This is a genomic window from Nitrospira lenta (genome assembly GCF_900403705.1).
Classification (GTDB): domain Bacteria; phylum Nitrospirota; class Nitrospiria; order Nitrospirales; family Nitrospiraceae; genus Nitrospira_D; species Nitrospira_D lenta.
This window is the reverse complement of record NZ_OUNR01000021.1, coordinates 55001-141901: the sequence shown is the minus strand read 5'-3', so window position 1 is coordinate 141901 and position 86901 is coordinate 55001. Positions and strand designations below refer to the sequence as shown.

Below are 86901 nucleotides of genomic sequence, written 5' to 3'. Positions count from 1 at the left end.
AGTGCTGGCCGGTATCATCGACTGACGCCCGCTGCCGGGCCCATTCACCCCGCTGCCTATCCCTATGACCAACCCTATAAAGCGCAAGTTGATTCTGAGCGTCCTCGCCGTGCTCCTGCTGTTTGTGTTGCTCGCGATTCAGGCCGGTGTTGTCAGTCGGTGGCAGGCTGTGCATGATGATCGAGACCGCTACGTGCATATCAAACAGGAACTGTTTCGACTCGAACGACTCGTGGCCGATGTGGACAACGGGTTTCGTGGGTATGCCTTGACGAAAGAAGGCCGGTTTGTAAAACCCCTGGTTGTTGCCGAATACGACATCCTTGGTCTCGTCAATCGTTTGCTAGCCATCACGGCTCCTTGGCCTGACCTGCATACTCCAGTTCAGGTGCTCACCAGTGCCGTTAAAGAGCTCCTGGAGACAAAGCGCCAGCTCATGTTGGATCTGGTGCTCGGGCACGAAGAAGAGGTCCTGAACTATATTCGGACGGGAGAGGGATTGGAGCTGAATGACACGGTCGTCCTGGCGTTTCAAGGGGTGGAACACAAAATGGCTCAACGCGACAGAGAAACCATGCAAGATCGTGACGCCGTGCGCGCATGGGCTCCTGTCATTCTCTCGGTCACCACGTTCAGCGCATTGGTCCTCGGAATGAGCATGAATCGTTGGGCCATACGCTTGTCCAAAACGATCGCCCTTCCGCGCACGATGGCGTCTCTCTAATAACTGCGGCTGCTTCGGTGACATTTCGCGATTCATTGCGATCAGCACGCGCTCACGTGTGACGTTGTTCCTTCACTGATTCTTTCACATCGTCAATCGGCTTTTGTTCGCGGTCTTTTGCGCGTTCCGTGTGCAACCGTGTGCGGTACGTCAGTTGCTGACTTGTCTTGCAGCGCCGAAGCGCGAGACGCGTACGGGAAGGGTACACCAGACCGTCGAGAGGAGGCATGACATGCGAAAGCAATGTTACGGCATGGAGCAGGGGCGGGCGATGTACGATGAAGTCGGAATATTTCGTCTTGGATGGTTCTTGGCAATGGCCGTCGCCGCAGGGTTCTGTTGGGCAGAGGTTATTCCGGCAGCGCGGCGGCGCTGACTGAGCACGCCATATCCGCCGACCAAGTCGATTGCGGCATAGTCAGTTCAGGCTCCTGCGCGGTTGCCATCGAGAGATCGCTCGGGACATTGCCGGTCTCTTGGCGGCGGGTGTCTTTATCGAGGTGACACGAACTGGAAAGGATCGTTCGCCGGCTACGGTGACGGCGGCGGGGCGGATTCTTTTTGAGCTGCCAGTTTCGCGGCGCGATCGCTCTTGAGCGACGTCTGGCTGAGCTGGGCATCGATAAATTCATTGAGAGAGGTATAGCTATCGCGGCTGAGTTTGTCTTCTGCCATGAGTGTCAGGGCATGCATGCGGATGTTTTCGATGGCGGTATGATCGATTTCATCTTGGTGCCGCAGGGTTGCGATTTGAGTCATGAGATGCGTGACGCGCCGGCGTTGGACCCAGGCATAGAGCAAGGCATAGACCGTTGGGATGCCACCGAGGATAGACAAGACGATATCCCGCTGCTCAATGAGAACGGCGAGGATGCCCTCGAACCATGGCCAGAGCGGGACGTTTCCGCCTTTGTAATAGGCGACAGCTCCTGGGTGGAGCGGGAAATAGTCGTTTTGGCTGAGCTGCGCTTTGGAGAAATCCTCGGGTAGCAGCATGCCGGTTTGCAGCTCCGGCCAGTGAAGGGCTAGGGTGCGCACAATCTGATAGGCCAGGCGGCTGCTCACTTCACCGTTGGCTACGAGGATATCTTCTGCTCCAAGGGTGGTGATGGCCACGCTCGGGAAATCCTTGTTGTACACACCTGCGGGAATGGTTTGCGCCGATAAGGCCGGATGCAGCGTGTGGATCGCATTAATCACTCCTTCAGAAAGTGGCACTAAGAGGCCATGTTGCGACATGGTCACGGCGACGGGGCTCCCGGTCGCCACTAACAGGCAGAGGACGTCAATGCGGTCGTGGAGAAAATCATCCGCGGCGTCGACGTAGGAACCGCGCTCAGTGAGTTCCCATCCCAGATCGGTCCCCGTCGATGTTTTGTAGTAGGTCAGGATGTGACTCATCACCGTGTGGGTCGATCCGTTCGGAGAGCCGATGTAGACTCGGAGCGGACGCCCCAGTCGCCGGCGTACATTGTCAACGAGGTCGGACAGTTGAGTAATGGGTTTGCCCAGCTGGTGGCTCAGCTGTGGTCTGACGATGATGTGCAGATTTGAGCTGGATATTTTTATCAGTCCACGGATATCTGCGCTGCCCGATTCTTTGGGTTTGACGGACAGGCCTTCCAGCGCCATTCCCAATTGAGCTTCCCGGTGAGCCAATAGCTGAAGATTCTCTTGAGGGCCATGAGAATCTATGTGCTGGAAGATGAGCGGCGCTTCGAGGGGCTGCTGTTCAAAGTCGGACCGGAGGATCTGTTCGATCTTTTGGCCTAACTCATAGTAACCGCTGCCCTGAATGCCCGTGGCAATCGACACCATCTGAGTGGTCGTCAATGAGCGATAGACTCCCAGCGCTAAGAGCAGCGCGAGGATGGTCGCGCCCAGCGCGGGCAGGATTTTTCGGGGAATGCTCATGGGGAAAACCCTCGGTCCAAGGGGTGAGGCTCAGGTCCTTGTTCTTCCTGTGGGTTCGGGGCAGCGCGATGCGCGATCTTCCGTCCCACCTCGGCGTATCATGATGCAAAACCTTCAGTGGAAGATGCAAGACCTTGTTATCGCACCATGAAAGGAAATAAGGGCTCACTGCGCGCGCTCCGATTTGACGGACAATCGTTTCTGCTCCAGCTGGTTTCAGCCGTGGTGTCGCTGGAGCAGGCGCTGGCCGGTGGAACCGCTAGAACCACCCGTTGTTGCGGGCTTCTTCGAGCGTCGCCCGATTGAGATCGTCATACACATCGCGGATCACGGTTTTGGGAGCGTCTTTAAACGGCATAATTGGGGAGACGTGTGAATGGCGATGGAGTGCCAGATCCTTCGCGCTGCGGCGGCAGGCGAAAAGGACCTCACCTCGGTGCCGCCTCATCAGCATGATGAGAGTACCGTGCACTGAGAAACGGCTTCTGGTACCCTGCGCTCCGCGCTTAACGCTGGGAACTGGAGTGCAACCGGCGCGGAGCTGCGGCATCACCACAACTCGACAGTGAAGGAGGAGCGGATGGCCAAGGCAAAACAGACTCCGACGGGGCGGGCGCAGGGCGGTCCGAAGGCATTGACTGGCCTGGAAGGGCCGATTATCGAAGGCATGGCCACGCTGTTCGAGAAGTTCGGGCCGGCGGTGGGCAGTGCGATGTACAAAGCCTATCTGGGTAATACCGATCTGTTTATCCAAATCGCTTCAAGCCATCGGGAGGGTGATTACTACGTCGTCGAGCTGACGCTGCGCAATGTCAGCGAACACGGCGTGTACCTTGAGGCGTTGAGTCTTCCCGATTCTCCTAAGGTGCCGTTGGAAATCGGCCATAAGGTGCGGAAAGATACCGGCATGACCATCGATCAGGTCTTGGTCTGGGAGGCAGTGGATCAGTCGACATTCCTGCCGGCGCATCTCCGGCCAGGCGGGGATGACTCGAAGACGGTATGGCTGCGGATCGGGCCGATCTCAAAGCAACCGGACAAACTGGCTGATGTGAAGTCCATGAAGCTGGGCTACAGGTACTCGCCGCTCGATGAGGCAACGTCAACCGACAAAACCATTCGTGTGCGGCTGCGGTGACGTGAGGCGAAGCGAAGAAGCGTCCCCTGTCGGATGCTCTAGCCCGGCCGCTTGTTCAACCGCCAGATATGTTCGGTTGCCGGACATTTTCCTTTGAGCCCGCCGGGGACATCCTCGCGAGCCAGCAGCGTGAGGGTATAGCTATCGCTGTAATGGCGACGGAGTTCATCGGAGGTCACTGAAAACGGCGGCCCTGCCACGACGGTTTGGTCGTACTCATAGCCGATGACCAGTTGGGGCGCCAAGGCTGTGATGGATTTGAGATGCGCCGTGTAGCGAGTCCGCACAGCCTCCGGTAGTGCGACCAGGGCGGCCCGGTCATAGACTGCGTCAACAGGGCCGAGGATTTCGCGGGATAGGTCAAAGATATCGCCGACGAAGATGTCGATCTTTTCTCCGTGAAAATGCTTGAGTTTACCGACCTCCGAGATACGAGCGTCCATTTTCAGTTCTGCGAAGAGCTGCGTCACGGCCAACTCGCTGAGCTCCGCTCCGGCGACCGCATAGCCGCGAGGCAAGAGCCAGCCGAGATCGAGAGACTTCCCGCAGAGCGGCACAAAGACACGCCCGCCAGGTGGCACGTTCAAGGAAGGAAAGTGTGTGGTCAGCAGCGGGTTGACGGCGCGCTCATGCCAGCCTGTCTGGTTCGTCTGCCATCGGTTATGCCAAAAACTTGCGTCCATGTGAATTCCTCTATGGGTATGCGGTCTCAGAACTTCCGAGGCCATCCTAAAGGGCGGAGGCAGAGAGAGGCAAGGCAGACGGGGAGGGTGAATGTCCGGCGTACGGGCTGATGCCAAGAAGCAGACGGTTGAAACTCAAACGTTCAGGTTGGTGGTGCATCTGTCCCGCTGAGCAATTAGAAAAGATGCCCACCCCCTTCGTTTTGTCTCCTACTGCGTAGATCAGATACCGCTCGTTCCGCTGCGGCAATGGCTCCAGCCAAGTAGCCTGGCGCCGTGGTGCTGGTTTCGCTGCCGGCAAGAAACATGCGGTTCTTCCAGACACCAGTCACCCAGGGTATTCGTGCGGGTTCGGGATGTCCGGTTGGTGCACGGTCATCTGCTGTCGCAGTGAGGGGATCTGCGGCCCAGTCCTTGAGGAGCGTAGCGTGAGGGCGCCCGGCTTCCGGTCCAAACAATCGAGCCAGCTGAGTAATGCACGCGTGTGTGAGAGCGTCTTCACCGAGTGCGACTCGCTGATCCGCGTGTACGCCAAGAAATCCAAAGAGGGCCGGCATGCCTGAGGCCGTGGTGGCATCATGGATTTCGACAAGTGGGCCTACCTGGCTTTGGGCCGTTCCAGACAACCCGGCGTCGCGCCAAAAGGATTGCCGATAGAGCGCGAAAAACTTCGCGTGGGGCGCCATCCATGTCGGTGTGTGGCGCCAGAGAATAGCGGTGGCAGAGTCGATGTCCGGAGTAAAGGACACCGATGATGCAAGAAGACGTGGTGGAAGCGCGAAGATCACGTGCTCTGCTGCGACGTCGTGTTCAGCCCCGTCGGGAGCTACGATCGTTAACAGAACGTCTGAGTTATTGAGCGTCGCATGGCGCACACGCATGCCGAGCCGTACTGCCTCAGGGGGGAGCGTTTTAGAAAGGGCTGGAATGAATGCCCCGGTGCCCCCAGCAACACGCATGGATTGAGGTGCTTGCGGCATTCCCTGATAGCGTCTCGGCTCCTCATGAGGCAGCCGTTCAACGACCATATCGCCATCGCTATATTGGGGAAAGGTCTCAAGCCCCAACTCGTCAACGAGAGCCGCCAGGCCTCGCTGCATCTCCGGCCAGAACCAGGAAGGACCAAGGTCAAAACCATCGTTCGAAGAGTGGCCCTGGTCGTTGGCGGAGAGAATGCGCCCACCCAGCCGATCACGGGCCTCGAACAGGTGGAAGTCGATGCCAAGCGCATGAAGCCGCCGTGCCGCATAGAGGCCAGCAAGCCCGCCTCCGACAATGGCAACCGAGGTTTGGATATCGCCCGCCATCAATGTAGTGTCCTTCCAGAAATCTCCAGCCAGCGGTGTCCTCTGCGAGCTGAACTCACTGGTAGCCTGCAGCTATTTGGTAGAGTACTTCATTCAGAGTGACACGCATGAGGGCTAGGGGGGCTAGGGATTCGTGACGAAGTCTTTATTCTAGAGGGAGTGAATGCGCTCAGGCTACGTTCCTGGGGTGTGAGAGTCAATACGAAGGTCGTGAACGCACTGAGGGGTAGTGGGGGGGGGGCAAATGTCGGGGATCGTGCTGATGGTGTGTTCATGCAGCCGAGCAATCAGAAAAGACTCCTGAGCTAGCCCGGATTTGACGGACACCTCAAATGGGGGCACGATAGCTCCCGAGGAGGTGCGACATGGGCCAACGACGACGGTTCACCCCCGAGTTTAAGCGGCAAGCCGTGCAATTGCTCAATGCCGGACAACGCCCCGCGGCTGAGATTGCCCGTGAGCTGAACAGAATAAGGTGTCAGGAACCATTGTTCTCCAGTCCTTGCTTTGGTCTCCCTTGATCTCGCGCCGTCGAGCCTAAGTCCTACTGTGTAACCATCTGCTCCAACCGTATCGGGCTGCCAAATGGTTCCTGACACCTTTTTCTTCCCACGAGTCTGTCGGCAAGGGTGTTCGACGACCGTTGATTCTAATGCTTAGGCCTGGCTTTGGGGGCCTGGCTTTCAAAATTTACCATCACATCCTCTGTCTTTGTTCTGACCTTGAACCAACCCTCAATGCGTTTCCGATCCCTTGTTGAAAGGGGGGCGCTGGATGAAACGCGGAGATGTTGCATGGTTTTCGCGGGAGCGTTTTCCGTGAACACCAGACCTTCGCCAACCATGACCTGCGTGATGAGCGGGTACTGGGCGCGAAGCTCATGCGCAATATCTTCTGCAATTGCGAACAGCACATTTCTTGATGCAATCTCATTTTGTAGTCTGAGGATTTCAGCATCTTTTTTGTGTGACGCTTCTTGGCCGTCCCGGTACAGATCACTTAATAAAGAGGACTTCAAGGCGGTGACATCCACTTTGTCATCGCTTGACTGGTGGACAACAATGCGTGCCTGCTCTAAGTGAGCAGCGGCCAAACGGCCTTCAATGGTTTGGAGTGTTGATTTTGTCAGTGGCGCACCAATCAAAGAGAGTTCGATCGTTTGCGTTTTGGGATCGATTTTCAGTTCGGCCGCATGGGTGTTGGGGAAGGCAAACTCCTGATCGACAAACTGCCGTGCTCGTGATTTGAAGACCTCTTCGTTCACGAGAGTGGCTGCCAGATACGCGCTTGGTAACGCCGTGCACAGCGCTAAAACCACAAGCCAGACTTTTACGCGCCAGGCGATGGTGTCGTCCGCAAAGCGGTGTGGCGCTAGCCGTAAAATCCGTAAGCCGATCATCGTTGCCAGGGCAATGAACACGCAGTTGATGGTGTACAGGTACAAGGCACCCGCAGCAAAACGCCACTCACCGGTGGCAACACCAAAACCAGCCGTGCAAATAGGCGGCATCAACGCCGTGGCAATCGCAACCCCAGGAATGACATTGGATTTTTCTTTGCGCGTCACTCCCACGATGCCAGCCAAGCCGCCGAACAACGCAATCAGCACGTCCCAAATGGTAGGGGTGGTTCTCGCGAGCAGTTCAGATTGGACTTGGTGTAGAGGTGAAATTGAAAAATAGAGTGCGGATACGATAAGGCTGATCAACGTGGCGATACCCAGATTCAAAAGGGCGCGCTTGACCAAAGAAAAATCGTACACCGCCATGCCGAGTCCCACGCCCATGATGGGTCCCATGAGCGGAGAAATCAGCATGGCACCGATGATGACCGCAGTGGAATTCACATTTAAACCGACGGATGCAACAATGATGGCGAATATCAGAATCCAGGGGGTTGCCCCAATGAGTTCTATCCCGTCACCGATGCGCCGTTCGATTTCGCTATCATCCGCTTTATCTTCACGAAGACTGAACCGATGAACCAAGAACGTAAGTAGATGATTGAGTGCATTGTGCGTGGCATTGGCTTTGTCATCTGAATATTTCATGACTACCCTTTTAGATCATTGGTTACGCAGCCGACGTCAAACCAGCGCTCACCTCTCGAATCCATTTGCTGCCGAACGGACATGTCTCGCGACTCCACGCAACAGGACTCATCAGAAATTGAGTGTAGAACCTACGGGCTGGAGCAACGCAAAGGGGGCGAGGGGGGCTTGTCGTGTTCCCAGGTGCATTTGTCCTTACACCTTCCCAAACGTCCTCTCAAAAAACTCTTTCGTCAGCTTCATATGCTGTTCAATATCCGTCTGTAGGTGTCTGGCTCCGGCTTGCCAGTCGTCGGTGGTGTAGCCGACGCGGCGGGCGAGGAAGATGAATTCTTCTGAGTCTGATGGGGGGAGGACGAGGTCTTTCGCATTGCCGCGTACCATGCGGAGGCCGTCGATGAGCATGCGGATAAAAAGGTAGGCTTTGCGCAACTGCTCGCCGTCCTGCCTGGTCACCAACCCGCATTCCACTAATCCCGCTAAGGCCTGCATGGTGTTGGGCGTTCGCAAGATCGGCTGTTTGTGTCCGTGCATCACTTGCAGATACTGCACGGCGTATTCGATATCCACGAGGCCGCCGGCGCTGTGTTTCACATTCACCGTGCCCGGCTCAACGAGTTGCTTCAATTGCGCCCGGCGCAGATCCAAGGCCGTGGGGAGATCCCAGGGTTCGCCGCCATAGACGTAATGATCCCGATGGGCTTCAACCTGCTTGCCGAGTGTCGCATCCCCGGCGACGGTGCGGAGCTTGATCATGGACTGGCGTTCGAACGGCGCGGCTAATCCTGTGGGGCTGTAGTAGCTGATGATTTCTTCCAGCGGATTCGTCAGCGAACCTTTGCCGCCGTGAGGGCGCAGGCGGATGTCGAGGTGGAAGATGCCTTCTTGCTTGGCCTCGATCCACTGCAGGAGTTCCTGCGCGAGCCGTTCGAAGTATTCGCTGTTTTCGATGCCCTGCTTGCCGCTGGTGCGTCCTGCGCCGCCGTAGACGAAGAGGACTTCGATATCAGAAGCGTAGCCCAGTTCGCGGCCGCCGAATTTTCCCTGGCCGAGGATGGCAAAGGGGCAGGGTTTTTTATTTGCCAGCTTCGGCGCGCCGTATTGTTTCTCCAGCTTGGCCTGGCAGTCGCGCAGGCTGCGGCTCACGATGACTTCGGCCAGTTCGGTCAGGGCCTGGGAGAAATCGGCCAGGCCGGAGGATTCGACCATGTGTTTCATGTCGATCCGGAACAACTCCTGATCCTTAAACCGGTTCAATGCTTCTTTGCGCGCCTCGTCGGTCTTGGCCTTGTCCACGAGCTTGTCGAGTTCCTTGCGCAGCGCGGTCTGCGGCTTGATGAGCGGGGCGTCTCGGTAATGCTGCAAGAGCGGTAGGAGATTGCCGTGTTGGCGGCGCAGAAAATCCTCCCACAGAAAATCGCTGGTGCCGAGCAGGCGGGCGAGGAGGGGGAAGGTTTTCTTGTCGCCGAGAAACGCGAGGGCCTGCTGCTGGGCTTTGCCTTTGGTGTCCTGCACAGTGAGGTCGAGGAACTGATCGAAGGCTTCGAGCGCTTTGGCCGGGTCCGGCGCCCAGGTGAGGGCGTGGGTGAATTGCTTGATGAGGACGGCGGTCAGGCGTAGGTGCTGTTGATCGGCGAGGTCGGTCAGTTTCTGCCCGTGACGATTGCGGACGTAGAAACGATCATGCAGCTTGCCGTCTTCGATGGCGAATTGCGCTTTGTCGATATAGATGTTGCGCATCGCGAGCGCATTGGCAAAGGCGTACAAAAATGCGGGGGTGTCGTCCGATTGAATGTCCATCACCGTATCGGTGGGCGACTGACTGTTATCGAACGTGATGTGGACGGTGTGGAGCAGGCCGCTGAACGACCCGCGCCGCTTGCCCAGTTGCTCGACTAATTGGCGGTTCACGGCTTGGCGCGCTTCATCGAACTCTCCGGCATCGAGTTGTTGCAAGAGGGTGGTGAGTTCGGCGATGAGGCGTTGGTGGTCATCCGGTCCAAATGGTACGCCGCGCCCTGGTTGTACGCGAAAGACATCCACAATTTTTTTTCGGCTTAAGCCCGGCCGGCTCTTGGGACGTATCCGTTGTCCGCCGGCATACCCGCTGCGGGTTGTGACCGGCGCGGCGCTGTCGGCGAAGGTATAGATCTGGCCTTCTTCGATGTTGAGCCCGAAGGCGGAAAGGAGCCCGCAGATGTTGGCGAAGGCAGAGAAGTAGTCGTAGGCGACGAGCGTCAGATCGAAGTGCTGATCGCGGCGTTCTACAATCGTGACTTCACAGGGATGATCGGGGGTCAGTTGCGCGGCGAGTCGAACGTGCTGTGCGACGGTGGCCGGTTCGAAGCGGCGGAAGTACTCCTGATCCATGCGACTGAGAAAATCCTGAAGGACATCGGCGGCGACGTCGGAACAGAGGGCACTCACGGTTTGTTTGAGCGGCTCATCGAGAGGCATAGCGATCGAATCCTTTGGCTGACCGGCCCCAGTATACCGGAATGGATTGAGTCAGTATAATGCCGCCCCATGATAACCAGGATGTTGAAAATGTCGCTCTTTCCACCCGCCCAGCCCCGGCGCGCCGAGACGCGCCCTTCACCGAGCGGCGTGATCGTTTCGTTCTAATCAGTAGCCATGTCTGTAGGGGATTTGCTTGGGCACTAAGAAACCAATACGGCGGTCTTCTCCAGGGATGGCACCGTCCAAGTCTGTTCAAGGAGCAGTGCTATCAATTTCCGGGAAGCCCGATCCTCGTCCTGTGCTGTTGGCGGCTGAACGGGATCCGCAACAAATCGGGGCAATTCTCACTGCCTATGGCTTGCATGATATCGATCAGGCGGACCGCAATCTTCAGGCGATGGCGGGCGATCCGCATCATCGGCGTCAATTGGCCGAGATTCTGCCGATCCTGTTGGATGCTATTTCGCGAACCGCGGACCCGGATCAGGCTCTGAATCATTGGGAACGGTTGCTCGGCGAAGTCACACGCTCCTCCTTTCTCGACTACTTGCGCAGTTCGCCGCGCATGCTCGATCTGCTCTGCACGATCTTCGGGAACAGCGATGCGCTCGCTTTTACGGTGATTCGCGATCCCATGCTGGTCTATTGGCTGTCGGAAGACGCGGTGCTCTCGAAACCGCCCGCGAGGAAAGAGCTGGAATCGGCGCTGCACAAAAGCCTGGCTCATCTGACGGTAAAGGAAATGAAGCTGGAGGCGCTGCGCCGGTTTCGCCGGCGGGAGATGTTGCGCATCGGTGTGCGCGATCTGTTGCGGCTGTCGCCGGTGCCGGAGACGACGGGGTCGTTATCCGATCTGGCAAGTCTATTGATTCATGCGGCCTATGAGATCGTCGATGCCGACCTGCGGCAGCAGTACGGTGTGCCGATGCACAAGACGAAGCAGGGGCGGTGGGTGGAGACGGGATTTGCCGTGATGGGCATGGGGAAGCTCGGCGGGCACGAGTTGAACTATAGCTCGGATGTCGATTTGATTTACGTCTATGCGTCGCATGATGGGGAGACGAAGGCGCCGCGCGGTAGGCAGACGATGAAGCCCGGCGCTGTCGGTATTTCCAACGAGGAGTATTTTGAGATTCTCTCGCGCGAACTGACGAAGGCCCTGGTCGAGCAGACGCGGGAAGGCTATGTCTTCCGTGTGGATCTACGTTTGCGGGCTGAAGGCTCGGTCGGACAATTGGCGCGGTCGCTTGACGACTATCAAAAATACTACGCCACCAGAGGCGTGGTGTGGGAACGGCTCGCACTGCTGAAGGCTTGGCCGGTGGCCGGTTCCATGGAGGTGGGGCTGGCGTTTCTGAAGATGGTGAAACCGTTTATCTTCGGACCACCCAAAGACAAGATCGATCTCTCCGGCGCGCTGGCGATTGTGCAGGATGTGCGGGGGGTGAAGGACATGATCGATGCGAAGATGGCCGACCGTGGCCATGAGCGGCGTAATGTGAAGCTCGGCATCGGCGGGATTCGCGAGATCGAGTTTCTTGTCCAGACCGTTCAGGTGATCGCGGGCAAGAAAGTGGCGGGGTTGTTGGATCGCGGCACGCTGGGCGCGCTGAACCGCTTTGTCCGTTACAAGCTGATCTCGACGCAAGAACGCGATGATTTGACCGCCGCCTATGTCTTTCTCCGCGACGTCGAGCACAAGTTGCAGATGGTGCAGGATTTTCAGACCCATGCGTTGCCGGAAACGGCGGAAGAGCTCGAACGCTGCGCTATTCGAGGAGGCTATGGCACGGATGACCGCGCCCAAAGCGTCGCCCGATTCCGCGCCGATCACGAACGCTACACCGGCCTCGTGAACCGGTTTTTCCGCGCCTTCTACTACGACGCCAAAACCTCGCCTGTCCTGAAGGCGACGATGCGACTGGTGACATCCGCCAAATAGTTCATTGCGCTGAAACACGAAGGGCCCGGCGGTTTCCCGCCGGGCCCTTCTGTTGCTGCACGCAGGGCGTGCTCAGCTCGATCTTAGTACATCCCTTCCATGCCGTGGTTGTGTCCGGCATGGCCGCCGCCGGCGGCTTCCTTCTTCTCTTCGGGGATGTCGGTGATCATGACTTCGGTGGTGAGCATCAAGCCCGCCACGGAGGCCGCGTTCTGCAATGCGCAGCGCGACACCTTGGTCGGATCGATGATACCGGCCTTGATCATGTCCACATACTCTTCCGTCGCTGCGTTGTAGCCTGAGCTGAGGTTCTTGTCATTGCGCACTTTCTCGACAATGACGGATCCTTCCATTCCGGCGTTGGCCGCGATCTGGCGGATCGGCTCTTCGAGGGCGCGGCGGATGATGTTCACACCCACCTGCTGTTCGGGAGCCAACTTGAGCGAGCTCAGCGCGTCGATGCAACGGAGATAGGCTGTTCCACCGCCGGGCACGATGCCTTCTTCGACGGCTGCCTTGGTCGCGTGGAGGGCGTCCTCGACGCGGGCTTTCTTTTCCTTCATCTCGGTCTCGGTCGCGGCGCCGACGTTGATGACGGCCACACCGCCGACGATCTTGGCAAGGCGCTCCTGGAGCTTCTCGCGATCGTAGTCCGAGGTCGTTTCTTCGATCTGAGCCTTGATCTGCTTCACGCGGCCTTCGATCTTCTTCGGATCGCCGTAGCCTTCCACGATCGTGGTGTTATCCTTGTCGATCGTGACGCGCTTGGCGCGGCCGAGGTCGGTGAGCTTCACGTTTTCCAGCTTGAGGCCGATGTCTTCGGAGATCACCTGGCCGCCGGTCAGAATCGCAATGTCCTCCAACATGGCCTTGCGGCGATCGCCGAAGCCCGGAGCCTTGATGGCCGCCACGTTGAGGGTGCCGCGGAGCTTGTTGACCACGAGGGTCGCGAGCGCTTCGCCTTCGACTTCTTCCGCGATGATCACGAGCGGCTTGCCCATCTTGGCAACCTGCTCGAGGACCGGGAGGAGGTCCTTCATGCTGCTGACTTTCTTTTCATTGATGAGGATGAGGGGCTCTTCGACGGAGCATTCCATCCGCTCGGCGTTGGTCACGAAATAGGGGGAGATGTAACCGCGATCGAACTGCATGCCCTCGACGACGTCCAATGAGGTGGTCATCGACTTGGCTTCTTCGACCGTGATCACGCCATCCTTGCCGACCTTCTCCATCGCTTCCGCGATGAGGTCGCCGATGGTCTTGTCGTTGTTGGCTGAGATCGTGCCGACCTGGGAGATCTCCGTCTTATCCTTGCAGGGCTTGCTGAGCTTCTTCAGCTCGCCGATCACCACTTCAACGGCCTTGTTGATGCCGCGTTGAATTTCCATCGGGTTCGCGCCGGCGGTGATGTTCTTCACGCCTTCACGATAGATGGCCTGGGCCAACACGGTGGCCGTGGTGGTGCCGTCGCCGGCGGTGTCGCTGGTCTTGCTGGCGACTTCGCGCACGAGCTGGGCGCCCATGTTTTCGTAGGGGTTCTTGAGTTCGATTTCCTTGGCGACGGTGACGCCGTCCTTGGTGATCGTCGGGGCGCCGAACTTCTTGTCGAGAATCGCGTTCCGGCCCTTGGGGCCGAGGGTCGCCTTGACGGCGTCCGCGAGCTGATTGACGCCTCTCAGAATACATGCGCGAGCTTGCTCGCTATACAACAGTTGCTTAGCCATTAGAGTCCTCCATTCAATTCTAGTTCAATCGTCGTCGTGGTTGTCGATTAGCTGGTGAAGATGCCGAGGATGTCTTCTTCCTTGAGGATCAAGCACTCTTCGTCCTCGATGCGGAGCTTGCTGCCTGAGTACTTGTCGAAGAGAACCTGGTCGCCGACCTTCACGTTCTCGACCTTCTTGCCGATGGCCTGCACGATACCCCGCTGCGGCTTCTCTTTCGCTGAATCCGGTACATAAATCCCGCCGGCGGTCCGCTCTAATTCCTCGGTGTAGGTGACGAACACCCGGTCACCCAAAGGTTGAAATCCCTTGGCGAGGTTCTTCTTCTCTTTCGCTGCTGAGCTCATAACAAACCCTCCTCCTGCGATGAATAAACTGTGGTGAACGTTACAACGATTTGATGCAGAGCCACATTCGTCGGCTGGACTCTCACGCTCCTCGAAAAAACAGAGCGACGCCTATCGTGCAGTATGAGAGATAGCCCGAGGCTGGTCCAAGTCAAGGGGGCGGGAAAAGAAATTCTTTTACAATCCCAACGGCCGGACTGAAGAAATCATAACCTATTGAGATTCAAGAATTCCAGTGAAGAAATTCGGCGGTGAGGTTGGGGCGGGCGGTTAAATTCTCAGACGGTCGAAGTCTTTCACGTCTTTCTTGATGTATTCACGTAATCGCTTGATGATGCGGGCCTCCAGCTGTCTGGTGCGTTCTTTCGTGATGCCGTATTTGTCGCCCAGCTCGTCGAGCGTGAGTGGCGTTTCCGACATCAGCCGGTTTCGCAGAATGTCCTCTTCCCGTTCGTCCAGCGTCTTGGCAAACTCAGCCAGCTTCTTCCTGAACAGTGTGCGAAGCTCATTGTCGGCAATGACCTCGTCTATCCCGGATTGTTGGGAGGGGAGGACGTCGAGCAGAGTGCCGTCTTGTTCTTCCCCGATCGGCTGATCCAGAGATAGCTCCCAATTTCCCAGCCGCTGGTCCATCTCGATGACGTCGCGCTCGCGGACATTCAGCCGATCGGCCAGGAGTTTGGTGTCGGGGGCAAAGCCTTCCCTGGCGAGCTTGGCCTTTTCCTTCTTGAGATTGTAGAAGAGCTTTCGCTGATCCTGGGTGGTGCCGATCTTCACGAGCCGGAAATTGTTCAAGAGATAGCGGAGAATATAGGCGCGCGACCACCAGGCGGCATAGGCGTAAAAGCGGACGTTCTTCGTCGGGTCGAACTTCTTGATCGCCTGCATCAGGCCGACATTGCCTTCTTGAATCAGATCCATGTGGTCGGCGCCGGTATGGAGATACTCGGCGGCGATCGCAACGGAGACCCGCAAGTTGGCCATGATGAGTTTCACGGCGGCTTCGCGGCTGCCTTGCGCGTGGTATTCATGGAACAAGAGCAATTCTTCTTCTTTGGAGAGATAGGGATAGCGTCGGATTTCCGCCAGATATTGCTGGAGGCCGGTAACGGGAGCGACGGCCTGGGCATCGGCCGGCATGCGTCCGTCGGCTTGCGGGAGATCCAACACGACGGGAGGGGCTTCCGCCTCGATGACCTCGTCATCGGAGGGATCGAGAATTTCCGGTTCCAGCGCGCTGGCGGTATCGTCGTCTTCGAATGAATCGTGACCACTCATGGGATGCAGACTATAACAGAACTGCTGGAGCGGACAAAGACGGTGGGGATGTGATGCGTGAAGAGCGGTTGCGCCAGAGAAAGAGGGTCCCCTATAGTGTTGGGTTCTACTGGAGGACGGTGCGTGGCTGATATCTGGCAGATGTTACGTGGCGGTCATTGGCCCACCTTGCTCGGGGCTTGGTTGCATCTCACGGTCAGTTTTATGGTGTGGTTGCTGATCGGGGCATTGAGCCTGCCCATGGCGCGCGCACTGGAATTGACCGGGACCGATTTGTCTGTGCTGGTAGCGTTGCCGCTGTTGGGCGGAGCTCTGTTGCGGGTGTTCGGAGGCTGGAGTTGCGATTGGTTCGGAGCCAAGAATACAGCGGTCGCGATTTTGATTGGCGAGTTGGCGGTGCTGCTCTGGGGTTGGTTGGCGGACCCGGCTTCGATCGGGTTGTGGTGTTTGGCCGTATCGCTGGGGTTGGGTGGGGCGAGTTTCGCGGTGGCCTTGCCGTTGGCCGGACAAGCCTATCCGCCCTCGTCCCAGGGGCTTGTGTTGGGACTCGCGGCGTCGGGCAATATCGGTACGGTGCTGGTCTTGTTTCTTGCGCCTCGCTGGGCGGAATCGCTGGGATGGCAGCAGGTGTTCGGCATCATGGCCGGCATCGTCACTGTGACGTGCGTGTTGTTCATATTACTCGTGCGAGAGAGCCGGCAGGGTGATCGGCACCGGCGCGATGTCGAGTGGTGGCACCATGCCGCTACGCTCCTGCGGCAGCGGTCGGCCTACTGGCTGTGTTTCCTCTACGCGATTACGTTCGGGGGATTTGTTGGGCTCTGCAGCGTGCTCCCAATGTTGTTGTATGAGACCTATGGGTACGATGCCGTCGCCGCCGGGTCGGTGGCGGCGCTCTGTGGTTTAGTCGGCAGCGTGATTCGCCCCTTCGGGGGGTATGCGGCAGACCAGCGCGGCGGCATGCGGGTGTTGTATGTCGTGTTGCCGCTCATTGTCGGATCGGTAGTGGCGGTAACCAGTCCTTCCCAAGCGATGGGCATGGCCATGATTGTGTTAGCGAGCGGAGCGATGGGAGTGGGGAACGGGGTGGTTTTTCAAATGGTGGCGGAAGAGTTTCCTGAGCAGATCGGGATGGCCTCCGGTCTCATCGGCGCCGTTGGGAGTGTCGGCGGCTTTGCCTTCCCGATAGTGCTCTCCGGTTTGAAGCTGGTGACCGGTAGTTATGATGCGGGACTCTGGTTCTTTGCCGGGCTCGGGGTTTGTGCCTGGGGGATGGTGTTTCTCCGTCTGCGAGGGGCCGCAGTGGTGGATGGGGAGGGTGCTCCGTAGGGTTGTTTTTCCCGTTGACAGGCGGGGGCTAAACAGGGTTATCTGTGGGCCTCCTGTTAGGACGATTTTCAACCTAAAATTAATCAGTTAACTTTTCCGATCATGCCTAATCCATTCAATACGATTCAAGACGCAATCAAAGACATTCGCAAGGGCAAGTGCATCATTCTGGTCGATGACGAGGATCGCGAGAATGAAGGCGACTTGGTCATTGCGGCCGACAAAGTGACGCCACAAGCGATCAACTTTATGGCGAAGCACGCTCGCGGGCTCATTTGCCTGGCCTTGACGCCTGAACGCTGCGAAGAATTACAGCTTCCGCCCCAGGCGATTGAGAACACGGCGACTTTCGGTACAGCGTTCACTGTCTCTGTGGATGCCCGCAAGGGGATTACCACCGGGATCTCTGCGGCTGATCGATCAACTACGATTCAGGTGGCGCTTGATCCCAAAGCCAAGCCGGCGGATCTGGCCAGGCCCGGACATATCTTCCCGCTCAAGGCGCAAAAAGGCGGGGTCCTCAAGCGGGCAGGGCAGACGGAAGGCTCTGTCGATCTCGCGCGCCTCGCGGGGCTGCAGCCTGCGGGCGTCATCTGCGAAATCATGAATGAAGACGGCACCATGGCCCGCGTGCCGGAGCTGGCCAAATTTGCCAAGCGTCACAAGCTCAAGATGGTGACGATCAAGGCGCTGATCGAATACCGCATGCAGCGCGAAACCTTCGTGAAGCGGGCGGCGACAGCCCGCATGCCGACGATCTTCGGCGACTTCGAAGCCGTGGCCTTTGAAAACGAAGTCGACAACGTGACGCACATCGCCCTGGTGAAGGGCAAGGTGGACGGCGGTGCGCCGACCTTAGTCCGCGTGCATTCCGGTTGTCTGACGGCAGATGCGCTAGGGTCGTTGCGGTGCGATTGCCGGGATCAGCTCCATCGGGCCATGCAGATTATCGAAGCCGAAGGACGCGGGGTGTTGCTGTACCTCAATCAAGAGGGACGGGGCATCGGTCTTCTGAATAAGCTCAAGGCCTACGGATTCCAGGATGAGGGCAGCGATACGGTCGAAGCGAATTTCAGGCTGGGATTTAAGGCGGATCTGCGGGACTACGGGGTCGGGGCGCAGATTCTCGTCAACCTGGGTCTGCATCAGATTAAATTGATCACCAATAATCCGCGCAAGATTGTCGGCATCGAAGGCTATGGATTGAAAGTGGTGGAGCGGATCCCGATCGAAATCGCCCCCCACAAGGCGAATGTGCGCTACTTGCGCACGAAGAAGAATAAGATGGGGCATCTTTTAAAGAAGGTGTGATTTGTTGAGGCTGCTGACCCCCCTATGGTGGTTTCTTAACTGGATCATCTTGGGCGTTACGCTTGGAGGCGCGGCCGGTTTTGTTGGATTGCTTGTTCTGTCAATTCTAGGGGTGATGAAAAGTTGCGAAACTTGTGGAGGCCCCGAACTAGTCATTGCCTCAGGGGTGCTGATGGGGGGGCTGATAGGAGTGCTTGGCGGCATGCGCGCAGCAGTAGTTATTTATCGGAAACATAATTCGGACCAACTTTCAAAATGAAGCTTCGTAAGGGGTCGCATGATGCGACGGGTATGCGGTTCGGCTTGGTCGTCGCGAAGTTCAATAAATTCGTGACGAGTAAGTTGTTGTCGTCCTGTCTTGACGGGCTGACGAAGCACGGTGTGAAGGATCAGGATATCGAGGTGGCGCGCGTGCCGGGCGCGTTCGAGCTTCCGCTCGTGGCGAAGACGCTGGCGAAGTCCGGGCGGTTCGATGCCGTGATTTGTCTCGGCGCGGTGATTCGCGGCGACACGCCGCACTTCGATTACATCTGCAACGAAGCCAGCCGGGGAATCGGACAGGCATCGTTGGAGACCGGCGTGCCGATCATCTTCGGCGTGTTGACGACGGAGACGGTGGCGCAAGCGATCGAACGGGCGGATCCGGAGAAGTTCAACCGGGGCGGCGAAGCGGCAAAGTCGGCGATTGAAATGGCGAGCGTGATTAAACAACTCAAGGCGCTGAAACCGGTGGATGCCGACGCGGCACCCCGGCCCAAGCGGACCGTACGAAAGAAAAGCAGCTAGTTATGGGATCACGCCATGAAGCGCGCGAACGGGCGCTCCAGATTTTGTTTCAGTACGATATTCACGGCAAGCCGGGCCTGTGGCTCGATGAGTTCTGGAAGCCGCTCACGGCCGATGCTGACACGAAAGCCTTTGCCGAACGGCTGGTGGCGGGTGTGCTGGAGAAGAAACGAGATCTCGATGCCCTGCTGGCCACGTATGCGACGAATTGGAAAGTGAGCCGCATGCCGATCGTGGATCGGAATATTTTGCGCGCCGGGCTCTATGAGTTGATGTGGATGGACGACGTGCCGGCGAATGTGACCATGGATGAGGCGATCGAGCTGGCCAAGAGTTTCGGCGACGAGGAAGCCTCGAAGTTTGTGAACGGTGTGCTGGATAAGGTGCTGGCGACGGAGGGGCGGCTGGCTGAGAAGCGGGCGACTCCCGAGAAGCCGGTGTGGAGGAGGACAGGCGCGTGATCGAGCGGTATACCCGTCCCAGGATGAAAGCCATCTGGGACCTCAAACACAAGTATGAAATCTGGCTGGAAGTGGAGCTACAGGCCTGTGCCGCATTCGAGAAGGCCGGGCAGGCGCCGCGTGGGACATCCGCGAAGATCCGCAAGAAGGCGAAGATCAATGTGGCCCGGATCGCCCAGATTGAAAAAGTCACCAAGCACGATATCATCGCCTTCCTCGAATCGCTGACGGACACCGTCGGGCCTGAGCACCGGTTCCTGCACATGGGCCTCACGTCATCGGACATTGTCGATACGTCGCTTGCGGTGCAGATGACGGAGGCGCTCGATATTATTCTCGAAGGCCTTGACGGTTTGATCGAGGTATTGAAGCAGCAGGCGATGCGTCACAAGATGACGGTGATGGTCGGCCGCTCGCACGGCATTCACGGCGAGCCGATCTCCTTCGGGTTCAAGCTCGCCATCTGGTACGAGGAGATGTGCCGGCATCGGGATCGGCTGCGCGCGGTGCGGCCGGAAATCGCCGTCGGCAAATTATCCGGGGCAATGGGAACGTTCGCGCATCAAGGGCCGGAGATCGAAGAGTTTGTCTGCGCCAAGATGGGCCTGCAACCGGACCCGGTGTCGAATCAAGTGGTGCAACGCGACCGCCATGCCTCCTACGCGACAGCGCTCGCATTGCTGGCGGCCAGTATTGAAAAGATCGCTACGGAAATTCGCCATCTCCAGCGGACGGAAGTGCTCGAAGCCGAGGAGTTCTTTTCCGAAGGGCAGAAAGGGTCGTCGGCGATGCCGCACAAGCGGAACCCGATCGTCTCGGAGAATCTCTGCGGGCTTGCTCGGATCGTGCGGGCGAACAGCCTGGCGGCGATGGAGGATGTGGCGCTCTGGCATGAGCGGGATATCAGCCATTCATCGGTCGAGCGGATCATCATGCCCGACAGCACGATTCTCATGGATTACATGCTGGCGAAAGTCACCGACCTCATCAAGAATCTTTTAGTCTATCCCGCCAATATGCAGCGGAATCTCGATCTGACCGGCGGGTTGGTCTATTCCCAACGGCTCTTGCTCACACTGGTCGAAAAAGGGGCGCAGCGCAAAGAGTCGTACGAAGCGGTACAGCGAAATGCCATGGCCTCGTGGAAGGGCGCCGGCGGGCTTCAGAGCCTGGTCGAGAAGGACCCCTTCATCTCCCAGCACCTCAAGAAGAGCGAGATTGCCGCCTGCTTCAATCCCAAATATTATCTGCGCCATCTCGATCAGATCTATCGCCGCGTGTTCGGCCGCAAGAAGGAGAGATCGAGATGATTGCGAGCGTTTGCCGCAGCCTGTTTCTCGTCCTCGTTGTTCTTGGCCTATCGGCGGGGCCCTCCGTTGCGGCGGACCGAGATAAAATGATGGTCGAGCCTGGCGTCTACGGGACCTTTGCTGTTTTCCGGGTAGACAGTAGCTGGTGGCGATTGGAGCGGTCGGTGCGAATTTCTGGGCTGGCGCATGCCAAGGGCGTAGTCGAGCGGCATCAGGCGCGGGTCGCGATCGACGCGTATCTGATGCGGGGCTTGTCCGATCAAGGCGATTTTATGCTTCGGGTGCATGCCACGGATCTTCAGCATACGCAGGATTTTCTGGTTGAGTTTATGAGCACCATCTTTGGCCAATTTGCGACGAATACCGTGACGATGAAGGGTGTGACCAAGAAACCGAATTATACTGCAGCGTTTCCCGACGACGTGAAGTCCACATTGCAAACCTTGTCCGACCCGCTGCCGAAACCCTTTACTATTGTGATTCCGATCCGAAAGGATGCGGAATGGTGGGGGCTGGAGCCAGAGCAGCGTGGAGGGCTTATGAAAGAGCATGTTGATGCGGCGACGGCCTATATCAAAGCGGTGCGGCGGAAGGTGTATCACTCAAAGGGGCTTGAGGATTTCGACTTTCTCGCCTACTTTGAAACGGGGAAACTCGAAGAGTTCAATGATTTAATGGTCAGTCTCGAAAAGGTCAAAGAGTCCCGGTATAGCCGTCCCGTGAATCATCCCGTGCTCATAGGGGTGACGAAGTCGTTGGGCGAGGTGTTGCAGGTATTTGGCCGCTAATGAAAGGAACGGCAATGCGTCATCGCTGGGAGCTGCCGGTGGCAGCGATGGTTCTGAGTGTGTGTTGGTGGTTTGTTGGAACCAGCCATGCGGCTGATCGTGAGAAGTTGCTGAGTGAGCCCGGTGTCTATGGCACGTTTGCCGCGTTTCGCATCGAGACCGATTGGGGCAAGCTGGATCAGGCCACGAGGATCGCCAATCTCACCTCGTTCAGAGGGGTGGTGGAGCAGCATCGGGAGAAGCTGGCCATCGATAGCTATCTTCTGCGAGGCCTCTCGGATCATGCCGACTTTATGTTGCGGGTGCATGGCACGGAATTGAAGGATACCCAGCAGTTTTTGGTGGACCTGCAGAACAGCGCCTTTGGCCGGTATCTTACCAGCGTGGTGCTGCTCAGTGGCCTTACGAAGAAGCCCAACTACGTGCCGGGATTTCCTGAGCAGTTGAAGGCGGATCTCAAAGGTCCCAGTGAATCGGGGCCCTATGTCATGGTGCTTCCAATCCGCAAAGACACGGAGTGGTGGTCGCTTTCTCAAGAGAAGCGCGCCGCGATGATGCAGGAACACACCGAAGCGGCGTTACCGTATCAGAAGACGGTCAAGCGGAAGCTGTATCATTCCACAGGTCTCGACGACGTCGATTTCATCACCTACTTTGAGACCGCCAAGCCGGAAGAGTTCCATGCCCTGATCCTGGCATTGAATAAGGTGAAGGAAGCCAGGCACAACCGGCGCATGGGCAACTCGACGCTGGTGGGCACAGTGCGGTCGCTGGATCAGCTGATTGAAGTGTTGGCGCAATAGGGCGTGAAGAGCGAGGGAATTGTATGACGACAGGAACGTTGCTCTACGAAGGCAAGGCCAAGAAGATTTTTACCGCCGAGCGGGCCGACGAAGTGGTGCACTACTTCAAGGATGATGCGACCGCGTTCAACGCGCAGAAGCGTGGTACGATCGTCGACAAGGGCATCATCAATAATAAGGTGTCGGAGCGGTTGTTCACGCTGCTGGAGGCGGAAGGCATCCGGACCCACTTTGTGAAGCGGCTCAGCGATCGGGAAATGCTCACGAAGAAGGTGACCATTGTCCCGGTGGAAGTGGTGGTGCGGAACATTATTGCCGGGAGTTTGGCCAAGCGCCTGGGGCTGAAGGAAGGCGATCCCATTCAGCCGGCCATCGTGGAGTTTTATTATAAGGACGATGCCCTCGGCGATCCGCTCGTGAACGACGATCATTTGCGGTTGATGAATATCGCGACGCCTGCCTTGCTGAAGGATCTGCGGGATCTGGGGCATAAGATCAACGCGGTGCTGAAGCCGTTCTTTGCCGAACGGCAGATGCAGCTCGTGGATTTCAAGCTGGAGTTTGGCGTATTCCACAACAAGCTGGTCCTGGCCGATGAGATTTCTCCTGACACCTGCCGTCTCTGGGATATGACGACCGGCGATTCGATGGACAAGGACCGGTTCCGCAAAGACATGGGGAAGATCGAAGAGGCGTATCAGGAAGTGCAGAAACGGGTGTGTGGCTGAGACGGGGTTACTACGCTTCTTGCTCGCGCCCCGCGCATCTCGGACTCAATTGGAAACGAGATTGTGGGGGATGTTCGGTGCATGCGCGCAGGGAAGCGCAGCAACCCCGTCTCACCCGTGAAGGGTAAGAGGAGAGAAAAGGGGAGAAGAGTGTGAGACGCTTCGTGATGTTTGTGCGTGACAACGGCCCTATTATTTCCCTTGGGATTGGGACGACGTGTGTCGCGGCCTTTGCATTGCTGACTGAATCGACGTTGCATAAGTTGGGATTTCTGGCGCTGGTGTTGTTGGGCGTGGGGCTGATGGCGGGCATCATCTGGGCCAGGAAGCATATAACGGAGTTGTCGAAGCCGCCGGATACAGGGGCGTGAGGATGGATTTGGTCAGACGCGCTGTTTTTGCTCGCTGACCGCGCACGCGGGATCAATGAGAGGGAAGATAATGGCGGTGCTCGGTCAATGCGCGCAGTCAAACAGCGCGTCTGACCGAATCCGTGAGAGAGAAGAAGAGAGGGATGGTATGAAGGCTAAGATTCATGTGACGTTGAAGCAGGGGATTCTGGATCCGCAGGGGAAGGCGATTGAGCATGCGCTTGATTCGCTCGGGTTCAAGAATGCGGCGAATGTGCGGGTGGGCAAGTACATGGAAGTGGACGTGCAGGAAACGGATAAGGCCAAAGCCGACGCGCAGGTGAAGCAGATGTGCGAAAAGCTGCTGGCCAACACCATCATCGAAGAATATCGCTACGAATTGGTCTAGCCATGAATGTTGGAGTCATCGTTTTTCCAGGTAGTAACTGTGATCACGATTGCCGGCACGTGTTTCAGGATGTGCTGGGCCAATCGGTGCGGATGATCTGGCACAAGGAGACGTCGCTCGCGGGAATCGATGCGGTGATTCTTCCCGGCGGGTTTTCCTATGGCGACTATCTCCGCACGGGTGCGATTGCGCGCTTCTCGCCGGTGATGGGCGCCGTGAAGGCGTTCGCCAAGGACGGCGGGGCGGTCATCGGCATCTGCAACGGGTTTCAGATTCTGCTCGAAGCCGGTCTATTGCCCGGGGCGATGTTGCGGAACAGATCGCTCCACTTCATCTGCAAGGATGTGCACGTGAAGGTGGAGAACGCGGCCACGGCCTTTACGGAGGCCTGCGAGTCTGGTCAGGTGTTGAAAATTCCCGTCGCCCATGCGGACGGCAATTACTACACCGACCCGGTGACGTTGGCGGCGATGCAGGCGAATGCCCAGATCGTGTTGCGCTATTGCACGCCGGAGGGAAAGGTGACGCCGGAGGCGAACCCCAATGGGTCGCTGGACAACATCGCCGGGATCATCAATCCGGAAGGCAACGTGCTGGGGATGATGCCGCATCCGGAGCGTTGTGCGGAGGATGTGTTGGGGAACCGGGATGGGAAGCTGATTTTTCTGTCGCTGCTCAAAGCGATGAAGGTGAAGGTCTGAACCGGCACCGCGAATGGCGTGCAGTAAGTCTCTGACGAGTTGATGGCCAAATAGAGGAATGGGTCGATGTCGCTTGTTATTACGAAAGAACTGATCGCTCAACACAATCTTACTGACGACGAGTTCAAGAAGATCGTCGAGATTTTGGGGCGGGAGCCGAATCTGACGGAACTCGGCATGTTTTCCGTCATGTGGTCGGAACATTGCTCCTATAAGTCGTCGCGCGTGCATTTGAAGAAGCTGCCTACGACGGGGCCGCGCGTCATTCAGGGCCCCGGCGAGAATGCCGGCGTGGTGGATATTGGCGACGGACTCTGCGTGGTCTTTAAGATGGAGTCGCACAACCATCCGTCGTTCATCGAGCCCTATCAGGGCGCGGCGACCGGTGTGGGCGGGATTCTGCGCGATGTGTTTACGATGGGGGCGCGGCCGATTGCCCTGCTGGATTCACTGCGCTTCGGCGGACTGGATACGGCGAAGAATCGCCACATCGTGAAAGGCGTCGTCGCGGGCATCGCCGGTTACGGCAATTGCATGGGCGTGCCGACGGTGGGCGGCGAAGTCGTGTTCAACGATATCTATTCGCTCAATCCGCTGGTGAATGCGTTCTGTCTCGGTGTCGCGCAGAAGGACAAGATTTTCCTCGGGACCGCAGCCGGCGTCGGCAATCCGGTCATCTACTTCGGGTCGAAGACAGGGCGCGACGGGATCCATGGCGCGACGATGGCGTCCGATTCCTTCGATGACCAATCGGAAAAGAAGCGGCCGACCGTGCAAGTGGGCGATCCGTTCCAAGAAAAGCTGCTGCTGGAAGCCTGTCTCGAACTGATGGCGGGCGATCTCCTCGTCGGCATTCAGGACATGGGCGCGGCCGGGCTGACAAGTTCGTCCTGCGAAATGGCGTCGCGGGCCGGGAATGGCATTGATCTGGATCTGACCCATGTGCCGCGCCGCGAGCCCGGCATGACGCCCTATGAGCTCATGCTGTCTGAGTCGCAAGAGCGCATGCTGATGGTAGCCAAAGCCGGTAAGGAAGAGGAGTGCATCCGGATCTGTAAGAAGTGGGATCTGGATGTGGCGGTGGTTGGCAAGGTGACGGGCGACGGCATTCTGCGCGTGTTCGATCAGGGCAAAGTCGTCGCGGAGATTCCGGCGAAGTCGCTGGCCGATGACGGGCCGCGCTATGAGCGTCCCTATTCGCCGCCCGGCTATCAGGACATGCTCACGAATCTGAATTACGACGCCTTGCCCGACGTGAAAGATGCGAATGCGGCTTTGCTGGCGCTGTTGGAATCGCCGACGATCGCGAGCAAGCGCTGGGTCTACGAGCAGTACGACCACATGGTGCGGACGAATACGATGGTGCGACCGGGCTCGGATGCCGCCGTGGTGCGCATTAAGGGCACGAACAAAGCGGTGGCGATGACGGTGGATTGCAACAGCCGGTATTGCCTGCTCAACCCTTATGAAGGCGCGCGGCTGGCGGTGGCGGAAGCGGCGCGGAATCTGGCCTGTTCCGGTGCGGAACCGATCGGGCTGACGGACTGCCTAAATTTCGGCAACCCCGAACGGCCGGACATCATGTGGCAGTTTGTGATGGCGATCGAGGGGATGAAGGATGCCTGTGAGCATTTCAAGATCCCGATCGTCAGCGGCAATGTCAGTTTCTATAACGAGACCAATGGGCTCTCGATCTATCCCACGCCGATGCTGGGGATGGTGGGACTCATCGAGTCCGTCGATCAGACGATGACGCAATGGTTCCGGGAGGACGGCGACGATATCATTCTGCTCGGGGCGACGCGTGAAGATCTGGGCGGATCGGAATATCTGAAGGTGCAGCATTCTCGCGAACAGGGCTCGCCGCCGTATCTCAATCTGGAGACGGAACAGGCGGTGCAGCGTTGTGTGTTGCAGCTAATTCGTGCCGGGCTTGTTCAGTCTGCCCATGATTGTTCCGATGGAGGGTTAGCCGTTGCGCTCGCCGAGTGCTGCATGTCGGGACCGGGTCAGACGCACGGCGCTGTGGTACGATTAACGCCTGGCCGTCAGAGGATCGATTCAATGTTGTTCGGAGAAAGCCAGTCACGGATTGTCGTGTCAGCCAAGCCCGAGAAGCGGCAGGCCATTCTTGATCAGGCCCAGCAGATGGGAGTCCCGGCGGGAGTGGTCGGGGCGGTGGGGGGCGCGGCGCTGGTCATGTATGTGGGAGACGAGCGGTCGACGACGAAGACGATCGATCTGCCGGTCGCGACCATTGCCGATCGCTGGGGCCTTTCGCTGGAACGGAGATTGAGCCAGGAATAAGCTGGTTCGTATGATTATGCACAAAGAACTTCCCATCATTTCGCCGGACAAGTTTCATGACGAATGCGCTGTGTTCGGCATTTACGGCCACGAAGAGGCCGCGAATCTGACCTACCTGGGACTCTATGCGCTGCAGCATCGCGGGCAGGAAGCGTCGGGTATCGTGTCCGGCGACGGCGATCAGTTTTATATCCAGAAGGGGATGGGGCTGGTTGCGGATATCTATAATAAGACGACGCTGGAGAAATTGCCGGGACGGATGGCCATCGGCCACAATCGGTACTCCACGGCAGGCGGGAACGATCTGAAAAATGTCCAGCCTTTCAATGTCAACTTCGCCTTCGGCAATCTGGCGCTGGCGCACAACGGCAATCTGATCAACGCTCAGGTTTTGCGCAACGAGCTTGAAGCCTACGGCGCGATCTTTCAATCCACGTCCGATACCGAAGTCATCATCCATCTGATCGCCCATTCACGCGCCAGCACGTTTCTAGCGCGTGTGATGGATGCCTTGAATCAGGTGCGGGGCGCGTTCTCGCTGGTCTTGATGACGGATAACGGGTTGATCGCGGTGCGCGATCCGCATGGCCTGCGGCCGCTGTGCTTGGGGCGTGTGCGCGGAAGTTGGGTCGTGGCATCGGAAACCTGCGCGTTCGACCTGCTGGATGCCGAGTACATTCGCGAAATCGAGCCGGGTGAATTGGTGGTTTTGAGCGATCAGGGGATCGACAGCCACCGGCCGTTCCCCAAAGTCGATCCGGCCATGTGTGTATTTGAGTATGTCTACTTTGCCAGACCGGATAGCCGAATCTATGGTGCGAACGCGGTCTATTCGACGCGGAAGGCGTTGGGCCGTCGATTGGCCAAAGAATCCTGGGTGGATGCGGATATCGTGATTCCCGTGCCGGACTCCGGTGTGCCTGCGGCTCTGGGTTATAGCGAGGGCGGGGGGATTCCTTTCGAGACGGGGTTGATTCGCAATCACTATGTCGGTCGCACCTTCATCGAGCCGGAACAGTCCATCCGTCACTTCGGCGTGAAGGTCAAGCTGAACGCGGTGCCTGAAGTGCTGACGGGCAAACGGGTCGTAGTGGTCGACGATTCGCTCGTCCGCGGGACGACGAGCCGGAAGATCGTGAAGATGCTGCGGAACGCCGGCGCCAAAGAAGTCCATATGCGAATCAGTTCCCCGCCGATCGTCTCGCCGTGTTTCTATGGCATCGATACGCCGACGAAAAAAGAGCTGATTGCGTCGAATCATTCCACCGAGGAAATCCGCAAATACATTACCGCGGATTCGCTGGCCTATTTGAGTCTAGACGGCATGCTGCAATCGGCGCCGGGCGTCCCGGCTCAATATTGCAATGCCTGCTTCACTGAAAAATACCCGATTGCCTTTACGCGTGCCGAAGAAATGCAGCTTGGGTTATTTGGACCATCGGCCGATGTGAAGAAGGTGATGTAGTCGGTCACTGTGTCACCCGCGCCTCACAGGAGAGTGGTTCGTTATGCATGAACGCGGCCGACCAAGGATTGAAGTGGACTATCCCGTCACGCTGAGCGGCGAGGGGGGCGACGGAACCGGGACGATGACGAATCTCACCATTACCGGTGGAGAGATCGAATCGGATCTCTCCGCTGCAATCGGCGCTCATTTTCGTGTGCACATTCATTTGTCCGGCGCACGGAACCCTATCGACATTGCGATTGCAACGGTTCGCTGGCAACGAGACCATCGGTTTGGCGTGGAGTTTGTCCGGTTCGAAAGCAACGCCAAAGCGCAATTGGAAGAGATGCTGAATCAGAGCGACACCGCGTCGTCTTTATAAACAGATTACATTTCCTGCGCGTGCAGCTGCCTCTCCCGTAAGATTCTCCTCGTTGTTCTCTCCCGAAATCCACTTCCTGCTTCAATTTGAATCGTCGTGAGCGTGCCGATTCTCGGCAGCCCCTCACGAATTCGCCTGATCTATTCATGCAAAAGCGACCAGTGTGTGGGGCTGTCCAATCCCTCTTTAGAGGGGGTGATGTGATGGACTCAACTTAGGATACTCTCTGGTCTTCTCAGACTGATTATTTCCTAAGTGATGGTATCGTCATCTCCACGCTGGTGAGGAGGCATTCTGTCTATGGTCTTCAGGTGTCAGTCTCGTCCGCTAGCTGTCTTTGCCAGATGCGTATTCATGTGGAGCCTCGGTCAGTTTAAGCTGAGAAATCTTGTTCTTATCCATGCTGAGTATGTAGCGTTTCTGCCCAAGGACGGCGGGTACAGGATTCGTCTGCCAGACTCGTTTGGAATCGATACAGGAATGGCCTATGTCTGAGCCTGCAATCCCATCGTCATCTTCTGAATCAGTACCAGTGCTTGATCCGACAGCTTTGGACGGGACTGTCTTGCGAGCCTGTCCCGATGTGCAGGGCACAACGATGGACGGGGAGACGGTATTGCTGGATCTGAGGACCGGGCGGTACTACACATTGAACCGATTGGGTAGCGTCATCTGGGAGCACTGTACGGGAACTCAGACTATTCGTGAGGTCCACGCAGTGCTTTGTGACCGATTTGACGTTGCGCCGGAACGAGCACTCGACGATCTTCTGGCGTTAGCCAATGAGTTGATTAAGGAAGGGTTACTTGAACAAGAAAGGAGGTGAAGAACAAATGGAACAAAAGAAAGAGCAGTATGTTCAGCCGGTGGTTGTGAAGCACGAGTTGCTGCGCGACATTACGGCGGGGCAGTCTGGCAACGTGTGCAGGGACTGCGATAAGTAGTCGCGGTCTGAAAGGCTGGCCGATTCGTGAGGATCGACCAGCCTTTCTTTTTCAGCCTCGCTCTCGTTGCTATTCCGGGTATGTGCGCGTCTCGGCGCTCCCCTCTGGTTCATGTCTCGTGGCTTCTTTCTCTTCCGATTTATGTCTAATCCCAGAGTTTTCGGGTGCGCGAGACTGGGCCTTCTCGCTTATTCGCATGACCCTTAAAACTAGAAATCGCTGCTCTCGATGCACGCGGTCTTGTTCCTGGCCCCTACGAAGGAAGGGTGCCGTGACCGGCCTTTGGCGGTATAGGCAGGAACCCAGTGTCAGGCTACCTTTCTTGAAGACGCCGATGCGGTCTGGGCGGGCCAGGCGGAGACCGGCGCAGAAATGAGACGCCGGGTAAGCGGCTGGCAAGAGAGGGGCATACGGACATGACTGACCGAGGAGGAGAACCCATGGCCGACTGTGTATCTACGATGACAGTGCCCGGTACGACAGGGACTTCGATCGACCGGAGGGAGCTCGATCGCATCGGTTTGCGGTCGAGTCCTGATGTGCAAGGTACGACGATGGACGGAGAAACCGTTCTTTTGAACCTCAGCAGCGGACGGTACTACACGTTGAACCGATTAGGGAGCGTGATCTGGGAGCATTGCACCGGACAGAACACGATTGCCGATATTCATGCGGCGATCTGCGATCGGTTTGATGTCGTGCCGTCACGTGCTCTTGATGACCTTATCGATCTGATCAATGAATTGATCCAGGAAGGGCTACTGCAACAGGAAAGGAGGTAACGAACAGATGGGGCAAACGTAAGCGCTGTACGTTCAGCAGATGGTCTCAATAAGCAGCAAGTATCTGAGAATTTCGTCGGTATTCAACATTGAGGAGGTAACGGAACCATGGAACAAAAGAAAGAGTCATACGTTCAGCCGATGGTGGTGAAGCACGAAATGCTGCGTGACATTACGGCGGGTCAATCCGGCTACAATTGCGAAGACCGGAAGGATCGCCGGTGGTGGAATAACGACTAACCCGAGGGGCTGGCTCGCTGAATGAGCGGGCCAGCTCGGCTCACTCTTGCGGACGGACGGTAGAAGAAAATATGTCGGTTGAATCTCAAGGACATGGTAGAAACGAGTATGACTGAGTATTGCTATTCGCTGTACGGCACGGCGGTCAGGTACGAGGCGGATGTGCCGGTTCTGGCTGACCCGGTGAACGAGCTGCTGCGGCATTTCCGCCGTGATGATGGACTCGAATCCGGCCCGGCTCTGGCCCTGCGGTTTCATCAGGTGAAGGATCGGGAATCGGTCCCGCTCACAATATCCGCATCGGTTCGGCAACTGGCGTCCGGTACGGGTGAAGCTGTCGGGGATCGGCGGGCCACCGGATTACCCTATCGCGTGCTGCTGGATCAGGGGATCTTGATCGCGGAGTTTGATGGGATCGGGGTGTTGGTGATCGACGGCGCGCAGAGTCGGGCCGACGGGTATTTGATCAATCCCGACCGCCTGCCCTCCAATCTCATTGAATATTTGTTTCACCTGGCGCTGATTGAATTGCTGCGGCGAGGCGGGCTCTATACGATCCATGCGACGGCCTTGGAACACAACGGGCGTGCGATCTTGATTCCCGGCAACAGCGGACGCGGCAAGACGACGTCGTTTATCTCCTTGCTCCGGTCCGGCTATCGCTATCTGTCGGACGATCATCCGCTTCTGCAGGACTCCGGGGCGCATGTGGAGGTGTTGCCGTTCCCGATTAAGATCAATGTCACGGATGCCACGGTGCAGTTCTTTCCGGAGCTGCGGTCGGCGTCTGAGCAGGTGCTCCATCCGGGAGTGCCCAAGCGATTTTTTTATGCCGAAGATCTCTATCCGACGGCGGTCGGGGAGCGCTGCTCTCCGGCTATGGTGCTCTTCCCTCATGTCGTGGATGCGCCTCAGAGCCACCTTGAGTTGCTTCCCAAGAGCCGGGCCTTGGAAGCGCTCTTACCGCAAGCCTTGCTGGTCTACGATCAGGAGGTCGCCAGACGTGAATTTAAGGTGTTGGCGAAACTCGTACAGCAAGTCGACTGCTACCGCTTGCATTTCGGTCGCGATATTCTGGATTTGCCGAAACTGATCACTCCGTTGCTGGAAAAGGGACGATGACGATGACGGCTGCGCGGCAGTTTCCATGGTCGCCAGAAGCGGAACTGCTGATTTGGTGCGCCCGCACGTGCGTCACTGAGGAGCTGCGCGCGCAGATCTGCGCGCGCGTCCAGGAGCCTCTGGATTGGGGGCTGATACTGGACCTTGCCGCGTATCACGGGGTGCTTCCATTACTCTACCGGAGTCTATCGACGAGCTGCCCTGCTCTTGTGCCGGCCGAGATATTGACGAAGCTGCGCCAGAAAACGCAAGCCTGTGCCTTGCTGAATCGCTCGCTTGCGCAGGAACTTGGGCGCTTGTGTGACGCGTTTGCCGCGGATCATGTCCCGGTTGTGCCGATCAAAGGCGCGACCTTGGCGCTATCCGCCTATGGAGATCTGGCGCTTCGCGATTTCAGCGATCTCGATCTCCTGATTCCAGAATCTGCGATCGGGGCCGCGCAAGCGGTGTTGTACGCTCAGGGATATGAGCGGAAAGACCCTTCGACCGACCCTGCGGAAGCCGAGCACGAAGAAGGGCCCTATCATGTGTTTGTCAAGAAGCGCAGCCTGTTTCGAGTCGATCTTCAGTGGATCATGGCGCATCAACACTTTGCCTTTCACATGGATCGTCCGGAGTTCTGGGCACATCGGTCGCCTGTGATGCTGGGGAATTCGACGGTTCACGCGTTGGCGCCGGAGGAACTGCTGATCCTTCTTTGCGTGCATGGGTCGAAGCATGCCTGGGAGCTGCTCAAGTGGGTCTGCGATGTTGCTGAAGTGCTCCGCTCACATCCGGGTCTTGATTGGGAGCGGATCTTTTCCCATGCGGAGGCCTGGCGGTGTCAACGGCTGGTGTACATTGGCCTGGCGCTGGCCCAGCGGGTGTTGGATGCGCCGATTCCTGAAGCCGTCCGTGCTCGCTATTCGGCCGACGCCGACATCCGGATGTTCTCCGAGCGTATGCCGGCTAGTCTCTTGGCGAGTCCTCGAAACGGCATCAGTGAGGAGCAGGCGGCGGCTTTCTACTTCATGTTGAAAGACACCTGGTGGGAACGATGGCGATTTGGTCTGGTGTTGTGTCGGGACGGCGCCTCAGTTGTGGCGAATCCGCCAAGCTGGTTTTCCCAGGGTAGGGGGCTCGCAAGATTATCGCACCTCGTTCGGCCGTGCCAGCAAGCGGTGAGGAATCTGGTGCCATCTTCAATCCGGGGTGCACTCAATCGATGGGTGGAGCACGGAGGCTGAGGGGCTCATCCAGCCCATTCCTTCCAAGCCACCCCATCTCCGCGCGCGCCGAAACTTGGCGGCCAGGCCCAGAACATCCGGCGCACCCCCACTCGTGGTCTTGGCCACTGGCGTGTATGTGGGGAGAATGGGCGAGTGACCCAGGGGGCGGATGCAGGAATTGTCCAGACGACTTGTTACACTGAGCCCATGATGAAACGAGTCGTGAGAAAATATCGGATGGTACTGCAGGTGGCTGCGGTGGTGTCCTGGATTCGTCTTCGGCTGCGTGGGGAGAGTCTGCCGGCGGTGCTGAAGCGGCTGAACCCAGGCGCTCTGTCCGGGAGGCCTGATCCGGCGAGGTTCGAAGACCTGGTTTACTATGTGGATTGCTGGCTCCGACTCTTTCCCTACAATGCGAAAGGGAATTGCTTTCCCCGGTCGTTGGCCTTGTATTGGTTCGCTACGCGATCGGGTTACCCGGTGTCATTTCACTGCGGGGTGCGAAAGGACGGGGCCGGCCTTGACGGCCATGCTTGGTTGATGCTGGATCGTCAGCCGTTTCACGAGCCCGGCCAGCATTGGCAGCGTTTTACCGTCACCTATTCGTTCCCTCCCGATCAGCCGGTCAACGCTGATCTGGTCTCGCCGATGCGCCCCCGGAATGGGACGACGGCGGCCATCTGACATGGGAACCTGCGCCACTGATCTCCATGAATAGTCTGCTGCTCCGCATACGTCCTTTCCTTCAGACGCTTCGGTATGCCCTGGCGTTTGTCTGGCAGAGCAGCCCGAGCCTTGCGGTCGGCAGTATTGCCGTACGGGTGGTCCAGGGGCTGCTTCCCTTGGCCGTGCTGTATCTGACGAAACTGTTGATCGATGCGGTGACGGAGGGGCTCAAGGTTCCCTCGCAAGAGGCCTCGTTGACCCCCATCGCAACGATTCTCGCGGGCCTGGCGGGGGCCGCTGTGATCAGTGCCATGCTCACTGTGGGCGCCTCTCTGATTTCCCGGATTCACGCCCAAGTCGTCACCGATCATATGCATGCGCTACTGCAAGCCAAGTCGGTTGAGGTGGACCTCGAGTATTACGAGAATGCGCGCTACCAAGATACGCTGCATCGGGCGCAGCAGGAAGCGCCGTATCGTCCCACCGCGATTCTCAACGCGCTCTTGCAATGTTTTCAGGATGGCATCTCGCTGTTGGCGATGGCGGGTATTCTGTGGTGGTTGCATTGGGCGGTTATTCCGGTCCTGGCCCTGACGGCGATTCCGTATTTCTTTGTCCGCCTGCAGCAGGCCAACCGGCTGTTTGCATGGGAGCGTGAGCGGACGCCGTTGGAGCGGAAGGCCTGGTACGTGAATATGCTGCTGACGCAGGCCACCGCGGCCAAAGAGGTGCGTCTGTTCGATCTCGGCCCCCGGTTGCAGAAATGGTTCCGCGAGGCGCGAACGGTGCTGCGGCAAGAGCGGATCGCTCTAGAGCGGCGATGGGCGCTTGCTGGGTTGGCGGCGCAGATTGTGGGGGTGATAGGAGTTTTCGGGGTCTACAGTTTCGTCGCGGTGCGGACATTTCATGGGCTCCTGACCGTGGGCGACCTGGTCATGTTCTTTCAGGCTATTCAGCGAGCCTCGGGGTTCCTTGAAGGGTTGGGCTGGAGTGTGTCGAATTTGTATGAGAGCAATCTCTTTCTGACGACGCTGAATGAATTCCTGGCGATTCGTTCGAAATTGCCTCAAGCGGTCCGGCCCCGGCCGTTTCCTGCCTCACTCGGGCAGGGGATTACGTTCGAGCAGGTCTCGTTTCAATATCCCCATGAAGAACGGGTGGCGGTCCGCGACTTCACGTTTACGATCAAACCCGGTGAGCATGTGGCCTTCGTCGGAGCCAACGGCGCTGGGAAGACCACGTTGGTGAAATTGTTGTGCCGTCTTTACGATCCCACGAGCGGCCGGATTACGATCGACGGGACGGATCTTCGCGACTATGCCATCGGCGATGTCCGCGGGGCGGTCAGCGGGATTTTTCAGGATTTTGTGAAGTTTCAGTTTTCCGCCAAGGACAACATTGCGTTGGGAGTGAACGCGTCGGAGGTTGCGCTTCCGGTGGTGGCGCAGGCGGCCAAGCAAGCCGGGGTCCATGAGGCCATCGAGCGTTTGCCCAAGGGCTATGAGTCCTTGCTGGGTAAGTTGTTCGACGGGGGGCATGAGTTGAGCATCGGGGAGTGGCAGAAGGTGGCGCTGGCGAGAGCGATTCTCCGCAATTCTCAAGTCCTGATTCTCGACGAACCGACCAGTGCCATGGACGCGAAGGCGGAAGCGGAACTGTTCGAACGGTTCCACGAACTCGCGCAAGGACGGACGGCCATCTTAATCAGCCATCGGTTGTCCACCGTCAAAATGGCCGACCGGATTTTCGTGATAGATCGAGGTCAGATCGTGGAACAGGGCACTCATGACGATCTCATGGGCCGCCAAGGTCTCTATGCCTCGTTATTCCTCACGCAAGCGCAGCACTATCAGTAGCCTCTTCACTCCGATCGCTCCGTTCTCCTGCCACAACTGAACCGTCGAGCTTGCCCTGTCGCGCCTGGTGACCGGCTGACCGGCCAGTATGTTCATTTACAATACGCTGTGCAGGTTGAATCCCGCGAGCTGCTGTTTGCCTTTCCGGGCAAGCCTTCCTGGGCACGTAGCGCTACCTACATACTTACGTATGGAGGCCCCCCCCGCTTTTAGTGATCTAGGCAGAACCTGAGGCCGCGGGTACTCTTCTCACAGGCGTGGCGCACCGCACTGCTTCCCAAGCAGGCATTCTGCAGCTGTACGCGCCGGAGAGGAGTTATCTGGGATGATTCTCATTCTTGCCGATTCAACCGATCCTTGGGCCACGCTTGTCCATCGGGAAGCCCAACGGACGGGTGGTGAGGTCTGCTGGGTTGAGCCCTTGCGGCTGTTGGATCAGGTGCTCCTCAATTGGCCGGTCGCAGCCGGGGAGTCGGTTGTTCCCGGATCGCTGGACCTCGACGGCCGAACGATGCCTCTCGATGACCTGACTGGGATCTTTGCCCGGCTCCCGTTTCCTCTCCGTTTGGATCTTGAGGGGCTATCGGATTTAGATGCCGGATACGTGACGAAGGAGGCCACCGCTGCCTGGTTGGCCTTCTTGAATGGCATGCCCTGCTCCGTGATCAACCGACCGGTTCCGGGCGGCAGACCCACGCTTCTTTCGGGAAGCCCGCTGCTGGCGAAGATCGCTCAGGATCATGGGGTGCTCTTTCCGGCCTCCCGCTGTACGTCAAGTCAGGCCGATGCCCTGCAACAATTCAAGGCATGGGGCGAGTCGGCCTATCTCAAGCCCCTCGGGTCAACGGAGCCGGGTCAGTTCCTGCAATCGCACGATGGGGTTGAGCAGATCAGGCAGGTGATGGAACAGCAGGCCGTATCACTCCAAATGGTTCCGCTCGGACAGCAGGCAACAGTCTACGTGGTGGGAGAGCACGTGGCCGCTACGGTGCTTCGTCCCGGTGAGGCGGTGTCTAAGCCGATGGAGGTGCTGTCGGCTCACGCCACGCAGTGCCTTCGTCTCGTGCGCGCGTTGGGGTTGGTCTTCGCCGAGTGTCAGATCGTGATCACCCCCGATGGAGACAGCTATTGCCTCGATGTCAGCAGCGCGCCGAATTTCTGGCGCTGTCCGCAGGATGCCCAGCAGCAGATTGTGGCGCATCTGTTCGAACATCTTTCCGAACGGAGGAGTCTTTCGCAGCATGATTCTTCTCATGGGGCCGATGGCCGATCCAGTACTCGCGAACGTTTGCGCCCGACTCGCAGTCCGGAACGCTGATCTCATGCTGGTCCATCCGGAATCGGAAGGACAGGATTGGGACGTATCCTGGTCGACGGAAGACGGGAGCGCCGCGGGGCGCATTCGTTTCGGCCAGCGGGTCGTCGATACCGCAAGCATCGAGGCGGTGTATCTCCGTGGAGTCGGCGCCCGGTCAGCCTCAACGCCGCATGAGCGCATGGTGTCGACGGCGTTGTGGGAGTTCGCCGAAAGCCTTCCGGTCCTGGTTGTGAACCGGCGCCAGGCATCGCATACGAACATGTCCAAGCCCTATCAGCAGCAGTTGATTGAACCGTATGGCTTTCGGGTTCCGAAGACGCTGATCACGATGGTGCCGGAGGAAGCGCGCCGTTTCTACGACGCCTGTCAGGGGCGCGTCATCTACAAATCCATCAGCGCGGAGCGATCGATCGTGAGGCCGCTCACGCCGGCTGATTTTCCTCGCTTGGAACAGATCCGGAGCTGCCCGGTGCAATTACAAGAGACCATTACCGGTGCTGATGTGCGTGTCCACACGGTGGGGGATCGCCTGTTCGCGACGGAAGTGTTGTCGGACGGGGCGGATTATCGGTATGCCGAGCGCGAAGACAAGCAACGCACGATGCGGGCGGTCGAATTGGAGGAAAGCGTTCAGACCCGCTGCCGCAATCTTGCCAAGGGACTGGGATTGAGCTTGAGTGGGATCGATCTTCGGCGGACACCGGAGGGGGCCTACTACTGTTTTGAAGTCAATACCAGCCCGGCGTTTCCCTTTTTCGAGAACTATACGGGGCAGCGAATCGGCGATGCCTTGGCCGATTTGCTTTGTGCCGGACGAGCGTAATGCGTGTGGAAAGGTCGAGTCACAACGAAGGGAGCGTCATCATGGGAAGACAGCCGTTTATCACCGCCGATTTGAGGCCGGATATGACCGTGGAGTCCGATCCCGGACATACGTCACCGGCGGGTTCCTCGACGACCGCGCAACTGGCCGAAGCGGCTCGTGCCGTATTGTCTGAAGCAGAACAGCAGCAGATTGAACGGGGGAGGCAGGATACTCGGCAGGACCTCCTGTCGGCGGTGCCGCGCCCCAATCCGGATGTCCAGGGAACAACGCTGGATGGCGAGACGGTGTTACTCCACTTGGGGACCGGGCGCTACTACACCTTGAATCGAGTGGGAACGGCGATGTGGGACGCTTGCACGGGAACGCAGTCGCTCCAGGCCATCCACACCATCTTGTGTGGGCGGTTTGACGCTCCGTCGGAGCGGATTGCCGATGATCTGTTCGCCCTCGTGACTCATCTGAACCACGAGGGACTTTTAACAATAGAAAGGAGGTGAAGAAGCATGGAACAACAGAAGAAGGAGTCATACGAAGAGCCCGTATTGATTGCGCACGAATTGTTGCGCGATGTGACGGGTGGCGCGTCCGGCGTGTCCGGCGGGCAGTGCCAGAGCACGTCGGCTCTCAATTGCGTCCTATAGTCTTGACCTATGACGGCATAGGGAGGAAGCGCGCAGTGTGGATGGGTTGGCCGGTTGAAATAAGCCGGCCAACCCATCTTGACCGGACGAGGTGTGAGCGTTGAGGCCGATCGAGGAGTCCGGCCGGGGATGACAAAAGCGATGCGGATACGCTCTCGTGTTGCCGTAAGGACACGAGGGACTTTTAACAATAGAAAGGAGGTGAAGAAGCATGGAACAACAGAAGAAGGAGTCATACGCAGAGCCCGTATTGATCGCGCACGAATTGTTGCGCGATGTGACGGGTGGCGCGTCCGGCGTGAAGAACCCGACGCCGAAGGCCGGCAGCGAAGGCCCAGCCATCTAATGTGGCTGTAGCCGTGTCTGTGGGCTGGCTGGCTGATGCCGGCCAGCCCACAGGTAGCACTGGGTGGTGGACGAGTAATGGAATTGTTCAGTGGGGTCAGAACATCTAGAGGGTGATGGTGATTGACGCCGTACGATGGTTTCTAGAGCGCGTGGCGGAATATTCCTTATCTGCCGTCTCTTCCTGGGACCGCTTCACGGCGGCAATTGGACAAATTCTCGGAACGTTCACCAAGCTCACGAACGGCCTGGCCTGGCCCTATCTGCTTGCCAGTCTGACGATCGCCGGGGTGGCGTACTCTGTGTCCAAGCAGAGCGGGCTGTCGTCTGCGCCATCTTTCAAGGCCTTTCTGTTTCCTCGGGGTGTGTACGGTCATCCTTCTGCAATGTTGGACTACCGATTCTATCTCGTGAGCACATTGCTCAATGTGTTGCTGTTTTTTCCCATGTTGATCGGTGTTGGGGTCATCGTCGAGAAGATGGGGAGCGCGGTCTTGGTCGGCTATCTCGGGTGGGCGCCTCCTACGACCTTGTCCGTACCCCTGCTGTTCACCGCCGCGCTGGGTTTCTATCTGCTGTTTGATTTCATGAGTTATTGGGCGCATGTGTTACTCCACAAGGTCCCGCTCTTGTGGGCCTTTCACCAGGTCCATCATTCGGCTGATGTGTTGACGCCGATTTCAGCGTACCGCGCGCATCCATTGGAGTTTTTCGTAACGACGCTACTGCGTGCGCCGGTGATCGGGTTGGCCTTTGTCTTTTACGAGCATCTCTCGCCGCAGGATTTGGCCGTCACGACGATTTTCGGTATCAGCCTCGTGGGGTTTGTCTATGGACTCTCCGGATTTCACTTGCATCATTCGCATCTGCCAATTTCCTATGGCCCCTTGCTGAACCGCGTGGTGATCTCTCCGATCGTACATCAGGCGCATCACAGTCTCGATCCGCGACATCATGGAAAGAATTTCGGCGTGAAATTTGCGCTGTGGGACTGGTTGTTCGGGACGCTCTGCGTGCCGGATCGGCAGGAACCACTTCGCTTCGGGCTTGTCGACATAAAGAAGGACGATTTTGCAACGGTTGGGAAGCTGTATGTCGGGCCGCTTCAACGCGCCGGAGGGCTCATTCGGCGAAGCCTCGCTTCCGGCCCACGCACTCGCGCTCAGGATGTTGTGCGTTCCGAGGGCCTCTAGTGGTGGGAAGGAGTTGAAGAAGAATGGAACAACAGAAGAAGGAAGGGTGCTCTGAACCGGTGTCGGTCGCGCATGAATTACTGCGCGATGCGGCGGGGGCGAGTACCGGGAGTCGTGCCAGAAGGCGGCGGATGCCGCTTGCGTCAGCTCGTGTTGACCGATGACGGCAGCGGGGAGGATGCGCAGTTGAACGGTCCCATTGCCGCAAGGATGGAAGTCGGTGTCCCTCATGATTGAGACGTTCATCTGGTTTGTCGATCGGGTTGGAGAGTATCTTTTTGCGTCGTTCCTCTCCTGGCCGAGTTTTCTCGCCGCTGTCGGACAGATTCCTCAGGTCTTCATCAATTTCTCATACGGATTGGCCTGGCCGTATCTCCTTTCCAACGTGGCTCTCGCCTGGGGGATCTATGCCTTCGCGAAGAGAGCAGGCCGATTGACAGGCGTATCCTTTCAAGAATTTGCCTTTCCCGCTCGGCTGTATCGCCATCGGTCGACTCTGCTGGATTTTCGGTTTGCGGCCATCGACATCGTGCTGACGTTTCTTCTCTATGTCCCCATCATGACAGGGATCGGATTGCTGGGAGTCAAAGGGATATCGTGGGTATTGGTTGGGCATCTGGGATGGGAGCCCCCGCGTTCTCTTTCTCCGACGGCCATCGTCATTGCGGCCGCCGGGTTTCTCCTGCTGCAGGACCTGATTAACTATTGGACGCATGTGTTGTTCCACAAGGTGCCGGCGCTGTGGGTGTTTCATCGGGTGCATCATTCGGCCGAGGTGCTGACCCCTGCGACCGCGTATCGAGTCCATCCGGTGGAGCTCATCGGTTTCGCGATGCTACGGGCCCCGGTCGTCGGGTTCTCCGCGGTTTTCTATGAGAACATTCTTGGCCGTGACCAGCAGATCACGATGATCTTCGGCGTGAGTATCGTCGGGTTTGTGCTCGGGCTGTTGGGTACGCATTTGCGCCATTCGCATATCTGGTTTTCCTATGGCTCGGTAGTCAATCGGCTGTTCATGAGCCCGGCCCACCATCAGATCCATCACAGTGTCGATCCGCGCCATTGGAATAAGAATTTCGGGGGGAAGCTGTCGATCTGGGACAGCTTGTTCGGCACGCACTATCACCCTGGGGATCCTGAGGTTCTGCGGGTCGGGCTGCTTGATGCGCCGCCGCGCGAGTTTGAGACGGTTCGGAGCCTGTACGTCAGGCCGTTGGCCAGCTCTGTTCACGTGCTGACTCGGTTCCTTGAGAGGAGGGCCTAGCGATGAAACTGTCTCTCCGACATACGACCAATGAGGAGACACCTTTTTCTGCGGCTGATGGCTGGGTGAATCCGGTGCGTTTCCGTGAGGCTCAATTTCTCATCTGGTGCGCCCGGGCGGCGGTACCGGAGTCTCTTCGTCGACGAATTCTCGATGTCGCACAATCCGGTTTGAACTGGCCGTTACTGCTGGAATTGGCCAAGAGCCATGGGGTCGAATCTCTGCTGGCCAGGACGCTGACCGAACTGTGCGCCGACCTGGTTCCTTCGGCGGATTTGGATGCGCTTCGTGGACGGGTCGAGGCGGCGGCTGCCGCGAATCGAGCCGGAGCGGTTGATCTGCTTCAGTTGTCACGCGCCTTTCATGCGGCCGGGGTTTCGGCGCTTCCTTTTCGGGGGGTCGGCTTGGCCGCTATGATCTATGGGGATTTCACACTCTGTACTCCCGCCGATCTGGTTATGCTGGTGCGCCGGAATCAACGTGAGGCTGCACATCGCGTGGTGGTGTCACTGGGGTATTCTCTGCGAGGAGGTGCGAGTGAGCCCCCCGCCGATGCCGGTGCGCGTGAGCGGCCGCCGGTCTACCTTCATGGCACCACGTCGCGTCAGATCGAATTGCTGTGGGCGGTAAACCCTGCGTGGGTGATCTTTCCCATTGATCGGCCGGAGGTGTGGGGATGGGCCAGGTCGGTTTCGCTGGACGGCCGGACGATCAAGGGGCTGGCTCCTGAGGAAGCGGTACTCGTACTTTGTGTGCACGGCGCGCATCAGGCGTGGGAGCAACTCAGCCTGGTGACGGAGGCAGCCGGACTGATCTGTGCCCGGCGGTTGAATTGGAAACGAGTGGTCACGACTGCGCTGGAATGGAAATGTTATCGGGTGCTGCTGCTCGGCCTGGCGCTGGCGCATCGAGTCATGGACGTACCGATCCCTCCGCAGATCCTGAGCCTGATTGAGGTCGATGCCGATGTTGTATGCTTGGCCCGGCGTATGCCGAAAAGCCTACTTCTGCAGCAGCGAGAGGGACTCGATCAGCACGATGTCGGCGCGTTGCTGTTTACGCTTCAGGATGATTGGAAGGCGCGGTGGCGATACGGGATTGCGTTGTGTCGCAGTCATGATCCCATTGTTCAGACGCTGCCGGATTGGTGTCGCGGGCGCCGGTCGTTGCACTGGCTCGCGTGCGGAGTGAGTCCTGTGCATACGCTTTCGCGATGGTGCTCGCCTCCGGCGTCGATCCGTCACCTATTCCATCGGTGAGTTGAGCCGCCACCCCATGCGTGGGACTGTCGTGGGGACGTCGGAACTGCGGGCTGCCGTTGCTCCAGAAAAATTCTGCATGGTAGGATACCCATTATCGCGCATTCGGTGATTCGAATCGAAGACGAAGGAGGCTGTCATGAAGCGATCTCTGTGGGTGCTCGGCGCACTACTAGTTCCGGTCTTCGCGGCGCATCTGGCGCTGGCGGCCGGATTCTTCAAAGTGGGGGAGAAGGCGCCGTCGTTTACGTTGACGGCGATTACCGGCGAGACGGTGTCGCTGGACAGCTATAAGGGGAAAGTCATCGTTCTCGGGCTGTTTCATATCTGCGACCCCTGCATGATGCAGGGATCAAACCTGCAGAAAGTATCTGAACTCACCAAAGGGAAAGATGTGGCGGTCGTGGGGGTCAATTCATCGGGCAATTCAAAGAAAGACGTCGGCGAGTTCTTGTCGGTGTTTCCCGTGAAAGTGACCTATCCCTATTTGCTCGATCCTGGGAAAATCACCGATAAGCTTTATGGGGGCGGAAAATTTATCCCGAATGTCTACGTGATCGACCAGGCCGGAGTCATTCGGTGGCAGCGGGTGGGCAACATGGACATCGATCTTGCCGGAGCGAATGAAATTGTCGCAGAGGTTGAGAAGTTGCTGGCGGCTCCCGCGAAGATGTAAGGCTGTTCCGGGATTCGATGGCGGTACGGGGCCGATGAACAAAAGGGTGATGATTGATGGATGAGATGGAAGCGGGGAAGCAGAAGTTTTTGGATGTGATTAAGGGTGTGGACGGGGCCGTACAGGTTGTGATTCCGGTCACTCCGTCGAACAGCATGTTTTTAATCTCTCTCACCAAGGGGCCGAACAGGAAATTCATCACGGTATCCGAAGACGATATCCTGGATCTCCCAAATGACGCAGGCATTCTCACCAAGGTGACGAAAGTCGTAAAGGATGCCGTGGCCGCACTGTGACGTTTCGTATCATCTGTGATCGGCAAAGCGCCATCGGTCCACAACTATGAAAAACATTCTTCCCGGTATTTGGCAATGGTCCTGGTTCTCTGAGGACAAGCAGATCGATTTCAATGGGCTCTTCCTGACGGTGGGCGAGCACAAAATTCTCGTGGACCCTCCGCCGATGACCGGCGATGCGAGCGCGGTGGTATTGCGCAACGGACCCGTCGATTACATTATCGTGACGAATCGGGACCATGTCCGCGAAGCGAAACGTTATCAGGATGAGTTCCACTGTCAGCTGCATGTGCCGGAGGTGGACGCTCCGCAGATGGATCTCAAGCCGACGAAGACGTTTAAAGATGGAGAATTGTTGGTCGGGGGGATTTGGGCAATCCAACTCAAAGATCAGAAGTCTCCCGGAGAGTCCGCCCTCTTTATCCAGCAACGCCAGGGCGTCTTGATCCTCGGCGATGCCTTGATCGGGAAGCCGGCCGGCGCGCTCTCTATGTTGCCAGCTGAAAAATATGCGGATCGCGAGAAGGCCAAAGAGGGGTTGCGGCGGTTGCTGAAGTATCAATTCGATTCGGTGTTGGTCGGCGATGGCGCCTCCATCATGACCGGCGCGAAGCCCATTCTGGAGCAGGCGCTGCAGTAGCGGAATATTTTTATGCCATTACGAAATGGGCTATCCGAAGAATTGAATCGCCAGGGGAACGAGCATTTTGCGCGCGGCCTCTATACCGAAGCCTATACCTGTTACGCCAAGGCGCTGGAATGTGACCGGATGACTGGGGATCAGCGCGCGATGGCCGCGACGCTTGGGAATCTTGGGAATATCTGCGCGGTGAGCGGCCGGCGGGATTCGGCGCAGACGTACTATCAGGAAGTGCTGGAGCTGCAAAAAATTCTCGGCGACGAGAAGGGGATCGGGACGACGCTCGGGAACCTAGGCAACTTGCGCGCGGATGCCGGCGAATGGGATCGTGCCCGCGCCTACTATCTCGAATCGCTGGATCTTCTGACGAAGACGCATGACGAAGCGGCCAAGGCGGTGCTGCTGTCGGATCTCGGGCTGGTTGCGCGGGAGAACGGACAATTCGATCAGGCGATTCAATACTACGAACATTCGCTCGTGCTGATGCGGCGTCTGGGCAATCAAGGCGGCGTGGCCGATGCCTGGCGGATGATCGGCCGGACGTTCCTGCTTCAGAAGCGCTACGACGATGCGATTGCTTGTTGTCAGACCAGCCAGTCCATCGCCGAACGGTCGCGTGATGAGCTGCGGACCGGCGGCGCGCGGTTTGTGCTGGCGCAGTGCTATGAAGATCTCGGCCGGTTGCAGGAGGCGGCGGATCTGCTTGAACTGGTCGTGCATATGGACCGCAAGTATCAGCTGCCCAAGCTGGAAGAGAATACGAATCGTCTGATACGGCTCCGCGCCAGGTTGGCGGAGACCGATTCCATTCCTCCCTATCGTGAGTCGCATGCATGAGTGATCCGACGGTGTCCGCCTGGTTGTCGCTGCGTACGGCGTTGATGCAGGCCTTTCCACAGCTGTATGAATTGGAGCCGGGCGGATCCTTGGCGATGGATCTCGGGTCCGACGGCTGGCTGTTGGAGGTCAAGCCGGAGGGGACGGTCTTGTGTCAGTACGGGATTGCGATGGACGATGTCATGGCGCTGATGTCGGATGGCACGCCGGAAGATCTCGGCACGGACGAAGTGGCGAAGCAGGCGAAGTACTTTATTCAGCCGGCGGTCGGGAAATACCGCGCCCTGTTGCTCCAGTCCGGTTTTGAGGAAGAGACCGAGATGAACGACGAGTTTGTCGCGGCGACGTTTGCGCGCCCGGTCGATGTCTCGAATCCGTCCAAGGTGCAGGATCTCATGCGATGGTGTCTGCGGCAGATCGGCGGGGCCGCGTGAAGTTGCGCATCACCAACTTCGATGAGTTTCGTGACGCGGTGTCGGCCTATCGATTGCCGCGTATTCTCCTCACGGCGCTGGAGTTGGATCTTTTTACGAAGATCGGCACGCGCCGCTGGACGATCCCCCAATTGGCCAAGGCCCTGTCCGTTAGCGAGCGGGGGCTCTCGATTCTCTGTCGCAACCTGGCCATGTCCGGCCTGCTCATGAAAGCCGGTGAGGTCTATCGAAACAGCCGGTTGGCGGCGACGGCATTGAATGCCCGACATGCCGCCTATCGCAAAGACTATCTGAAACTTATGACGAGCCATTGGCAGGATTGGATCCGCCTGGGCGAGTCTGTGCGATCAGGCCGCCCGCTGGATGAAGATGTGCCGGAAGAGCCGGGTTATCGCCAAGGATTCACGTGGGCGATGCACTACCGGACGTTGGAGACCGCGCCGAAGATTGCCGCGCAAGTGGATTTGCGCGGGGCAACGACGTTGCTCGATCTGGGCGGCGGACCCGGCACCTATGCCATGGCGTTTCTGTCCAAAAATCCGCGGTTGCGGGCGGCGGTCGGTGACCGACCGGCTGCTCTTGAAGTGGCCAGGGAAATTGCCGCGACGCATAAGGCCGAGTCCCGGCTCAGCTATGTGCCGGTCGATTTTACGCAGGAGTCGATCCCAGGCACCTACGATGTCATCTGGTATTCCAATGTGCTGCACATCTATTCGCCCAAAACGAATCGCGCCGTTTTTCAGCGCGCACTTGCGGCGTTGAATCCCGGCGGACGCCTGCTGATTCAAGATGCGTTTCTGCACGATCGCGAAGGTCTGAATCCCGCCGAAGCGAGTCTCTTTGCCGTCTCGATGCTGCTCTTCACGGAAGAGGGCAATACGTATTCGGCGAAGGAGACGAGTGTCTGGCTGAAGGAGGCCGGATTTGCGACGACTAGGGTGTTGCGGATGAAGCCGGGAACGGAGGATTGGGAGGACGGGATCCTGGAGGCGGTGGCGCCTGGGAGATTGTCAGGAATGCGCGCCCGCCGAACGCAATCACAAGGAAGTTCAAAATCCCGCTGAAGCCGTTGGCCGTCAGCGTGGCCACGGTCGGCTGGTCTTTCGTAATCAGCTGAACCATTGTCGATAAGTCCAGTGCCAGCCCCACGGTTCCGTAGATCACAGCCGCCATCATTGCCCATCGATACCCCAATCGCACTGCGACCAGCAGGAGCACCGGCAGGCCGATGAGAAAGCCGACGAGGAAGCGGCTTGGCTCTGCCTGGTCCGGCTGGCCGACAAGAAACAAGGTCGCCATTCCGACGGCGGTCAAGCCGATCAAACTGATCAGTAGTCCCCACGGGTGTGTCACGCGGGCACTATAGCCTGTTCTTGCAGCGGCAACAACGGTGTCTTGATGAGAGAAATCCCTGGGTGGTAGCCTGCTCGCATCATGGGAGCGCCGTTGCCAGTCAGCCAGTTTGATCCTCAACAGCCCTGTCTGCTCATTTACGATGGAAACTGCCGGCTCTGTGTTGCAGCGAAAGAGCAACTCGACCGGGCCGGAATGGGCTTGCCAGAATCCGGCCTTCGGATGATTCCCTACGAAAGTCAGCAAGCGATGCGCGCACTAGGGGAGCAGTATCGACCCGGTCCTCCATCCATGGCGTATCTCATCAGTCCGGCAGGCGGCGTGTCGCAAGGAATTGACGCGTTTCTCCCGTTGATGCACGGCCTTCCTGGAGGGAAGTTCGTCCAGTGGATGTTGCAATGGTCCATCGCGCGAAGATTGGCTGAAGGGGTCTACCGTTGGATCGCCAGGCATCGGTATCGCTTGTTTGGCGCAGTCACTCCTCACACGTGATGGCGGTCTATTCTTAGCCCCATTGTCTCATCCTGCCCCCCTCTTTCGAGGGGAATCCTCCCACAGTGGGGAATATACGCGGCTACTACAACGCAGGCAGAATGACCCCAACATCACGGAGGGGCCATGCCAATCATTTCTTGGATCAGCCGTCTTCTGCAGTCAATGACCGGAGCCATGTCTCCCAAGCTTCAAGTGAAGAAGCTCCACTCGTCCCGCCATTTTCGGCATTCCGTAAAAAGTCTGGCCTGGGGCCTCGTGGGCATCATGCTCGGTCCGTCGTTGGCGTGGGCCGAGGCGGCTCCCGTCAAAGCGGGGATTGTGGCGGCCGGGTTCGGCTATCAGGTCGGGGATGTCTCGACGATCACCGTGAAGATCTATGATCCGCAGAGCGGCGAGGTGTTGTCGGATGACACCTATGAATTGAATGTGAAGGAAGAGAGTGCGGCGAAAGGGTCGCAGTCACAGGCTCGGATTTTTGCGGGCGGGGTCGGCCCAGGCGCCACAGACCTCTCCAATTTCGTATTGCGTGTCTATGATGCGACGACTGGAAAGTTTCAATGGGAAGGGAATTTGAATCTGACGCCCCGCGATGCGGAGGATTTGGGGCAGCTGGTCTCGACCCTGGTGCCGCGGCGGGCGACGGTGACCAGAGTCCGCGAGACGGCGGTTTTGTCTCCCCAACCGTCTTTCTTGCTTCGCGCGCTCGATCCTGAAACCGGCGGGCTGGTGTGGCAAGATGAATTTTCAACGGATGGCAACACCCGCGCCAGGATGAATCGTATCGCCGATCGGCGGGTGAGCGAGGATCGTGACAACGCAGGAGCCAGCCGCTCCTTTGATTTCAGGATTCGGATGTCCGAGGACGAGGGGCGGCATATTCTCTGGGAAGATCAGTTCGCTCAGACTGACGCCGAGGAAGTCGCTGAATCGGAAGCCGTGGAGGAGAAGGCGCTGCAGTTGCCGACTTGGTCCGGGCAAATGGGGCGGCAGATTCAGGAAGAACTGATCTAAGGACTCGCGGGACTATCCGCGTTTTTGCAGAAACGTATCCAGCCACTGTTGGTGAAACTGATCGTAGGTCAAAAAGATTTTATCCTGGAGTGCCGTTGCGACGGTGGCTTTTCCCTTAAACGCATCGAGGAGATCGACCACGCGGCTCATCCCGAATCGGTCGATCAGGTAGTGCGTGGCGGAATTGGCTTCGAGGTAGGCCAGCGTTGCTACGTCGTGCGGCATCTGCCCCCATCCACCTTCCAAATAGCGCAAGTGCAGGACTGACCCACCATTCGGCATGGCCTGGTCGAGATCCGGCCAGGGATCGCCGGCCAGTTGCATCGCCAGGCCCTCATTGAGCCATACCGGTAGCGAGCCGATCTGACCTTCCAGCCGATCGTGTAAGAGGGCATGCACATACTCATGGCGCAGGACATGGGTGAGCCACTTCGTATCGGTCGTGGCGCCTTGTGTCGGGATTTGAATGCGGCCGAGCGTCGGATCGTAGAGGCCGTCGGCCCAGGCTGGGCTGCCGGTAGCGGTCTGAAAGGTGTCTTTGGTATGCAGGACCACTACGATCGGCTTGGCGGGAAAATGGCCGAGCCGTTGACCGATTTCTCGATAGGCCTCCTCTAAGATTTCCAGCACCGTTGCCCAGGTGTGTTGGTCTTCTGCTCCGTCGTATTTCACCAGGAAGTGGCTGCTGCTTCTGGCGTTCATGCGGGATTCTACCGCGCCGGTATGGCGTACTTTCTCCGTCACCGTCGCGAGGTAGGATTGGACGCGCGGATCTTTGCCGGCCCGTTCCGTCGCCTGAGTCAGGTGCGTGGTGGCTTCAGGCAGCCGGTCTTGTTCGTAGAGCAGATCGGCCATTGCAAGATGGGGAAAGGGTTCGTTCGGAGCGAGCGTGATCAAACCGGCCAGGAAGTCCTGATTGAGGGCCGGGTCACGCAGTTCCCAATAGGCGTGGGCGAGGTTCAGTTGGATGATTGGATTGGTGTCGTCGAGTGCGGCGGCTTGTTTGAACGCTTTAACGGACACCTTGGTCCCGTCGATGCGTTCCTGTTCCAACCCCAGATTGTTCCAGAGAATCGCGACATAGGGTTTGGCCTTGGCATCGGCAAGGATTGAAGGGGCCAAATTCTTCAGTCGTTGTTCAGCGGCGGGGAGCTGCTTCTTTTCAATGTCGTCGCGAATGGTTTCCAACAGCTGACGGGAATCGGTGGCAGGCACGATGGTGGAATCAATCCCGCGAACTTGTTTGATCTCTTCGTCGGTCGGCGGCGGCTCAGCCAGCAATCCAGCCGTATGAGAGGCTGTCGGCTTGCCGGTAGCTTCGGCGGGGGCGGGCGGAACCGGTACGGTGACCCACAGCGCTTTGAAATAGAGCTGATAGGCCAGGAAGAGGATCAACCCTACGGCCAGGGGAATGAGAACGTGTTGGATGTTGCGGCGATACATAGCTGGTTAGGTTGGCTCAGTGTAACATCCGAGGGGGAGCGGGCCAAGCAATCGGCACAATGTGGACGACCGGTCGGAGCAAGGTTATCGCGGTGCGCGCGAGGGCCGGAGGACTTCATTGAGTGACTTGCGGCGGTATGTTACGATCCCGCCCAGTTATGGAGCCTCCCGCCGAGTCCAGCTTGCCTGCGACGTTTCACGAGTGGCTCGATCGCCTTGCGCGGCCGATTGAGTTTGCGACGAAGGACGATTGCGCCCACGCCGGGGCCGTGAAAAATCTCAGCAGCTTCGTGTCGACCCAGGTCCAGTCCGCGCTCGCTCAGGAATGGATTCCTCCGGCGATTGAGTCGCGTCTGCGTTCGCTCCGTGAACTCTTCATCGATTTCCAACAAGCCCTCCCGATCGGCGAACAGCAGCGGCGGCTGCAAGCCGCCTGCGTGATTCTCGGACGGTTGCGTGACACAACGCCGGAGTCTGTGCCTCCTGACGAGGAGCAGATCGGCGATGCGGCCTCAGCCACGGGATCGACGCGCGGTGACGTCTGGAATCTTCCTGTCCAGTTTGTGAAAGGGGTCGGGCCGAAACGCATGGCCCTGTTGCAACGGCTTGGCGTGGCGACCATAGAGGATGCCTTGTGGACGATTCCCTGGCGCTACGAAGATCGATCCGTGATGACTCCCATCGGCAATCTCGTGCCGGGTATGGTCACGGCCATCTGCGGCACCATCGCGAAATGCGACGCGAAGCGCACGAGGAATCGCCGGCTTTCCGTGCTGGAGGTAGGCGTTGAGGACGAGACGGGGAAGATGCAGGTGGTGTTCTTCAATCAGGCCTATCTTGAGGATGTCCTGGCGGTCGGTAAAGTCGTCATGATGAGCGGTCGCGTCATTGCGGGGAAGCAGGGGTGGATGGTCCCGCGCATGGACGTGGCACAGTATGAAGTGGTGGGCGAGGCCGCGGAGTCGGCGCTGCATGTGGGGCGTATCGTGCCGATCTACCATGAGACGAAGGGCTGGACATCCCGGCAATCGCGCGTGCTGGTGAAGGGATTGCTGGATGAGTATGCGCGGGAATTGCGCGACAATTTGCCAGTAACCCTGCGAGCCCGTCAACGGTTGGTTCCGATTCAAGAGGCCATTCAAGATGCGCACTTCCCCAAAGCGGAGGCGGATGCCCGCTTGTTAGAGCAAGGCAAGACGCCGGCGCATCGCCGCCTCGCATTCGAAGAGTTGTTTCTATTGCAGATGGCCTTGGCTACCAGGCAACGGTCCGTGCAGGAACAGCCGAAGGGGCTCAAGTTCAATCCGCGGGCGCCGATCGTCGATAAGTTGAGCCGCTTGCTCCCGTTCCGCTTGACGGCCGCGCAGGATCAAGTCATTCGCGAGATTTATCGGGACATGATTTCGTCCAAGCCGATGAACCGGCTGGTGCAGGGCGATGTCGGGTCGGGGAAGACGGTGGTCGGGCTGCATGCCATCGTTATGGCCTGCGGCTCCGGTTACCAGGCCGCGCTCATGGCGCCGACAGAGATCCTAGCCGAGCAGCACTATCGCAATCTGAAAAGCACGTTGGAGACGCTGGGGTTGAGCGTTGCGCTGCTTCGCGGGAGCGATAAGGCGGCCGTCAAGAAAACGCAGGCGGCGCAGCTCGCTTCCGGTGAAGTGCAGGTCGCGATCGGGACCCACGCCTTGATCCAGAAGGGCGTGACCTTCAAGAACCTCGGACTTGCTGTGGTCGACGAACAGCACAAGTTCGGTGTGATGCAACGGAAAAATCTGATCGACAAAGGGTACAAGCCGGATGTGCTGGTGCTCACGGCGACGCCGATCCCGCGCACGTTGGCGATGACGGTGTATGGCGATCTGGATGTCTCCGTCATCAATATGCTGCCGCCCGGACGCCGGCCGGTGCGGACGTTCCTGTTCGGCGATGCCCAGCGACGACGGGCCTATCAGATTCTCAAAGATGAGTTGCGGAATAAGCGGCAGGCCTATGTCGTCTATCCGTTGGTTGAGGAGTCAGAGAAGACGGATTTGCAGGCGGCTATCCAAGGGGCCGAGCAGTTGCAGAGCGGCGAGTTTGCCGACTTCAAAGTTGGATTGTTGCATGGCCGCATGAAATCGGCGGAGAAGGAAGCGGTGATGGCCGACTTCAAGGCCGGGAAGATCCATCTGCTCGTCGCCACGACGGTGATCGAAGTCGGCGTCGATGTACCGAACTCGACGATTATGATGATTGAACATGCCGAGCGCTTTGGCCTGGCGCAACTGCATCAACTGCGCGGCCGGGTCGGGCGGGGTGCGGAGCAGTCGTACTGTTTGCTGATGGCGGCCGGACTGGGGCGGAATCGTCCGACATTGGGACGGCATCCGCTCGGCGGGGAAGAGCCGCAGTCGAACGCGCGAGAGCGGCTGGATGCTCTGGTGCAATCGAATGACGGTTTTGTGATTGCGGAAGAAGATTTGCGCATCAGGGGGCCGGGAGAATTCTTCGGGTTTCGCCAATGGGGCATGCCGGAGTTTCGCGTGGCCAACATCGTGCGGGACGGCGATTTGCTGCAGCAGGCCAGAGTGGAAGCGTTTTCATTGCTCAAGCAGGATCCTCAGTTGAGCGCGCCGGGGCATCAGGGATTGAAAGAAGCGATGTTGAGGAAGTGGGAGCAGAAGCTGGAGTTGGGGTCGATCAGTTAAGGAGAGGCATGGGATTATTGCAGCGGTTGAAAGACGATTTTCGGTCAGGGCTCGCCACACTGCGATTGGGCACGGCGCATGTCGCGGGCCGTGCGCTGGAAGAGACTGAGCTCCTCCGAATACGGTTGGAGGTCAGGAAAATCGATCAGCAATTGTCTGATCTCTATAAAGACATTGGTGAACGGGCCGTTGAAATGAAAGAGCGGGGCGAGACAGCTGAACGAGTGACCTACGACGAAGAAATCGGCCGTGTGGTCCGTGAGATTCAGCAGTTGAAAGACGCTCGGAAGAAACTCGACGCCGAGATGGACGAGATCCGGGACGAGCAATGAGCGCCTCCTCCGTTCGCCCGCGCCGGCTCGCCGGTATCGATATCGGCACCCTCACCTGTCGGCTCCTCATCGCCGATTGTTCTCCGCAAACACCTCTCAAAGAACTCCGATCCGAGCGGCGCATTCTTCGTCTCGGTGAAGGCGTCGATCAGCACAAGCGCTTGAGCCAGGCGGCGATGGATCGGGTGATCCAGTGCTTGCAGGAGTGGAAGGCGGTCATTGAGACCTATCGGGTCGATGGCTGTACGGCCGTTGCCACGAGCGCCGTCCGCGATGCCGCCAATCGTGCCGAGTTTTTGGAGAAGGTGAAGCGCGAAGCCGGATTCGATGTCGAAGTCATCACCGGCGACGAAGAAGCGCGGCGCACACTTCTAGGGATTCGTTCAGGCTTGCCAGACGGCGTGAGCGACATGCTGGCGTTGGATATCGGCGGTGGCAGCACGGAATTTATTCTGGATCGGCCGGACCAGCAGCCGGTTGTCCGTTCCATCGACATCGGCGTCGTGCGCTTGTGTGAACGGCTGCTTCATCACGATCCTCCGACGAGCGAGGAAGTTGGGCAGGCGCGGGATTGGATTGCGCGGGAAACCAGGGCGGCCGTTACGGAGATGACAGGCTATGAAGCCGCAACCTTCGTCGGGACCGCCGGAACGATTACGGCGCTTGCCTCCATGGCTCAGAAACTATCTGTTTACGAACCGGCCCGCATCCACAACTATCGGCTGACTCTCGCGACGGTGCAGGGACTCGAACAGACGCTACTCACTCGCAAGAAAGCCGACCGTGTCGGCCTCCCTGGTTTGGAAAAGAATCGCGAAGAAGTCATCGCCGCCGGCGCGATCATCATCCGAACGGTGATGGAGACATTAGGGATGTCGGCTGTGCTGGTGAGCGATTTGGGGTTGCGAGAAGGAGTACTTTTGCATCTGGGCTCAGCAATGAGATGACGCAATCCAGGTAGGTGAGTTTTATGAAAAACGTAGTTCCAGCTCTTTCAACTACAGTTGTTAATGAAAGCGCGAAGGAGTGGGTTCCTAGATCGTTTGGGGACTTTCTTCACGAGTTGCAGCGCCTTGAACGATTGTTTAATCGTGAAGATAACTTGTTGGTTTTTCGAGGCCATCGAAAAAGAGAGTGGTTGGTGGATTCGACATTCGTAAGATCTATTAAGTCAAAGTTGTTCGGTCTCGAAGAGCATTCAAAGTTTTCGAGACGTCTTTCTGATTCTATGGATTTGCATCGGGCCCTTCTGAATCTCTTTCTGCTGAAGTTTGGCACTTTGGGTCACCCTTCAAAAGAGCTTACTGACCTTGAGACTGCGCGTGGCATTGATCCCTGGTTTGAGCTTATGAAGAGAATTCAGCAACATCCTGATGAAATGCAGGACGGTCCTTTCCTTTTAAGAGGAACGAACATGCTTGATTGGACGAAGTCGTCCGACATAGCGCTATATTTTGCAAATGATAACCGGATAGGAGACGGGGCGGTCTATATCTGTGACGCAACAGCAACGGGAAAAACGTTGCAGATTATTCCGGTTGGCGAAATTATTGAGAAGATGAATGAGGACGGGAATGCAGGGAAGGCTCTTGGCATTCCGCTAATGTTTCATCCAGCCAACCAAATTCTAAACCAAAGAGCAAAAAACCAGCAGGCCATTTACTTTGCGCAGATGGAGCTCAGAGTTGATCTTGAAACCATTTGGCGAGAGCAGGAGAAAGAGTTGGCGGGCGAAACGATTGTTCTCAAGCTAGTACTCCCTTCCGGCACTGAATCTGAGGCAAAAGAGTATTTGTTGGGGAAAGGAATTACTTCTGAGTTTCTTTACCCGAATAACTAGCCCAGGTGCATTAGTCCTAGTTGCTTATTATTTCTGCGAATACCACTGATAGCCTTTGGTCTCGGTGAACTGGGCTTTCGGAGCGCCTCCGGGCTTTCCCAATACAGCCTGTTGACGTCGATGTGATCCGTGTTCAGATTGCCTCTTTGGCAGCGAGTCTTGTACAGTCGTTTCTGGCTTTATTCTAACGAGGATTGTGCGTGACTGACCAACCTGAAGATGTGTCAGTAGATTTCAGCCAGGGGAATGTTCCGCCTGCTGTAGGGACGGTGCGTGACCAGGTCCTGGCGTTTTTTGGACCCTCCCGCGGAGATAATGCCACGCGGCAAGCTCTCGCGGAGGCGCTGCAGAACTTTGTCGATGCCAGCACGCTCGGTGACCGGCTCGATACTTGGCTGCGTCTGATTCATTGGACGCGGGTAGGGACGAGCCCGTCGTTGCGTGTGCTGCAAGTCCGCATGCGCTGGCGCGAGGCCTATCTCTATTGGGAGCTCTTGCTGGATGTGCTTGAAGGCGTTCCCGATGTCAGGCAGCGCGTGCAGGACGCCGTCTGGCTGATCCTTCAGGAGACCGATGCGGTCAATCTGCTGGGTGAGGCCGGGTTGCCCAGCGAGCGTGGCCTGCTGGTGGAGGTGGCGAATCGGACATTGCATAAGGTCCTGCCGGCCGTGAGAAACGATCGGGACCTGACGCACCTCTTCCAACGGCAATATCGGAGCACCGTCGAGGTGAAATGGTTTGCGCAGCTTCCTGCCCGATTGTTCTGCAGAATCCTCGCCGCGCTGACTCCGCCGTCGACTCCTGACCGGCCCAATCCGCTCGGCCGGGCGTTTACTGACGGGTTTCGTCTGCTGGCGATTCGTGTGCAGGCGCAGGGTTTGTCGGACAAGCTTCGTGCAAGGAGCCGACGGCCGGCGGCCATTATGGAATCACCGTTTTACCGGCTGGCCAGCGTCAGCGAGCAACTCGCCGGTCGCTGGCAATCGGGCGAGGAAGTCGACTCTCTGGAGCCGGTCTGGGCAGAGGCCGTGGCAAAGTGTCAGAACGAAATCCGCTGGATCCGCCGGCGACTGGAAGTGGCCGGCGTCAGCCTCGATATTGTCTACGGCCTGGAAGTCCTGACGCATTGTCTCAAGCGCATGGAAACGATGGCCGAAGTGATGGCGAGCCGCGACGAAGCGTCCTCTGCCAAATCCATTCAGGCCTTTCTCATTGCCCTGGTGGAAGCTAGTTTGCAGGAGAGCAGCGTCGGCCATTTGCTCAAAACGAACACACGGCTCTTACATCGGAAGATCGTGGACCGGTCGGGTGTGACGGGTGAGCATTACATCGCGCAAGATCGGCGCGAGTATCGGCAGATCTGGGCGGCGGCGGCCGGTGGCGGCGTGCTCACCTCCTTCACTGCGGCGATCAAGATGTCGATCTTCACGCTGGGGCTGGCGCCGTTTCTGGCGGGCTTGGGCTACGGGGTCAATTATGCGGTTAGTTTTCTTTTGATGCAGACCTTCCACTTGATTCTCGCCACCAAGCAGCCGGCGATGACGGCGGCCACGCTCGCGACGATTATGCGTGAGCAACCAGGGACGGCGCGGTTGGATGAGGTCGTCGCGTTCATCAAGCGGATTTCTTATTCTCAGATTGCGGCGGCGGTCAGCAATGTGTTGGTCGTTTCGGCGTCGGCCTATCTGCTCGATGCCTGCTGGCGGGCAGTCACCGGCTCGCCGATTCTTGATTTGCACACAGCCGAACATGTGTATGAAACGCTCAGCCCGGTGAACAGCGGGACGGTGATTTTCGCCGCGCTGACCGGGGCCACTCTGTGGCTGTCGAGTCTGGTCGGCGGGTGGATCGAAAACTGGGCCGTCTATCACAATGTGCCGCAGTCCTTGGCGGAACACTCCTGGGGGGTCCGGGTCTTCGGGCGTGAGCGGATGGCCCTGTGGGGCGATCGGTTCTCGCGCAACATTGCCGGATGGGGGACGAATGTGTCGCTCGGGATGATGCTGGGTATGACCCCGGCCGTCGGGATGTTTTTCGGATTTCCCCTGGATGTCCGTCACGTCACCCTGTCGAGCGGCATGCTGGCGCTGGCCAGCGCCTCGCTGCAGGCGGAATGGTATCGAGACGGATGGTTTCTCCATGCCACCGCCGGCGTGGCCGTGATGTTTGTGCTGAATTTGGGCGTCAGTTTTCTTCTGTCGCTGTACACGGCGTTGCGTGCGTATGATTTTCCGCGCCGGGATGTGGTGGAATTGTTAGGCCGGTTACTGCGGGAGTTTGTCCGTGACCCGCTCGGATTCATCCTGCCTCCGAAAGAGTCCGAGGCGCCGGCCGGCGGATCGGCAATCACGGAAAAGGTCGTTGAAGAACAGCCGTAGTCTGGTGAGCGGAGGTGCGGTTACTTCTGCGAATACCACCGATAGCCGTTGTTCTCTGTGAACTGGGCTTTCGGGGCGCCGCCTGGTTTTTCCAATAACAGTACTTTGAAATCGATGAGGCCGAACCAGGCGGGATCGACCACGTCGTGATAGTGCGCACCGTGGATCTTGGGGAGCATGTCGTCGAGAGTCTGTTTCAGTTCGCCCTCGGTGTAGGCGCGGACGGTGAAGGGCTTGTTCATGGCCTGGCAGAATCGTTGAATCGTATAGGCCGCACCGGTGCAGAGGACCTTCGTGTCCGGCTTCATGGCCAGAAACTGGGGGAGCGAGAGATAGCGTTCCTGAAATCCCAGCCAGCGCACGGCCTGCCGCAGGTGGCTGTATTGCACTTCATATTCGGTATGGCCGGGCAGTTTGACTGAGGCCGGCCAGCCTTCTTCTACGCCGAATTCGGTCAAGAATGCATGTCCGCCTGGTTTTAGCACCCGCCACAATTCAGCCACGAAGCGGATCGGCCCCAGATTAAAGATAACATCGTCCGGCGGATTGGCTTCGATCGGGAGGCGGATGCGTCTGATCCAATCCAGCGCTTCTTGATGCTGCTCGGTCTCGCCTGTATTGCTGAGCAACTCCTGGCGTGTCAGCTTGACCGGTGTCATGTCGGCCATGTTTTCGTTATCGATGACGAGATCGACCGAGTTATCCGTGAAGGGCAGGGCTTCGGCATTGGCCCTGGTTCCAAGGCCACCCCAGCCGCCTTCTTTGGCCCGTTTGGTTTGCAGTTTTAAGAACGGGCTGGTGATGTCGAGGGAGATGTAGCGGATGCTCTGCCGCTCGAACGGTAGCAGCTCTTTGGCGAGTTCGCGCGCCACATAACCCAGCCCGCCACCGACTTCTACGATGACTTTAGGTTTGGGGTTAAACCAGCCGAGCTGACGGAGTTGCCGCATGAGGAGCCGGCCATAGGTGAGGCCGTTCAACGCCTCGTTCGGTTCACGGAACAGATGTGAGACGGTGGTTTCGATCAGATCGAAGTGGCCGTCGTCTTCGGCGCTTTCCGTCAATTCGTGATGATGAAAATCTTCCAGATGTTCTTCGCCCTCAAACCCTGCCTGCCCTGACCATCCTTCGCGGATCTGTTGCAGCAGAATGTCCCACTTGGCTTGGTGTCGGTGCCCGCCTGGCGGTTCGGTACCGAAGTAGCAGAGAGAGAAGTTCGGGGTGGCCCAGCGTTCTAGGTGCCATTGACCCGGCTGCCCGTCCGGTCCGCAGACTTTGTTGCCGTACTTTTCGAGCAGGGCGCCGACGGTGATATGCCCGCTCATCGATTTCAGCATTTCGATGCCGGTCAGGTTGAGCCGGATCAAGGGAAAGTTGTCGTCGAGCGGCGCGAGCCAATATTCATCTTCGCGATGTTGATAGGCGACCAGATCGGGAATGTGCCAGGCGAGGAGATTCAGCGTCTCGCCGGTAAGCTGGAGCGGTTCTTGGACTGCGGCAACGGGCTTCATGGCCTGTGTTTCTACCCCGTAGGAAGGCGCAGCCTACCTGAGCGGACCGTGATCTCGCAAGACCAATGCAGCGCCGTGTGATTCGTGACAGGCCCCTCATGGGTATTGCGCGGGGCTGGTGCGCCGAGCGATGAACGGCGCATTAGAGCTGGGACGGCATGGTGGCGGCATCCGTCACGGTGAGGACCCCGCGCATGATGGGGTGGATGCGGCAGTGATAGAGATAGCGGCCGGGGGGGAGCCCTGAAACACTGAATTGCTCTCCGGGGGGGATAATGCCTGAATCGAAGAGGCAGGGGGTGCCGTCTTCAACGCACCCGTTATGTGTGACCGTATGGTCGGTGGGTGTCGGGTTGTCCCAGCGAATGGGACTCCCGCTGGTGGCGATGGCTTTCGACGGCGCAAAGTAGGGGGAGCCGTCTTCGATGATGATTTGTGTCGCGATGGGCATGGCCGTCGTCGGCCAGGCCAGGCTGGTGATGAAGAGACTGACGAAGGCGATAGTTACGGCGCGTGTCATGGGCTGTCGGGTCCTTTGTCGTTTCTGCATAGTCTGAGGGCCGAATTCAGGAGCAACGATTCATTGCACGGTCTAGGCGTTCACCTTCAGTTTATCATGACGCCCTCCCTGCGAGGATAGGCCCTGCCTGATCAGGAGGCCATAGGGATGCACCGGGACGGGGGGTATTGCTTGGATGGCGGTTGAACGGGCTGGGTGGCACCTTAGCCAAAACTGCGCAAGTTTCGGTCGATAAATCTACCGGTTGCAAGAGGCTATGGGATCATGCTAGATGGAGGCCGCAATGCGGTCCGCCATGCGTTGTGCACTTGATCAGGAGGAAATCTGATGGCGAAGTCTAAGAAGAAGGTCGTCGCAAAGAAGGCCGTCAAGAAGTCGTCTGGGAAGCAGAAAACCGCCAAGCCGGCTAAAAAGGCGGTCGCGAAGAAGTCGGTCAAGAAAGCCGTCGCGAGAAAGCCGGCGAAGAAATCGGCTAAGAAGGCAGTGGCGAAGAAGCCTGTGAAAAAGGCCGTGGCCAAGAAGGCCGCGAAGCCGGCAGTGAAAAAGAAGGCGTCTGCCAAGCCTGCGCCCAAGAAAGCCGTCAAAAAAGCCGTCGCGGCGAAGAAGCCTGTCGCTCCTAAGCCCGTGGCTCCGGTGAAGTCCGTGGCTGCTCCGGTGGAGGAGGCTCCGAGGCCCGTCGTGGCCGCCAGGCCGGCTCCGGTGCCGATGCCCAAAGAGATTGATGATGTGGATGAAGAGTTGGTGGACGAGGAATTAGAGGTCGAGACCGAAGCGGAAGGCGACATCGAAGAAGAGTTGCAGGGCGATTTGGCACTCACCGATGACGACGAAGCGGCCGACTTCCTCGAAAAGTCCGAAGACCTGCTGGACGACACCGACGACTATCGTAATAACTGACGGACGGTCCCTGCTGCATGTGCCGGTTCTTCCGGAGATCGAGAAGGATCGGCACAAATGAGTGTGGTGACTGTCACTTTCCTTCCTGGGTTCTGATCCCGAATCTCCATGAGTCATTTTTTATTTGTGGCCGGTACTCTCCGCGAGCGCAGCTCACCTGAAAGCGCCTCGCTCCAATTGACCCACGGGTTGTGGGGCTGTTGCTCGGCGTTGATTCGTGACAACCTGACCACGTTCCTGACTCCCGATTCACATGCGCTGGTCTATGTGCTGAAGGCGGGAATCTGTGCCGATGTGAAGATCGTGTCCGGGGTCCTTCCTGTGCAGCAGATGGATGAGTTTCTGCGCGAAGATTTTAAGACGGAAGCGCGATTCGGATTCGTGCGCGTCGCGCTGACGAAACAATGGACCTCGACCCCGCAGGAGAGTCACCGCCTGTTGCAGTCGGTGCTTCAGATTCAGGATCAGGCGGAACTGACTCGGCGGCTGAGCCTGGGAATGCATCGGCTGACGGACGATGAGTATCGGGCCATTCTAAGCAGCCTTCCTTAGCGAGATCCGTTCAAACTCCAGCCTTGTCTTCACCTCACGCATCTCGTATAACGGCGACCATGATGAATATGACGCGACCATGCGGACTAATACTGTTGTGTGTGCTGTTGATAGGCGGGCTCTGTCACACCGGCGCCGCTGAAGCGGCCTGCACCGTTGAATCTTCACCCGGCGGGAAGTCCGGTCCGTTCATGAAGCACCTAAGCGCGGATTGCACGAAAGCCGAGCGCGACGCGCAGGTTGTTCCTGCCGCGAGCGTGATGCAGGCGCTCACGCAGGGGCAGGCGGTGGACCTGGTCGGCGTGGTGGTGCAGGGTGATCTGATTTTCGATCAACTGCCGGTTCGGACATCGCAAATTCCCAAAGGCCTCACACTCGAGCAGCAGGCGGCGCTCAGCGCGTTGAACAATGAAGAGCAGCGGAGCGTGGCGGGGAATCTGATCATCCGCGATTCGGTGGTGCAAGGCGCACTCCGTCATCGATCGGCCAAGGGGACGCTGGAATTCGAGGGCACGGTCGATTTTCATGGCACCAGATTCACGGACGGCGTGGATCTGTCACGGTCGGTCTTTCAGCGGGCGTTGACGATGGATCGCGCCCTGTTTGAGCGAGAGGCCTATTTCGTTCAAGGGCATTTTGCCCAGGGACTTAGCTGCGCCGGTACCAGGTTCGGTCCGCATACTCGCTTTCATCGTTCGGTCTTTCGCGGACCGGTGGACTGCCAAGAGAGTCTGTTCGATGGGATGGCAGAGTTTCTAGAAATCGTCTGTGAGGCGCCGGTGAATTTTGAGCGGGCGCGCTTCGGGTTGGGGACCGGTTTTTCCGGCGCGCAATTCAAGAAGCTGGTGAATTTCTCCGACGCCATTTTCAGCCGGGAGGCATTCTTCGCGTTCGCGGTCTTTTCCGGTGAGGCGCGGTTTGCCGGTGCGCAGTTTCTCCAGACCGTGGATTTCTCCAATGCTGACTTTAAGCGGGGCGATGACTTGGCCAAAGTCCGCTTCGATCAGAAGCCTCTGACCAACGGGACGAAAGGGATCGCGCAGGAAGGGGTAGGGACGAGGGGGCAGTCTACCTTTCAGCAATATGCGATTACGCTGGGCATCCTGCTCGTGGCGGCGTTTCTCGCCGCCTACGCCGTAAAATTGAAATAATTCCCTGAAGTCTCTGACCCCCAACATATAGTTTCAGGCTTGCCCCGTCCCCCTATAACTTGCTATAACGCCCTCGTGGATCAGCCCAACCAACAGACCAGTGGGTTCGAACAGACCGAGCTGCCGTATCAGGTCCGTATCGAGAATTTTGAAGGCCCTCTGGACCTGCTTCTGCATCTCATCAAGAAGAGTGAAATCAATATCTACGATATTCCGATCAACATAATCGCCCAGCAATATCTCGAATATGTCGAGGCGATGAAGGAATTGAATCTGAACGTGGCGGGGGAGTTTTTGGTCATGGCCGCCACTCTGTTGCAGATCAAGTCCAAGATGCTGCTGCCGGCGGACGAGGCGGCGGAGGACGAAGAAGACGGGCCAGACCCGCGTGAGGAATTGGTCCGGCGGCTGCTGGAGTACAAGACGTACAAAGAAGCCGCGCGTCAGCTCGATGGCCAGGAAAAAATGTGGCGGGAAATCTTCAGCCGCGAGCCGGAGCCGCTCGTTGTTGAAGTCGAGTCGGATGAGACGTCCATGGACAATGTGTCGCTCTTCGATCTGGTCGATGCGCTGAAGGCGATCGTCGAACGGAATCCGGGCGGAGGAAAGACGCTGATTGAAATCGTGCCGGACAATCTCACGGTGCGAGAACGGATGAATGTGATTTTGGAAACGCTGGAAGGCAAGGACTCGGTCTCGTTTGCCGCGCTCTTTGACGGCTCCTGCCACCGGCTGGTGATTATTGTGACGTTTCTGGCTTTGCTGGAGCTGATTCGGTTGCGGGTCGCGCACGTCTTTCAGAGCGAGACCTTCGGGCCGATTCTGGTTTCACGGACGTTCTCGCTCGTGCCGGATCCAGCGGAGCTCGATGATTTAGACGCCGAATGGAGGGGGGCATGACGCCGATCACCGACGATATAAACATGACCTCGGTTGAGGTTGAGCTTGAGGTTTCTGAATCGGTGGAATCCATCGACACCGCAGCGTGCGACCTCTCGGCCGGCGAAGCGATTTCTGAGGGGCCTGAGCCTTCGGCGGCACTGGATGTATCGGCTGAATCCGAACCAACGGAAGCCGCCTCCGTAGAGGCCGCGCCGGCGAATGAGGGCGCGGTACAGGCGATTGCCGATCGTGAATTGCGCGGCATCATCGAGTCGCTGTTGTTCGTCTCCCCTGAGCCGTTGTCCGTGCAGCGCCTGGTGGCGATCATGGGCGATGTAACGAAGGCGGATGTCGCACAAGCCTTGCGCGGGCTTGGAGAGGAGTTGGATCAGGAAGGGCGCGGGGTCAGGCTGGTCGAAATCGCCGGTGGGTTCCGTCTGGTGACCAAGCAGGAATACGCCACCTGGATCAAGCGCCTTGATAAAACCAAGTCGGCGGCGAAGCTGTCCCGATCCGCCCTGGAGTCCCTGGCGATCATTGCGTACAAACAGCCGATTGTTCGTTCAGAGATCGAAGAGATTCGCGGCGTTGAAACCTCCGGGGTCGTTCGGACCTTGCTTGAGCGGAAGCTCGTGCGCATCGTGGGCCGGAAGGAAGTGCCGGGGCGTCCGATCATGTACGGCACGACCAAGTTCTTCCTGGAGCATTTCGGTTTGAACGATCTGACGCAACTGCCGCCGTTGCGGGAGTTCACGGAATTGGGTGAGTCCGATCAATCGCTGCTGCCGATGGATTCCATGGAGGTGGCTGTGCCAACGGCTGCTGAAGCGGCAGTGATCGACAGCACGACTGAGGCAATCAAGGCCTTGAGCGGAGAAGAGTCATCCGTGACGGAGGCCGCGGAGGTGCAAGTCGAGCTCAGCGCTGAGGCGGAAGTCACAGTCGAGATCGAGTTAAAAGCTGAAGATGTGCTCGTTGAGGAATCCGCTCAACAGGGCTAAGCCAGGGTTCATCGGTCGTGTCGTTTCCTCCAACGCTATTTGCAAGTCCTGATTAAATCGCATCGCTCCTCTCATCTCCCATCCCTCCCATAAACGGGTGCGGAGCCAGTCTTTTTACCGCGCGTGTTCCACGAAGCTGACTAGCAACGGGCAGGTGCTGACAGAGTGCGAGCTCAAGAGCTGACTCAGGATTCTGAGACCCTGAATTCTGGTCCTTTTAAGCGGGCTGTTATCGTGTTCCAGCTCTTTGAGGCGCTTCACATCCGGCCCTTCCAGTTCCGGTACTAGGCGGTCCACTTGTAGTACGTGGCAGAGTTGACGCTGTAGTGCCGACAGATCTTCTTGGCCAGACGGCCAGCAGCGGATTTTTTCAGATTCGCCACTCAGAGATTCCATCGATTGCCGAAGAGACGTCAGATATTGTGGACGCTCAGGACTGAATTTCTTGACAAAGCTTGAAGCGGAATCCATATCAATAATATATGAATCGAGAACGTCCCACTGATATTGCCAAAGGGCTTGGCATATTACTTGTTGTCGCAGGACATACAATTGCGAGCTGGAATAGCGGTCACGAGCTTTTATATAAATTCATTTACTCCTTCCACATGCCATTTTTTCTCGGGTCGGGAGGCATGTATATTCGAGCCGACGGACCACTCGTAGCATTTATTAAAGCTAAGCTCATCCGCTTGGTCGTTCCATTCATATCTTGGTCTTTGTTTTACCTCTGCCTTGCCTTCTTTATCCAAGCCATAAAGAACGACCTGGGAACACCAACGTTTGGTTTCGCACCTAAGCTCCTAACCGTTCTTCTTCATGGGGATTGGTATTCTCTTGATGCAACGGGAATTTATGTCGACCTTTGGTTCTTACCGGCCTTATTTAGCACCGTGATTATTACTCGCCTATTGGCGAAATGGTCTGATAGCCAAGGCCTCATTGCCAGCCTAGGCTATTGCTATCTACTCTCCTTCAGCATTGTCCTGTTCAATGATCTTCTGGGATCTCGGCCCTTTTCATATTGGGGGATAGACATTGCTCTTGCATCTCTTCCATTCGTCTATCTCTGTAAGCTAAGAAACTATTTCTATAGAGTAACCCCTTATTTTATATTCCCCCTGATAGTAGTGGTGTGTATGTTCTCACGGACCCAAGAAGTCTCACTAGCCGTCTTAAAGATTTCAAACTACGGCAGCTTCATAATTTCTGCGAGTTTAGGGATTATTCTTTTGTTTGCAATCTCAGCATGGATTCAAGACTGGAAAATTGGGCGCATTCTAGGGATGCTTGGCGAACGATCATATCTTGTTTTCCTCATGGCAGGAGCAATCCTTACGATTTCAGGCCCAGCTCGGCGGATGCTATGGAGCGTAAATGACGACTTTAGCAACATTATTTCTTTCTTCGTAGTGCTAGTTACCGCATTCTTTGCATATCCGCTTGTTGCCTCTAGTGTCCCCTTGGCCTTCCTCGCGTTTGGTGCTAAGAACTCTCTACAAAAACAGCCATAACGGCTAGGTCCTTGCTAAAGCCAGTTGAACATGAAAGCGAAAGATGGGGTTGGTTCTTGACTGTGCACTCAGAAAGACAAATGAGGATGGTGCGATCTAGCTGAAGCACGATTGTGTTCAAGTCGGTGACGTAAGACCTGTGGTGAAGCAGATGTTGTTCTCAAAAGTGCTGACAGTTGTGGCCTGCGTGCTGGTGCTCTAGTCATTGCTATCAACCCTGGCGGTGGCTGACCTGGCGCAGTATATCCACGACGACTTGGACCGTCTGTTGCGGGTGATCGACGGGCAGGGGAATGGCGCGACATATGTGTATGACGCCGTCGACAATTTGCCCTCTATCACACGCAATCCCGGCGGCTCCGGCACGAGTGCAATAATGGCGTGAGCTGTCGCCGCGCACTGTTTTCCCGCTCCTTGACTCTCTTTCCAGCGCTTTGTTAGACTCGCCAATCCAATTCTAAGTGATTGAAAGACCCTTGGTTCTTGGCGCGGGACGGCTTTAGCAACACGAGGCAACATCTATGATGAAGGCATGGCTTTTTGACGAAATGTTCCAGTTCGACCGGCTGATCTTGTCCGCCGAAGGCACCCAGAGTGAGTGGGGCGCCGGCGATTCGGTCGCCGCGGATGAAGAGCTGCCTCCCGCGCCGCAAAACGTTCAGGCCAAAGCAGGCAATGGCCGGGTCACCATCGTGTGGGATGCGGTGCCCGACGCCATGTATTACAACCTCTATTTCCAGACCACGAAGGGCGTGCAGATCAAGTTTTCAGAACTCACGCGCCCCATTGCCAGCGCCGAGGATTTCAAATCCGTCATCGGAGTGAAGAAGGAAAAGGCGACCTGCCTCGAAGGCGCGACCGCTCCTTTTCTTCACGACGATCTCGCTAACGGGACTTGTTACCACTATGTTGTGACCGTCGTCACGCAGAAGGGGGAGAGTCTGGAGTCGCAGGAAGTGATGGCGATTCCTTCACCCTATCTGTTGGCCATGGCCTTCGGGCAGGAAGGCCCGGACGATGGAGAGTTCAGCTCGCCGACCGGGCTGACGCTCGACAAAGACGGCAACATGTATGTCGCCGATACCGACAATCATTCGATTCAGAAATTTTCAAAAGACGGGAAGTTCATCGCCCGATGGGGCAGCGAACCGAGCTCACAAGAAGGATCGTTTTACTATCCGCGCGGGTTGGCGGTCGGTCCGGACGATGTGATTTACATTGCCGACAGCGGCAACAACCGCGTGCAGAAGTTCGATCTCGAAGGCAATGCCATGAAGGCCTGGGGCAAGTTCGGGTTCGCCTGGCGCGGTGCCGACATGGGCAAGTTCGATGTGCCCTGGGGGATCACGACCGATCAAGAAGGCAATGTCTACGTGTCCGACACGAGCAACGCCCGCATTCAGAAGTTTCAGTCCGACGGCCAGCCGCTGCTGAAGTGGGGGCGCGACGGCAGTTTCGACGGTGCATTTTTCTTTCCCCGCGGCGTCGCGGTCGATTTCGTCGGCAACATCTTCGTAGCCGATGAGAGCAATAACCGGATTCAAAAGTTCGATGCGCGTGGCAGCTTCCTGACCAAGTGGGGGCGTGAAGGGCACGGGCCCGGCCAATTCAAATCGCCCTGGGGGATTGCGTGCGACGCGCTCGGCAATGTCTACGTCGTGGATAACGGCAACCATCGCGTCCAGAAGTTCGACGGCAACGGCACCTTCCTCTGCTCCTTCGGGAACCGCGGAAAGACAGAAGGGCAATTGAACTTCCCGTCCGGGATCGCCGTCGATAAAGAGGGCGCGGTCATTGTCGTCGATAGCGGCAACAGCCGCGTCGTGAAATATGTACCGACGGAAGAGGAAATCAATCGAGGGAAAGAGCAGTCGTTGCCGGCTCCAGTGGCGGGTGCGGTCCAGCCTCCACGCAGCGTGGCGGTCAAGCCGGGCGACACGGAAATCTATCTGAGCTGGTTGGATGTGCAGGGCGCGGTCTCCTACAATTTGTATTTCAATACCGCGCAGGGCGTCACCATTCAGTCCGGGACCAAAGTCGAAGGGGTGACCAGTCCCTACACGCATGCCGGATTGACCAACGACACGGCGTATTTCTATGCCATCACGGCGGTGTTCGAAGACGGTACTGAGAGCGAGGTATCGGAGGAAGTCACCTCGACGCCGGTGCTCATCGACATTACCGCTCCGCAGAATCCGTATGCGGTCATCAATCACGGCGCGTTCATGACGAATTCGCCGGAAGTCGTCGTCACGATTTCCGCGACGGATTTGGATACCGGTGTGACGGCCTATTTCATTTCGGAAAGTCCGTTGACGCCGATGGGCGGCACGCCGGGATGGGTCGATGTCACGACGGCGATCAAGTTCGGCGCCACGATTCCCTTCATTCTGTCGCCGACCGATGGACCGAAGACCATTTATGTCTGGTTCAAGGACGTGGGCAATAACGTCTCGACTCCGGCCAGCGCCAGCATTCTCGTCAACACGTCCGGGTACGTCTGTGTCTCCAAGTGGGGACAGCCTGGCCGCGGCGCGTCGCTCCTGCACGGAGGCGAGTTCATGGCGCCGCTGTACGGCTTGTGTGTGGATCAGCAGGGTTCGTTGTTCGCCGTCGACAACGGCAACAATCGCATCCAGAAATTCGATAACGCCGGAAACTTCATCATCCTCTGGGGCTGCTTCGGATCGGCCAACGCGAACTTCCATAACCCGACCGGTATCGCCTGCGACGGCAAGGGCGATGTGTGGGTGGTCGATACCAACAACCATCGCGTGCAGAAGTTCGACGGGAAGCTCGGTGGGTACCTGATGAAGTTCGGGTCGCGCGGCAACGGCGAAGGCCAGTTCAATGCGCCATGGGGCATCGCGGTCGATCGCGTGCGCGGCTTCGTCTACGTCGTGGACAGCGCGAATTTCCGCGTGCAGAAGTTCGATATGGCCGGCGAGTTCATCATGGCCTGGGGCAGCTTCGGCAGCGGCGACGGGCAGTTCTACTTCCCGCGTGGCGTGGCTGTCGATCAGAGCGACGGCGCCGTGTATGTTGTGGACATGGGCAACCACCGTATTCAGAAGTTCGACACCAGCACCAACGTGTTGCCGCAGTTGCTGGCCAAGTGGGGAGGCAGCCCCGAGGCCGGTCATGCGAGCAGCCCGCATGCGCAGGAAGCCGGACAGTTGCGGAATCCCTGGGGCGTGGCGGTGGACGGCGCCGGCGATGTGTATGTGACGGATGCCGGCAACCAGCGCGTGCAGAAATTCGACAAAGAAGGCAATTACATTACGCAGTGGGGTGGCTACGGCAACGGCGACGGGCAATTCAATTTCCCCTATGGTCTCGCGGTGGATGCCCGGGGGAGCGTGTTCGTCGTGGATAGCGGGAATACGCGGGTGCAACAGTTCATGCCGGCCGATGAAGGCAGCGAGCGGCTGCAGGAAAATGCCGAAGCGATGGCGGAGCTCGATAAAGCGCAACAGACGCGATAGGGCCTGACGAACGGGCCGTAGGCAGGGTACGGGGAGATTATGCTGGATAAAGAACCGCGATTGGGCCTCACGTATGACGACGTTGTCCTGGTGCCGGCGAAGTCGCAAGTCTTGCCGAACACGGTTGAGACGTCCACGCTGGTGACGCGGAATATTCGTATTAACGTCCCCTTCGTCAGCGCGGCGATGGATACCGTGACCGAGTCGCGGCTGGCGATCGCGATGGCTCGTGAAGGCGGAATCGGGATCATCCATCGCGTATTGTCGCCGGTGGATCAGGCCGCTGAAGTGGACCGGGTAAAAAAGTCGGAGAGCGGGATGATTATGGATCCCGTGACCATCTCACCCGAGCAGACGATCCGCGATGCGCATGCCCTGATGGCGAAGTATCGGATCTCCGGCATTCCCGTCACGAAAGCGGGCAAGCTGGTCGGTATTTTGACGAATCGGGATTTGCGGTTCGAAACCCGTATGGATCTTAAGGTGTCGCAAGTCATGAAGCGCGACAAGCTTGTGACAGCCCCGGTGGGGACGAGCCTGGAAAAGGCTCGCGATATTTTGCACGAGCACCGCATCGAAAAGCTGCCGGTCGTGAATAAGAACTACGAGCTCAAAGGGTTGATCACGATCAAGGACATCGAAAAGCGCATCAAGTATCCCAATGCCTGCAAGGATACGCATGGTCGCTTGCGCGTGGGCGCAGCCGTCGGCGTGGGGTCGGATACTGATGAGCGCACGAGCCTCTTGGTCAAGGCCGGTGTGGATCTGATTGTCGTCGATACCGCGCACGGGCATTCCCAGACCGTGCTGGATACGGTGAAGCGGCTCAAGAAGCAGCATCCGGCTCTGGAATTGATCGCCGGTAACATTGCGACGGCGGAAGCGGCGAAAGATTTACTGAAGATGGGTGTCGATGCCGTGAAGGTCGGCGTCGGTCCCGGTTCGATTTGCACGACGCGCATTGTGTCCGGCGCAGGGATGCCACAGCTGACGGCTATTGCCGATTGTGCCAAAGCCCTTCGTGGAACCGGAGTGCCGATCATTGCGGACGGTGGGATCAAGTTCTCCGGCGACGTGACCAAGGCCTTGGCGGCGGGTGCCTCTTCTGTGATGTTGGGCGGACTCCTGGCAGGAACGGAAGAATCGCCTGGTGAAACAGTCCTCTATCAAGCCAGAACCTATAAGGTGTATCGCGGCATGGGTTCCATCGGCGCGATGGAGCGCGGCGGCGGCGACCGGTATGGCCAGGGCGGACGCCCGGCCCAAAAGCTTGTCCCTGAAGGCATCGAAGGCCGCGTTCCGTACAAAGGGCAGTTGGGAGCCGTCATCTATCAGCTGGTCGGCGGTGTCCGGTCCGGGATGGGATACTGCGGTTGTCAGACAATTGCCGACCTTCAGAAAAATGCCACCTTCATCAGGCAAACCGTGGCCGGCCTTCGCGAAAGCCACGTGCACGACGTCATTATCACCAAAGAAGCACCGAACTACCGGATGGATTGGGAGTGATCGAAAGCCGTTAGCTCTCAGCCATCAGCTTTCAGCAGGACTCGAATCGTTCCTACCTCGGTTCAGATCTTGTCATGAGCATGTGTACGATTATCCTTATCTGATCGGGTGCTGACGGCTGAATGCTGACAGCTGAAAGCTAACACTATGGAACTTTGGCATAACCGCATTCTCGTCCTCGATTTTGGATCGCAATATACCCAATTGATCGCCCGGCGCATTCGCGAGGCGCAGGTCTATTCGCAGATTCTGCCTTGCACGGCGTCACTGGCGACCATTCTGGCCTATCGCCCCCAAGGCATCGTGCTTTCCGGCGGGCCCTCCAGCGTCTACGAAAAGAAGGCCCCGTCCGTTGCCAAAGAATTATTCGATCAGGGCATTCCGATTCTGGGCATCTGCTACGGCATGCAGCTGGTCACGCACCTGTCCGGCGGCAAAGTCGTAAAAGCGCCGCATCGGGAATACGGCCGGGCGGATCTCCTGATCGACGACCGCAGCGATCTCTTTAAAGGGATCGGCACCGGCGGTTCGGCGGTGGTGTGGATGTCTCATGGAGACCGGATTGAGCGCATGCCGCCGGGATTCAGATCCATCGCCCATACGAGTAATTCGCCGGTCGCGGCGATGAAGTCGGAGACCAAACAGCGGCGGATCTATTGTCTGCAGTTCCATCCGGAAGTCGCACATACGCCGGAAGGGGCGAAGATTCTCCGCAACTTCGTCTATGAGATTTGCGGCTGTACGCCGACCTGGACCATGCAGTCCTATGTGGATCAGGCAGTGACTCAGATCCGTGAGCAGGTCGGGAAAGATCGGGTGATCTGCGCACTGAGCGGCGGCGTTGATTCCTCCGTGGCGGCCGCGCTCACGCATCGGGCCATCGGAGATCAGCTGACCTGTATCTTTGTCGACAATGGGGTGCTGCGGGCCGGCGAGCGCGAGCAGGTGAAGAAGACCTTGGCGTCGCAGATGCATCTGAATCTTCGGGTACTCGATCGGACAACACAGTTCCTGGACGGCTTGAAGGGCGTGACCGATCCCGAGCGGAAGCGCAAGATCATCGGGCGCCTGTTCATTCAGAATTTCGACGTCGAGTCCAAGAAGCTGAAGAGCGTCAAGTATCTGGTGCAGGGAACGCTCTATCCCGACGTCATCGAGAGCGTGAGCTTCAAGGGGCCGTCGGCCACGATCAAGACCCATCATAATGTCGGTGGGCTGCCCGCGCGGATGAAGTTGAAGTTGATTGAGCCGCTTCGCGAATTGTTCAAGGACGAAGTGCGGGTGTTGGGGACGGAACTTGGGTTGCCGGATGAGATTGTCTGGCGGCAGCCGTTCCCCGGTCCCGGTCTCGCAATCCGGGTGCTCGGTTCCGTGACGAAGGAGCGATTGGCGATTCTCCGTGGAGCGGAAACGATTGTCGATCAGGAGATCCGCGGCGCGGGACTGTATCGTGAAATCTGGCAATTTTTTGCCGTGCTCTTGCCGATCCGCACGGTCGGCGTCATGGGCGATCAACGAACGTATGACAACGTCATAGCGATTCGCGCGGTGACCAGCGTAGACGGGATGACCGCCGACTGGGCCAGGATCCCGAACGATGTACTGGCGCGGATGTCGAGCCGGATCATCAACGAAGTGAAGGGCGTGAATCGCGTCGTCTACGACATCAGCTCGAAGCCGCCAAGTACGATCGAGTGGGAGTAGGGAATAGGAGCGGGCCTATCGCCTCTCTTGCTCGCCCAGTGCGCACGCGGATTTCTTAGTGTTGTGATTGTCGGGCGGTGCTCACTGGATGCGCGCAGTGAGAGTCAATAGGCCCGCTCCTAAAAGAGAGAATGGACGAATCTCGGACCGGATGGTCAGACGTAAAGGCTCCTAGTACCTATATGGAAACCAGGCTTCAGAAAATTATTGCAACGACCGGGCTGGCTTCGCGCCGGAAGGCGGAGATGTTGATCGCGAGCGGTCGCGTCACCGTCAACGGTAAGGTGGTCACGGAACTCGGCACCAAGGTCGATCCTGATCGTGATCACGTGAAGGTAGACGGCAAGCACCTCGAAAACGCACAGCCCTTCGTCTATCTCATCCTGAATAAGCCGAAGAATGTCATGTCTACGCTGGACGATCCGGGTGGACGGCCGACGGTGAAGAATTTTCTGCATGGGGTGTCGGTGCGGGTGTTTCCGGTCGGCCGGTTGGACTTCGACAGCGAAGGTTTGATGCTGCTGACGAACAACGGCGATTTGACGCAGGCCTTGCTGCATCCGCGCTATCATGTCCCGAAGACCTATCTCATCAAGGTGAAGAGCGTCCTGACGGATGCAGAGATCGCCCAGCTTGAGAAGGGGATCAAGCTCGAAGACGGTATGACCAGTCCGGCCACGGTGAAAAAGGTGCGTAAGGCCGAAGCCAATTCCTGGGTGGAAATTACGATTCATGAAGGCCGCAAGCATCAGGTGAAGCGGATGCTGGAAGCCGTCGGCCATCCGGTGATCAAATTGACCCGCGTCAAGATGGGCCCGCTTACACTGGGCGATCTGGGTTCCGGCGAGTTCCGGTTCCTGACGGACCGGGAAGCGAATGCGTTGCGCGACATCGTCGAGCAGCGACGGACATTGGAAAAGGAAGGGAAGGACCCCGGCGTCCGGCCGCCCAAGCCTCCCCGGCGCCCGGGCTGGGCGAAACCCTCGAAGACGAAACGGCACTCGACGAAGAAAGCGAGACACGTGGCATGAAGGTGAGAACGCATCGCTGTGGCGAATTGAATAAGACCCATGTCGGCCGGACCGTGGTATTAAACGGCTGGGTGCAACGGCGGCGCGACCACGGTACGGTGATCTTTATCGACCTGCGCGACCGGACCGGTCTCACGCAAGTGGTCTTCAATGCAGAGCGCAACGCCGCAGTCCATCAAGGCGGCCATACGCTGCGGAGCGAATGCGTGGTGTCCATCACCGGCCAGGTGATGGCGCGTCCGGATGAGTCCAAGAACCCGAATCTTTCGACCGGGGAGATCGAAGTCTTTGTCGACGCCGTCGAGGTGTTGAACGAATCGAAGACGCCGCCGTTCGTCATCGAGGATGATGCGGAAGTGACGGAAGCGATCCGCCTGAAGTACCGATATCTGGATTTGCGGCGTCCCCGCATGCAGAAGCTGATGAAGACCCGGCACGATATTGCGCAGGCAGTGCGCGGGTTTCTCAATAAGGAAGAGTTCCTCGAAATCGAAACGCCGATTCTCACGAAGAGCACGCCGGAAGGGGCGCGAGACTATCTGGTGCCGAGCCGCGTGAATCCCGGAACGTTCTTTGCGCTGCCGCAGTCGCCGCAGCTCTTCAAGCAGGTGCTCATGGTCAGCGGCATGGATCGGTACTATCAAATCGCCCGCTGCTTCCGCGACGAAGATCTGCGTAATGATCGCCAGCCCGAGTTTACCCAGATCGATCTGGAGATGTCGTTCGTCGATCGGCTGGATGTGATGACGTTGATGGAAACGATGATCGTCACCGTGTTTCGTGAGGCCGGCGGCGTGCAATTGCCGACGCCATTTCCGCGGATGACGTATGCCGAAGCGATGGGGCGCTATGGATCGGATAAGCCGGATCTGCGTTTTGACATGCCCCTGTACGATGTCACGGCGTTCGCAGCGGCCAGCGAGTTCAAGGTGTTCAAGGATGCCGCCACGAAGGGTGGATTGGTCAAGGCGCTGATCGTGAAGGGTGGCGCCGCGACGCCGCGCAGCCGCATCGATGCCTTGGGCGAAACAGCCAAAAGCTTCGGGGCCAAGGGCCTGGCCTGGTTGAAGATCACGCCTGAAGGGCAGTTGGAATCAGTCATTGCGAAGTTCCTCGATGCCAAAGCCTTTGCCGCGGCCTTGCCGGAGGCGAAGCCCGGCGATCTCGTGCTCTTCGGCGCCGACAAGCCGGCGGTCGTGCACGATGTCCTGGGCCGTATCCGGCTCCAACTGGGCGAGGAATTGAACCTGATCGACAAGAACGCCTGGAAGCCGCTCTGGGTCACCGAGTTCCCGCTATTGGACTATTCGCCGGAAGAGAAGCGCTATATCTTCATGCATAATCCCTTTGCTGCGCCGATGGATGAAGACCTGGCGCTGCTGGATTCAGAGCCGTTGAAAGTACGGGCTAAGGCTTACGATATGGTGTTGAACGGGAGCGAGATCGGCGGCGGCAGCATCCGGAACCACCGCAGCGATATCCAGCTCAAGATTCTGGATTTGCTCGGTATCAACAAAGAGCAGTCGCAGGCGAAGTTCGGGTTTCTGTTGGAGGCTCTGGAGTATGGCGCGCCACCGCACGGAGGCATCGCGTTCGGTCTCGATCGTTTGATCATGTTGCTCGGCGGCGCGGATTCCATTCGCGACGTCATCGCATTCCCCAAGACGCAGCGTGCGCAATGTCCGTTGACCGACGCGCCGTCGGCCGTGAGTACCGAACAGTTGAAGGAGTTGAGGATTAAGCTGGATCTTGTCGAATAACCCCAACGTGTGAATCTGCCATGGCTGGCAACAGTATCGGACACATCTTCACCGTTACCTCCTTTGGCGAGAGCCACGGGCCGGCGATCGGCTGTGTCGTGGACGGGTGCCCGCCGGGGATGGCGCTCTCGATCGAAGACATTCAGGGCGATTTGGACCGACGCAAGCCGGGCACGTCACGCCACGTCACGCAACGGCAGGAATCGGATACCGTCGAAATTCTTTCCGGTGTCTTCGAGGGGAAGACGACCGGGACTCCGATTGCCCTCCTTATCCGTAACGAAGATCAACGCAGCCGGGATTACGGCAACCTCATCGATACGTTCCGTCCGGGCCACGCCGACTACACCTATTGGCAGAAGTACGGCATCCGCGATCATCGCGGCGGGGGACGATCCTCGGCGCGCGAGACAGCGGTCCGTGTGGCGGCTGCGGCGATCGCCAGGAAGTGGCTGCACGAGAATCATGGGGTCGTGATTCGAGGCTATCTCAGCCAGTTGGGACCGATCGAGGTACCGTTTCAAAGCTGGGACGTCGTCAGAGCCAATCCGTTCTTTGCCGCTAATGCCGACCTCGTTGTGAAGCTCGAAGCGTTCATGGATGACTTGCGGAAGTCCGGCGATTCCGTCGGCGCGAAGATCACCACGGTGGCCGAACATGTGCCGGTCGGGTGGGGAGCCCCGGTCTATGCGAAGCTGGATTCCGACCTGGCCGGCGCGATGATGAGCATCAACGCGGTGAAGGCGGTCGAAATCGGTTCAGGCTTCGCCTCAGTCGCCCAACGTGGCTCCGAACATGGCGACGAACTGACGCCCGAAGGCTTTGTGACCAACCATGCCGGCGGCATCCTCGGTGGTATTTCGACCGGTCAGGATGTGGTGGTGACGATTGGTATCAAGCCGACCTCCAGCATCCGTGTCCCGCGCCGGTCGATCGACAAGCAAGGCCAGCCGGTCACCGTCGAAACCAATGGCCGTCATGACCCCTGCGTGGGCATCAGAGCCACGCCGATCGCCGAAGCCATGCTGGCCCTCGTGCTGATGGATCACGCCTTGCTGCATCGTGCGCAGAACGCCGATGTGAAGACCTCGACTCCGAAGATTTCAGGCTCATCAAAGAAGGCGGCCACTTCCACGGGCAAGAAATCGACCGCAAAGATCGATCAGAATCCTACCGAAGCGTAACGAGTCGGACTCTCTTTCTGACAACGTTCCTGGGGTAGGGATGTCTGGCTGGCTGGTAAACGGACATTCCTGCTACTTGGGGCGTCCCTGAATCATGCGGATTTCAATCGGTTGTAAAGTGGCTAGGAGGCCCGAGGTGGTGTGCTGTTCGAGGAAGGTGAGAAGCCCATTCAACTTGTCACGTGTGTCGATGAGTTCGATGACGATGGGGAGGTCTTCCGCCAGGCGTTCGATCTTGAATGTGTGGATGACGCGGGTGTGTGCTCCGAAGCCCATGAGCCCCCGGTAGACTGTGGCGCCAGAGAGCTGCCGCTCTTGTGCTTGCGCAACAATCCATTCGTAGAGCGGCCGTCCCTCGTGTTTGTCGCCTTCTCCGGCAAAGATTCTGAGCAGGCATCCGTCTTCAGCGCGCATGGGTCATTTCCATATGAGATAGGCGGTTGAATAGCCGAGCCAGACCGCGGCAAGGCCCAGGACTGTGTGGCCGACAATGTTTCCGCAGGCCAGTAAGAGTTCTCCGTCTCGCAGAAGATTCATCGTTTCATTTCCGAATGCCGAGAAGGTGGTAAATCCGCCGAGTATCCCGACGATGAGGAAGGTTCGGGTCTCTCCTGAGATGGCGCCGCGATGATCTGCGAGTTCTGCGAGGAATCCGATCGCCGCGCACCCCAGGACATTAACCGCCAGCGTGCCGAAAGGGAATTGAATACTCTTGCTGAGCTGTTGCGCATATCCGCTCATGAGATAGCGGAGGATCGAGCCGACGAACCCGCCTGTGCCGATAAGGAGTAACGTACGCAGGATGTGCCTTGGGTGAAGGTGTAGGGCGTTAGTGCGGCTGCATTGTACGTAAGTTGTGTGATGGAGTCACGTCGTTCGTGGATGTGAGTGGCAGCTGGCTCTGGCTCGTGAAGAAGGTGCCGTAGTACAATCCGGATGCCAGCCGGACGGTTCAACTTGATAGAAAGAGCAGTCGCGTGATCGAAATCTATACAGATGGTGCCTGTAGCGGAAATCCAGGTCCCGGGGGTTGGGGCGCCTTACTGCGTATCGGCGGTGTTGAAACGGAGCTCTGCGGCGGGGAGCCGGCGACGACAAACAACCGCATGGAGTTGCTGGCGGTGATCGAAGCGTTACAGTCGCTTGCCCAGCCGGTGGAAGCGCGGGTCTATACTGATTCGCAGTATGTCCAGAAGGGCATCAGCGAATGGATTCATAGCTGGAAGCGGCGCGGCTGGAAGACAGCCAGTAAAGAGCCGGTGAAGAATGAGGATTTGTGGCGTCGCCTCGATGCGTTGGCCTCCGGCCACAAGCTTGAATGGCACTGGGTGAGGGGACATAACGGCCATCCTGACAACGAACGGGTGGACGCCTTGGCTCGCGCCGGCCTCGAACAATCGCGCAGCGCTGGTAAGAAAGTCGGCGGTCAGGTTGCCGCGGCCGCGCCGATCACCGCTCCTGTCAAAGAGAGGGGCGCGATAGCAGCCTCTCGTCCCATCCTCGATATTCAACATGCGACCGTCTATCGGGGGGATACCTGCGTCTTCTCGGACTTCTCCTTTGCTTTGCAAGAGGGCGAGCATGCGGCGATCGTCGGCCCTAATGGTGCCGGCAAATCGACTCTGCTCAAGCTCTTAGCCGGCGGAGTCCATCCGCTTCCCTTAGATGAAACCCATATTCGTCTGTTCGGTGAAGAGGGCGGGAGTGTCTGGGAGGTGCGCAAGCGACTGGGAATTGTCTCGCACGATCTCCAGAAGGACTATCTGATTTGTGCGGAAGGGTTGAACGTTATTTTATCCGGGTACTATGCGAGCAACGACACCTACGAGTATCAAGAGTTCCGCGAGGCGCAGATCGCACGGGCGCGCGAGGTGATGAAGGAGTTGGGTATTGAGTCATTGGCTGGCCGCCGCTTCGGGCATCTCTCAACCGGCGAGCAACGCCGCTTTCTTCTCGGCCGCGCGCTGGTGCATGATCCCTCGGTGCTGGTCCTGGATGAACCGACGAGCGGTCTCGATTTGAAAGCCTGCTTTCAGTATCTCGACCTCTTGCGTGCACAGATCCGCAAAGGAAAGACCGTCCTGCTCGTCACGCATCACCTGCATGAGATTCCGCCGGAGGTTGAGCGGGTGGTCCTGCTCAAAGAAGGGCAGATTGTTGCGGACGGCAGCAAAGCCAACCTGCTCACAGACATCAACCTCAGCCGACTCTTCGATCAGCCCGTAACCCTGGTTCGAGCTAACGGCTGGTATCAGGCGCTGCCAGGCTAGCGCTGTTCGGCGTATCTCGTTCGAATTGCTTTCGTTGCCGCACGCTCTCCCTATCCCCGAATTCACTGCCATTACCTGAACCGCTCTTTCTTTTGACGAAGGCAGTCCTTCACGGTACCTTTCGCGTGTAAGTGTTCCTCATGGAAGAACCGATAGCGTTGGCTTGGTAGAGGGTAACTCCGCTGAGGATCTGGGACGCTGGGCTAGGGTTACTTATTCGACACGAATGTTCTATGTGCAACAAGGTTACAGCTCAATCAGCGAGGTGCATGCTGCTCCGGCTATTCTGTCTCCTATTTGTTCAATACGGAGGGGGAGCATTCGCGGAGTTATCTTGGGCAGAGATCTGGGTCTGTCCACGGGCAGGCCTTTCAGATCTGTACACAGACCATAGTGGACCGGGCTGTCGAGAGATGAGGGAGCCGCAGACGTATTCGTCGTTGGAAGTTATTCCGGCCCCCATTTTGCCGCAGTCTCAAGCCGTTCTTCCGCCGGAGTCGAAGACGACGGCTGTTCGTGCGCCAGCCCAGATACTGAGTCAGCCCGCTCCTTTCTCTGATGTTTCTCTGACCGTGCCTGTACTCAGCATATTGGTTCGGCCCAGGGCAGGGTCTATTACCGGTTCATGGAGCGGGCTGGTTGCCCGCCTCATAGTCGGATATAGAGCCGATGGAAAGGGGCCGGACGTTGTGCCCAATATGAACTTGATGCCGGTGTCGGCTGAATCCTTGCGCACGGCTGTAGCCGTTGCGGCGAGGGCTGTGGGATACGATTCGAGATACGTGACCGTTCGCCTGCTGATTCCGGTAAAGATGGATGGCCCGAGTGCCGGTGGCATCATGGCGGTCGGGATCGCTGCGGCGCTCCTCGGCGATCCCATTCGACAAGACATTTGCATGTCGGGAACAATTGAACCGACGCTGGAGATTAAGCCAGTTGGCCGACTGGTGGATAAGATGAATGCCTGTAGAGATCTTAAAAAAACCACGATGATCGTGCCCGACGGATTGGACAATAGCCATCTCAGCTTTACGGGATCCGAAAAGGCGATCCATGTCATTGAGGTACATACGCTGGCTGAGGCCTATAGCGCTGCAACCGGCCAAGTGCTGCGGCAAGCGGGTCATTAACACACACTGAAAAGGAGAAGTGATGCGGCATCACACTGAGACGACAAAACGGCTGGTCGGTTTGGCGGGCATGCTGGCGTTCGCGTGCAGCTCGGTGCTGTCCCTTGCGTGGGCGGCAGATCCGGTGAAGGTCAATTCGTTGCTGGCCTATCCTCAGTCGTACAATATGAAATTGGTGCGGGTTGAGGGCACGGTAAGCCATTATCGCATGCAACAGTTTATCGGCGCTCGCAGTAAGCTGGAGAAGTGTATTCAAGAATTCGCGGTCGCAGACGACACCGGTACCATCAATGCCACCTATGCGACGCTCTGCGATACGAGCGTGGTCATGCTTAGAAACGGCGATCGCGTGACGATCGACGCCCATTTCTCCGGCATTCTTGATGTGCGCTCGGTGACGAAGAACTAGCGTGGCGCTGGATATCCAGTGGAGGCGCCGTCCTATCCCCCTCCTAGCGTCACTGTAAAGGTCAGATCCGCGTCGATGCGGCGGACTTTCACCCGGACTTGTTGCCCTGGGGTGGTGCGTTCGATCAGATAATTCTTCAAGTGCGCCGCGTCGTTGATCTCAGTGTCGTCTACGGCGATGATGATGTCGTGTTTTTGGATGCCGGCTGACTTGGACGGTTCATTGACTTCCTTTACCGCCATGCGCCATTTCGTCCCGTCTTTGACGGCCATCATGTGAATGCCCATTTTGGAGAAGGTCATCGGCTTTCCCTCAATGGCCGCTTTCACGATTCGTTCAGCCAACAACGCCGGAATCGCAAAGGCCATGCGGCTGCAGTGGGCGGTGGAGTCGTCCCGCTCGGTCTGGATGATGGCGTGCATGATGCCCACCACGTCGCCCTTCTCGTTGAAGAGTCCGCCTCCGGAGTTGCCGCTGCAGGCGGCGACGTCGGCTTGGATCAGTCTGGTGTCCACGGTTTGGAGAAACGTATTTGTATTGCCCAGGTGACCGAACGACATGGTCGGGCCCCAGCCCATGGGATAGCCGACGGTAAAGACGGTTTGGCCGGGTTGCACATCGCCACCGGCGAAAAATGCGGACGCGAGGAGTTTGGATCGTTGGGCTTCGATGACGCGATACACGACGACATCCATGAAGGCGCTGTCGCCGACCAGATCGGCGGTGAGTTCGTGGAGATCGGTCGTCAGGATCCGAATCTGTTTTTCAATGATGGTGCCGGTGGTGACATCATGCTTCTCCGCGGCATGCCGGGCGGTGACGATGTAGCCGTCGCGCAGATGAAAGCCGGTACCGCGAACCAAGATTTTCCCCGGTTTGTCCGGCGTCCGCTGATCCTGTGTGTCTTCGAGCACTCCGACGGTCGCAAGCTTGGCGCGGTCGAGCGCCGCAGGAGATAGTTCAGCCTGGGCTGGAACCGCCAGCGCGAGTATCGGGAGTGCAAGCAGGCAGAGGGCGAAGCCACGAAGCCATGAATGAATGAGAGCAGTGCGTCGCATGCAGGATCCTTTCATGTCAGAATGGGTCGATGGTCCAGTATAATCCAGAGTGCCGGGGAAGAGGAACGGGGGGCGTAGAGATAAGATGTGGGGGCACCCGGGCTGCTGTCTATAAAAAGGAGTGCGTGATGTCAATTGCGATCGTTCGGAGACGGGCTCTCTGTGTACTGTCGGCGGTGGTGCTGTTCGCGGCCAGTCCGGTCTTTGCCGAAGAGTCGCAAGGGATGATGGAGCGAGTTGAGACGACGGCGAAACATATCGGCGAACAAATTGAGAGTAAGACCAAAGCGGTGGTGAAAAAGGTTGAAGAAAAGCACGTTGTGGACAAGGTCGGCGAGAAGCTCAAGAAGGCTGCGACTAAAACTGCTGAAGGGTTCGAAAAGGCCGGAAATAAGATCAAGGAAAAGTTAAACGACTAAGCCGTGCGCTCGCCTGATGGCTGCTAATCGCGAGGCTATTTCTTCCGAAGCCCTAAGAAAGCTCCGGCGCCGCCTGCTCCGGCTGAAGGGAGATAGCCGGTGAGGACTTCCTTGAAGCCCTCGGCTTTGCCCTGTGCCCAGGCGAGACTGTGCACAATATTTGTTTCGATCACCGTCCAGTCGAGCTCGACGATGCCGGTCATTTTCACGGCAGCCAGCAGCGTCAACAGCAGGCCCGTGACAATGACGGCGAGTTTGACGGTCCGACGAATCGCCCAGCCGATCAAGAACCCTCCCATAAAGCTGGCCCCTCCGCGTGCGAGAGCCGGGGACATCATGTCGTTCATCCAGGCTCCGAGTCCGGCCAGGGTCGTGGCGCCTGCGCCGAGGAAGGATTTCGAATCCCATGGAGGATCGACGAAGAGCGTTTCAAGGGCGCTGCTTGTCAGATGCTGCGTGGCATCCTGCTCGTCTGAACTCATAAGCGGAGACCTTCAAAGGTGTTGCACACACTGGGATCGCCGCTTTCCAGGCCTCGCCTGAGCCAGGTCATCCGTTGATCGGATGAGCCGTGTGTCCAGCTTTCCGGTTGGACATATCCCTGTCCCATTTTTTGTAAGCGATCGTCGCCGATGGCGGCGGCGGCCTTGAGCCCTTCTTCGAAATCGCCCGGTTCGATCAGATTGCGCGTGCGGTTGGCATGATATCCCCATACTCCGGCGTAACAATCGGCTTGCAGTTCCATGCGGACGGACAAGGCATTGGCATCTTTCTCTGAGGACTGGCGCTGGAGACGCGTAACTTTTCCGGCCACACCCGTCAGATTCTGCACGTGGTGTCCCACCTCATGCGCGATGACATAGGCCTGCGCAAAGTCTCCGGGGGCGCCGAGGCGCTGAGCCATCTCGTTGAAAAATGTCAGATCGAGATACACCTTGTGATCACCCGGGCAATAAAACGGCCCGACGGCGGATGAGGTGGTTCCGCAGGCGGATCGGACGGCGCCGCTGAAGAGGACAAGTCGGGGCTCCTCATAGTCAGGTCCCAGCAATTGCTTCCAGGTTGTTTCTGTATCCGCGAGGACGACTGCGGCAAACTTGCCGAGTTGGTCGCTGGGCGCTCCCGTGGCAGCGGGTGTGGATGGGGCGGAAGAGTCCGTCATGCTCTGGACTCCGCTCAGCATATTGATGAGCGTCAGAGGATTGGTGCCGGTGAAGTAGCTCACGGCGAGGACTAAGACGATCCCGCCGATTCCTAGTCCGCCGGCACTGCCGACCCCGGCCGAGCCCATTCCACGGCGGTCTTCGATATTGTTGCTTTCCCGTTGTCCTTCCCACCGCATCGCGATCCTCCTGACGAACTCTCGTGCCTATCGAATTAGCCATGACCATTCATGAATAATCCTGGCTAGGCCGGTTCCTTTTCCATTGATTGGATGAATTTATCCGCTTCGGCGATGGATTTATTCATGTCCTTGACCAGTTGATCGACCTGGGCGTCGACTTTCACGAGTTCGCCTTTGATGGCGGCCAGGGCGCGCGCATTCAAATTGTGCTTGAGGTACAGCACTTGATCGCGAAGCGGCTTCAAGACCGGGTCGATGCGTTGTTCGGCCTTCTTCATGGCCCCCAGCATTTCGTTATATCGGGCTTTTGTCTGCGTCAGCTTTTCTTCACTCTTGCGCCGCAGATCGGCGCTGGAATATTGCCCGAGTTCGGTCTTCCATTCGGCGAATAGCGAATCCGCAACGCTTTCGACGTCCTTGATTCGTTTCCGGACGGCCTCGGCACTGTCTTCGCTGTTTTCCAACTCGCTGTTCAGGGTTTTATAGGTGGCTTCCAGGTCGCCGCCTTGATAGCCGACGACTTTGCCGAATTGCTCCAGTGCGCTTTGGATTTCTTTCTTGGCGTCTTCCTGTGCGTTGCGCGCTGATTTGACTCGGCTGCTCAGAATGTCGCGTTTGGCATAGCCCATCTTCTCCATCGTGGCCATGTACGCGGTGTCGCAGGCGGTCAGTCCGAGAAAGAGCGAGGCGATGACGGCAAGCCCGATCAATTTGACCATGATGTCCTCATGCTGAAAGATCCATAAAAGTGCTTACGAATCGCTGTGGATTTCGGCGGCACGCCGGCATCATAGCGGAAGCGAAGAGCGAGGGGAAGTCTCCAAATGCGCGGCGTGAGGGGAGGCGGCCGCCACGATGTGGATGCGTGGGCGTAGTTCCCGTTCAGACCGAAGGAGCATAGTTGGTCGGTGATTTTGGAGAGATCTTTCGGATGTAAGTGGCTCATGGAAAGTGCGGGAAGCACTGGTTTCTCAGAGGACTGAACTGGCGATGCGATGGTGCTATACGGATAGGCTGACAGATTCGGCAGATGGAGATTGAACTCGGTTGGGGGAATGAGGGGCGCAACAATAGTTGCGCCCCGGAAAGCAGGCTTACTTGCCCATCTCCTTCTTCTCATCTTTGTTCTTGCTGTCATCGTCGGCTTTGGAACCGCTCATATCCTTCTTGTCCTTCTGCTCGACCGGTGCCGGATCACTTGCGAAGGAGACGGCCGTGCCGAGACCAAACGTCAAGAACGCGGCGAGTGCGATGAAGCTGGCAACGCGAGTCATGGGAACCTCCTCAGGTAGGGAGTTGATGAAATAGGCCACGGTCATCTGCGATGCTATGGCCGCTGGCAACATTGGATGAATCCGATGAGAGTAGTGACAGCTCTCATGCCGGGTGATAGAGCAAGCCTGGTGCCGTGCGAACATGACGGGCGAGATCCACCATTACGGCGATGGCCGCATCTTCTAAGTCTCGCAGTCTACAGGCGAACAGGGTGCCGGGCTCCCTCCTGGCAAGAGAGCTGTGGCTCAAAGAGCGCATGAAGTCGTTCTGAAATTTGAAGGGGAATACCTACGATTCTACACTGGGGGTGAGATTTGAGGGTGAGATGCGGGCTCGGGTATAGTGGCGGCATGAACATCAAGTGGATCAGAGGAGCCGCCGTGCTGTGGTGGAGCGCGGTGATGATGACTGGCTGTGCCTCCCACGTTGCTGTGCCGGAGGCGCTTGAGGCTCAACTCGACAAGGACGTGACGTTCGCGCAGGTCCTGGCGGCACCGGAGTCCTTGGTCGGAAAACGGATCGTGGTCGGCGGGGAGGTGCTGAAGGCCAAACGGACCGATGCCGGCATGTTGCTAGAAGTATTGCAGCTCCCGCTGGACGGCGACTATGAACCGACGGTTGTCAGGACGGAGTCGCAAGGCCGATTTCTAGCGCTCACTCAAGAGTTGCTCGATCCGGCGACGATCCGAGAGGGGACGGCGGTCACGCTGGTCGGCGAAGTGACCGGAGTTCGCACGGATCGCCTGGATGAGGTGGAGTATCGGTACCCTACCTTTGGCGTGAAGCATCTCTATGTATGGCCGCCCGACTATGGGGCGGAGCCGCGCTCGGGATTTTCAATCGGCGTATTCGGCGGGATGGGGGTGGGACGCGGCGGACGAATCGGCGGAGGGTTCGGCCGTGGCTATTGAGCCTGTGCGTCCTCGGTTGTCAGCGCATGCGCACCGGCCGTCTGCGCCGACCTACACCATCGCGTTGCATAAACCCTATGGTGTCCTGCCTTGTTTTACCGATCCTGAGGGACGGTCGACGCTTGCCGACTATGTCGAGTTGCCCGGTGTCTATGCCGCAGGGCGGCTGGATATGGACAGTGAAGGGTTGATGCTTCTGACATCTGACGGAACGTTGTCGCACCGCATCACCGATCCGCAACACAAGCTTCCGAAGGTCTATCTAGTGCAGGTGGAGCGCATTCCTGATGAGCAGGCGCTCCGGCAATTGCGCCAGGGTGTGGTACTGAGCGGAACGAAGACAAGGCCGGCGGACGTTCGCTTGCTGGACGAGCCACCGGCATTGCCGGATCGACCGGTGCCCATTCGGTTCAGGAAAACCGTGCCGACCTGTTGGATTGAGATGACGATTCGCGAAGGGATGAATCGGCAGGTGCGTCGCATGACCGCGGCGGTGGGGCATCCGACATTACGGTTGGTTCGTGTGGCGATTGGTCCCATCTTGTTGGGGAATCTTGCGCCCGGTGTCTGGAGAGAATTGACTTCCGGCGAGGTACAGTCGATTCAGGGAAGCGAAACGGCTGCTGGTATCAAGCCACGGCGGCAGGATTTGCCAGGGATCTTCCGCCGTTCCGCCGAATAGCGCAGGGCTCGTCCGCTACTTCTTCAAGCTCTGCAAAAAATCTCCCAGCACGTTCCGAAACCGCTCCGGATCTTCCGCCATCATGAAATGGCCGGTGTTGAACTCTACGAGTTGCGCGCCGGCGATCTGTGTCTGGATCCCTTGTGCGATGGCGGGGGTAGCGACATCATCTTTGGCTCCGACCACCACCAGTGTCGGCGCGGCGATGGCGTTGATCCGTCCGTGCACGTTGGCCTGGGCCATGCTGGTCAGGGCTTCACGCAGCACGGTGCCGTTCCAGCTCGGAATGCGGTCCAACAATGGCTGATACAGCGTGGCGGGCGTATTCGGGGGGAAGCTCTCGACAATGATGTTCTTGGAGACGGTGTGAAAATCGCGCGGATTACCGATGGTCGGGAGATCTTTGTCCAGTACCATCGCTCCGTCGGTCGTGGACACCAGCACGAGTGCCCGTACGCGATCGGGGTAATCTAGAGCCAATTGCTGCACGATCATGCCGCCCATGGAGACGCCGACCCAGATCGGCCGCTCGATTTCCAGCTTGTCCGCCAGGGCAATCAGATCTTTGGAAAACTGGGCGATGGTAAATCCGCTGTCCGGTTTTTGCGAATCGCCATATCCGCGGAGGTCGACGGCAATGCCACGAAAGTCCGGCGAGTAGGCATCCAGATATTTCGCGAAAATGTTGCTGGTGGTGACGACGCCGTGGACGAAGATAATCGGATCGCCGGTGCCGGCTTCTAGGATACTGAGCGAAACGCCGTCAATCGTCACAGACCGCCGTGTGATTTCCCCGTTGACGCGTGTGGCTGTTGCGTGGATTTGTGCCGATCCCAGGGACGTCAGCCGGTCTTGTTGCAGAGCCGGGGAGTGCAGGTCGCAACCCGTCATGCCGAGAAGGAGTGACGAGGCTAGGAAGAAATATCGAGTCATGGAGCCCTCCAGAAAGAGACAGTGGAGAAGCTATCAGTAGCGGGAATTTCGGCGGGAAGCAAGTTCAAGAGGGAGAAAAATTGGAAAACTGTGAGGCTGGTAGAGCCGAGGCTGGGAGGTGAGTTCTGCTCCCGAATCTTGCGGTGTGAGTTATGGTGTTAGAGCTCAGCGATTTCAGAAATAATTGTATGGAGTCCGCTTGCGCCAGCTGGCTGTGGCCGGACGATTTCAGCTATCTGCAGCTGTCCCTTTGTGTCGATCGCCCGCACCACTGTTTGAAATTTCCCTGCCTTCGGCGCGGCCCAGGCGTAGTTCCAAATCACCCAGGAATAGGGAGACATCGGCGGTTCAATCTCGCATTCGTTCCACGTGCGGCCCGCATCGAAGCTGAGCTCTACCTTGCTGATGGAGTGAGGGCCACCGAAGGCGATCCCGCGAAATTTCTGCACGGGCCCGCGCAGGGTTTGATAGTGGCCGGGGGAATCGATGCGGGAGAAGATCTTGATGGTGGCGTCGTCGGTCCAACCTTTGCGCTGCCAATATCCTAGGTAATCACCCGGATATACTTCGATCTCGGTGATCCATTTTACGTTCTTAATGCCATACAGGCCGGGGACGATGAGGCGGATGGGAAAGCCGTGTTCCTTAGGGAGTTTTTCGCCATTCATCAGAAAGGCGATCATCACATCGTCTTGCATGGCGCGTGAAAATGGAATGCTGTCGTCATAGCCGTCGATGCCGCGAAAAATCACATCGCGTGCGGCTTCTTCATCTGCGCCAGCGTCCTGAAGTAGCTTTTTCAATGAAATGCCGCGCCAGGTGGCCGTGCCCAGGCTGTCTCCGCCGGGGAGGGTATCGATGCACATGAGTGTGGAGACTTGATCGTAGGAGTCGCGATTCAAAATGTCGCGCCAGCCCAGTGAAAGCGGGGTGTTTACGACGCCTTTCACGTGCACTTTCCACTGCTCGATATTCACTTCGCGTGATATCGAGACGGCGGAAT

The 86901-nt window shown here is 57.9% G+C and carries 85 protein-coding genes and 3 pseudogenes (1 of these 88 running past the window's edge); 68 read left to right on the top strand and 20 right to left on the bottom strand.

Annotated elements, in window-relative coordinates:
- The first annotated feature begins 64 nt into the window (after positions 1 to 64).
- Both NITLEN_RS17135 and NITLEN_RS18265 read left to right on the top strand, forming a co-directional pair.
- Positions 65 to 724 carry a CHASE3 domain-containing protein gene (locus NITLEN_RS17135; RefSeq protein WP_121990860.1) on the top strand — a complete coding sequence of 220 codons (660 nt, stop codon included), beginning with the start codon at positions 65 to 67 and terminating at the stop codon, positions 722 to 724.
- Between the two features lie 232 nt (positions 725 to 956).
- Entirely contained in the window at positions 957 to 1100 is a 144-nt protein-coding gene (locus NITLEN_RS18265; protein WP_181416959.1) for a hypothetical protein, read from the top strand.
- Between the two features lie 155 nt (positions 1101 to 1255).
- On the opposite strand, the gene NITLEN_RS17130 is transcribed toward NITLEN_RS18265, so the two are convergent.
- Positions 1256 to 2638 carry a TAXI family TRAP transporter solute-binding subunit gene (locus NITLEN_RS17130; protein ID WP_121990859.1) on the bottom strand — a complete coding sequence of 461 codons (1383 nt, stop codon included), beginning with the start codon at positions 2636 to 2638 and terminating at the stop codon, positions 1256 to 1258.
- Positions 2639 to 3218: 580 nt separating this feature from the next.
- On the opposite strand from NITLEN_RS17130, the gene NITLEN_RS17120 reads away from it, so the two are divergent.
- Positions 3219 to 3776 (top strand): hypothetical protein, encoded by a 558-nt coding sequence (locus tag NITLEN_RS17120; RefSeq protein ID WP_121990857.1) that lies wholly within the window; start codon positions 3219 to 3221, stop codon positions 3774 to 3776.
- 38 nt (positions 3777 to 3814) lie between these two features.
- Here the strand turns inward: NITLEN_RS17120 and tmpT are convergent, their stop codons facing one another.
- Positions 3815 to 4459, bottom strand: a complete 645-nt coding sequence (gene tmpT / locus NITLEN_RS17115; RefSeq protein WP_121990856.1) for a thiopurine S-methyltransferase — start codon at positions 4457 to 4459, stop codon at positions 3815 to 3817.
- 176 nt (positions 4460 to 4635) lie between these two features.
- Positions 4636 to 5766 (bottom strand): flavin monoamine oxidase family protein, encoded by a 1131-nt coding sequence (locus tag NITLEN_RS17110; RefSeq protein WP_121990855.1) that lies wholly within the window; start codon positions 5764 to 5766, stop codon positions 4636 to 4638.
- 365 nt (positions 5767 to 6131) lie between these two features.
- Here NITLEN_RS17110 and NITLEN_RS18500 point away from each other — a divergent pair.
- Positions 6132 to 6230, top strand: a pseudogene (locus tag NITLEN_RS18500) (transposase); the annotation flags it as partial.
- A 185-nt stretch (positions 6231 to 6415) separates the two neighbouring features.
- On the opposite strand, the gene NITLEN_RS17100 reads toward NITLEN_RS18500, so the two are convergent.
- Positions 6416 to 7816 carry a TIGR00341 family protein gene (locus NITLEN_RS17100; protein WP_121990853.1) on the bottom strand — a complete coding sequence of 467 codons (1401 nt, stop codon included), beginning with the start codon at positions 7814 to 7816 and terminating at the stop codon, positions 6416 to 6418.
- A gap of 195 nt (positions 7817 to 8011) precedes the next feature.
- Positions 8012 to 10273 carry a [protein-PII] uridylyltransferase family protein gene (locus NITLEN_RS17095; RefSeq protein ID WP_121990852.1) on the bottom strand — a complete coding sequence of 754 codons (2262 nt, stop codon included), beginning with the start codon at positions 10271 to 10273 and terminating at the stop codon, positions 8012 to 8014.
- 265 nt (positions 10274 to 10538) lie between these two features.
- Between NITLEN_RS17095 and NITLEN_RS17090 the strand changes: the two genes are divergently transcribed.
- Positions 10539 to 12218: a [protein-PII] uridylyltransferase family protein gene (locus tag NITLEN_RS17090; protein WP_181416958.1), complete on the top strand. Its 1680-nt coding sequence runs from the start codon at positions 10539 to 10541 to the stop codon at positions 12216 to 12218.
- A gap of 83 nt (positions 12219 to 12301) precedes the next feature.
- Here the strand turns inward: NITLEN_RS17090 and groL are convergent, their stop codons facing one another.
- The 3 genes from groL to NITLEN_RS17075 all read right to left on the bottom strand — a co-directional run bounded on the left by groL (position 12302) and on the right by NITLEN_RS17075 (position 15567).
- Positions 12302 to 13942, bottom strand: coding sequence for a chaperonin GroEL (gene groL, locus NITLEN_RS17085; RefSeq protein WP_121990850.1), 1641 nt, complete (start codon positions 13940 to 13942; stop codon positions 12302 to 12304).
- Between the two features lie 47 nt (positions 13943 to 13989).
- Entirely contained in the window at positions 13990 to 14289 is a 300-nt protein-coding gene (locus tag NITLEN_RS17080; protein ID WP_121990849.1) for a GroES family chaperonin, read from the bottom strand.
- A 270-nt stretch (positions 14290 to 14559) separates the two neighbouring features.
- Positions 14560 to 15567, bottom strand: a complete 1008-nt coding sequence (locus NITLEN_RS17075; protein WP_121990848.1) for a sigma-70 family RNA polymerase sigma factor — start codon at positions 15565 to 15567, stop codon at positions 14560 to 14562.
- Positions 15568 to 15690: 123 nt separating this feature from the next.
- Between NITLEN_RS17075 and NITLEN_RS17070 the strand changes: the two genes are divergently transcribed.
- The 38 genes and pseudogenes from NITLEN_RS17070 (at position 15691) to NITLEN_RS16900 (ending at position 48085) form a co-directional block, all read left to right on the top strand.
- Positions 15691 to 16896: an MFS transporter gene (locus NITLEN_RS17070; protein WP_121990847.1), complete on the top strand. Its 1206-nt coding sequence runs from the start codon at positions 15691 to 15693 to the stop codon at positions 16894 to 16896.
- A gap of 102 nt (positions 16897 to 16998) precedes the next feature.
- Positions 16999 to 18207, top strand: coding sequence for a bifunctional 3,4-dihydroxy-2-butanone-4-phosphate synthase/GTP cyclohydrolase II (locus tag NITLEN_RS17065; protein ID WP_121990846.1), 1209 nt, complete (start codon positions 16999 to 17001; stop codon positions 18205 to 18207).
- 255 nt (positions 18208 to 18462) lie between these two features.
- Positions 18463 to 18921: pseudogene (gene ribH / locus NITLEN_RS17055) on the top strand (6,7-dimethyl-8-ribityllumazine synthase); the annotation flags it as partial.
- Between the two features lie 74 nt (positions 18922 to 18995).
- Positions 18996 to 19454, top strand: coding sequence for a transcription antitermination factor NusB (nusB, locus tag NITLEN_RS17050; protein ID WP_121990843.1), 459 nt, complete (start codon positions 18996 to 18998; stop codon positions 19452 to 19454).
- Positions 19451 to 20764, top strand: a complete 1314-nt coding sequence (purB, locus tag NITLEN_RS17045; protein WP_121990842.1) for an adenylosuccinate lyase — start codon at positions 19451 to 19453, stop codon at positions 20762 to 20764. Before nusB ends, purB begins: the two co-directional genes overlap by 4 nt.
- A complete protein-coding gene (locus tag NITLEN_RS17040; protein WP_121990841.1) occupies positions 20761 to 21552 on the top strand; it encodes a chlorite dismutase family protein in 792 nt (263 codons plus the stop codon). Before purB ends, NITLEN_RS17040 begins: the two co-directional genes overlap by 4 nt.
- 14 nt (positions 21553 to 21566) lie before the next feature.
- Entirely contained in the window at positions 21567 to 22355 is a 789-nt protein-coding gene (locus tag NITLEN_RS17035) for a chlorite dismutase family protein (RefSeq protein WP_181416957.1), read from the top strand.
- A gap of 23 nt (positions 22356 to 22378) precedes the next feature.
- Positions 22379 to 23083, top strand: coding sequence for a phosphoribosylaminoimidazolesuccinocarboxamide synthase (purC, locus tag NITLEN_RS17030; RefSeq protein ID WP_121990839.1), 705 nt, complete (start codon positions 22379 to 22381; stop codon positions 23081 to 23083).
- 152 nt (positions 23084 to 23235) lie between these two features.
- The gene (locus NITLEN_RS17025) at positions 23236 to 23454 is read left to right on the top strand and encodes a hypothetical protein (RefSeq protein WP_146216238.1); all 219 of its coding nucleotides are present in this window, start codon (positions 23236 to 23238) and stop codon (positions 23452 to 23454) included.
- A gap of 148 nt (positions 23455 to 23602) precedes the next feature.
- Positions 23603 to 23842 (top strand): phosphoribosylformylglycinamidine synthase subunit PurS, encoded by a 240-nt coding sequence (gene purS, locus NITLEN_RS17020; RefSeq protein ID WP_121990868.1) that lies wholly within the window; start codon positions 23603 to 23605, stop codon positions 23840 to 23842.
- Positions 23843 to 23844: 2 nt separating this feature from the next.
- Entirely contained in the window at positions 23845 to 24543 is a 699-nt protein-coding gene (gene purQ, locus NITLEN_RS17015) for a phosphoribosylformylglycinamidine synthase subunit PurQ (protein WP_121990837.1), read from the top strand.
- Positions 24544 to 24609: 66 nt separating this feature from the next.
- Positions 24610 to 26850 carry a phosphoribosylformylglycinamidine synthase subunit PurL gene (gene purL / locus NITLEN_RS17010; protein WP_121990836.1) on the top strand — a complete coding sequence of 747 codons (2241 nt, stop codon included), beginning with the start codon at positions 24610 to 24612 and terminating at the stop codon, positions 26848 to 26850.
- Between the two features lie 16 nt (positions 26851 to 26866).
- The gene (gene purF / locus NITLEN_RS17005) at positions 26867 to 28315 is read left to right on the top strand and encodes an amidophosphoribosyltransferase (protein ID WP_121990867.1); all 1449 of its coding nucleotides are present in this window, start codon (positions 26867 to 26869) and stop codon (positions 28313 to 28315) included.
- 43 nt (positions 28316 to 28358) lie between these two features.
- Positions 28359 to 28679, top strand: a complete 321-nt coding sequence (locus NITLEN_RS17000; protein ID WP_121990835.1) for a PilZ domain-containing protein — start codon at positions 28359 to 28361, stop codon at positions 28677 to 28679.
- Between the two features lie 487 nt (positions 28680 to 29166).
- On the top strand, positions 29167 to 29505 hold the full coding sequence (locus NITLEN_RS16990) for a PqqD family protein (RefSeq protein WP_121990833.1): 339 nt from the start codon (positions 29167 to 29169) through the stop codon (positions 29503 to 29505).
- Between the two features lie 558 nt (positions 29506 to 30063).
- Positions 30064 to 30405, top strand: coding sequence for a PqqD family protein (locus tag NITLEN_RS16985; RefSeq protein ID WP_181416956.1), 342 nt, complete (start codon positions 30064 to 30066; stop codon positions 30403 to 30405).
- Between the two features lie 108 nt (positions 30406 to 30513).
- Positions 30514 to 30645 carry a hypothetical protein gene (locus tag NITLEN_RS18605; RefSeq protein WP_281267845.1) on the top strand — a complete coding sequence of 44 codons (132 nt, stop codon included), beginning with the start codon at positions 30514 to 30516 and terminating at the stop codon, positions 30643 to 30645.
- Between the two features lie 108 nt (positions 30646 to 30753).
- Entirely contained in the window at positions 30754 to 31767 is a 1014-nt protein-coding gene (locus tag NITLEN_RS16980) for a hypothetical protein (protein ID WP_121990831.1), read from the top strand.
- Positions 31764 to 32993, top strand: a complete 1230-nt coding sequence (locus NITLEN_RS16975; protein WP_121990830.1) for a nucleotidyltransferase domain-containing protein — start codon at positions 31764 to 31766, stop codon at positions 32991 to 32993. Before NITLEN_RS16980 ends, NITLEN_RS16975 begins: the two co-directional genes overlap by 4 nt.
- A gap of 189 nt (positions 32994 to 33182) precedes the next feature.
- Entirely contained in the window at positions 33183 to 33659 is a 477-nt protein-coding gene (locus NITLEN_RS16970; RefSeq protein WP_121990829.1) for a lasso peptide biosynthesis B2 protein, read from the top strand.
- Between the two features lie 26 nt (positions 33660 to 33685).
- Positions 33686 to 35497, top strand: coding sequence for an ABC transporter ATP-binding protein (locus tag NITLEN_RS16965; RefSeq protein WP_121990828.1), 1812 nt, complete (start codon positions 33686 to 33688; stop codon positions 35495 to 35497).
- A 325-nt stretch (positions 35498 to 35822) separates the two neighbouring features.
- A complete protein-coding gene (locus NITLEN_RS18260) occupies positions 35823 to 36815 on the top strand; it encodes an ATP-grasp domain-containing protein (protein WP_181416954.1) in 993 nt (330 codons plus the stop codon).
- Positions 36739 to 37638, top strand: coding sequence for an ATP-grasp domain-containing protein (locus NITLEN_RS16960; protein ID WP_181416952.1), 900 nt, complete (start codon positions 36739 to 36741; stop codon positions 37636 to 37638). The genes NITLEN_RS18260 and NITLEN_RS16960 overlap by 77 nt, the downstream gene beginning before the upstream one ends.
- A gap of 41 nt (positions 37639 to 37679) precedes the next feature.
- Positions 37680 to 38138, top strand: a complete 459-nt coding sequence (locus tag NITLEN_RS16955; protein WP_181416951.1) for a PqqD family protein — start codon at positions 37680 to 37682, stop codon at positions 38136 to 38138.
- 6 nt (positions 38139 to 38144) lie between these two features.
- Positions 38145 to 38282 (top strand): hypothetical protein, encoded by a 138-nt coding sequence (locus NITLEN_RS18255; protein WP_181416949.1) that lies wholly within the window; start codon positions 38145 to 38147, stop codon positions 38280 to 38282.
- Between the two features lie 211 nt (positions 38283 to 38493).
- A complete protein-coding gene (locus NITLEN_RS18600; protein ID WP_281267844.1) occupies positions 38494 to 38628 on the top strand; it encodes a hypothetical protein in 135 nt (44 codons plus the stop codon).
- 115 nt (positions 38629 to 38743) lie between these two features.
- Complete coding sequence (locus NITLEN_RS16950; protein WP_121990825.1) at positions 38744 to 39820, top strand: sterol desaturase family protein; 1077 nt, start codon at positions 38744 to 38746, stop codon at positions 39818 to 39820.
- Between the two features lie 72 nt (positions 39821 to 39892).
- Complete coding sequence (locus tag NITLEN_RS18250; RefSeq protein ID WP_181416948.1) at positions 39893 to 40057, top strand: hypothetical protein; 165 nt, start codon at positions 39893 to 39895, stop codon at positions 40055 to 40057.
- Complete coding sequence (locus NITLEN_RS16945) at positions 40050 to 41084, top strand: sterol desaturase family protein (protein ID WP_121990824.1); 1035 nt, start codon at positions 40050 to 40052, stop codon at positions 41082 to 41084. The genes NITLEN_RS18250 and NITLEN_RS16945 overlap by 8 nt, the downstream gene beginning before the upstream one ends.
- A gap of 2 nt (positions 41085 to 41086) precedes the next feature.
- Positions 41087 to 42343, top strand: a complete 1257-nt coding sequence (locus tag NITLEN_RS16940; protein ID WP_121990823.1) for a nucleotidyltransferase family protein — start codon at positions 41087 to 41089, stop codon at positions 42341 to 42343.
- Between the two features lie 139 nt (positions 42344 to 42482).
- Positions 42483 to 43019 carry a peroxiredoxin family protein gene (locus tag NITLEN_RS16935; RefSeq protein WP_121990822.1) on the top strand — a complete coding sequence of 179 codons (537 nt, stop codon included), beginning with the start codon at positions 42483 to 42485 and terminating at the stop codon, positions 43017 to 43019.
- A 56-nt stretch (positions 43020 to 43075) separates the two neighbouring features.
- Complete coding sequence (locus NITLEN_RS16930) at positions 43076 to 43315, top strand: hypothetical protein (protein ID WP_121990821.1); 240 nt, start codon at positions 43076 to 43078, stop codon at positions 43313 to 43315.
- Between the two features lie 46 nt (positions 43316 to 43361).
- On the top strand, positions 43362 to 43955 hold the full coding sequence (locus tag NITLEN_RS16925; protein WP_121990820.1) for an MBL fold metallo-hydrolase: 594 nt from the start codon (positions 43362 to 43364) through the stop codon (positions 43953 to 43955).
- Between the two features lie 12 nt (positions 43956 to 43967).
- Positions 43968 to 44792, top strand: coding sequence for a tetratricopeptide repeat protein (locus NITLEN_RS16920; RefSeq protein WP_121990819.1), 825 nt, complete (start codon positions 43968 to 43970; stop codon positions 44790 to 44792).
- Positions 44789 to 45226: a hypothetical protein gene (locus tag NITLEN_RS16915; protein WP_121990818.1), complete on the top strand. Its 438-nt coding sequence runs from the start codon at positions 44789 to 44791 to the stop codon at positions 45224 to 45226. Before NITLEN_RS16920 ends, NITLEN_RS16915 begins: the two co-directional genes overlap by 4 nt.
- Positions 45193 to 46290, top strand: a complete 1098-nt coding sequence (locus NITLEN_RS16910) for a methyltransferase (RefSeq protein WP_121990817.1) — start codon at positions 45193 to 45195, stop codon at positions 46288 to 46290. The genes NITLEN_RS16915 and NITLEN_RS16910 overlap by 34 nt, the downstream gene beginning before the upstream one ends.
- Before the next feature lie 370 nt (positions 46291 to 46660).
- Complete coding sequence (locus NITLEN_RS16905) at positions 46661 to 47071, top strand: thiol-disulfide oxidoreductase DCC family protein (protein ID WP_121990816.1); 411 nt, start codon at positions 46661 to 46663, stop codon at positions 47069 to 47071.
- 126 nt (positions 47072 to 47197) lie between these two features.
- A complete protein-coding gene (locus NITLEN_RS16900) occupies positions 47198 to 48085 on the top strand; it encodes a PQQ-binding-like beta-propeller repeat protein (RefSeq protein WP_121990815.1) in 888 nt (295 codons plus the stop codon).
- Positions 48086 to 48097: 12 nt separating this feature from the next.
- Here NITLEN_RS16900 and NITLEN_RS16895 read toward each other — a convergent pair whose 3' ends face one another.
- Positions 48098 to 49528: a peptidase MA family metallohydrolase gene (locus NITLEN_RS16895; protein ID WP_121990814.1), complete on the bottom strand. Its 1431-nt coding sequence runs from the start codon at positions 49526 to 49528 to the stop codon at positions 48098 to 48100.
- Between the two features lie 137 nt (positions 49529 to 49665).
- On the opposite strand from NITLEN_RS16895, the gene recG reads away from it, so the two are divergent.
- The 5 genes from recG to NITLEN_RS16870 all read left to right on the top strand — a co-directional run bounded on the left by recG (position 49666) and on the right by NITLEN_RS16870 (position 56768).
- On the top strand, positions 49666 to 52218 hold the full coding sequence (recG, locus tag NITLEN_RS16890) for an ATP-dependent DNA helicase RecG (RefSeq protein WP_121990813.1): 2553 nt from the start codon (positions 49666 to 49668) through the stop codon (positions 52216 to 52218).
- Positions 52219 to 52226: 8 nt separating this feature from the next.
- Entirely contained in the window at positions 52227 to 52550 is a 324-nt protein-coding gene (locus tag NITLEN_RS16885) for a hypothetical protein (protein WP_121990812.1), read from the top strand.
- Positions 52547 to 53497, top strand: a complete 951-nt coding sequence (locus NITLEN_RS16880) for a Ppx/GppA phosphatase family protein (protein ID WP_121990811.1) — start codon at positions 52547 to 52549, stop codon at positions 53495 to 53497. The genes NITLEN_RS16885 and NITLEN_RS16880 overlap by 4 nt, the downstream gene beginning before the upstream one ends.
- Before the next feature lie 23 nt (positions 53498 to 53520).
- The gene (locus NITLEN_RS16875; protein ID WP_121990810.1) at positions 53521 to 54390 is read left to right on the top strand and encodes a hypothetical protein; all 870 of its coding nucleotides are present in this window, start codon (positions 53521 to 53523) and stop codon (positions 54388 to 54390) included.
- 200 nt (positions 54391 to 54590) lie between these two features.
- Positions 54591 to 56768: a hypothetical protein gene (locus NITLEN_RS16870; RefSeq protein WP_181416946.1), complete on the top strand. Its 2178-nt coding sequence runs from the start codon at positions 54591 to 54593 to the stop codon at positions 56766 to 56768.
- Positions 56769 to 56788: 20 nt separating this feature from the next.
- On the opposite strand, the gene NITLEN_RS16865 is transcribed toward NITLEN_RS16870, so the two are convergent.
- Positions 56789 to 58279 carry a class I SAM-dependent methyltransferase gene (locus NITLEN_RS16865; protein WP_121990808.1) on the bottom strand — a complete coding sequence of 497 codons (1491 nt, stop codon included), beginning with the start codon at positions 58277 to 58279 and terminating at the stop codon, positions 56789 to 56791.
- Between the two features lie 142 nt (positions 58280 to 58421).
- Complete coding sequence (locus tag NITLEN_RS16860; protein ID WP_121990807.1) at positions 58422 to 58799, bottom strand: cupredoxin domain-containing protein; 378 nt, start codon at positions 58797 to 58799, stop codon at positions 58422 to 58424.
- Positions 58800 to 59126: 327 nt separating this feature from the next.
- On the opposite strand from NITLEN_RS16860, the gene NITLEN_RS18245 reads away from it, so the two are divergent.
- The 13 genes from NITLEN_RS18245 (at position 59127) to aroC (ending at position 75466) form a co-directional block, all read left to right on the top strand.
- On the top strand, positions 59127 to 59696 hold the full coding sequence (locus NITLEN_RS18245; protein WP_181416945.1) for a hypothetical protein: 570 nt from the start codon (positions 59127 to 59129) through the stop codon (positions 59694 to 59696).
- A 108-nt stretch (positions 59697 to 59804) separates the two neighbouring features.
- Positions 59805 to 60248, top strand: coding sequence for a hypothetical protein (locus NITLEN_RS16850; RefSeq protein WP_121990806.1), 444 nt, complete (start codon positions 59805 to 59807; stop codon positions 60246 to 60248).
- Between the two features lie 101 nt (positions 60249 to 60349).
- Positions 60350 to 61399: a pentapeptide repeat-containing protein gene (locus tag NITLEN_RS16845; RefSeq protein WP_181416943.1), complete on the top strand. Its 1050-nt coding sequence runs from the start codon at positions 60350 to 60352 to the stop codon at positions 61397 to 61399.
- A gap of 75 nt (positions 61400 to 61474) precedes the next feature.
- Positions 61475 to 62299, top strand: coding sequence for a segregation and condensation protein A (locus NITLEN_RS16840; RefSeq protein WP_121990804.1), 825 nt, complete (start codon positions 61475 to 61477; stop codon positions 62297 to 62299).
- Positions 62296 to 63282: an SMC-Scp complex subunit ScpB gene (gene scpB, locus NITLEN_RS16835; protein WP_219999490.1), complete on the top strand. Its 987-nt coding sequence runs from the start codon at positions 62296 to 62298 to the stop codon at positions 63280 to 63282. The genes NITLEN_RS16840 and scpB overlap by 4 nt, the downstream gene beginning before the upstream one ends.
- A 482-nt stretch (positions 63283 to 63764) precedes the next feature.
- Entirely contained in the window at positions 63765 to 64796 is a 1032-nt protein-coding gene (locus NITLEN_RS16830; RefSeq protein ID WP_121990803.1) for an acyltransferase family protein, read from the top strand.
- A gap of 205 nt (positions 64797 to 65001) precedes the next feature.
- The gene (locus NITLEN_RS16825; RefSeq protein WP_121990802.1) at positions 65002 to 65181 is read left to right on the top strand and encodes an RHS repeat domain-containing protein; all 180 of its coding nucleotides are present in this window, start codon (positions 65002 to 65004) and stop codon (positions 65179 to 65181) included.
- A gap of 136 nt (positions 65182 to 65317) precedes the next feature.
- On the top strand, positions 65318 to 68281 hold the full coding sequence (locus tag NITLEN_RS16820; RefSeq protein WP_121990801.1) for a 6-bladed beta-propeller: 2964 nt from the start codon (positions 65318 to 65320) through the stop codon (positions 68279 to 68281).
- A 39-nt stretch (positions 68282 to 68320) separates the two neighbouring features.
- The gene (guaB, locus tag NITLEN_RS16815; protein ID WP_121990800.1) at positions 68321 to 69787 is read left to right on the top strand and encodes an IMP dehydrogenase; all 1467 of its coding nucleotides are present in this window, start codon (positions 68321 to 68323) and stop codon (positions 69785 to 69787) included.
- A 147-nt stretch (positions 69788 to 69934) separates the two neighbouring features.
- Positions 69935 to 71491 carry a glutamine-hydrolyzing GMP synthase gene (gene guaA, locus NITLEN_RS16810; RefSeq protein ID WP_121990799.1) on the top strand — a complete coding sequence of 519 codons (1557 nt, stop codon included), beginning with the start codon at positions 69935 to 69937 and terminating at the stop codon, positions 71489 to 71491.
- Positions 71492 to 71622: 131 nt separating this feature from the next.
- Positions 71623 to 72522 (top strand): pseudouridine synthase, encoded by a 900-nt coding sequence (locus NITLEN_RS16805; protein WP_245924550.1) that lies wholly within the window; start codon positions 71623 to 71625, stop codon positions 72520 to 72522.
- Positions 72519 to 74282, top strand: coding sequence for an aspartate--tRNA ligase (gene aspS, locus NITLEN_RS16800; RefSeq protein WP_121990798.1), 1764 nt, complete (start codon positions 72519 to 72521; stop codon positions 74280 to 74282). Before NITLEN_RS16805 ends, aspS begins: the two co-directional genes overlap by 4 nt.
- Positions 74283 to 74302: 20 nt before the next feature.
- Complete coding sequence (gene aroC / locus NITLEN_RS16795; RefSeq protein WP_121990797.1) at positions 74303 to 75466, top strand: chorismate synthase; 1164 nt, start codon at positions 74303 to 74305, stop codon at positions 75464 to 75466.
- Between the two features lie 72 nt (positions 75467 to 75538).
- Here aroC and NITLEN_RS16790 read toward each other — a convergent pair whose 3' ends face one another.
- Entirely contained in the window at positions 75539 to 75880 is a 342-nt protein-coding gene (locus tag NITLEN_RS16790) for a DUF190 domain-containing protein (protein WP_121990796.1), read from the bottom strand.
- A 3-nt stretch (positions 75881 to 75883) separates the two neighbouring features.
- Positions 75884 to 76249 carry a fluoride efflux transporter CrcB gene (gene crcB / locus NITLEN_RS16785; protein ID WP_281267847.1) on the bottom strand — a complete coding sequence of 122 codons (366 nt, stop codon included), beginning with the start codon at positions 76247 to 76249 and terminating at the stop codon, positions 75884 to 75886.
- A 194-nt stretch (positions 76250 to 76443) separates the two neighbouring features.
- Between crcB and rnhA the strand changes: the two are divergent.
- From rnhA to NITLEN_RS16765, 4 genes and pseudogenes are all read left to right on the top strand, one after another.
- Positions 76444 to 76887, top strand: a pseudogene (gene rnhA, locus NITLEN_RS18740) (ribonuclease HI); the annotation flags it as partial.
- Positions 76888 to 76914: 27 nt separating this feature from the next.
- A complete protein-coding gene (locus NITLEN_RS18735; RefSeq protein WP_342776549.1) occupies positions 76915 to 77736 on the top strand; it encodes an ABC transporter ATP-binding protein in 822 nt (273 codons plus the stop codon).
- A gap of 698 nt (positions 77737 to 78434) precedes the next feature.
- Complete coding sequence (locus NITLEN_RS18240) at positions 78435 to 78866, top strand: S16 family serine protease (RefSeq protein WP_245924559.1); 432 nt, start codon at positions 78435 to 78437, stop codon at positions 78864 to 78866.
- 22 nt (positions 78867 to 78888) lie between these two features.
- Positions 78889 to 79275 carry a hypothetical protein gene (locus NITLEN_RS16765; protein ID WP_121990793.1) on the top strand — a complete coding sequence of 129 codons (387 nt, stop codon included), beginning with the start codon at positions 78889 to 78891 and terminating at the stop codon, positions 79273 to 79275.
- 32 nt (positions 79276 to 79307) lie between these two features.
- Here the strand turns inward: NITLEN_RS16765 and NITLEN_RS16760 are convergent, their stop codons facing one another.
- Entirely contained in the window at positions 79308 to 80333 is a 1026-nt protein-coding gene (locus NITLEN_RS16760; protein ID WP_181416941.1) for a S1C family serine protease, read from the bottom strand.
- A gap of 128 nt (positions 80334 to 80461) precedes the next feature.
- Between NITLEN_RS16760 and NITLEN_RS16755 the strand changes: the two genes are divergently transcribed.
- Positions 80462 to 80752, top strand: coding sequence for a hypothetical protein (locus NITLEN_RS16755; RefSeq protein ID WP_121990791.1), 291 nt, complete (start codon positions 80462 to 80464; stop codon positions 80750 to 80752).
- A 35-nt stretch (positions 80753 to 80787) separates the two neighbouring features.
- On the opposite strand, the gene NITLEN_RS16750 is transcribed toward NITLEN_RS16755, so the two are convergent.
- The 4 genes from NITLEN_RS16750 to NITLEN_RS16735 all read right to left on the bottom strand — a co-directional run bounded on the left by NITLEN_RS16750 (position 80788) and on the right by NITLEN_RS16735 (position 83371).
- The gene (locus tag NITLEN_RS16750) at positions 80788 to 81234 is read right to left on the bottom strand and encodes an FUN14 domain-containing protein (protein ID WP_121990790.1); all 447 of its coding nucleotides are present in this window, start codon (positions 81232 to 81234) and stop codon (positions 80788 to 80790) included.
- Entirely contained in the window at positions 81231 to 82094 is an 864-nt protein-coding gene (gene ypfJ, locus NITLEN_RS16745) for a KPN_02809 family neutral zinc metallopeptidase (protein ID WP_121990789.1), read from the bottom strand. Before ypfJ ends, NITLEN_RS16750 begins: the two co-directional genes overlap by 4 nt.
- A gap of 65 nt (positions 82095 to 82159) precedes the next feature.
- A complete protein-coding gene (locus NITLEN_RS16740) occupies positions 82160 to 82816 on the bottom strand; it encodes a DUF2959 domain-containing protein (protein WP_121990788.1) in 657 nt (218 codons plus the stop codon).
- 375 nt (positions 82817 to 83191) lie between these two features.
- Positions 83192 to 83371 carry a hypothetical protein gene (locus tag NITLEN_RS16735; protein WP_146216237.1) on the bottom strand — a complete coding sequence of 60 codons (180 nt, stop codon included), beginning with the start codon at positions 83369 to 83371 and terminating at the stop codon, positions 83192 to 83194.
- Between the two features lie 351 nt (positions 83372 to 83722).
- On the opposite strand from NITLEN_RS16735, the gene NITLEN_RS16730 reads away from it, so the two are divergent.
- Together NITLEN_RS16730 and NITLEN_RS16725 are read left to right on the top strand one after the other, a co-directional pair.
- Positions 83723 to 84283, top strand: coding sequence for a Slp family lipoprotein (locus tag NITLEN_RS16730; RefSeq protein WP_121990786.1), 561 nt, complete (start codon positions 83723 to 83725; stop codon positions 84281 to 84283).
- Entirely contained in the window at positions 84273 to 84965 is a 693-nt protein-coding gene (locus tag NITLEN_RS16725; RefSeq protein ID WP_245924545.1) for a pseudouridine synthase, read from the top strand. The genes NITLEN_RS16730 and NITLEN_RS16725 overlap by 11 nt, the downstream gene beginning before the upstream one ends.
- A 15-nt stretch (positions 84966 to 84980) precedes the next feature.
- On the opposite strand, the gene NITLEN_RS16720 is transcribed toward NITLEN_RS16725, so the two are convergent.
- Complete coding sequence (locus NITLEN_RS16720) at positions 84981 to 85898, bottom strand: alpha/beta fold hydrolase (protein ID WP_121990784.1); 918 nt, start codon at positions 85896 to 85898, stop codon at positions 84981 to 84983.
- 158 nt (positions 85899 to 86056) lie between these two features.
- On the bottom strand, positions 86057 to 86901 hold the 3' portion of the coding sequence (locus tag NITLEN_RS16715) for a molybdopterin-dependent oxidoreductase (protein WP_245924543.1). 211 nt of this gene lie beyond the right edge of the window; only the last 845 of its 1056 coding nucleotides appear in the window; the start codon falls outside the window, past its right edge; the stop codon is at positions 86057 to 86059.

Coding starts and splice junctions, on each gene's coding strand:
- NITLEN_RS16830 (WP_121990803.1), top strand. CDS start 63,765: ATGAATCGAGAACGTCCCACTGATATTGCCAAAGGGCTTGGCATATTA.
- NITLEN_RS16805 (WP_245924550.1), top strand. CDS start 71,623: ATGGACGAATCTCGGACCGGATGGTCAGACGTAAAGGCTCCTAGTACC.
- guaB (WP_121990800.1), top strand. CDS start 68,321: ATGCTGGATAAAGAACCGCGATTGGGCCTCACGTATGACGACGTTGTC.
- NITLEN_RS16970 (WP_121990829.1), top strand. CDS start 33,183: ATGATGAAACGAGTCGTGAGAAAATATCGGATGGTACTGCAGGTGGCT.
- NITLEN_RS16895 (WP_121990814.1), bottom strand. CDS start 49,528: ATGTATCGCCGCAACATCCAACACGTTCTCATTCCCCTGGCCGTAGGG.
- NITLEN_RS16920 (WP_121990819.1), top strand. CDS start 43,968: ATGCCATTACGAAATGGGCTATCCGAAGAATTGAATCGCCAGGGGAAC.
- NITLEN_RS17120 (WP_121990857.1), top strand. CDS start 3,219: ATGGCCAAGGCAAAACAGACTCCGACGGGGCGGGCGCAGGGCGGTCCG.
- NITLEN_RS17135 (WP_121990860.1), top strand. CDS start 65: ATGACCAACCCTATAAAGCGCAAGTTGATTCTGAGCGTCCTCGCCGTG.
- NITLEN_RS16975 (WP_121990830.1), top strand. CDS start 31,764: ATGACGATGACGGCTGCGCGGCAGTTTCCATGGTCGCCAGAAGCGGAA.
- NITLEN_RS17040 (WP_121990841.1), top strand. CDS start 20,761: ATGATTGCGAGCGTTTGCCGCAGCCTGTTTCTCGTCCTCGTTGTTCTT.
- aspS (WP_121990798.1), top strand. CDS start 72,519: ATGAAGGTGAGAACGCATCGCTGTGGCGAATTGAATAAGACCCATGTC.
- NITLEN_RS16790 (WP_121990796.1), bottom strand. CDS start 75,880: ATGCGCGCTGAAGACGGATGCCTGCTCAGAATCTTTGCCGGAGAAGGC.
- NITLEN_RS16760 (WP_181416941.1), bottom strand. CDS start 80,333: ATGCGACGCACTGCTCTCATTCATTCATGGCTTCGTGGCTTCGCCCTC.
- NITLEN_RS16915 (WP_121990818.1), top strand. CDS start 44,789: ATGAGTGATCCGACGGTGTCCGCCTGGTTGTCGCTGCGTACGGCGTTG.
- purC (WP_121990839.1), top strand. CDS start 22,379: ATGACGACAGGAACGTTGCTCTACGAAGGCAAGGCCAAGAAGATTTTT.
- guaA (WP_121990799.1), top strand. CDS start 69,935: ATGGAACTTTGGCATAACCGCATTCTCGTCCTCGATTTTGGATCGCAA.
- tmpT (WP_121990856.1), bottom strand. CDS start 4,459: ATGGACGCAAGTTTTTGGCATAACCGATGGCAGACGAACCAGACAGGC.
- NITLEN_RS18260 (WP_181416954.1), top strand. CDS start 35,823: ATGATTCTCATTCTTGCCGATTCAACCGATCCTTGGGCCACGCTTGTC.
- NITLEN_RS16930 (WP_121990821.1), top strand. CDS start 43,076: ATGGATGAGATGGAAGCGGGGAAGCAGAAGTTTTTGGATGTGATTAAG.
- NITLEN_RS18600 (WP_281267844.1), top strand. CDS start 38,494: ATGGAACAACAGAAGAAGGAGTCATACGCAGAGCCCGTATTGATCGCG.
- NITLEN_RS16940 (WP_121990823.1), top strand. CDS start 41,087: ATGAAACTGTCTCTCCGACATACGACCAATGAGGAGACACCTTTTTCT.
- NITLEN_RS16850 (WP_121990806.1), top strand. CDS start 59,805: ATGAGTCATTTTTTATTTGTGGCCGGTACTCTCCGCGAGCGCAGCTCA.
- NITLEN_RS18265 (WP_181416959.1), top strand. CDS start 957: ATGCGAAAGCAATGTTACGGCATGGAGCAGGGGCGGGCGATGTACGAT.
- NITLEN_RS16960 (WP_181416952.1), top strand. CDS start 36,739: ATGATTCTTCTCATGGGGCCGATGGCCGATCCAGTACTCGCGAACGTT.
- scpB (WP_219999490.1), top strand. CDS start 62,296: ATGACGCCGATCACCGACGATATAAACATGACCTCGGTTGAGGTTGAG.
- NITLEN_RS16950 (WP_121990825.1), top strand. CDS start 38,744: ATGGTGATTGACGCCGTACGATGGTTTCTAGAGCGCGTGGCGGAATAT.
- aroC (WP_121990797.1), top strand. CDS start 74,303: ATGGCTGGCAACAGTATCGGACACATCTTCACCGTTACCTCCTTTGGC.
- NITLEN_RS16865 (WP_121990808.1), bottom strand. CDS start 58,279: ATGAAGCCCGTTGCCGCAGTCCAAGAACCGCTCCAGCTTACCGGCGAG.
- NITLEN_RS16990 (WP_121990833.1), top strand. CDS start 29,167: ATGTCTGAGCCTGCAATCCCATCGTCATCTTCTGAATCAGTACCAGTG.
- NITLEN_RS18245 (WP_181416945.1), top strand. CDS start 59,127: ATGGCGAAGTCTAAGAAGAAGGTCGTCGCAAAGAAGGCCGTCAAGAAG.
- NITLEN_RS17080 (WP_121990849.1), bottom strand. CDS start 14,289: ATGAGCTCAGCAGCGAAAGAGAAGAAGAACCTCGCCAAGGGATTTCAA.
- NITLEN_RS16875 (WP_121990810.1), top strand. CDS start 53,521: ATGAAAAACGTAGTTCCAGCTCTTTCAACTACAGTTGTTAATGAAAGC.
- NITLEN_RS16925 (WP_121990820.1), top strand. CDS start 43,362: ATGAAAAACATTCTTCCCGGTATTTGGCAATGGTCCTGGTTCTCTGAG.
- purL (WP_121990836.1), top strand. CDS start 24,610: ATGTCGCTTGTTATTACGAAAGAACTGATCGCTCAACACAATCTTACT.
- NITLEN_RS16955 (WP_181416951.1), top strand. CDS start 37,680: ATGGGAAGACAGCCGTTTATCACCGCCGATTTGAGGCCGGATATGACC.
- NITLEN_RS16755 (WP_121990791.1), top strand. CDS start 80,462: ATGTCAATTGCGATCGTTCGGAGACGGGCTCTCTGTGTACTGTCGGCG.
- NITLEN_RS16820 (WP_121990801.1), top strand. CDS start 65,318: ATGATGAAGGCATGGCTTTTTGACGAAATGTTCCAGTTCGACCGGCTG.
- groL (WP_121990850.1), bottom strand. CDS start 13,942: ATGGCTAAGCAACTGTTGTATAGCGAGCAAGCTCGCGCATGTATTCTG.
- NITLEN_RS16910 (WP_121990817.1), top strand. CDS start 45,193: ATGGTGTCTGCGGCAGATCGGCGGGGCCGCGTGAAGTTGCGCATCACC.
- NITLEN_RS16980 (WP_121990831.1), top strand. CDS start 30,754: ATGACTGAGTATTGCTATTCGCTGTACGGCACGGCGGTCAGGTACGAG.
- NITLEN_RS16735 (WP_146216237.1), bottom strand. CDS start 83,371: ATGACTCGCGTTGCCAGCTTCATCGCACTCGCCGCGTTCTTGACGTTT.
- NITLEN_RS17100 (WP_121990853.1), bottom strand. CDS start 7,816: ATGAAATATTCAGATGACAAAGCCAATGCCACGCACAATGCACTCAAT.
- NITLEN_RS16935 (WP_121990822.1), top strand. CDS start 42,483: ATGAAGCGATCTCTGTGGGTGCTCGGCGCACTACTAGTTCCGGTCTTC.
- NITLEN_RS18605 (WP_281267845.1), top strand. CDS start 30,514: ATGGAACAAAAGAAAGAGTCATACGTTCAGCCGATGGTGGTGAAGCAC.
- NITLEN_RS18240 (WP_245924559.1), top strand. CDS start 78,435: ATGAACTTGATGCCGGTGTCGGCTGAATCCTTGCGCACGGCTGTAGCC.
- NITLEN_RS16945 (WP_121990824.1), top strand. CDS start 40,050: ATGATTGAGACGTTCATCTGGTTTGTCGATCGGGTTGGAGAGTATCTT.
- NITLEN_RS16965 (WP_121990828.1), top strand. CDS start 33,686: ATGAATAGTCTGCTGCTCCGCATACGTCCTTTCCTTCAGACGCTTCGG.
- NITLEN_RS18255 (WP_181416949.1), top strand. CDS start 38,145: ATGGAACAACAGAAGAAGGAGTCATACGAAGAGCCCGTATTGATTGCG.
- purQ (WP_121990837.1), top strand. CDS start 23,845: ATGAATGTTGGAGTCATCGTTTTTCCAGGTAGTAACTGTGATCACGAT.
- ypfJ (WP_121990789.1), bottom strand. CDS start 82,094: ATGCGGTGGGAAGGACAACGGGAAAGCAACAATATCGAAGACCGCCGT.
- NITLEN_RS16905 (WP_121990816.1), top strand. CDS start 46,661: ATGGGAGCGCCGTTGCCAGTCAGCCAGTTTGATCCTCAACAGCCCTGT.
- NITLEN_RS16860 (WP_121990807.1), bottom strand. CDS start 58,799: ATGACACGCGCCGTAACTATCGCCTTCGTCAGTCTCTTCATCACCAGC.
- NITLEN_RS16900 (WP_121990815.1), top strand. CDS start 47,198: ATGCCAATCATTTCTTGGATCAGCCGTCTTCTGCAGTCAATGACCGGA.
- NITLEN_RS17035 (WP_181416957.1), top strand. CDS start 21,567: ATGCGTCATCGCTGGGAGCTGCCGGTGGCAGCGATGGTTCTGAGTGTG.
- NITLEN_RS17130 (WP_121990859.1), bottom strand. CDS start 2,638: ATGAGCATTCCCCGAAAAATCCTGCCCGCGCTGGGCGCGACCATCCTC.
- NITLEN_RS16880 (WP_121990811.1), top strand. CDS start 52,547: ATGAGCGCCTCCTCCGTTCGCCCGCGCCGGCTCGCCGGTATCGATATC.
- NITLEN_RS16740 (WP_121990788.1), bottom strand. CDS start 82,816: ATGGTCAAATTGATCGGGCTTGCCGTCATCGCCTCGCTCTTTCTCGGA.
- NITLEN_RS16885 (WP_121990812.1), top strand. CDS start 52,227: ATGGGATTATTGCAGCGGTTGAAAGACGATTTTCGGTCAGGGCTCGCC.
- nusB (WP_121990843.1), top strand. CDS start 18,996: ATGGGATCACGCCATGAAGCGCGCGAACGGGCGCTCCAGATTTTGTTT.
- purS (WP_121990868.1), top strand. CDS start 23,603: ATGAAGGCTAAGATTCATGTGACGTTGAAGCAGGGGATTCTGGATCCG.
- NITLEN_RS16985 (WP_181416956.1), top strand. CDS start 30,064: ATGGCCGACTGTGTATCTACGATGACAGTGCCCGGTACGACAGGGACT.
- NITLEN_RS18250 (WP_181416948.1), top strand. CDS start 39,893: ATGAATTACTGCGCGATGCGGCGGGGGCGAGTACCGGGAGTCGTGCCA.
- NITLEN_RS16730 (WP_121990786.1), top strand. CDS start 83,723: ATGAACATCAAGTGGATCAGAGGAGCCGCCGTGCTGTGGTGGAGCGCG.
- NITLEN_RS17095 (WP_121990852.1), bottom strand. CDS start 10,273: ATGCCTCTCGATGAGCCGCTCAAACAAACCGTGAGTGCCCTCTGTTCC.
- NITLEN_RS16750 (WP_121990790.1), bottom strand. CDS start 81,234: ATGAGTTCAGACGAGCAGGATGCCACGCAGCATCTGACAAGCAGCGCC.
- NITLEN_RS16720 (WP_121990784.1), bottom strand. CDS start 85,898: ATGACTCGATATTTCTTCCTAGCCTCGTCACTCCTTCTCGGCATGACG.
- NITLEN_RS17000 (WP_121990835.1), top strand. CDS start 28,359: ATGCATGAACGCGGCCGACCAAGGATTGAAGTGGACTATCCCGTCACG.
- NITLEN_RS17075 (WP_121990848.1), bottom strand. CDS start 15,567: ATGAGTGGTCACGATTCATTCGAAGACGACGATACCGCCAGCGCGCTG.
- NITLEN_RS16765 (WP_121990793.1), top strand. CDS start 78,889: ATGCGGCATCACACTGAGACGACAAAACGGCTGGTCGGTTTGGCGGGC.
- purF (WP_121990867.1), top strand. CDS start 26,867: ATGCACAAAGAACTTCCCATCATTTCGCCGGACAAGTTTCATGACGAA.
- recG (WP_121990813.1), top strand. CDS start 49,666: ATGTTACGATCCCGCCCAGTTATGGAGCCTCCCGCCGAGTCCAGCTTG.
- NITLEN_RS17065 (WP_121990846.1), top strand. CDS start 16,999: ATGCCTAATCCATTCAATACGATTCAAGACGCAATCAAAGACATTCGC.
- NITLEN_RS17110 (WP_121990855.1), bottom strand. CDS start 5,766: ATGGCGGGCGATATCCAAACCTCGGTTGCCATTGTCGGAGGCGGGCTT.